Raw genomic sequence first — 91,675 nt, forward strand, 5'->3', positions numbered from 1 at the left:
TATTTGAGAAGAGGTATCTTATGCCAGCATCTGTTTTCCCCGCAGACTTTTTATGGGGTGGTGCACTAGCGGCTAACCAGGCCGAAGGCGCTTATCTTGAGGGCGGTAAAGGGCTGACCACGGTTGATATGATCCCTCATGGCAAAGATCGGCTGGCGGTAAAACTGGGCCAGCAAAAGCGCTTTGAGCTGCGGGAAGACGAGTTCTACCCTAGCCATGTCGGCATTGATTTTTATCATCGCTATAAAGATGACATTGCCCTGATGGCAGAGATGGGGTTCAGCGTATTCCGTACTTCGATCGCCTGGAGCCGCATTTTCCCTAACGGGGATGAAAGAGTGCCGAACGCGGAAGGGATCGCTTTCTACCGTGACGTTTTCAATGAGTGCAAAAAGCACGGCATCGAACCGCTGGTCACGCTGTGCCACTTTGATGTGCCGATGCATCTGGTGCGGGAATACGGTTCGTGGCGCAACAGGAAAATGGTGGAGTTCTTCACGCACTACGCCCGTACCTGTTTTGAGGCCTTTGATGGGCTGGTGAAATACTGGCTGACATTTAATGAAATCAATATCCTGCTGCACAGCCCGTTCTCCGGCGCGGGGCTGGTGTTCGAGCCAGGCGATAATCAGGAGCAGGTGAAATATCAGGCGGCGCATCATGAACTGTTGGCCAGCGCGTTAGCGACCAAAATCGCCCATGAGGTTAACCCGCACAATCAGGTTGGCTGCATGCTGGCTGGGGGCAATTTCTACCCGTGGTCCTGTAAACCCGAAGACGTCTGGGCTGCGCTGGAGAAAGATCGCGAGAACCTGTTCTTCATCGACGTTCAGGCTCGCGGCGCTTACCCGTCGTACACCAAGCGCCTGTTTAAGGAAAAGGGTATCACTATAGCAATGGAGCCAGGCGACAGTGAGATCCTCAAAAACAGCGTTGATTTTGTCTCCTTCAGCTATTACGCCTCCCGCTGCGCCTCGGCTGATATGAATGAGCACAACAGCAGCGCGGCCAATATCGTCAAATCGCTGAAAAACCCACATATCCAGGCCAGTGAGTGGGGTTGGGGTATCGATCCGCTGGGCCTGCGCATCACCATGAACATGATGTATGACCGCTACCAGAAACCGTTGTTCCTGGTGGAGAACGGCCTGGGAGCGAAGGACGAAATCAACCCGCAGGGCGAGATCGACGACGAATACCGCATCAGCTACTTGCGTGAGCATATCAAAGCTATGGCAGACGCTATCGAGGATGGTATCCCGGTGATGGGTTACACCTCCTGGGGCTGCATCGATCTGGTTTCTGCCTCTACCGGGGAAATGAGTAAGCGCTATGGCTTTGTCTATGTGGACCGCGATGACCAGGGTAATGGCACTTTGGCCAGAACCAGAAAGAACTCGTTTTACTGGTATAAGAAGGTGATTGCCAGCAATGGGGCGGATTTGAGTTAGCCAAATGGGCACCGAAGTGCCCATTTAGACAACTGATAAACCTAAACTTTATGGGCGCTGCATACAGCGCCCTTTGTTATCAAAACTCACGCCTTCTTCTCAGCCATCTCAAAGCGAGGTGAAACCAACCCGTACAAAGTCCAACCGAAGAAGGTGGCGATCGCGCCCCACATCATCGCTTCCTCGCCGGAACTGTAAAGCGCATAGAAGCTATACAGTGCACCAATCACGGCAATCACGTTGGCAATACGCGCCTTGTTCTCCGGTACTTTGGCTACTTTCTGGATAATAATCAGCGCGGCCATCGACAAGATATACGGAATAATATTGGTCACCACGGCCAGGTTAACCAGCACGTTAAACTGCTTATTCAGCGACGGGCTGATGGTCATCAGCGACATCACGCTCTGAATAATCACGATGGCCAGCATGCCTTTAACAGGTGCATCTGATTTACTGACTTTAGAGAAGATTTTCGGGAAGAAGCCGCTGTCGGCAGAGGATTTGAATACCTGGGCGATAGTGAACTGCCAGCCCAGCAGCGAACCCACGCAGGACATGATCATCAACGCCATGATGATTTTACCGACCGTTGGGTTGAACATATGTGAGAACGCCAGGCCAAACGGCGCGGTGGAGTTAGCCAGTTCCATATTTGGCACGATACCGGCGATCACGTTGGTGGAAACAATGTAGATCACTGCGGCACCCAGTGTGCCACCGAGTACGGCGATAGGTACGTTACGTTCCGGGTTTTCTACTACGTCGGTATTGGCACAGGCAGATTCAAGACCGAGGAAAGCCCACAGTGTCATCGAGATAGAAGACCCGATGGCTTCAAAGGTTGGCACCGCATGCGGGTTCCAGGCGGCGAGATAAGCGGTGCCACTGAACCAATACCAACCGATAATCGAGATACCGACCACCGGAATAATTACCCCCCAGACGGTGATCCCGCTGATCTGCCCGGTGATGCGTGCGCCACCGAAGTTGGCAACCGTAGCCAGCCACAGCACAGCGATAGTGGCAATACAGATGCCCAAGGGTGTCAGGGCCACACCAAACAGCTCGGTGCCATAACCCACGGCAGAAATGGCGATGGCGATATTGGCGATCAGCAGCGAAACGCCATAAGTGTAGTTGGCCATAAAGTTGCCAGATTTACCGAAAGCGTACTCGGCATAGCCGCCCATCCCGCCGGATTTACGGCTGAACATGCCGCATTTGGCAAACGCATAGGCCAAGGCCATCGAGCCTACGGCAGTCACCAACCAGGAAACGATGGAGATTGTCCCCACTTCGGCTAGCTTGGTTGGTAGCATAATTATGCCTGACCCCATCATATTGACCGCTGTCAGGATCGTTAATTGCACAACCCCCATCTTATTATTGGATTTGCTCATGATCGTTCTCGCTCTTATATTCCTCAAATTATACCCGTCGTCTTTCAAGCTGCAGCGTTGGTACCTGCGCTATCTCACCCCAGTCACTTACAAAAACGTAAGCTCCTGGGGATGAGATAGCTTGTCGCCTAGCTGCAACTTGAAATCCATAGGGTATGGATTCTTTTTGAAATTCGAGGAATAGCTAAATATGTCTGGCGGCAAGGAAATATGCCGCCTCCGGTAAAGTTAATTACGCTTTCATGACATAGCCGTAAGCCCGGTTCCAGCCATCTTCATCCTGCTGGATATACACGCCTTGTAATTCAGGGGCGAATCCAGGTAATAAATTAATCCCTTCTTCCAGTGCCAGGAAATAGCGTTGAGCAGAGCCTCCCCAGATTTCGCCCGGGACTACGCACAGCACGCCCGGTGGGTAAGGTAATGCCCCTTCAGCGGCAATGCGGCCTTCGGCTTTAGCGAGAGAAACCAGTTCCACCTTGCCACGTACGAATTCGGTATTGGCGGTTTGTGGATCCATGGCGACGCGTGGGAAATGGCTCTTACGGAACATTTCCTTCTGCAATTCTTTCACATTGTAGCTGACGTAGAGATCGTGCATCTCTTGGCACAGCTGGCGCAGGGTGTAGTTCTGGTAACGTTTTTCGTTGTTCTTGTACACGGTCGGCAGGACTTCACTCAGCAGGGAGTCTTGTTCGACGTGTTTTTCGAAGCGGGCAATCAGCGCCACCAGATGCTGCATTTTGGCGATATCTTCCGCCGGGGTGAGCAGGAACAGAATGGAGTTCAGGTCACATTTTTCGGGCACAATACCGTTTTCGCGCAGGTAGTTAGCCAGAATGGTGGCTGGGATACCGAAGCTGCTGTACTCGCCGCTGGCGGTATCGATGCCGGGCGTGGTCAACAGCAGTTTGCAGGGATCCACAAAGTATTGTGATTCTTCATAACCCTCGAAGGCATGCCATTTTTCGCCAGGGATAAAGTTGAAGAAGCGTAGGTCGTTGGCCATGGCTTCAGTGCTGTAGGATTGCCAAGGTTTACCGTCGATTTGCTCCGGAACGAAAGGTTTGATCATGGTGCAGGTGTCCAACAGCATTTTGCGTGACTCAATACCGATGCGCACACACTCTTTCCACAGGCGCTGGCCGCTCTTGCCTTCATGCATTTTAGCGTTCACATCCAGTGCGGCAAACAGTGGGTAGAACGGGCTGGTGGACGCGTGCAACATAAAGGCGTTATTGAAACGTTTATGGTTGCAGTAACGATCTTGCCCTTTGATGTGCTTGTCTTTTTTATGGATCTGCGAAGTTTGTGAGAAACCGGCCTGCTGTTTGTGCACCGATTGAGTAACGATGATCCCCGGATCGTTTTCGTTCAGCTCCAGCAGCAGTGGCGAGCAGTCTTTCATCATTGGGATGAACTGCTCATAGCCGACCCAGGCAGAGTCAAACAGGATGTAGTCACACAGGTGGCCAATCTTGTCGACGACCTGGCGGGCGTTATAGATCGTGCCGTCGTAGGTACCCAACTGGATAATCGCGAGGCGGAATGGGCGAGCGTCGTTAGCGCGTTCCGGTGCAGTTTCACGGATTTGCTGGCGCAGATAGTCTTCTTCAAAACAGTGAGCATCGATGCCGCCGATAAAGCCGAATGGGTTACGTGCTGTTTCGAGATATACCGGCGTTGCCCCGGCCTGGATCAGCGCGCCATGGTGGTTGGACTTATGGTTGTTACGGTCGAACAGCACCAGATCGCCACGGCTCAGTAGAGCGTTGGTCACTACTTTGTTGGAAGCCGAAGTCCCATTCAACACGAAATAGGTTTTATCGGCGTTGAACACCTTGGCGGCATGTTTTTGGGCGTCACAAGGCGCGCCTTCGTGGATTAGCAGATCGCCCAGCTTAACGTCGGCGTTGCACATATCGGAGCGGAACAACGTTTCGCCATAAAAATCAAAGAACTGGCGGCCAGCGGGATGCTTGCGGAAGAACTCACCGCCCTGATGGCCTGGGCAGGCGAAGGTGGCGTTACCCATCTCTACATATTGGGTCAGGGTATTAAAGAACGGCGGTAGCAGCTCGCTTTCATATTTGACCGCTGCGGCTTCCAGCTGCTTGCCGTAGAATTGGGTGTTCTTACCACAGAGTTCAAAAACGCCGTTCAGCGCCGGTAATACGGCGTTATCCAGTTCTTCTTCACAGCAGACGGCGACAAAGATCGGGATGTTTAAACCGGTTTCTTCCAGCTGTGCCACCAGGCCTTGCTGTACGTCTTGCACGGAAAGCACGATGGCGGCTACGTCATTAAAGTCGCTGTGGTGCACATCGCTAATTTCACGTGTGGTTTCAAAACAAGAGAGAGTTTTTTGGTTCGCTGCAATTTTTAGTTTGTTCATTTTTATCATTCTTCAGGCGAAAATATCCCGCCGGCAAATAAGGTCTTTGCCAGGAAGTATTTTCGTTAAAATAAAGGTATGCGTGAGCGTAATCATGTTCATCGAACATAATTAGGTTACGAGTTTATTTTGACGAAATCTTTTTTGGGTTCTTAAACGAGGTTGCAATTATGCCGGATCCACTCTGTTTTGAACAAAAACATAGCGATACCGTCGCCGTCAGGCGCAGGGAATGATCGTTGGCATAGGTCTGACTGCAAGACGCAATAAGAACGCAGAGGAGGGAGTTTATCTGAAGTTAAAAAAGGCAAAGCTAAAGCAGCTGCGGTGAGCCATCATCATAATATGTGTAGTTCGTCGGATGTGAGCCATCTTTCTGTTGTTGTTTTCCATTTTCCATCTACCTATGGGTTTCGGACTTGGCGCTATTTTATCCCCTAAATGCGGAAATAAAGTGATGCAGATCACGTTAATTATGCGATTTATACTTAACTATTCAATTTCTATGCATCGAAGTGAATAGCTATGAATTCTGCAGCGAAGGCATATGTGAAGCAATTGCTACAAATGGAGCCAGCGGACTGGATAAATTTGGCTTAGGCTAACTCAACCCCTGAAAACCGCCTTTAATATAAACAGGTAATAGCAGGAATAGAGCTAGGATGTTTTTTATTTGTTATTACTGCGCTCAGGTTTGTCTTGCATAAAGATGCATGGATTGCCAATGAATATGCTAGTTTTATGTTGGGCATAATTTGTCGCTAATTGTGACTGCCTTCAAATCTGCGGGTAAGATGGCGGAGGTGAAAAGGAGAACTTACGTTGAATCAGAGTGAAGATCGGCTGCACATTATCCGTTTTCTCAGTAAGCAGCATGTGCTCACGCTGTGTGCCGGTGATGGCACGGCAATGTGGTGCGCCAACTGCTTTTACGTATTCGATGCCGAGCGCATGGCGCTATGGCTGATGACCGAGCCGCATACCCGCCACGGCGAACTGATGCAAAGGAACAACCGGGTGGTTGGCACTATTGCCCCCCAGCCCAAGACCATTGCGTTGATCAAAGGGGTACAATATGCGGGGGAAATCACTCTGTTGGCGGGAGACGAGGCTGAACTTGCCCGAACGCGCTACTGCAAACGCTTCCCGGTGGCCAAGGTGATGAAAGCGCCTATTTGGCAGATCGCGTTGCAGGAAGTGAAGATGACCGATAACACCCTGGGCTTTGGCAAAAAACTGCACTGGGCACGTTGACAAACCAGCTGAATATTAAGGATCGATGGCATGAAAAACACCGAGATAGCCGCATTATCGCTACTGGCGGCATTGGTTTCCCCGGCGATGGCGCAAGACAGCGGCGTTTCCTTTGGCCATAAGAACTGGGAACTGGCCTGTGACAACACCAATACCTGTCGCGCGGCGGGCTACGCTAATGAAGATGAGCCAAGCGATTCGAACGGCTCGGTGCTGCTCACGCGCATTGCTGGCCCTGGCACCGTCCCCACGGGGGAAGTGACCTTGGCGGATTACGAAGGGGGTGACTCAGCCCCGGTGGCAAAGCTGACGTTGTGGATCAACGGCAAGGCGGCGGGGGCGCTCAAACCGACCAAGGATGGAAACTGGAACCTGTCAGCAAGCCAGACTCTGGCACTGATCGGCGCAATCAAAGGCAGCGGCACGGTTGAATTTAAAGGCGGCCCGGCACCTTTCGTGCTGTCAGGCGATGGGGCTTCGGCCACCTTATTGAAGATGGATGATGTGCAGGGGCGTATCGGCACGCCTGGTGCCCTGACTAAAAAAGGCGACAAGCCGGAAAGCAGCGTGCCAGCCGCTATTCCTGCCCCGGTGATCCAGGCAGTGAAGGTGCCCAAGGCGGAAGAACGCCCGCTTACGGCACCCGAGATCGCCGCGCTGACTCCCAAACTGCTGGCGACGCTGAAACCGGATGATTGCGACCGCATGCAGTCCCCACAGGATAATGACGGCGCAAGCGAGGATGGCATCACGCTGACCCCGCTCGGCAATGATCATGCCCTGATAACCGCCGTGTGTTGGCGGGCGGCCTATAACGAAGGTTACGGCTATTGGGTGATCGACAGTGCCCTGAAGCAGGCCCCGGTATTGGTGACCAATTCCGGCTCTGGCTATGATGAAGGGATAATCTCAATGGGGCAAAAGGGGCGTGGATTGGGTGATTGCTGGGCTACCGCCAGTTGGGTATGGGATGGCACGGCGTTCCGTCAAAGCAACGAGGCCACCACCGGCCTGTGCCGTTTAATCCATGCGGGCGGAACCTGGGATTTACCGACGTACGTCGCTGAGGTGAAAGCAGCGCAGTAAGGGACCCAGAGAGTCTCCACGGGCAGTTCTGTGCCTTGGGCATACAGAGGTGAGGGGGAAAATATATGGCACGGGTACTGATCACAGGCGCCAGCGGGCTGGTGGGGAGTGAACTGCTGCGTCTGCTGTTGGCAGATAGGCAGGTCACTTTAGTTATTGCTCCTACGCGTAAGGCGCTGCCGCCACACGCCAAATTACATAACCCGGTCGGCAGCGATCTGCACGAGTTGTTGACGCAACTGACACAGCCGTTGGATGCGGTATTCTGCTGCCTGGGTACCACGCGCAGTCAGGCTGGTAGCGCAGAGGCATTCCGCCACGTCGACTATCAGTTAGTGGTTGAAACGGCCCTTACCGGGCAGCGCCTTGGTGCACAGCATTGCCTGGTGGTGAGCGCTATTGGGGCTAATCCAGGCTCTGTATTCTTGTATAACCGCACCAAAGGGCAGATGGAGCAGGCGTTGCGTGAGCAGAACTGGCCACGCCTGACGTTGGTACGCCCTTCAATGTTGTTCGGTTCTCGTGCGGAGCCGCGTTTGCTGGAGCGACTCAGTCAACCGTTGTTTGGTCTATTGCCTGGTAAATGGAAGGGCGTTGCCGCCAAAGACGTGGCGCAAACGTTGCTGACACAGGCCTTCAGCCCAGGCAGCGGGGTCAAGATTTTAGAATCCGACCAGTTGCACTGCTCGCACCGTTTATAGCTCAACGCAGAGATTATCGAATGCCAGCTCCATGCCGGGCGGCAGTTCGTTGGCCATCAACCATAAATCGAGGTGATGGCTGATGTGCGTCAGCAGCGTACGCCGTGGTTGCAAGCGTTGCTGGATCTCCTGCGCACGGGGCAGATCGTTGTGATTACGCGGTGTCTGTGGCTGCGGCGGCAGGCTGCAATCCAACACCAGTAAATCGAGAGTGACCTGTTGCAGGTAGCGTGTGGTTTCTGGCGGCAGGCCGACGGTGTCGGTCAGGTATGCCAGGGTTTTGCCTGCCGCCTGGATCAGATAGCCGTGGGTGAGTTTGGAGTGGATTAACGGCAACGGCGTGACGTGCAGCCCGCCTAGTTCCACCGTTTCAAAGGGATGTAGCGGGGGTTGGAATGCCAGAATACCGGGGTGTTTGAACAAGTCGTCACAGCCCTGTTCATCTGCCGGGCCATAGACCGGGATCGCATTTCCACACCCCCAGCGCAAAGGAAATAACCCCTGAACGTGATCCATGTGGTAATGTGTCAGTAAAAAACGTTGAATTTCCCCCGCCGCAAAACGCCTTTCCAACGAGCTCAATCCCGCGTCCAACAACGTCGTTTCCCCTTCAAATTTGATCATCGCACTGCACGGTCGCCGCCGAAATGCCGGTTCACGCCGCGCCCGTTGGCACACCAGGCATTCGCAGCCAAAGGCGGGCACCTGTTGTGCCCCGCCGGTACCAAGAAAGGTCAGTTGCATGTTGGTTTCCTCTTGTTGGCTGGATGGCCCCTCACCCCAACCCTCTCCTTTAGTGAGAGGGAGCCAGTTCGGCGCTGTGGGTCAGGTGTAGGTACTAATTTGTGGCACGTTTAGTTTCTTTCTTCACATCCCAGATCATACGGGAGCTGAATTCATACACGGGGGGCAATCTGTGGCACATTCGGTTCCCTCTCCCTTTGGGAGAGGGCTAGGGTGAGGGGCGTCACTGTGCTCAAACTTGACTGCTCACCTCATGACAGAGTGTCCTGTGGTTGTTTTTCGGTTAAGGCCAGCAATGCGTCGAGGGTATGTCCGAGATCGCCATTGTTATCCAGCAGGTGGCAGCCAATCGGTAGGGTCTGCTGATAGTCAGCCGCCCGTGCGAGCCGTTGCTCGATCTGTATCGCGTTTTCCCGCCCGCGCTGTTCCAGCCTTTTACGCAACACCGGTGGGGATACCTGTAGGCAGACCGGCAGCAGTTGGGCACCGTAGCGTTGTAGCGCCTGTGGCAGATGAGCGCGGGATCCGTTGACCACCACGTCGATCCCTTGCAATAACCACAGATCGACCTCGATACCAAAGGCGTAATGGTGTTCGTGCGCCTGCCAGTCCAGGGCGAATAATCCTTTGGCGCGGCGGCGCAGAAACTCCTGTTCGCTCAGGGCGATATGGTTCTCGCAGCCAGCATTGGCCGGGCGGGTGATGTAACGGTGCGCCACCAGCGGCCCGGCACCGGTGGCGGCCCGTAACCGTTCGAGCAGGCTGTCCTTGCCTGCTCCGGACGGGCCCATCAGGTAGATGAGATAGGCCATCAGAACACCTGCTTGCCCTGTCGCCAGACGTTTTGCACGTAGATATGCTCGCCGTGCGGCCTGGCTAATACCAGATCGGCGCGCAACCCCTCGGCGATCAGGCCACGATCCTTCAAGCCCAACGCCCGTGCAGGGTTGCGGGTGATCAGTTGTACCGCCTGCGGCAGGCTGAACGCGTTGCGATCGTCGTTTGCCAGACGAAACGCCGCATCCAACAGGCTGGCAGGGTAATAATCGGAAGAGAGGATATCCAGCACGCCAAGGGCCGCTAGATGATGTGCCGCAACGTTGCCGGAGTGTGAGCCCCCGCGCACGATATTCGGCGCGCCCATCAGCACCTGCAAACCTTGCTGATGTGAAGCCCGGGCGGCCGCTTCGGTGGTCGGGAATTCGGCAATCACACTGCCTAGCGCACTGGATTCGCTGACGTGTTCGGCGGTGGCGTCGTCGTGGCTGGCCAGGGCGATATTGCGTGCCCGGCAGTGGGCGGCGATCGCCTCGCGGTTCGGTGTTGCCCAGCGTTCGGACAGACCGATCTGCTCTACCTCAAACTCGCTCATCTGCTGGTCATTGAGGTGATATTTTCCCTGGTAGTATTCACGGTATTTCTCACGGGAAGCGAACTGTCGCTGGCCTGGCGAATGGTCCATCAGCGACACCAAGGACACGCCCGGTTTATCCATCAGCTGTTCGAACAGTGGCAGGGTGCTGCTATGGGGCAGCTCGCAGCGCAGGTGGAGCCGGTGTTCGGCCCGGTTCACTCCGGCTCGCTGGCTGTAGATCACCGCGTCGATCATTTTTTGCAGGTTTTCCAGCCGGTGCCCACCGTCGCGCACGTCACCGATCGCCACCGCATCCAGCACCGTGGTGATGCCGTTGGCGACCATCAGCGCGTCGTGGCTGCTCATGGCCGAATGCGCTGGCCAGTCCACGTTGGGGCGCGGAGTGAAAAACTTGTCCAGATTGTCGGTATGCAGTTCAATCAACCCAGGTAGCAACCAGCCGCCTTCACCATCCAGCGCCTGCGGTAGCTGGCTTGGGGTATCGGCAAAGCTGCGGATCACGCCATCGGTCATTTCCAGTGAACCTGCAACGATCTGGTGTTCCAGCACCAGCTTGACGTTATTGATAATCATGGCGTCTCCAGAACCTGTGGGGCCTGCATGGTATGTAAACGGTCTGCCACCTGCTGACGGGTACCTTCGTCGTGGAAAATACCGACGATGGCTGCGCCACGCTGTTTTGCCTGTTCGATCAGGTTTACCACCGCCGCGCTGTTGCGGCTGTCGAGGGAGGCGGTAGGCTCGTCAAGCAGCAGGATGGGGTAATCCTTGATAAAGCCACGGGCGATATTCACCCGCTGTTGCTCACCACCGGAGAAGGTCGAAGGGGCCAATTGCCAGAGGCGCTGTGGCACGTTGAGCTGGCTGAGTAGGGCTTCGGCGCGTTCACGGCATTCGCTACGCTCAACGCCGGATTCCAGCAGCGGCTGCATCACCACTTCCAGCGCGCTGATGCGGGGTATCACCCGTAGAAACTGACTGACCCATCCTATGGTGTGGCGGCGCACCGACAGGATCTGACGAGCTTCGGACTGAACCAGCTCCAGCCAGTCGTTTTGGTGATGGATCCAGATTTTGCCGCTGTCTGGCAGATAGTTGGCATACAGCGAGCGCAGCAGGGTGGATTTCCCGCTGCCGGAGTGGCCATGCAGCACCACGCATTCGCCGCTGTTGACGGTCAGGTTGGCATCCTGCAAAACCGGCAGGCGGGTGCCGTGCTGTTGGTGCAGGACAAAGGTTTTACTCAGGTGTTCAACCCGGATTTTAATTGTCATTATCTCACCTACGTTACGACAGAACCGAAGAGACCAGCAGTTGGGTGTACGGATGGTGCGGGTCGTCCAGCACCCGATCGGTCAGACCGCTTTCCACCACTTCACCTTCCTTCATCACCAGCAAACGGTGGGCCAGCAGGCGTGCTACCCCCAGATCGTGAGTCACGATCACCGCCGCCAGCTGCATTTCCACCACCAGATTGCGCAGCAGATCCAGCAGGCGCGCCTGCACGGAAACGTCCAGCCCGCCGGTCGGCTCATCCATAAACACCAGCTTGGGATGGGTCACCAGATTGCGGGCGATCTGCAAGCGCTGCTGCATACCGCCGGAGAAGGTGGTGGGCAGATCATCCAGACGAGAAACCGGGATCTCCACGTCTTCCAGCCACTGTTTGGCCTGCTGGCGAATATCACCGTAATGGCGCTGGCCGATCGCCATCAGGCGCTCACCGATGTTGCCACCGGCAGACACCTGTGGCCGCAGACCATCGAGCGGATGCTGATGGACCACTCCCCAGTCGGTGCGCAACAGGCGGCGGCGATCGCTTTCTGCCATCGCGTACAGATCCTGCTGTTTCCCAGGTTGTGGGCGGTAAAGTATCTGCCCCTGTTGCGGGGCCAGCCGGGCGGAGATCGACTTGAGCAGCGTGGTTTTACCCGAGCCGGATTCGCCGACGATGCCCAGTACTTCACCGGGATAAATATCGAATGACACGTTGCTGAAACCCTTGCCCGGCGCGTAAAGGTGGGTGAGGTTGTCGACCGTCAGCAACGGCGTGGCACTCAATGGAGCGGAAATCATCAGTGCGATACCTCTTGGTTGAGTTGTTGCTGGCAGAAATCGGTGTCTGAGCAGACGAACATTCGGCTGCCCTGGTCGTCGAGCACCACCTCATCCAGATAGCTGTGGCGCGAACCGCATAGAGCGCAAGGTTCTTCCCACTGCTGCACGCTGAACGGATGGTCGTCAAAGTCCAGGCTTTCCACCTTGGTAAACGGCGGCAGGGCGTAAATGCGTTTTTCACGCCCGGCCCCGAACAACTGCAATGCGGGCATCATGTGCATCTTCGGGTTATCGAATTTTGGGATCGGCGAAGGGTCCATCACATAGCGATCGTTAACCTTCACCGGATAGGCATAGGTGGTGGCGATATGGCCGTAGCGGGCGATATCTTCATACAGCTTCACCTGCATCACGCCGTACTCTTCCAGCGCGTGCATCTTGCGTGTCTCGGTCTCACGCGGTTCGATAAAGCGCAGTGGCTCGGGGATAGGCACCTGATAAATCAGGATTTGATCCGCCTGTAAGGGCGTTTCCGGAATACGGTGGCGGGTCTGGATCAGCGTAGCTTCTGGCGTGCGCTCGGTGGTAGCAACCCCGGCTACGCGCTGGAAGAAACGGCGGATAGAGACCGCGTTGGTGGTGTCGTCGGCACCTTGGTCGATAACCTTCAGCACGTCGGCACGGCCAATGATGCTGGCGGTGATCTGGATGCCACCGGTGCCCCAACCATAAGGCATCGGCATCTCACGGCCACCAAACGGCACCTGATAACCGGGGATCGCCACCGCCTTGAGGATGGCGCGGCGGATCATGCGCTTGGTTTGTTCATCCAGATAACCGAGGTTATAGCCGGTCAATACTTCACTCATGGCGATTCTCCTGAAGAGCGGCAAATTCCTGCTGCAGGCGTTTAAGCAGCTCCAGTTCAGCCTGGAAATCGACGTAGTGCGGCAGCTTGAGGTGGGAGACAAAACCGGCGGCCTCCACGTTATCGGCATGCGCCAGCACAAACTCTTCGTCCTGCGCCGGGCCCGCAACGTCTTCGCCGTACTCGGCGGTTTGCAGGGCGCGATCCACCAGCGCCATCGCCATGGCTTTACGTTCCGAGCGGCCAAATACCAGCCCATAGCCACGGGTGAAGTGCGGTGGCCGGTCCTGCGGGTCGACAAAACCGTTCACCATCTCGCACTCAGTCAGCAGGATCTCGCCGATATCGACGGCGAAACCCAACTCTTCCGGCACGATCTCCACGGTAACGTAACCGCTGCGGATCTCTCCAGCAAACGGATGGTTACGGCCATAGCCGCGCTGGGTGGAGTAGCTCAGTGCCAACAGAAAGCCCTCATCGCCACGCACCAGTTGCTGTAAGCGCGCCGAGCGGGAGCAGGGATAGACCGGCGGGTTGCGGGTAATATCGTCCGGAGTGCTGCCGTCATCTTCTTCTGCCAGCGCCAACCGTTGCTGATTAAGCAGGTCGAACACGTGGGCGCAGCTCTCTGGTAGCGGTTCATCGGCCTGCGGTGTCGAAGGTGTTTCACCGTTGGCCAACAGCGCAAAATCCAGCAGGCGGTGGGTATAGTCGTAGGTCGGGCCGAGCACCTGGCCGCCAGGCAAGTCTTTGTAAACCGCTGAGATGCGCCGCTCAAGCCGCATGTTCTCGCTAGCCAGCGGTTCGCTGACGGCCAGGCGCGGCAGGGTGGTACGATAGGCGCGCAGTAGGAAAATAGCCTCTACCAGATCGCCGCTGGCCTGTTTGATGGCCAGTGCAGCCAGTTGGCGATCGTAAATACCGCCCTCTGTCATTACCCGGTCAACCGCCAGGCCAAGCTGTTCACCGATTTGCTCAGCACTGAGCGCTGGGACAGTTTCGTCACCCCGGCGCAGATTTTCCTGTAGTTGATGGGCAGCCTCGATGGCCTTTTCGCCCCCTTTCACCGCAACGTACATCAGCACTCCTCCACGCGGGTGGTTCTTGGTAGCGCCATCAGGCGCTCACCGCAGGTCAAGATAATGTCCAGGCCCAGCGGGAAGCGCTGAGGCCGTTCGAGTAGATAAGCCCGTAGTGCAGCTGGCAACGGCGGGGAGATTTCCCGTTGTTTTTCAATGCCGGGGCCGGAAAGGCGCAGTGTGTGGCTGCCTGCCAATGCGGCAATTTGCACTACCAACGTGGCACCGAACTCCGGTGAGACTTCACTGCCGTGGGGTAAAGCGCTTAGTTCGGCAGGCCGTAACTGGTCATCCCATACCGCCAGATGGATATTCTCCTGCCGGGTAGCCAGCGGAGCACCGGTATGAAAACGAATGTTAGTTAGCACTTGCTCACTATTTAGTGTGGAGCAGAGCTGAAGCGGAGTTTCCTGATCCGCCAGCGTCAGTATCACGGCGGTGCTGGCGGCGTTCAGCGCACCCCATGTCGGGCAACCAGGCAGTTCAACAATCACGCCAGGCTCACTCAACGCCTTTAAAATCAAACGGAAAGCAGACTGGGATTGCTCAATCGGCTGGTCAAAGCCGGCTAATAACGTCATGGTTTAATCCCCTCGCACCAGCGTAAAGAAGTCTACCCGGCTGGCAGCTACGGCACGGGCGCGCAGTTGGCGCTGCTCCTGTTGCAGTGCGGCCAGGGGCTCGATCAGTTGAAGCTGTAGCAATTCATGGTTGGCGGGTTGTTGTAGCAAAGCGTCGATCAGCGCACAGAGTTCGGCATGTTCCCTGTCACGCCCGGTTACGTAGCTGTAGCCTTGGGCACCGTTTTCCAACTGCACCACGGCGCGGGTTACGGTCATATCGCCCAACACAAAGCGGCGGCCGGTCGCTCCCATCCGTCCTAGCAGCTGTGTCAGGCCAATTTCAGGGGCGCGCAGGCGCTGGTAGCTTGGGTTGAGGTTCAGCGCCTGCCAGTGGCTGCGCAACTGGGCGGGTTGGCTATGCGCCAGGACCGACATCCAGCGTTGTCTCTGCTGTAAGGATTGCATTCAGTGCTCCATCGTCAGTTCAATCATGTCGGCGCGCGCCAGGCTGACGGAGTATTCCGCCACCAAATCGCTGCCGATACAGGTATTTAGGGTGCGTACGCATAGCAAGGGGGCATGGGTGGCGATCTCCAGCAGGCGGCTCTCTTTGGCCTGGGCACGTCGTGCGCTGATGCGGGTTTGGCGGCGTGTCAGCGGCTGGTGGATCTGCTGTTGGATAAACTCATGCAGCGAACCGCTGTGGAACTGTTGTAAGGCGGGCCACCAGTCCAGATCGGGCAGATAGTGGTCGATCACGCTGAGAGGAACGCCGTTCACCCGGCGCAGGGTGCGTAAGTGGATAATAGTTTCCCCCTCTTCACGGTTGAGCGCGCTGGCGATATGCCCATTGCACGGGCGTAAAACAGCAAGTAAGCGCTCACTGGTGGGGTGGCTGCCCTGCTCGAACAGGTTCTGGCTGAAGCGGGTATTGGCGTGCAGCGGATAGTTATACGGGCGTAGCAGCACCAGAATGCCGATGCCGTGGCGGCGCTGCAGCCAACCGCGCTCTACCAGCTCGTCTACGGCGCGGCGCAGCGTGTGGCGATTGACCTCAAAACGCTCGGCAAGCTGTTGTTCTGATGGCAGGTAATCTCCACAGCGATATTGGCTGCACAGCTCCTGCTCCAGCTGGGCGGCGATCTGCTGATATCGGGTGGGATAACTGGTCGGATGTCTAGATAAGTGCGTCATAGCTAATACCTCGGCACTTCGGTTGGGGGAGAAAGCGAAAAAGCGGCGATAGCATTCATGATCGGCACTCGGTAACAAAGTTGGGCTAATGTTGCCGGGGGCAGATGACAATCAGGTGACGCGTAGGTGGCGAACTGATGAACTATTTGGGACAGGCAGATGATGTCTTAGATTGATGTAAAGAGTGGGGTTTGGCTCGCTGGGTTGAGTGAAAAAACACCAAGAAGGCTTATTTTGTTGTCACAAACGTGCTAACTCGGGAACGCATTTTTTGAATTTCTTTATTCACTCAATCTATTGGCCGCGGAACAAGTTGATGGTGAGATTGAACTTGCCGTTGAGTTGCTGCTAGAAAACCCAGAAATGGGGAGGGCCACAAGCTTAGCAAGCTTTGTTAGCGCTCAATTATTCAATAATAAAAATATATGATTAAAAAAAATTCATTCATGGAATCCATTTGTAAATCTCTAAGTATACTGTTGGGCTTTCTAGTATTATACACGGAGTAGATTATTACTATGGAACTTCGATTTTTTAAAGTCGCTTAATTAAAATGGAGATTTAAATGGCCACAACTATTTATGCAGATATTCAAGGTGAAAAGCAAGGGCATATTTCCGCAGGCTGTTCATCAGTACCATCCATTGGAAATAGAAGTCAAAAAGGGCATGAAGACCAGGCTTTTATCTATTCTTTTGATCATGACCTTACAAGAGAGCAAAACGTCTGTCATCATCCAATTGTAATAAACAAGCCTATTGACAAGTCATCACCTCTTTTGGGAGTTGCATTAGATGGAAATGAAAGGCTTCAAATTATAATTTATATGCACCGAATAGATTCAACTGGAAGGATTGAAAAATTTTATACTATAAAGCTAAAGGATGCATATATTGTTAGCATTAGTCAGCACTGTCCAAACTCACTATTACAGAGTGATGTTCAGCCTTATGAAATCATATCCATAGCATATAAAAGTATTGACTGGACTCATGTAGCGGGCACGTCAGGATACAGCATATGGGATGAGCGCGTATTCTAGTTATTGAGGGCCGTTTAAAACGGCCTTTTTATGTGTACTTATCTGGGATATACTTCCAAGATAAATAAAAGACCACAATAATTGATATTATTAATAATCTCCCACTATATTCTGGTATAAATGCCAAATACAGCAAATACAATAAAACAACGACAGCAGTTGGAAGGAAATTAAAAAATATAGTAAATATAATTAGTTTGACGTATTTTAAAACAAAATTAATCATGATTTTTATTATTTCTAATATTTCGATGATCATAAGTCAATTACCCCTTCTAAAATTTCAATTTTTTCTTCAAGCGTGGCGTTATGTTTACTTTTAAGCTTCATTATTAACGCTGTTATAATTGGATCTACATATATATATAGCATCTCAATTCTATTGTTATATAGTATATTATAATAGCGAGGTTCAAGCGTTCTTAGTTTTCTTGCGGCCATAGCAGCTCTTTGAACTTGCCCATACAATGCAACACCCGTTAAAGCCCATGGCCCTTTCTTATATGTTTGTTTCCTGATTGAGGCTAAAATCTCAGGCGATCCAGATAAAGATTTACCTATTGTATAAGCAATGGCTTTCTTAGTTAGCACTCCAGAAGTAAACGCAGCAAATAATCTACTTGTTCCTCTTGTTCTTGATTTAGCTTCTCTTTGGGTTCTATCCTCATCATCTAAAACAAATTCAATATATAAAATCAGCATATGCAGAAGAATATCTCTCTTTCCAAATAACTCCAAAATACCATAAAAATAACGTTCGTCTTCTATTTTAATTTCTTGACAAACATCTTCATATTTATCTATGAAACATGATGTTCGCCAGGAAAGCCTTTCAAATCCATCATATATTGCCTCGGTTGTATCAATTGCTTTCTCATAGATACCCTCAACACCTTTATCAAGGGATAATGCCATTTTTCTTTCAGCCTGCATGTGTTGTCTAAGAAAATAACTATAGTCCATTAAATAAGCTCCTTTTATTTATACGACATTTGGTACTAAAGAACATTATATCTCTAATGCATTCGTCAAAGCTAGCCCTACGAAAAAATGAGCTTATAGTTTGATATGCATGCGTAATATCTAAGTTTCATTCACGTGATGTATTTTTCAGTTTGAATTTATTAATTATTTATATGGCATTGGCAAACCAAAATTTCAGCCCTCTAAATTGAGGCTCTTTGTCTGCCTAAAATGTCGCCTTGTATGGCTTACTTGCTCACATCCTTTGTTGATCATTTTGTTCCAGGCCATCCCCCAAAAATTAACATCTGGTTTCGCTCGCAACTGACCAGCGCACAATATGTCGTGTATCGGGCTGGCCGTCTTCCTCTTCCCTTCCCCGTTCTGTGCAGCTGGCCGCTCCGCGAACTTTTACAGAATTCATGTAGCGACATCTCCCAGGGGCAGGGATACTTGTCGCTTGATATCGTCCCGTGATCACGCCGCACAGCTGGGCGCAGGATTACTGAAATATCTACTAACTCCAGAGGTAGCCGTATTGCTGAGCTACTTTGACGATCTAACTCGGCGCATGTACTTTGATACTCTATGGAACACCGGCGCAAGATTGAATGAAGCACTTGCACTAAGACCAAGGGGTTTTGAGCTGGAGCCATCGCGAAAATACCCGCAGCCGGTTGTGGCTATTAGGACACTGAAACAGCATCACATCGAAGCCAGTCGTAAATCCGGACGGACATCAACATTAACGCAGCTTGTGCACCACCTGATTAGCGCTACCGCGCCAGATCAGCGCCGGGTCTTTTAAATCCTGCACAAACTTGCCGTCTATCAACACGTTAATCCGATCGACGATCTGCATCTGCTCGCTATCCAGTTCATCCAGCTTATAACCGGTCCACAGCCAGATATCTTTGCCGGGGCATTCGGCGTGTACTCGCTTGACCAACTGCAATACGGCGGCGACGTTGGCCGGGTGCAGCGGATCGCCACCGGACAGCGACAACCCTTGGCGTGGAATACGCGTGTCGTTGAGATCGGAAATGATTTGGTCTTCCATCTGCTGGGTAAACGGCAGGCCGGAGTTCAACCGCCAGGTGCTTTTGTTATAGCAACCGGGGCATTGGTGCACGCAGCCTGCGACAAACAGCGTGCAGCGGGTGCCGGGGCCGTTGACCACGTCGATAGGATAATACTGGTGAAAATTCATAGTATTGCGTTCTTTTATATTGCCCCTCACCCCAACCCTCTCCCACAGGGAGAGGGAGCTGGTACGGTGCGGTGGTCAGGTATGGAAGTCACCTGTGACGCATCCACTCATCTCAAGCCTCTCCTTTAGTAAGAGGGAACTAGCCCGGCGTTGTGCTCAGGTGCAGAAGTTACTCTGTAGCTAGACTATGTTGAGGATGAATGCTGTCGTTAAGAGTGGCACATTCGGTCCCCTCTCCCTGTGGGAGAGGGTTAGGGTGAGGGGGCATTCGCGATAGTTAGCCGATCTGCCCATTGCCCAGGTGTTTCACCCGGCGTTTCACCTCTTCCTGCTTACCGGCGTTGAACGGCCGGGCATCCGGGCTGCCCAGATAACCACACACGCGGCGGGTCACCGACACTTTTGCCGAATCATGGTTGCCACATTTCGGGCAGGTGAAGCCCTTGCTGGTGCAGGAGAACTCACCGGTGTAGCCACACTCGTAGCATTCATCGATCGGCGTGTTGGTGCCGTAATAAGGCACGCGGGTGTAGCTGTAATCCCACACGTCTTCCAGCGCCTTCAGGTTGTGCTGCAGGTTCGGGTATTCGCCGTAACAGATGAAACCGCCGTTGGCCAAAGGTGGATACGGTGCCTCGAAGTCCAGCTTGTCGTACGGGTTAACCTTTTTCTCCACGTCGAGGTGGAAACTGTTGGTGTAATAACCTTTGTCTGTCACCCCAGCGACTACGCCAAACTCGCTGGTATCCAGGCGGCAGAAGCGATCGCACAGGTTCTCACTTGGCGTGCTGTACAGGCTGAAACCGTAGCCAGTTTCTTCTTTCCAGCTTTCGGTGGCGTTTTTCAGGCGCTCAACGATGGCGATAGCTTTGGCGCGCAGTTGCTCGTCGTCGTACACGTGTTTTTCTGCGCCAAACAGTGCATTGATGGTTTCATGCACGCCGATGTAGCCCAGCGAAATCGAGGCGCGGCCGTTCTTGAAGATCTCCGCGATATTGTCGTCGGCCTTCAACCTTACGCCGCAGGCTCCTTCCATATACAGGATCGGTGCCACGCGGGCCTTGATGCCTTCCAGGCGGGCAATGCGGGTCATCAGGGCTTTCTTGGCCAGCAGTAAACGCTCATCCAGCAACTGCCAGAAGCGCTCTTCGTTACCCTGAGCTTCCAGAGCAATACGCGGCAGGTTCAGGCTGATCACGCCAATATTGTTGCGGCCATCGTGGATTTGCTCGCCGTTCTCTTCATAGGTGCCAAGGAAGCTGCGGCAACCCATCGGCGTTTTAAACGAACCGGTGACCTTGACCACCTGATCGTAATTGAGAATGTCCGGATACATGCGTTTGCTGGCACATTCCAACGCCAGCTGCTTGATGTCGTAGTTGGCGTCACCAAATTTGTGATTCAGGCCGTCGCGGATAGCGAAGACCAGTTTCGGGAACACGGCGGTTTTACGGTTTTTACCCAGCCCGGCGATACGATTTTTCAGGATCGACTGCTGGATCATGCGCGATTCCCAACTGGTGCCCAGGCCGAAACCGAAGGTGACAAACGGCGTCTGGCCGTTGGCGGTGTGCAGGGTATTGACTTCGTATTCCAGAGACTGGAAGGCGTCGTAGCACTCTTTCTCGGTGCGGGTCATCGCATAGCCAGCCACGTCCGGGATCTGCCACTGCTGCGCTACCTGCTGATGCTTGTGGAAGCTCTCGGTAACGAAGGGGGCCAGGATCTCATCGATGCGGTTGATGGTGGTGCCGCCATAAATGTGGCTGGCGACCTGGGCGATGATTTGCGCGGTCACGGCAGTGGCGGTGGAGATCGACTTCGGCGGCTCGATCTCGGCGTTACCCATCTTGAAGCCGTTGGTCAGCATGCCTTTCAGGTCGATCAGCATACAGTTGAACATCGGGAAGAACGGTGAGTAGTCGAGATCGTGATAGTGGATTTCGCCGCGCTCATGCGCCAACACCACGTCGCGCGGCAGGATATGCTGTTTGGCGTAGTGCTTGGCAACGATACCGGCCAGCAGATCGCGCTGGGTAGGGATCACCTTGCTGTCTTTATTGGCGTTCTCATTGAGCAGCGCGACGTTGCTTTGTTCCACCAGACCACGAATTTCCTGATTCAACCGTCCGCGCAGCTCACGCGAGACGTCGCGATCGTGGCGATATTCGATGTAGGTACGTGCCAGTTGCTTATACGGGCCAGACATCAGCTGGTTTTCTACCGCCTGCTGGATTTCGTGGATGTCGACACGCGGTCGGTTTTCCATCTGTTGAGCGACCACGCGGGCGACGGTAGCACAGTAGTCGGCATCGACAACGTCAGCGGCCAAAGCGGCCCGCTCGATGGCCTGCTTGATCAGCATCTCGTCAAAAGATACCTGGCAACCGTCCCGTTTAATCACTACTGGTTTCACGTTGTAACTCCTGTCCCCATGGGGGAGCGTCGGCTTATCCACAGGGCAAAACCGCAGGGCGCAAGGGCTGCGGAGGGTGTGGATGATATTGTGGATAACTACTACATATAGTTGATTGAATCTCTATGGGCACTATATATGGGTGTGGTGCCGCTTTTTTTGACGTGGGTCAAAGAATGGGGGGAGCAGTTTGAACCCTGTACAGTTACCCGTTACAGGAATATTTGTAACCCTTGCTATCAGCGGCTTGAATGGAAAATGCCGATTATCCGAAAGATCGTTAAAGCGTGATTGCGATCGCATCATGTCGATTAGCGGCGAAAATGCGCCAGTAAAAAATCGACCCAGACGCGCACCCGTGGTGGCAGATCTGCCGAGGCATAGTAGAGCCAGATTTGCGTGGGTTTTGGCCAGTGATCTTGCAGCACTGGCAGTAAGGTTCCCTGGGCAAAATGTTGTTCCACATACCAGCGCGACAGGCAAGCTATGCCCAGCCCGGCCAGCGCGGAATCTAGCAACATCTCCGGGCTGCTGGCAGTCAGGCGGCCATGCAGATCCAGCGTTTTGTGTGCCAGTGGCCATTTTACATTTCGCCCGGTGGCAGGATTGCGGTGCAGCAGGCAGCTATGTTGCAGCAGATCTTCCGGCACCTGCGGTGTGCCATGTTGGGCAAGGTAACCGGGGGCGGCGACCAGTAGCATCTGCATCGGGTAGAGCGGGCGTGCCACCAGCCGGCTATCGGGATCGACCTGGCTGCCAATGCCCACGTCAAAACCTTCACCGACGAGATTCACCACCTGGGCATCCAGCGACAGATCCAGATCGATCATCGGGTAGCGTTGTAAAAACTCAGGGATCAGCGGCATCAGTACCTGGCGGCCAAAGCCTGGGATCATGCTGACGCGAACGCTACCGGCAGGAGGGAGTTGTGCGCCCCCGGCCAGCTCCAGCGTGGCGGTCAGCGCTTGCCATAGCGGTGCCACCTGCTCCAGCAGGGCTTTGCCTTCGTCAGTCAGTACCACGCTGTGGGTGTTGCGTTGGAACAGCCGCAGCGCCAGCTTCTCTTCCAGCACGCGGATATTTTTGCTGATCGCTGCCGGGGTCACGCCCAGCTGGCGCGCAGCGGCGGAGAAGTTTTGTGTCTGAGCGGCGCTGAGAAACGCCGGTAACAGGCGGTGCACGTCAATCGGCAGCGACATAGTGGTTGATACTTTAGGTTGAAGTTAATGTGACTGTTTACAGACTACACCGGAAACGCAGGAAATGAAAAAATGGCTTACTTTCGATACACAAGGATTTCCCCATGTCGCGTATTTTAGTGTTGGCCGCTCACCGTTTCCCTGACGACTCCCGTATCAATAAGGCGCTGATCGAGGCGCTGCGTCCTTTACCTAACGTCACCGTGCATGAACTGATGCGCGTTTACCCTGACTACCAGATTGATGTGGCCCGCGAGCAGGAACTGTTGCAGGCGCACGATGTGGTGGTGATGCTGTTTCCGTTCTATTGGTACAGCTCACCGGCGATCCTCAGCGAATGGCAGGATGCGGTATTAACCCACGGTTTCGCCTATGGCAGCGAAGGTACCCAACTGCAAGGTAAGCCTTTGCAACTGGTGGTCAGCACCGGGGGCAATGCGCAGGCCTATTCACCGGCAGGGTATAACCGCTATCCGGTGGCCGACCTGCTGCGGCCATTTAACGCCGTTGCTAACCTGACCGGCATGGATTACCTGCCGCCACACCTGGTGCAGGGCGTATTTGATATGAGTGATGAAGTGTTGGCACAGGAAGCGACGAAGGTAGTGAAACTGGTACAGAGTTTTTAAGTTCGGGGACATCGTGAACACTTAACACCGAAGTTTGCTGCTCGGTGGTAAGTGTGGCAACCGCTTGATGACTAGCTCGGGCTACTCCCTCTCCCTTTGGGAGAGGGTTGGGTTGAGGGGCCGTATTACAGAATACCTGCGCCGATTGGGAACAGCGGATCGACAGAATCGTGCGGCACGTCCTCTTTCTGATCTAGCACCGCCTGCCAACTGGATGGCAGCTCAAACGGTAACTTACCCTGAGCCTTGCTCTTGCCGGTGATCACATCCAGCACCGCCTCATCGGATGCGCCGAAGTTGGCCAGCAATACGTCGGTTTTATCCACGATGTTGGTCAGGATCGCCGGGCGATCGAGGTAAACGGAAATCACCGTTGGAATGTTGAGCGCCTTCACCTGTTTGATCAACTGATAGTCTTCACTGCCGCTGTAAGTGCCAGCTTTCTGATCCAGCACCACGGTATCGGCATCGTCAAAGCCCAGTTGGCCGAAGTTGACCGAAACGCCAAACGGGTAGTGCGGATCGTTCTGATGCGGTGTATCTACTCGCAGGATGGCGATCTCCGCCTCCTCCGGCGTAGCGACGACTTCCAACCCATAGCGTGCCGCCACGGTAGCGTTGACGTTATGCAGGAACACCTTCTTGCCGCTCAGCGCCAATGGCAACAGGGAATTATTATTCTGCAACAGGATCTGCGCACGGCGCTGTGCATTATCCCCTTTCTGCTGGAACTCCGCGTTACCGACAATTTTCACCGCTTTGGCTTCGTCCACGTAAGGTTTCTCAAACAGCCCTAGCTCAAACTTTTGCTGCAAAATACGTGTGACGGAAGCGTCGATGGTGGCGATCGGCAGCTGTTGCTGGTTGATGGCTTCTATCAGATCGCTGGGATCGCTGGTACCACCGAACTGATCGATCCCGGCTTCCACCGCTTTCACTACACGTTCCTGGCGGGTGAGGTTCTCAACGCCCCACGACATGCCGATCCCGGCAGCCCAAGGCGAGACTCCAGCGGCGATGTCGGCATCGCTGATACCGGTGGCGCATTTACCTTCGCAGCTTTCCAGGATGCCCCAGTCACTCAGCACTACACCGGTGAAGCCAAAGCGGCCACGCAGCATCTCGGTCAACACCTGCTTATTAAAGCCAAAGCCTACTTCTTCAATCAGCTGATCCTTGTACCACAGGTTGATCGGTTGGCCGTAATAGGGCATCACCGAGGCCACATTGGCGGCAAACGCCCCTTCGAACGGTACCAGGTGGTATTCCAGATTCTCGCCTGGGTAAACCTGCTCTTTGCCAAAGATGTTGTGTGGATCCAACCCGCCAAGCTGTGGACCGCCACCGGCAAAGTGTTTTACCACGGTGATGACGCTGTCTTGGGTCAAGCCTTTATCACCGTGCTGGAAGCCTTCGATATAAGCTTGCACCTGGCGTTTGGCGAGCTGGTTATCCTCGCCGAAGGTACCGTTGATACGGCCCCAGCGCGGTTCGGTGGCAAGGTCGGCCTGCGGTGATAACGCCATATGGATGCCAACGGCCCGGTACTCCTGACGGGCAATATCACCAAAGGTTTTGGACAGTGCCGTATCATCGATTGCCGCCAGGCCGAGCGGTTCTGGCCATTGTGAGAAGCTGCCTGCCGCGACGCTGGTGGCATTAGGATCGTTAACGAAGTGGTTGCGCGGGTCGGTACTGATGGTCACCGGGATACCGAGGCGAGACTTCTCGGCCATTTCCTGCAGCGCATTGTTATCGGCGGATATATGCTGTGGATCGCCCGCCATACGGGTAATGAAGGTGTTGACGAAGCGCTGGTTAACATCTTCTTCGGCGGCGCTGATATCGACGCGGCCAGCACCATTGAGGCCGATGGTGCCGTGCATCATGGCACCGGCTTTTTCTTCCACGTTCATGCGGGCGGTCAGGTCGCGGGCGCGGGTGGCGCTATCAAGACGCCAGTCTTCATAAGGGTCTAGCTGGCCGTTTTTATTCAGATCTTTAAATTTCAGCCCGTCGACGGTAAGCGTGGGAATATTTCTGCTCTCCAGCTCCGCCTGATTGCTCGGAGTAATCTTGGTGTCATTATTGTCACAGCCGGTCAATCCGGCGGCTAATAAACCACTGACTATAAATATCGACTTCCTTTTGATGGTCATAAAAGTGCTCCATTTCACGAGAGGTAAAAAGGCAGATGGAAAAAATCAGTCTGGTGATTTAATTAAAATTGTTATATTTATTATGTAGTTATTTTTTTAACCTAATTTTTTCCTATTATTGCATGTTTTTTTTACAGCGTGAAATAAATCTATTTACGATTTGGGATATCCTTCACATTTTGATCTTGGATGCAGATCTTTTTGTGTCTGAAATAGCGTAGTAATGATTCAGGAAGAAATTTAAGGAAGTTAAGTGAAAGCAAGAATAATTGTACTGGGTGACTTATTTATACGGGGAATAATAAAGGTCAGTTACTTGGTGTTAAATATATGATTCAACGGCAGAGCGTCGCGGTGAGATCCGCTGTGTTTTGGCCCCTGCCTGGCGCTGGCTGGCAGGCGCTGAGTAACAGAGGAAGTATTCCCAGCGCCAATTTCATTGTTTTAACCATACAAAATCATTGTTTTTAAAACAATTATGTATGGATTGTAGCAAACAACTCCCGTCGACCAATCAGGACTCCAGCAGCCACCAACTCGCCTCGAAAGGCCGCAAAACTCCGGCCCGTGGCTGCTCTACAGCATCCATATAGTTGCTGATCAGTGGGCGCCACAGTTCAGAAAATTCAACGCCTGCGGCATCCCATGCCAACGGTTCGCGGCTCAGGTTCGCAACGACCAGCAACCGTTGCCCATTCCAGCTACGTTGATAGCACCACAATGCCGGGTGAGCCGGGGCCAGATCCTGATAGTCACCGTGAGTCAGCAGCGGATACTGCTTGCGCAGGGCGATCAGATGGCGATAAGCGTAAAACACCGAATCCCGATCGGCCAATGCCGCCGTGGCATTAATCTGCGGGTAGTTCTCTGCACAGGCGATCCAAGGCGTACCGGTGGTGAAGCCTGCGTGGGTTGTTGCGTCCCACTGCATCGGCGTACGACCATTGTCCCGTGATTTGCTGGCCAGAATAGCCAACAGTTCGTCTTCGTTTCTTCCCTGAGCCTGCAGTTCGGCGTACATATTCAGGCTTTCCACATCGCGATAGCTTTCGATCTGCTGGAAGCCCGGATTGGTCATGCCGATCTCTTCACCCTGATAGATATACGGCGTGCCCTGCATACCGTGCAGCACAATCGCCAGCATCTTGGCAGCGGTGACTCGCAGCTCGCCCTCGTCGCCAAAGCGCGAAACGATGCGCGGCTGGTCGTGATTACACCAGAACAGCGCGTTCCAGGCGCGGTTATGCATGCCTTGCTGCCAGTGGTGGAAAATCTGCTTCAGTTCGACGTAATCCGGCGCGGCCAACGTCCATTTCTGCCCGTTGGCATAGTCGACTTTCAGGTGGTGGAAGTTGAAGGTCATCGACAGTTCGGCACCGCTTTGCGCCGCATACTGTTGGCAGTGCTCCAGGGAAGTTGAAGACATCTCGCCCACGGTCATCAGGCCGCGTGGCTGGAACACGTCGCGGCTCATCTCCTGCAAAAACTCGTGAATGCGCGGGCCGTCGGTGTAGAAACGGCGGCCATCGCCCTGGCTATCGCTTGGGAAGTCCTGCTGCTTGGACACCAGGTTGATTACGTCAAGACGCAGCCCATCCACGCCTTTGTCTGCCCAGAACTGGCACACTTTCTTCAGCTCTTCGCGCACCGGCGGGTGTTCCCAGTTCAGGTCGGCCTGCTCGGTAGCAAACAGGTGCAGGTAGTATTGGCCGCTGTCGGCGTGCCATTGCCAGGCGTTGCCGCCAAACTTGGAACGCCAGTTGTTGGGCAGGGCATCACCTTCGCCATCGCGCCAGATGTAGAACTGGCGTAGTGGGCTGGCAGGATCCTGCGCGGCCTTAAACCACGGGTGCTCGGTGGAGGTGTGGTTAAACACCATATCCATCACGATACGGATACTGCGCTGGTGGGCCTGCGCCACCAGGTGTTCGAAGTCGGCCATGGTGCCGTAAGCCGGATCGATGGCGCAGTAATCGGCGACGTCGTAACCATTATCGACCTGGGGTGAGACATAGACCGGCGTTAGCCAAATGGCATCGACACCCAGCTCCTGCAAATAGTCCAGCCGTTGGGTCACCCCGGCCAGATCGCCATAGCCGTTACCGGTGCTGTCCTGGAAGCTCTTCGGATAGATTTGATAAATAACGCCGTTCTGCCACCAGGGAATTACATTGCTCATAAAAAAGTACCTTTCAGTTTAAACCAGTAACTCGCCGCGGCTGGCTTTGCGTTTGTAAACCATCATGGTCAGCAGCAGCGGGATCACCACGGCTACCAGGATAGCTACGGAGTAGATCAGCCAGAACTGCGGTTGGATAGACAGGATACCCGGCAGGCCACCCACGCCGATGCCGTTAGCCATCACGCCGGTCAGGCCACAAATCAAGCCTGCGAAGGCGGAGCCGATCATCGCGCACAGCATAGGGAAGCGATATTTCAGGTTGATACCGTACATGGCCGGCTCGGTCACGCCGAGATAGGCGGAGATAGCGGCCGGTACGGAAATCTCACGTTCGTTGGCCTTGCGGCTGACGATGATGATGCCCAGCACCGCCGAGGCCTGCGCGATATTGGACAGGGCAATCAGTGGCCAGACTGGGGTGCCGCCCATGCTTTGGATCATCTGCATATCGATCGCCAGCGTGGTCTGATGCACCCCGGTGATCACCAACGGTGCATACAGGAAGCCAAACAGTGCCGCGCCGATCGGGGCGAAACTACCTGTCATTACCCACTTCACCGCCCAGGCTACGCCATCGCCGATCATGCGGCCAAACGGACCGATCAGCGTGTGTGCCAGGAACACGGCCAGCAGCAGAGAAACCACCGGCACCACCACCAGATACAGATAGTCCGGCACGATCTTTTTCAGACGGGTTTCGATCCAGCCCAGCGCCATACCGGCGAGGATCGACGGGATCACCTGTGCCTGATAGCCCACTTTCTCAATGGTGAACCAGCCAAAGTTCCATACTTCCGGCACTTGCTGGCCGAGCAGGTAGGAGTTCATCAGCTGCGGGGAGACCAGGGTGATCCCCATCACGATGCCAAGCACCGGGGTACCGCCCATCTTCTTCACCGTTGACCAACAGATGGCCACCGGCAGGAACATAAAGATGGCTTCGCCCAGTAGCCACAGGAAGTCGTAAATGGTTTTCCAGGCTGGGTGCATCTGAGCCAGCGTTTGGCCGCCGGACATCGGGATATCGCCGATCACGTTGCGGAAACCCAGGATCAAACCGCCGCTGATCAGGGCTGGCAGCAGCGGGAAGAAGATCTCGGCGAAGTGGGAGATGCCGCGTTCGAACCAGGTCATATTCTGGCGGGCGGCCAGTTTGGCCTGTTCTTTATCAGCTTCGTTGATGCCGGTGGCAGCGATTAACGCCTGATAGTAATCACCGACTTCGGGGCCGATCACCACCTGAAATTGCCCGGCGTTGGTGAAGCAGCCTTTGACCATGCGTAACTGCTCAATCTCTTTTGGCTTGGCCTTGGCGGGATCGTTAAGGACGAAACGCAGGCGGGTAATGCAGTGGCTGACGGTGGCGATATTCTCGCGGCCACCCACCAGCACGATCAGGCGATCGATGTCCTGCTGCTGAACTTTGCTCATTATGGCACCTTTGTTATCAGTGAGGCTTAGAGGTATTGATGTTTTTAAGCTTAGCCACTAGGCCGTTTTTATTAAATGGGAACGTTCCCAACTTGCGGTAAGGATCACAAAACGAACAATAAAGCCTCAAGTCGCGTCACAATGAACTCCGGCTACAACACGGGGCAGCCGTACGCTGCCCCGTTCAGAAGTGAGCTTGCCCGTCAGGCAAGTTTGCAGGGGATAATGATTTGGCGGATGCTCAGTTCACCACTCAACTGGCCTAGCAGCTGAAGGGCGGCCTGCTGCCCAGCGGTGCCATAGCCCAATTCAACGGAGAACGTCTCTGGGAACAAGAAGTTGAGCATCGGCGTGTTACCGATGGCGCACACCTGGATTGGCGTAATTTGTTGCTGTTGCAGGTATTTCATCGCGCCTAGTGCGATAGTATCGGAGGCACAGACCAACGCGGTGGTTTGCGGTTCAATCACGTTGGCGGCCTGTTGGAAACCGCTCTGGTAGCTCAGTTCTCCCAGAGCCACCAGCGGCGAGATTTTCTGCTCGCGGCAGGTATCCAGATAGGCCTGATGGCGACGCATCCCGGTGGTGGCATCGGACTCCTGCACGCCAAGGTAGCTGATATGGCTGTGGCCTTGCTTGCGTAAGCGCTGCATCAGCAACTGCACGGCACCTTCATCGTCATAACAAACCGAGGAGATCCCCGGATATTCGCGGGCGACCACCACCATCTTTTCCTGCCACGGCTTGAGCATGTCGGCAGTCAGACCTGTAAAGCCGAACAGGATCACGCCGTCGACGTTACGCTGGCGCAGTACGTTGAGGTGTTCCTCCACCAGCCGGGTTTCAAACTGGCTTTCCATCACGATCGGATCGAACCCCTGCTGATACAGCAGCGGCAGCATGGTGCGCACGGCCTGATTTTCCGAAGGGGAATCCAGGCGGGAAACGATAATGGCGACCACTTTATCGCTCTGGCCACGCATGGCGCGCGCCGATTTTGACGGGGTAAAACCCTGGCTGCGGATCACCGCTTCGACCCGTTCACGGGTTTGCGGGCTTACGCTGCCTTCGTTATTCATCACGCGTGAGACGGTAGACTTGCCTACCCCGCTCAGGCGGGCGATATCCTTGATTGTCAGCCGGTTTTGCATGGTTTACTTATCGTTTAGGTTATGAGGCTTAAACTTACAACATCCCACTTATGCTCGCTACCATAGCGCATTTTAACGCGCGGATCTTGGTGCGCAGCCCATAGTGTTGCAAAACGGAATGGCCGCCTTTGCCGGTTCCCACTTTTTCTTTACCGGAGGTAAATCCCTGAATGGATCCTGATCCGAGCCCCGACACTACTCATTCGGTTCCCCGGTAAAACCTCTCCGCTCTGCGTTGCTGTTTTACCGGTTTAGGTAAGCAGCGGCACTTGTTCGATAGTTCGCCTCTGTTGTGATTAAAAATCAGTGATCTGCTCCGGCGGAGGATTTTTGGCGCGTCCGAAAATCGTGCCAGCGGGCCGATCCGCCGTTCACCCACTGCCGTGAGGCGCTGGGCAATGAGGTGCGAACGATGAAATTTAAACAAATCCCCCGTCGGCTGCTGGGTCTGCTCAGCCGTAATTTGCCACGCCGCCTGGTACGGCGTGATGCGCTGTTGGAAAGCGTCAGTGGATCGGCGCAAGAGCTGCCTGCCGGTTTGGCGCAACAACGTCTGGAATGTGCCGCCGCCAGCGCGATGCAGCTGTATGAGCGTTTCAACAGCCACCCGGAAGGCATCACCGAGCAGGAAGCAGAAACCGCACGCGGCCAGTTTGGCAGCAACACCATCGAAAACCAGCTGGCCGAAAGTTGGTGGAAGCATTTGTGGCACTGCTACAGCAACCCCTTCAACCTCCTGTTGACCGTACTGGGGTTGATTTCCTATGCCACCGAAGATCTGATTGCTGCGCTGGTGATTGGGCTGATGGTGCTGATCTCCACGCTGCTGCACTTTATTCAGGAAGCCCGCTCCAACAAGGCGGCGGATGCGCTGAAGGCGATGGTCAGCAACACCGCAACGGTCTACCGCAGCGACGCGCATACCGGTAAAAGCGAGCATAGCGAGCTGCCGATCTCACAGCTGGTGCCTGGCGATATCATCAAGCTATCGGCTGGGGATATGATCCCGGCGGATCTGCGGTTGCTCTCTGCCAAAGATCTGTTTATCAGCCAGGCAGCGCTGACCGGTGAATCGCTGCCGGTAGAAAAAGTGGCGGATCCCCGTGGCCAGGTGAGCGATCCGTTGGAGTGTCAAAACCTGTGTTTCATGGGGACCAACGTCGTCAGCGGTACCGCGCTGGCCATGGTGATCGGCACTGGCAGCGAAACCTACTTCGGCCAGTTGGCGCAGCGGGTGACCAGCCAGGATGAGCAACCCAACGCCTTCCAGGCAGGGATCAGCAAAGTGAGCTGGTTGTTGATCCGCTTCATGTTGGTGATGACGCCGATCGTGCTGCTGATTAACGGCTTCACCAAAGGCGACTGGTGGGAGGCGGCGCTGTTTGCGCTCTCGGTGGCAGTGGGGCTGACGCCGGAAATGTTGCCGATGATCGTCACCTCTACCTTGGCGAAAGGAGCGGTCAAACTGTCGCGCCAGAAGGTGATTGTCAAACGTCTGGACGCGATCCAGAACTTTGGCGCGATGGATATTCTGTGCACCGATAAAACCGGCACGCTGACCCAGGATAAAATTGTGCTGGAGCGCCATACCGACGTGTTTGGTGCCAACAGCGAGCGGGTGCTGCGCTATGCCTGGCTAAACAGCTTCTACCAGACCGGGCTGAAAAATCTGCTGGATGTGGCAGTGCTGACCTGTGCCGACGAAAGCCAACAGCCGGACGCGTTGCAGCATTACCGCAAAGTGGACGAGATCCCGTTCGATTTCGAACGCCGCCGCATGTCAGTGGTGGTAGCGAAAGAGGCGCAGTACCACGAACTGATCTGCAAGGGCGCACTGGAAGAGATGCTGTCGATCTGTAGCCACGTGCGGCAGGAAGATGAGGTGATCCCGCTCAGCGAAGCGCTGCTGGCGCGCATCCGTCGTGTTACCGACGAGCTTAACCAGCAAGGCCTGCGCGTGGTGGCTGTGGCCAACAAAATCCTGCCGGCGACGGATCATGAGTATGGCGTGGCGGATGAGTCGGATCTGATCCTCGAAGGTTATATCGCCTTCCTCGATCCACCGAAGGAGAGCACCGCACCGGCATTGGCTGCGCTGAAAAAGAATGGCGTGACCGTCAAAATCCTCACCGGTGACAACGAGCTGGTCGCCGCCAAGGTGTGTAAGGACGTGGGGCTGGATGCGGAGCATATCCTGCGTGGCAGCGAGATCGAACTGATGGATGATGCCACACTGGTCGCCGCGGCGGCGCGTACCACGGTGTTTGCCAAGCTGACGCCGCTGCACAAAGAACGCATCGTCCAACTGCTGCGTAAGCAGGGTCACGTGGTGGGCTTTATGGGCGACGGTATCAACGATGCCCCGGCGCTGCGCGCGGCGGATATCGGCATATCGGTGGACTCGGCGGTGGATATCGCCAAGGAAGCGGCGGATATCATCCTGTTGGAAAAAAGCCTGCTGGTGCTGGAACAGGGGGTCATTGAAGGCCGCCGTACGTTTGCCAACATGCTGAAATACATCAAGATGACGGCCAGCTCCAACTTCGGTAACGTCTTTAGCGTGCTGATCGCCAGCGCCTTTTTACCTTTCCTGCCGATGTTGCCGCTGCATCTGTTGATCCAGAACCTGCTGTACGATATTTCACAGATTGCCATTCCGTTCGACAACGTTGATGACGATCAGATCACCAAGCCACAGCGTTGGAACTCCGGCGATCTGGGGCGCTTTATGGTGTTCTTCGGGCCGATCAGCTCGATCTTCGATGTGCTGACCTTCTGCCTGATGTGGTACGTGTTCAAGGCTAATACGCCGGAAATGCAGACGCTGTTCCAGTCTGGCTGGTTTGTGGAAGGGCTGTTGTCGCAGACGCTGATCGTCCATATGATCCGTACGCGCAAAATTCCGTTTATCCAGAGCCGCCCATCTTGGCCGCTGTGCGTGATGACGTTGGCGGTGATCGCCGTCGGTATCGGCCTGACCTTCTCGCCGCTGGCGGGCTTCCTGCAGTTGCAGGCGTTGCCGCTGAGCTACTTCCCATGGCTGGTGCTGATCCTGGCTGGCTACATGGTGCTGACCCAGTGTGTGAAAGGCTGGTTTGTCCGCCGGTATGGCTGGCAGTAAATTTGCTGATGGTGAGGTGAGGAGAGAAATCTCCTCACCGCCAAATCAATCTGTGATCCATCGCACCGTTTTGCCCCTGCGGTTGGACATCTCTCCCCAGCTCAGTCTTTATCTACTTCCTTGGCTAGATTGATTTTTTCCTCTGAGGAATTTCCGATGCACAAACCCTTCAGTTATACGCTACTGGCTTCTTCGCTGTTATTTTCCCTGAATGCGCTGGCTCAACCGGCTGGCGATCTGCCGCTGATGCCCTGGCCGCAGCAGGTTGAGTTAGCTCAGCCGCAAGGCAAGCTGGTGCTGGATTACCGCTTATCGTTCAACGTTCAGGGGGACGATTTGAGCGAAGCGCAGGCTCGCTGGCGCGATCGCCTGGAACACCAAACCGGCTGGACGTTGGCCCCACAGGACGAGAAAAACCAAGCGGCAACGATCAACATCATCATCAAACATCAGGTTGCAGCCCAGCCGCTACCGGACAGCGATGAAAGCTACCAGCTCAAGGTCACTCCGCAGGGTGCCACGCTGACGGCCAACACACGCTTCGGTGCATTACGCGGTATGGAAACACTGCTGCAACTGGTGCAGACCGATGGCGAAAACACCGTTATGCCGTTGGTGAACATTACCGACGTTCCGCGTTTCCCTTGGCGAGGCGTGTTGCTGGATTCGGCGCGTCATTTCCTGCCGGTGGAGGATATTCTGCGCCAGCTTGATGGCATGGCGGCGGCCAAACTCAACGTATTCCACTGGCATCTGACCGACGATCAGGGCTGGCGCTTTGCTTCCGAACACTATCCAAAGCTACAGCAACTGGCCAGTGACGGTCATTTCTACACCCGTGAACAGATGAAGCAGGTGGTCGCCTACGCCACGGCGCGGGGTATCCGCGTGGTGCCAGAAATCGATCTGCCGGGCCATGCATCTAGCATTGCCGTTGCCTACCCAGAGCTGCTCAGCGGGCCGGGGCCTTATCAGATGGAACGTCATTGGGGCGTCCACAAGCCTACACTCGATCCTTCGAACGACCAGGTTTATCAGTTTGTCGATAGCATCATCGGTGAACTGGTGGCGATTTTCCCGGATCCCTACTTGCATATCGGCGGGGATGAGGTAGACGCTACGCAGTGGAAAGAGTCCAAAACCATCCAGGCGTTTATGCAGCAGAACCAGCTGGCGGATGCCCATGCGCTACAGGCTTTCTTCAACCAGAAGTTGGAAAAGATCCTCGAAAAGCATCAACGCCGTATGGTGGGTTGGGATGAGATTTACCATCCGACCTTGCCGCACAACATCGTGATCCAATCCTGGCGTGGGCCAGATTCTTTGGGGGCCAGCGCCCAGGATGGCTATCAAGGCATTCTTTCCACCGGTTTCTATCTCGATCAGCCGCACAGCACCGCCTATCACTATCGCAATGAAATCCTGCCGCAGCCGCTGGGGGTTGATACCAACGTGCAGGCGGGGGAGCAGGCGCAGAGCTGGCAGTTCAGCATGCCGCGTTTCAAGGGGAGCCCGGTGGAAGGCACCTTTACGCTGATCGAAGGCAAGCAGGGATGGCGTGGTTTTATCGATTTCAAAGACAAATCACGCCGTGCGGTGCGGGACATCGAATGGCGTACGCCAGAACAGGTGACCTTCCGCATTGATACCTGGATGGGCGACACGCGTCCGGTATTTACTCTGCAGCAGGATCAACTGAGCGGTTACACGTTGGTGGGCAACGTGCGCTATCCAACCAGCGGCAGCAAATTGACGGCGATCCCGGCGGGTGTGATGCCAGTGGTGCCGGATGAACAGCATCAGGCCAATATTCTGGGGGGCGAAGCCGCCTTCTGGGCGGAAAACATCCGCGCACCGGTGCTCGATCTCAAGCTGTGGCCAAGAACCTTTGCCGTGGCGGAACGTATGTGGTCGGCCAAGGATGTGACCAACGAGGACAATATGTACCAACGCCTGGCTGCGATAGATGCCTGGTCGGTGGTGTCTGTTGGCCTGCAACAGCATGCTGAAACGGCGCGTGAGTTTACCCGTTTGGCTAACAGCGTAGATATCACCCCATTGCAGATCTTGGCCGAAGCGGTGGAGCCGGGGCAGTATTACACCCGTCAGCACCTCAAGTTCAAGGCAGGTAATTACCATCAATTTGAGCCACTTAACCGCTTTGCTGATGCCATTCCCCCGGAAAGTGCGGCGGTACGCGATCTCGATCAGCAAGTGGCGTTGCTGCTCAAAGACAAGAACCATCGGGCGGCGGCGGAGGCGATCCGTGAACGGCTACAACGCTGGCAACGTAACGGTGCACCGGTGAAGCAGGTGATAGCCGGTAACGTGGTGATGAAGGATTTGGCTCCGGTGGCGCAGGATGTCGGCGCGCTGGCCGATCTGGGCTTGATGCTGCTGGAACGTTATCAGCAAGGAAAGCCTTTGAGTAAAGCCGAGGCGGAACAGGCCCAGCAACAGCTGGACGCGGCAGCACAGATCCGGGATGAAGTGGTGATTGCGGCGGTGTACCCGCTGGAAACGCTGTTGCGCGCAGTGGCGGTGCGGTAACCGGGCAGGGATGGCGCGGTTAAGACTGCGCCAACCAACTATCCCAGATGGGCACCGGCTGTAGTTGCTCCAGCAGGAAATCGATAAAGGCACGCACCTTGGGGTTGCTGTAGCTGCTGGGAAAATACAGGGCATACAGGCCGTGGGTCGGGTGAGTCAGTTTGTCGTCCAGCGCCAGCGGAACCAGGGCACCTTGCTCAATCAAATCGCCCAACAGATAAGTGGGCAGATAGGCAATGCCTTGGTTTTCCAGCACTGATTTCAACAGTACCAGGCTGCTGTTGGCCTGGATCGGGGTACGTGTCTTCAAGTGGTGGGCGACGCCCTGTTCATCAAGGGTTTTCAATACCGGGGTCAAGCCAGGGTAAATCAGGCACTGATGATGGGGTAAATCCTGAATGGAATGCGGCGTACCGTAATTCTCGAGATATTTCGGGCTGGCGCAATAGGCCCAATTAACCGTGGCTAATTTACGCATTGCATAATTAATAGGCGGCTCCGAAGAAATGCGCAATGCGATATCAAAGTTGGTTTCATTAAGGTTAACAAAGTTGTCGTTAAGGTTAATATATAAATCAACATCGGGGCAACGCTCACGAAAATGATTCGCCAACGTTGCCAAATGGGAATAACCAAAAGCCATAGAGCAGGTTATCCGTAATTCACCGTTGGGGTGATTATAGTAACCGGCGGTGGTGTTGAGCGATTCATTAAAGTCCAGCAACAGTTGCGTTGCACGATTGTATAAGTATTGGCCAGGTTCGGTGAGCGTAAAGCTGCGCGTGGTTCTCTTGATTAAAGTGGTGCCCAACTGACTTTCTAGCTGTGACAAGCTCTTGCTGACCGCCGAGGGTGAGACGTTCAGGTGTGCGGCAGCCTCCGACAGCCCACCACATTCCACAATTTTGACCAGAACTTCCAGTTGCTTTAACGACGCTGGGCTGCTCATTTTTTCCTTTAATTCACGAGTGATTTCATTAAACGGTACGAATGCGCTATTACATCGCTGCGAACAAGATGCCATTATTAATAGCAGAATACGCTGTACCGTACCGGATCACAACTAAACACCAAGGGGTGACCTGTCTCACACAAGTCACATATTACTGTAGAAAAAAATAAAAAAGTGACTTAAGTCACATGAACAAAAAAGATAAAAATAAGGAATTGAATATGTGGAAACGTTTAGAACCCTACAAATCATCATTTATTCTGCTATTTGCCTTAACGCTCGGGGGGATAGTCGGTATTTACGCGCCCGATATTGCGTTGAAATTACAGGCAATCGGTAAGATATTCCTTAACCTGCTGTTTATGATTATCGTGCCGTTGGTCAGTGTCAGCGTCATGTCCTCGATCGCCAGCATGACCGACCTGAAAAAGCTCGGGCGCATCATGGGGGTGATTTTTGCCGTTTCCATTGTGATGGCGCTGATACCTGCGGCCGGTATCGTCGGTTTGGCCACGCTGTTCAACCCCGCGCAGGGGGTCACCATCGAACTGGCGGAGAAGTTTAATGCCGGTGGTGGAGGTATGGATTTTGTCAGCATGGTGACCACCAACGACTTCGTCGGGCTACTGTCGAAATCCAACATCCTGGCGCTGATTATCATGTCCGTGATTGCCGGCATCGCTATCGGCCAGTCGGGTGAGCAGGGCAAGCGGGTGTCCAACTCACTCAACGATCTCAACACCATCATCATGAAGATTGTGTCGATCATCATGAAGGGGGCACCCATCGGGCTGGGCTGCTATTTTGCTTCCACCATGGCCAGCCAAGACTCACAGTTGCTGGTCACCTTTGCCAGAGCCATCGGTCTGTTCTTTGCTGCAACGCTGCTGTACTACGTTTTTGGCTCCATTTTTTACTCGTGGATCGGCGGCGGCATGCCTGCGATACGTGCCTTCTGGCGTAACGCCATCGAGCCTTCGGCCACCGCTCTGGGCACCTGTTCCTCTTTGGGCACCTTGCCAGCCAATATCCGCGCTGCCAAAGCGATGGGGATCAATCCGGAAATCGTGGACATCTCCCTGCCACTGCTGGTAAACCTGAATAAGGGCGGCGTGGCGATGATTGCGGCCCTGAAGATCGTGTTTATTTTCGCGGTGCTGGGGCTGGATTTCACGATAGAGACATTCTTCCTGACGATGCTGATTTCCGTGCTGTCGGCGATTATCGTGGGTGGCGTCCCCGGCGGGGCTTTCCTGGGTGAGATTTTCATTGTCACCACGCTGGGGCTGCCGTTAGAAACCATCCCGATGCTGGTGGTTCTGGGCACCATAACCGACGCCCCGGCCACGCTGATCAACGTCATACACGATCTCAATGCCGCACAAATTGTTGAGCGCTTTGCGGGCAAAAAGCCGCAGCCGGTCTCTGAAAACGCAGGTATTACGGATATAGCAGAAAAAATCGCGTAAGGGTTGCTGCATAGCCCTACGCACCTGATTAACGATAAAAGCAGGCAAATTGTTATGACATCTAAAAAAATAGAAACCGCCCTGGTCACCGCTGGCCGTAAGCCTCGATTCACCCAAGGATCGGTCAACCCGGTGATCCAACGCGCCTCTTCCTTAACCTTCGATACGGTGAAGGCCAAAAAGTTTGCCACCGCCAACCGTGCCAAAGGGGAGTTATTCTACGGACGTCGCGGCACCCTGACGCATTTCTCATTCCAGGACGCGATGGCCGAGCTGGAAGGCGGGGTAGGCTGCTCGCTTTACCCTTGTGGGGCGGCGGCTGTCACCAATGCTATCCTGGCGTTTGTTGCCAGTGGCGACCATATCCTGATGACCGGAGCCGCCTATGAGCCGACGCAGGATTTCTGCAACAAAATCCTGAGCAAGCTGGGCGTGGCAACCACCTATTACGACCCGCTGATCGGTGCCGGGATCGCCGAGCTGATCCAGCCCAATACCAAAGTGCTGTTCCTTGAATCTCCAAGCTCGATCACCATGGAAGTCCAGGACGTACCGGCAATGGTGAAAGCTGCCCGGGCGGTGAACCCAGATATTGTCATCATGATTGATAACACCTGGGCGGCGGGCATTCTGTTCAAGGCACTGGATTATGGCGTGGATATCTCTATTCAGGCCGGAACCAAATATATCATCGGCCATTCAGACGCGATGCTGGGTACCGCGGTGTCGAACGCCCGTTGCTGGGACCCACTGCGTGAAAACTCCTACCTGATGGGGCAAATGGCCGATGCGGATACCGCCTATAACGGCAGCCGTGGCCTGAGAACGCTGGGTGTCCGCCTCAAGCAACATGAGATCAGCAGCATCGCCATTGCCGAATGGTTGGCAGCACGGCCAGAGGTGGAGCGGGTCAACCACCCGGCGCTGCCTTCTTGCAAAGGGCATGAGTTCTTCCAGAGAGATTTCAGCGGTAGCTGCGGGTTATTCTCTTTTGTGCTGAAAGCCCGGTTGACGAACGAGCAGGTTGCCCACTATCTGGACCATTTTGAACACTTCAGCATGGCCTATTCGTGGGGGGGATTTGAATCGCTGATCCTGGCCAACCAGCCGGAAGAACTGAACGAAATTCGTCCGGCGGCCAAGGTGGACTTTACCGGCACGTTAGTGCGCGTTCATATTGGTTTTGAGAATATTGATGACCTGATCGCCGATTTGGAAGCGGGATTTGCGCGTCTGAAGTGACCCCTCACCCTAACCCTCTCCCACAGGGAGAGGGGACCTATCGTGCCACAGATTGGGCTTTGTGCCCGACGATAGCGACAGCTCTAAACGAGCCACAATTTGACTCCCGCACTCGACTACAACACTGACTCACCTTGGGAAGAGGACGGAACATGTCACAGATTGACTCCTACACCTGACAACAGCACTGAACTGGCTCCCTCTCCTTGGGGAGAGGGTTGGGGTGAGGGAGAATGCACCTTGGTCAAGCTAGAACATTTGGCGAGTTGGTAGAACCCATCTAACCCGTGGCTTTGAACGAGAGTGATTTTGCGGATGAATGTTTCAGATTGATGATGACGAAAAAACAAACGGCCAGCAAAGGCTGGCCGCATTCGATCGCACCGGGTTGCCGATTAACGGCGAACGGCGATGGCTTCGATCTCGATTTTCACGTCTTTTGGCAAACGTGCCACTTCAACGCAAGAACGCGCTGGGAACGAGGCGTTGTGCTCGGTGAAGAATGCTTCGTAGGCCGCGTTAACGGTAGCGAAATCGTTGAGATCTTTGACGAAAACGGTGGTTTTAACGATGTCGCCCACTTTCAGGCCTGCGGCTTCCACGATCGCCTTCACGTTTGCCAATGACTGGCGAGCCTGAGCGGCAACGTCATCGGGTACGGCACCGGTTTTTGGATCGACCGGGATCTGGCCGGAGGTGATGATCATGCTGCCCAGGTCAACGCCCTGCACGTAAGGACCAATGGCGGCTGGCGCGAGTTCAGTGCTGATATTACGTGACATTTTTTCTCCTGATATCCTGTTGTTGTTCAAACGGCGAGTCGACCCGCCGTAAACTCACATGGACGCAGCATGCAGCGCCCCTACGACGCACCATTATAAAGGGTACCCGCCAGATTAACAGCGGCATACCCTGGTAAAACGGAGGATTTTAGTCGGTCTGTAGAACCACCTGATGATCGAACTCTTTCTCGCAGTAACGGCACTTCAGGTGCACTTCCCCTGCATGGGATTTGACGCTGAAACTGGAGGCCACCGGCTCGCTGCGGCTGATGCAGTTGCTGTTCGGGCAGGTCAGCACGCCGTCGATATGATCCGGCAGGCTGAGCGTCAGCTTGCGCACTACTTCATAGTTATCGATACGGTTGACCGTAGCCTTGGGCGCGTACATCGCCAGCTGGTTGGCCTGCTGCTCGGTCAGGAAGGTGTTCTCGATCTTGATCAAATCCTTGCGGCCCAGCTCTTTGGAGGGCAGGTTCAGGCCGATGGTGATGCGCTGATCGGTGGCGGTCAGTTTGAACAGTGAGAGCAGCTTAAAGCCGATTTGCGCCGGAATATGGTCGATCACCGTACCGCACTTGATCGCTTCAACCTGGAGTTTGTTATCGTGAGTCATGACGGTTCCCCCTTAAAGAGCCAAATCTGCGTTTAAAACCAGTGCCAACAGCGCCTGACGGGCGTAAATACCGTTGCCTGCCTGTTGGAAATAGTGGGCATACGGTGTCTTGTCCACCTCAATGGCAATCTCATCAATGCGCGGCAGCGGATGCAGCACCTTCATGTTGTCCCGAGCACCGGCCAAATCAGAAGCTCGCAGGATGAACTGCGCCTTCACGTTGGCGTATTCGGACGGGTCCAGGCGCTCTTTCTGTACGCGGGTCATATACAGAATATCCAGTTCAGGCACCACTTCTTCAATGCTGTTGTGGCGGCTGTAGGAGATGCCTTTTTCGTCCAGCATCTTCAGGATATAGCTCGGCATCGCCAAAGCGTCTGGCGCGATGAAGAAGAAGTGGTTTCCTTCATATTTTGCCAGCGCCTGGGTGAGTGAATGCACGGTGCGGCCATATTTCAGGTCGCCGACCATGGCGATATTGATATTGCTCAGGCGGCCCTGGGTTTCCTGGATGGTGAACAGATCCAGCAGCGTTTGGGTCGGGTGCTGGTTCGAGCCGTCACCGGCGTTCAACACCGGGATACCGCCAGAGAATTCAGCGGCCAGGCGTGATGCGCCTTCCTGCGGATGGCGCATCACGATGGCATCAACGTAGGTGCTGATCACCGAGATGGTATCGGCCAGCGTTTCGCCCTTTTTGCCGAGGGAGGTGTTGCTGCTGTCGGAGAAGCCGACCACCGAAGCCCCCAGGCGCTGGATCGCGGTCTCAAACGACAGGCGGGTACGCGTAGACGCTTCAAAGAAGCAGCTGGCGATCACCAGGTGTTTGAGCAGCTCCGGCTGCGGGTTAGCTTTCAGGCTGGCGGCGGTGCTGAGCACCAGCTCCAGATCTTCACGGCTGAGATCGTTAATAGAGATGATGTTCTTGCGATACAGCGGATTGGCCATGTTCACTCTCCTCGACTCGGGCCCTTGGCGCGGGGCTTTTCAATGTAATAGCAATGCTTTGGACAAAAAAAAGCCCCTCAACGAGGGGCTTTAAATGATGGTTCTTGCAACAGGGGAAATAACGGCAGTTGCCCGCCGATTGGCTGGCGGTTTTGTCGAGTGTGGCGAACAAAACAAAGGTCGTTTTTCATGCTTTCTCCTGGCAAATTGTCGCGCATTATACTCGCGCTTTTTTTCTCTGCAAGGGTAAAAACACCACTTTTTGCGATTTCGCAATCGATTGGCTTGGCGATTACCGCTGCGAGTGGCACTCGGTGTCTGGTTGTTTGGCCACGTTGCTGCTAGCGCTTAATCCCGCATATGCTCACCGGCCTGTAAGGCAGCCCGGTCGTAATGCTGCACGATGTGGCCTTTCTCCATCAGGGCGGCGCGTTCGGACATGTGGGCAATCACGTCACCGTCATGGCTGACCAGCAAGTAGGTCATGCCATGCTCGCGTTTGAGGTGGTTGAGCAGGTTGAGGATCTCCGCCTGCACCGACATATCCAGCGCCGAGGTGGGTTCATCCAAGAGCAGTAGCTTAGGCCGCAGCAGCAAGGCACGGGCGATAGCGACGCGCTGGCGTTGGCCGCCGGAAAGCTGGTGGGGATAGCGCTGTGCCGTGGCCGCGCTCAGCCCTACCTGCCGCAAGGCTTCGTCGATCCGCGCCGTAATGTGTTTCTCACCGTGGATCTTCAACGGTTCACCCAGCGTACGGGCAATCTGATGCTGCGGATGTAACGAAGCATAGGGATCTTGAAACACCATCTGCACGTCGCGGCGTAATTGGCCGGTGAAGCGTTGCTGTGGTTGCAGAGGCTGGCCGAGCAAGCGTATTTCTCCACGCCATTCACGTTGCAAACCGGCCAGCACGCGCAGAACGGTGGACTTGCCACAGCCGGAAGCGCCAATCAGGCTGAAGGTTTCCCCCGCCTCAACGCCAAAGCTCACTGACTCCACGGCGATCTTATGGCCGTTGCCCTGCGGGAAGCTGACCTGCAAATTTTCAATGTCAATCAGCGCCATGTTCGCTCCGGGTAAAATCGATGCTGCGATCCAGCACCGGCAGATCCTGGCCGTAGGTGCTGGCATTGGGGCGGCAGGCCCACAGCGTGCGGGTGTAAGGATGGGTGGCTAGCGGCAGGTTGGCCGCGATCCCCTGATCCACCAGCTTGCCCTGATACATCACCAATACCCGGTCGCAACGTTCAGCCACCAGCGGCAGATCATGGCTGATCAGCAACAGCCCCATGTTACGCCGCGTGGTTTGTTCGACGATCAGATCGAGGATCTGATTACGTAATCTGGCATCCAGCGCCGAGGTTGGCTCATCGGCGATCAGCAGTTGCGGATCGTTAACCAGCGCAATCGCCAACATCGCGCGTTGCCCCATACCGCCGGAAAGCTGGCCGGGGTAGCTGTGATAGAGGCTTTCCGGCAAGCCGACGGCGGCCAGTGAGTTCAGCACTCGCTCATGGCGATCGGCCCGAGTCAGTGCGTTATGCAGCACCAGGGATTCTTCGATCTGCTTACCGATGCTGCGTACCGGATTTAATGCGTAGCGCGGATCTTGCAGCACCATGGCGATTTTGGCACCGCGTACCTCGTTCCATTGACGTGGCTGAAGCTTTAGTAAATCTGTCTCACGATAGTGCAGCTTATCGGCGGTGACGATGCCCGGCTTACGTACCAGCCCCATCAGGGCGCGGGCGGTCATGGATTTGCCGGAACCTGATTCCCCCACCAGCGCCACTTTCTCCCGGCCAATGCTGAAAGAAAGGCTATCCACCACCTTGTGGCCGTTAAATTCGATATTCAGGTTCTGTGCTGTCAGCAGTGGTTCAGTCATGATGCGGATCCAATAAGTCGCGCAGGCCGTCGCCCAGCAGGTTAAACGCCAGGCTGCTGATCAGGATCGCACAGCCAGGGATCGCGGCGATCCACCACTGATCGAAGATCACCTGCATCCCGTCGGCTACCATCGATCCCCATTCCGCCATCGGCGGTCGGGCACCCAGCCCCAGGAATCCCAGACCGGCGGCGGCCAGAATAATCCCCGCCAGATCCAATGCTAGCCGGACGACGGCAGAGGGCAGGCACATGGGCAGAATATGGCCCCACAGCAGACGCGGCCCCTGAATGCCCATCATCTCGGCGGCGGCCAGGTAGTCGCTTTTACGCAGTAGTTGGATCTCGGCTCTGGCCTGGCGGGCATAGGCGGGCCAGGTGGTGAGCGCCAATGCCAGCGCGCCATTAACCAGCCCAGGGCCGAGCATCGCCACAAAGGCGAAGGCCAGGATCAGCCGTGGCATCGACATGACCACGTCGGTAAAGCGCATCAGCACGCGCTCCAGCCAGCCGCCGTAATAGCCGGATAGCACGCCAATCAGCAGGCCGAGCGGCAGGGTGATTGCGGTGACCAGCAGCACTAGCCCAAGGGTTGGCCGGGTGCCGTAGATCAGGCGGGAAAGGACGTCGCGGCCATAGCTGTCGGTGCCGAGCCAATGGCCAGCTCCCGGCGGCAATAGGCGGTTGGCAGCGTTCTGCCAGTTGGGATCGACCGGTGCCAACCAAGGCGCAAACAGCGCTATCAGCACCAGTAACAGCAGGATGGTGGCTCCGCAGGTGGCGGAAGGTGAGCGTTTAAGTAGTGTCATGGTCATTGGCGCGCCCTCGGATCGAGCAAGCGCACCAGCAGGTCGGTGAGATTGTTGATAATCACAAAGCACAGGCCGATCAGCAGCGTGCCGCCCATGATGGCGGTGGTGTCCCCGGCAAACAGCGCGGTGGTCAGATAGCGGCCAATACCCGGCCAGGAGAACACGGTTTCGGTCAGAACCGCTCCCTCCAGCATGCTGGTATAGGCAAGCGCGATCACCGTCAGCAGGGTGCCGCTGATGTTGGGCAGCACGTGGCGGAACATGATGCGCATTTCGCTGGCCCCTTTGGCACGCGCCAGGGTGATGTACTCTTTATTCAATTCGCTCAGGCAGGCGGAGCGGGTCAGGCGGGTAATGCTGGCCAACGAATAATAGGCCAGCAGGCAAACCGGCAGCACCAGGTGTGCCAACGCATTGCGCACGGCCCCCGCATCGCCGGAAAGCCAGGTGTCGATCAGCGCGAAGCCGGTTTTGGCCTCGACGGTGTATTGGTAGACATCGTCCAACCGCCCCGGCCCGGCGCTCCACTGTAGTTTGGCGTAGAACAGCAACAGCATCAGCAGCCCCAGCCAGAAGATGGGCACCGAATTGCCGAGCAGGGTAATAAAGCGCACGCCGATGTCCAGCTTGCTGCCGGCAAAACGCGCGCACAATACACCAGCCAGCACGCCGAGCGGGGCTCCAATCACCAACGACAGCGTGGCCAATTCCAACGTGGCCGGGAAGGCATGCAGCAGATCCTGCAATACCGGTTGACCGGTGGCGCTGGCGGTGCCGAGATCGCCATGGGCCAGCCGCTCCAGATAGTGCCAGAACTGCACCGGCAAAGAGCGATCCAGGCCAAGCTGCTGTTTTACCTGCTCATAGGTGGCGGCGCTGGCGTGATCGCCGACGATCTGCAACACGCGATCCACCGGTGACAAGGCAGACAGCAGGAAGGTGATCAACAACAGGCCGAACAGGGTCAGCGCCAGCGTGAGCAGCCCCTGCGCCAATCCCCAAAGACGACGCCGGGAACGGCTTCCCGGCGTAGATTTTATTGCTACCGACATGGCAATCCTGATTATTTGCTAACGCGATCGTAATAGACCATATCTGCATTCAGGCCCTGTTGATAGCCTTTGACGTTATCGCGCAGCACCACCTGCGTTTTGGCCTGATCGATAAACACATACGGTGAACTGCGCTGCAATTCCTGTTGCATAGCGGTATAGAGCGCAGTACGTTTGGCCGGATCGGCCTCTGCGACCGCTGCCAGCGTTTGTTTGCTTAGCTCAGGGATCTGCCAACTGTTCAGCCCGGCCACCGTGCTGCTTTTGCCGTCGTTATAGGCGAAAGCGCTGGCATTGGAGTGCGCATCGAAGTAATCCGGGATCCACAGGCGGATCGCCGCCTGATGCTGCTTGGCGCGTACGCGGGCATAGACCTGGCTACCGGCGGCAGGCAACAGATCGAGCTTCACGCCACCTTGGGCAAAGCTGGCCTGTAACGACTGGGCGATGGTGATAAACGGCGGTTTGTTTTCCACGTCCAGCGTCAGGCTGGCGTTGGTGATCCCGGCTTTTTCCAGGATCGCCTTGGCCTTGGCCGGATCGAAGCTGAACGGGTTATCCTCCAGCGCCCCCGGTAGGCCGACCGGCAGGAAGCTCTGATGGACGAAGTATTGCCCTTTCAGCAGATCTTTGGTGATGCCCTGATAATCCACCAGATAGCGAGCCGCTTCCCAGAAGGCCGGGTTCTTCAGCAGCGGGTTGGCGGTATTACCGGTGTTGAACACCAGATAGTTTTGCTCGGCGGAAGGGATTTCCAGCACCTTCACACCCGCCTGGCTTTTCAGCGCGGCGGTTTGATCCGGGCCGAGTTCACGCGCCACGTCGGCATCCCCTTGCTGGATCAGCAGGCGGCGCGCGCTTGGGTCTGGCACGTTCTTTATGATGATATTGCTCAGCAGTGGCTTATCGCCCGGTGAAGTTGGGTTGGCGTCCAGCACGATCGCCTGATGTGGCTGGTAAACCCGCATCTTGAACGGGCCGCTGCCCGCAGAGTGCATCTTCAACCAGGCGTTGCCGAAGTCATCACCCTTCACGTTAGGCTGCACGGCTTTGCTGTCGACGATTGAGGCGATCGGCGTCGAGAGGATATTCAGGGCAACCGCCGGGCTGACGTCTGCCGTCCAGCTCAGTTGCACGGTATGCTCGTCGATCTTTTTCAGCTGTTGTTCGATATTGTCCGGCTGCCAGCCGAGCACGTTGAGGATAAACGCCGGTGACTTGTTCATCTTCACTGCGCGGGTATAAGAGAAAATCACGTCGTCTGCAGTCAACGGGTTACCGGAGGAAAACGCTGCCTGTGGGCGCAGCTTGACCGTCAGGGTCTTGGCGGCGGCATCATCCTGCCAACTTTCCGCCAGCACCGGGATCACCTTGGCCGGATTGTCACGATCGGCCTGCACCAGACGCTGATAGAGGCTGGGGACGGTCTGGATGCTGGAAAGCTCATTGGCCTCCGCCGGATCCAGGCTGACGATATCGTCCAGTGACTGCACCACTACCAGCGTATTTGGCGGCGTGGCAGCCAGTGCGGTCGTGGAGAGGGCGGCAAGAATAAACAGCGGCAAGACTTTGGCTTTCATAGACGTTTTCCCTTAAATGTGCCGGTAAACCAGAACGGAGAAGAGGTTGTTCTCATTAGTTTTTTACGGCATTTCTGCCGCCAGAATGCCACGGTAGAACGTTGGTAAAAAACAGGCAAAGGCCAAGAAGTTATTTGATATGACGAAAAAGACTATAGAGCCAGAAGGGGGGATTAACCAGAAGAAACCCTTCTGTTAGAAGGGTTTTTTGAGAGGGTGATTTACAAGGTTTTGCTTAACGTGGCGACCATCACCGCTTTAATGGTGTGCAGGCGGTTCTCTGCCTGATCGAACACGATGCTGTGCTCCGACTCGAACACCTCGTTGGTCACTTCCATACCGCCGTGCATGCCGTACTGTTCGGCCATCTGTTTACCCAGCGTGGTTTGATCGTCGTGGAATGCTGGCAGACAGTGCAGGAATTTCACCTGTGGGTTGCCGGTTAGTTTCACCATTGCCATATTCACCTGATACGGCCTGAGCAGCGCAATCCGCTCCTGCCAGACTTCTTTGGCTTCCCCCATCGAGACCCAAACGTCGGTATACAGGAAATCGGCACCCTGTACGCCTTCGGCAATATCTTCCGTCAGGGTGATTTTGCCGCCGGTCTGCTGTGCGAGCGCCTGGCATTCTGCAACCAGCTCGGCCTGCGGCCAACAGGCCTTCGGCGCGACCAACCGCAGATCCATGCCTACCAGCGCGGCGGCTTCCAGCAGGGTATTGCCCATATTGTTACGTGCATCGCCAATGTAGGCGAATTTCACCTCGCTCAACGCTTTCCCTGGCAGGTGTTCACGCACGGTGAGCAGATCTGCCAGCAGCTGGGTGGGGTGGAACTCGTTGGTCAAGCCATTCCACACTGGCACACCAGCGTGTTCTGCCAAGGTTTCCACCAGGCACTGGCCAAAACCACGATATTGAATACCGTCGTACATCCGGCCCAGCACGCGGGCGGTGTCTTTCATCGACTCTTTATGGCCGATCTGGCTGCCGCTTGGGCCAAGGTAGGTCACCTGAGCGCCCTGATCGAATGCGGCAACTTCGAAAGAGCATCGGGTACGAGTAGAGTCTTTTTCGAAGATGAGCGCAATGTTCTTGCCTTGTAGATGGCGGGTTTCCTGGCCTTGCTTCTTGGCCAGCTTCAAATCGGCGGCCAACTGCAACAAGGACTGGATCTCACTGGGGGTAAAATCCATTAATCTCAAAAAGTGACGACTGTAGAACGGGTTCATCTGGCTCATCTCCGTAAATCCCTATCGTTTGATTGAATTTAAATTCACTTTATATGTATGAATATTCAATTTCAACCCCGAAGCAGAAATCTTTCACGTTTATCGTGGCAGCGGTGACAGCGGTGTGTGAAAATAGAAGTAACGAAGCCCATTTTATTGAGGATAGAGGCATGGCAAACCGCGAATTGCTGGAAGAACAACGTGAAGAAACCCGCCTGATCATCGAAGAACTGCTGGAAGACGGCAGCGATCCGGATGCGCTCTACACTATCGAGCACCATTTCTCTGCCGAAAAGTTTGAAGTTCTGGAGCAGGCCGCCGTGGAAGCCTTCAAGTTGGGCTACGAAGTGACCGATGCCGAAGAGCTGGAAGTGGAAGATGGCTCCATGGTGATGTGTTGTGACGTGATCAGCGAAGTTGCGCTGAATGCCGAGCTGATCGACAGCCAGGTAGAACAACTGGTGGCATTGGCAGAAAAATGCGGTGTCAATTACGACGGTTGGGGCACCTACTATGAAGATCCGAACGGTGAAGAAGGCGACGACGATGAAGAAGACGGCGACTTTATCGATGAAGACGACGACGGCAAACGTCATTAATTAAATCCTGCGGGCTGGCGCAAGCTGGCCCCTGATAGAACTCGATGAAATACCAATCTCTGTTATCCCCGATTTTAAACTTCCTGCACTGTGAAACCCCGGATGGCTGGATCGAAGCGGCCCGCCGCCCGGAAAACCTGCCCCTGTTGCTGACCGACCACTTGGTATGCGAGCTGAAAGCGGCGCAGACCGGCATGTGGCTGATCCGCCGCTACGTGGCCGATAAAGAGAGTGGTGATGCCCTGCTGGCACTGCTCAGGCCCTATGAGGCGTTTGTGCACGAGGCGCAGGAAGTGCCGGAAGAGCTGTTCCGCCAGAGCGCGTTTACCAGGAAGATCCTGCCGAAGAATGGCTCGGCCTATGGCCAGGATTTGGTCGACAAGATGGTGTTGCTGATCAAAGAGGAGTTGCATCACTTCTCGCAGGTGCTGGAGATCATGCAGGCCCGGCAGATCCCTTATAGAAAGATCACCGCCAGCCGCTATGCCAAAAGCATGATCCGCGAGGTGCGTACTCACGATCCGGCCACTCTGATCGATAAGCTGATCTGCGGCGCGTATATAGAGGCCCGCTCCTGCGAACGCTTCGCCAAGCTGGCCCCGTTCCTGGACGATGAGCTGAACCGGTTTTATGTTTCGCTACTGCGTTCCGAAGCCCGCCATTATCAGGATTACCTGACGCTGGCAGAGCAGATCGCCGGCGGTGATATCAGCGAACGCGTGGCGTTTTTTGGCCAGTTGGAGGCGGAGCTGATCCGCTCACCGGACACCGAGTTCCGCTTCCACAGCGGCGTGCCATCCCCCTCACTTTAGCCCTCTCCCACAGGGCGAGGGGACCGATCGAGTTGGGCTGTAAATGTAGTGATTCTGCATGAGCGCCGGCTAACTCACCTTGGTTGAAGGGGCGATAGCGGTTGCCAAGGTGACTCCTTCATTTCCAAACTGAGCAGGGGCTATCAGCTCCCTCTCCCTGTGGGAGAGGGTCGGGGGTGAGGGGCCTATTCGGTTCCCAGTATCAAATCCACCGCCTTCTCGGCCAGCATAATGGTGGGGGCATTGGTGTTACCGCTGGTGACCTGCGGCATCACCGAACAGTCGACCACCCGCAGCCGCTCAAAGCCATGTACTCGTAGCTGCAAGTCGGTCACCGAGTCTTCCGTGTTTTGCCCCATACGGCAACTGCCCACCGGGTGATAGACCGTCTTGCAGAAGTTGCGCACAAACTCCTCCATCTGCGCCTCATCGTTTACCCACGCCGGTTGTGGCATCAGCAGATCTTTAATCAGCGGCTTGAGAGAGGCGGTTTCCAGGAAGCGCAGGCCAAATTTCACCGCGCGAATGCTGCCCGCCAGATCGTCTGGATGACCAAGATAGTTGGCCTGTAGCTTGACGGGATCGGCAGGGTTACGGCTGCGTAACTGCACCTGGCCACGCGCTTTGGGTTGCAGATAACCGACCTTGAGCGACATGCCGTGGATCGCCGGTAGCGGTTCGCCGGGCACGTCGTCCCAACTGTCGAGTATCGGCAGGAAATGTACCTGCACGTCTGGCCTGCCATTGCCTTGGGAATCGGCGAAGGCGGCCCCCTCCAGTACGTTAGAGGTCAAGACGCCGCTGCGAAAGGCTAGCCACTCGGCACCGTGGCGCAGCGCCTGCAAGCCCCGATCGGCACCGAACAGGCTGACAGGTTCGCGGGTGCTGACGTTAATCGACATATGCAGGTGATCGTGGAAGTTTTTGCCCACCGGCAGATCGGCCAGTGGCGTAATGCCCAACGGCTCCAGATGTTCACGCGGGCCGATGCCGGACAACATCAGGAGCTTCGGTGAGCCCACCGCCCCGGCGCTGAGGATCACTTCCTGGCTGGCGTGGGCGACGATCTCATTGCCACCGTTCAGGCTGTAGACTACTCCAGTTGCCACGTTGTTTTCGAAGGTGACGCGGTGTACCAGCGCGTTGAGTTTCACCACTAGCCGCGAGTTATCGCGTACGGCTTGCAGATAGGTGCGGGAGGTGCTGGCGCGTTCACCGTTGCGGGTGGTGGTCTGGTAGAATCCTACGCCGTGCTGGCTTTCACCGTTAAAGTCGTTGCGGTAGGGCAGATCCAACTCCTGGCCCGCGCGGATAAACGCCATGCTGAGCGGATGGCGGTAGCGGTTCTCGCTGACCGGCAGCAGCCCTTCGTTGCCGTGATACTCATCCGCCAGGCTTTCATTGGCTTCGGCGCGTTTGAAGTAGGGCAGCACGTCCTGATAGCTCCAGCCGGTACAGCCATACTGTTGCGCCCAGTCGTCGTAATCCTGCGGTTGGCCGCGCAGATAGATCATACCGTTTACCGAGCTACTGCCGCCCAGCACTTTGCCCTGGGCGATCTGCATGCGGCGGTTATTGGCGTGCGGCTCTGGCTCGGTTTCATACGGCCAGCTTTTCTTGGCAATGATCTTGGCAACCCCGGCGGGCATTTTGATAAACAGATTATTGTCGTCGCCGCCGGCTTCCAGCAGCAGGATGCGGGCCTGGGTACGGCGGATGAGCTGGGCTGCCAACACGCAACCCGCAGAGCCTGCGCCAACAATGATGTAATCGAAGTTATTTTCTGACATGACCGTTCCCTGTGCGTGATGGTTAGAGACTGTCATGGCAGAGTAACTCAGAGGAATAGTAGGTCAATTTGCGATCGTTAATTTATTAACGAATATCACAATAAATTTACATTACAGAATTCAGCATCAGTTTAACTGGCTGAAATATAAAAATACCGTGCGTTTTTTTGAATAATGTTGATGTTAATGATTTTTTGAGGGTGATGTGTTCTCTCCCTCACCCCAACCCTCTCCCCAAGGAGAGGGAGCCAGTTCAGTGATGCGATTAGTCATCAGATTAAAATTATGGCTGGGGAGTTGTTGCGAAATTAAGGTCAGGCGTAGGAGCTAATTTATGGCACATTCGGTCCCCTCTCCCTGTGGGAGAGGGTTAGGGTGAGGGGGCATTGCGGCGGTTAAAGTGACTTCAGCATGGTGACTTCGCAGTCGCCGTGGCCGGTATTGCCCATGGCACAATCGATATGCTCAAAACCAAGATGCTCATACAGGCCAATCGCCTGCTGCAACGTGGCGGTGGTTTCCAGATAGCAACGGCTGAACCCCTGCTGACGGGCAAACTCCAGCGCCTGCAGCGCCAGGCGTTTTGCCAAGCCTTTGCCACGCAGCACCGGCAGGAAATACATTTTCTGTAATTCGCAGACGTCGATCTCACCGCCTTGCAGCGGCGCAACGCCACCCCCACCGGCAATCTGACCGTCTATCTCCACCACCCAGTAAGCACTGCGCGGTTGGCTATAGAGTTGGAACAAGGCGTCCAGATTGGGATCGGAAACGGTATAACCTTTATCCGCCGTCAGGCCATGTTCGGCGGAGACTTCGCGAATAACGTGAGCAATAGCGGCATTATCGTCGGCCGTGATTGGGCGTACCAGAAGACGCACTGGGGTGGCTGTTGTCATGTTTACACTCACCATCAAAGGGAACCTGAGGGGACCCGGAATTTCGTTGTTATTACGGAATGCACCGCATCAATAGTACTTTGTAATAACACTTAAGCCTGGCTTTTGGCAATGCCGATAAAAAAACAGCGGGGAAAAATCACCCGCTGTTTTTGATCGGTAGTTTGCAGAATTACAGTGCAGCGATAGTCGCCTGCTGCTCCTGCAGCTTCAGCTTACCTTCTTTGCAGGCTGCCAGGCGTTCACGCTCTTTGGCCACCACTGCTTCCGGTGCACGAGCCACAAAGCCTTCGTTGGACAGCTTGCCTTCGATAGAAGCAATCTCACCATCCAGCTTGCCCATCTCTTTCGACAGACGCGCGATTTCTGCGTCCTTGTCGATAAAGCCCGCCATCGGGATCAGCAGTTCGGCACCGTCGACCAGCTTGGTGACTGAAACCGGGCCTTTCTCGCCCGCAGGCAGCAGGGTGATGGAGCTCAGGCGCGCCAGGCGTTCGATAAAGCTCTGGTTTTCCTGCACACGGCGCTGAGCGTCACCATTGGCGTTACGCAGCAGCACTTCCAACTGTTTGCTTGGTGCGATGTTCATCTCGGCGCGGATGTTACGCACCGCGATGATCGCCTGCTTGATCCACTCCAGATCGTTCAATGCCTGCTGGTCTTCCAGCGCGGCGTCGAAGGCCGGGAACGGCTGCAGCATGATGGTGTCTGCGGTTTCACCGGTCAGAGGCTTGACGCGCTGCCAGATGGTTTCGGTGATAAATGGAATGATTGGGTGCGCCAGGCGCAGCAACGCTTCCAGCACGGTGATCAGTGTATTACGTGTGCCACGCTGTTCCGCTTCGCTGCCGTTGATCACGACCGGTTTGGTCAATTCCAGATACCAGTCGCAGAACTGGTTCCAGGTGAATTCGTACAGGATGCCCGCCGCGATATCGAAGCGATAGGTGTCCAGCGCCTCACGGTAGGCTTTCACCGTGCGGTTGAATTCGGCCAGGATCCAGCGGTCGGCCAGCGACAGCTGCATTTCGCCACCGTTGAAGCCGCAGTCGTGCGCTTCGGTGTTCATCAGCACAAAGCGGCTGGCGTTCCACAGCTTGTTACAGAAGTTGCGGTAGCCTTCTAGGCGCTTCATATCCCAGTTGATGTCACGGCCAGTAGAGGCCAGTGCTGCCAGGGTAAAGCGCAGGGCGTCGGTGCCGTGCGGTTCGATGCCGTTCGGGAACTGCTTCTCGGTGCGCTTGCGGATTTTCTCTGCCAGCTGCGGCTGCATCATGTTGCCGGTACGTTTCTCCAGCAGATCTTCCAGCGAGATACCGTCAACCATATCCAGCGGATCGATGACGTTACCCTTCGATTTGGACATCTTCTGCCCTTCGTCGTCGCGGATCAGGCCGGTCATGTACACGGTTTTGAACGGAACCTGCGGCTTGCCGTTTTCATCTTTGACGAAGTGCATGGTCAGCATGATCATGCGGGCAATCCAGAAGAAGATGATGTCGAAGCCGCTGACCAGCACGCTGGTCGGGTGGAAGGTCTTCAGATCCGGGGTCTGCTCTGGCCAACCCAGGGTCGAGAAGGTCCACAGGCCGGAAGAGAACCAGGTATCCAGCACGTCTTCGTCCTGGTTCAGCGCCACGTCGGCACCCAGGTTGTTTTCGCGACGAACTTCTTCTTCAGTGCGGCCAACGTACACTTTGCCTTCGGCGTCGTACCAGGCCGGGATGCGGTGGCCCCACCACAGCTGACGGGAGATACACCAGTCCTGGATATCGCGCATCCAGCTGAAGTACATGTTTTCGTACTGCTTAGGCACGAACTGGATCTCACCTTGCTCAACCGCTTCAACCGCGACTTTCGCCAGCGGTGCGGTACGCACGTACCATTGGTCAGTCAGCATTGGCTCGATAACCACGCCGCCACGGTCACCGTAAGGCACGGTCAGATCGTGAGGTTTGATCTCTTCCAGCAGGCCGAGTTCGTCAAAGGCGGCAACCACGGCTTTACGCGCAGCAAAGCGCTCCAGGCCACGGAACTGCGCTGGCAGCTCGCCGCTGTAGGCGGTGCTGGCTTCGCCCAGGGTGTCGAACACCTCGGCTACTTCGAGGATGTCACCGTCGAAGCTCAGGATGTTGATCATCGGCAGGCCGTGACGCTTACCCACCTCATAGTCGTTGAAGTCGTGCGCCGGGGTGATTTTCACGCAGCCGGTGCCTTTCTCCATATCGGCGTGCTCGTCACCCACAATGCGGATGCGGCGGCCCACCAATGGCAGAATGATCTCTTTGCCAATCAGATCCTTGTAGCGTGGATCTTCTGGGTTTACCGCTACGCCGGTATCACCCAGCACGGTTTCCGGACGGGTGGTGGCAACCACCAGGTAGTCTTTGCCTTCCGCCGTTTTTGCCCCATCGGCCAGCGGATAGCGCAGGTGCCACATGGAACCTTTGGACTCGCGGTTTTCCACTTCCAGATCGGAGATGGCGGTGCGCAGTTTTGGATCCCAGTTCACCAGGCGTTTGCCACGGTAGATCAGATCTTCTTTGTACAGGCGGACAAACACTTCTTTCACCGCGTTGGACAGGCCTTCATCCATGGTGAAGCGCTCGCGCTCCCAATCCACGGAGTTGCCCAGACGGCGCATCTGGCGGGTGATGGTGCCGCCGGACTCGTCCTTCCACTGCCAGATTTTATCGATGAACGCATCGCGGCCATAATCATGGCGGGTTTTATTTTCTTCTGCGGCGATCTTGCGCTCAACCACCATCTGGGTTGCGATACCGGCATGGTCGGTACCGGCTTGCCACAGGGTATTTTTACCCTGCATGCGCTGGTAGCGGGTCATGGTGTCCATGATGGTCTGCTGGAACGCGTGGCCCATATGCAGGCTGCCGGTGACGTTCGGCGGCGGGATCATGATGCAGAAACTTTCCTGGCTGGTATCGCCATTCGGTTTGAAATAGCCCTGGCTTTCCCAGTGATCGTACAGCTTCTGTTCGATCTGGGTTGGGTCATAGGCGGTATCGAGATCGGTGTTGGTCTTTTCCATTTTTATTTCAAGGTTCAGTTAGTTGGCGGCGTGGCCGTGGTCAAATGGAAGCCGACGCTGCGATAGGCTTTGTAACGTTCGCGCGCCAACTGTTTCAAGGTGTCTTCGTAAGGGACGAAGTCTACCACTTCATGGAAAGCAGTAGCAAAATCTGCAAACTGCGGCAGCAGGGCGATCAGCAGATCGCGCGGGGCATTGCCGCGTTTGCCTGGCCAGCACAGCTCGACCGGCGCGCCAAAGTTTGGCCCTTCGCCTGCGAGATTGTGCGGCACAAATTGGTGTGGTTCACGTTGCCACAGGGCTTCATCCAGCCGCTGGGCCTGCTCCTGGCTTTCACAGGCGATCAGCACCCGCTTGCCAGCGCGCCATCTTTCGGCGGCAACGGCACAGGCCACAGCCTCGTGTGCACTGAGCGCACCAGCGGGTTCTGCGTGTTCAAGAAGGTAGAACGTTGCCTGTTTCATGATTCAATTCACCGTGGCCAAAAAATGTAAGGGCACAGCGTGCTGTGCCCTCGGTGATTATACCTGAATTACCGCGCGGATTTAATCGTCGCCGTTCAAGCCGGCACGATTGAGCAGGAACTGCGCCAGCAGGGCTACCGGGCGGCCAGTGGCCCCTTTGGCCTTGCCGGAGCGCCAGGCGGTACCGGCGATATCCAGGTGCGCCCAGCTGTACTTGCGGGTAAAGCGTGAAAGGAAGCACGCGGCGGTGATGGCACCACCTGGGCGGCCGCCAATGTTGGCCATATCCGCAAAGTTGGAATCCAGCTGCTCGTAATACTCATCGCTCATCGGCAAGCGCCACGCACGGTCACCCGATTGCTCGGAAGCGCCAATCAGCTCGTGAGCCAGCGGGTTGTGGTTCGACATCAGGCCAGTGATGTGGTGGCCTAATGCGATCACGCAGGCACCGGTCAGGGTAGCGATATCAATTACCAGCTCTGGCTCGAAACGTTCCACGTAGGTGAGGGTATCGCACAGCACCAAGCGGCCTTCGGCGTCGGTGTTCAGCACTTCTACCGTCTGGCCCGACATGGTGGTCAGCACGTCACCTGGGCGATAGGCACGTCCGCCCGGCATGTTTTCACAGCCAGCCAGTACGCCAATCACGTTCAGCGGCAGGTTCAGTTCTGCTACCACACGCATGACGCCGTACACGGTTGCCGCACCGCACATGTCGTATTTCATCTCGTCCATGCCATCGGCAGGTTTGATCGAGATGCCGCCGGAGTCGAAGGTCAGCCCTTTGCCTACCAGCACGATCGGCTTAGCGTCCGGGTTAGGATTTCCCTTATATTCCATCACCGACATCAGCGATTCATTTTGCGAACCGGCACCGACCGCCAGATAGGCATTCATCCCCAGCTCTTTCATCTGTTGTTCACCGATGACGCGGGTGGTGATGTGGGTGCTGAAGGCGTCGGCCAACTGACGAGCCTGTGAGGCCAGATAACCGGCGTTACAGATGTTTGGTGGCATATTGCCGAGATCTTTGGCGGCCTTGATGCCGGAAGCCACGGCCAGGCCGTGTTGGATGGCGCGTTCACCGCTGGTCAGTTCACGGCGGGTTGGCACGTTGAACACCATTTTACGCAGCGGGCGACGTGGCTCTACCTTGTTGCTCTTCAACTGATCGAAGGTGTAGAGCGTTTCTTTGGCCGTTTCTACCGCCTGGCGCACCTTCCAGTAAGTATTGCGGCCTTTTACGTGCAGCTCGGTCAGGAAGCAGACGGCCTCCATGGAACCGGTGTCGTTAAGGGTATTGATGGTTTTCTGGATCACCTGCTTGTACTGGCGTTCATCGAGCTCGCGCTCTTTGCCACAGCCAATCAGCAAGATGCGTTCGGAGAGAATGTTCGGCACATGGTGCAGCAGTAATGTCTGCCCGACTTTGCCTTCCAGTTCGCCCCGGCGCAATAGTGCGCTGATATAACCATCACTGATTTTGTCGAGTTGTTCTGCGATAGGTGACAGGCGGCGTGGTTCGAAAACACCTACTACAATACAGGCGCTGCGCTGTTTTTCCGGGCTACCGCTTTTTACACTGAACTCCATGCACTCTCCTGAATCTTAAAGACAACGACGAAAGCTACGGCTAGAATGACCTGCTCCGCCAAGATCTTCCGTCATTGAGTTAACTAACTAGGTTAACCTGAACGGCGTAAACGTTCTGTTTTGGCTACTATAGGTCTGTTCCTATAGGATGGCCAAACAGCTTGATGTTCTAATACTATTTTAGCTGTGAAGGTTGCCACATGATGAGAAAAAATGGCGGATTAGCGATGAAACTATCGATTTTCCTGCAAAAAGACAAGTTTTCACAGGCGTAATAAGCGTGATCATCATTAGATATCTGGTACGGGAAACGCTGAAGAGCCAAATTGCCATCCTGTTTATCCTGCTTCTGATCTTCTTTTGTCAGAATCTGGTCAGGGTGTTAGGTGATGCGGTCGACGGCAATATCCCGACAAATTTAGTCTTATCCCTGCTTGCATTGGGTGTGCCGAAGATGGCGCAGCTAATCTTGCCCTTAAGCCTGTTTCTTGGCCTCTTGATGACGTTTGGACGGTTGTATACCGAAAGCGAAATCACCGTCATGCACGCCTGCGGTCTGGGGAAACGGACCCTGATCATTGCCGCTATGGTGTTGGCGATCTTTACTTCGGCGGTGGCTGCGGTAAACGTTTTCTGGGTCGGGCCATGGGCGGCCAGCCATCAGGACGAAGTGATTGCCGAAGCCAAAGCCAACCCCAGCATTGCCGGGCTGGCTGAAGGGCAGTTCCAGCCCTCACAGGATGGTAACGCCGTACTGTTTGTCGGCAGCGTAAAGGGCAACACCTTCAACGACGTGTTCCTGGCGCAGCTACGCCCGAGCGGCAACCAACGCCCTTCGGTGGTGGTGGCCGAGCATGGGGTGATCAACCAGGGCCGCGATGGATCGCAGGTCGTCACGCTGGACAAAGGCACCCGGTTTGAAGGCACCGCGCTGCTGCGTGATTTCCGCATTACCGACTTCAATGACTATAAAGCGGTTATCGGCCATCAGTCCGTCACTATCGATAATACCCAGTCTGAGCAGATGTCGATGCGCACGCTGTGGGAATCAAATGAACCGGATGCGCGCGCCGAATTCCACTGGCGTCTGACGCTGGTCGTTTCCGTGGTGCTGATGGCTCTGCTGGTGGTGCCGCTCAGCGTGGTCAACCCGCGCCAAGGCCGCGTGCTGAGCATGTTGCCAGCGATGCTGCTGTATCTGATCTTCTTCCTGCTGCAGACCTCGCTGCGTTCCAATGCCGGTAAGGACAAGCTGGATCCGCTGGTGTGGATGTGGCTGGTGAACCTGGCGTACTTCGCGATTGCTCTGGCACTTAACCTGTGGGATACCGTGCCGATGCGCAAACTGCGTGCACGCCTGAGAGGAGCGGCCTGATGTTTGGTGTACTGGACCGTTATATCGGTAAAACGATTTTCAACACCATCATGATGACGCTGTTCATGCTGGTTTCGCTTTCCGGCATCATCAAGTTTGTCGATCAGTTGCGTAAAGTCGGGCAGGGTGAATATTCGGCGCTGGGTGCGGGGGTGTATACCCTGCTCAGCGTACCAAAGGATATTGAGATCTTCTTCCCGATGGCGGCGCTGCTAGGGGCATTGCTCGGTTTGGGCACCCTGGCTACGCGTAGCGAACTGGTGGTGATGCAGGCTTCTGGCTTCACCCGGCTGCAGATTGCTGGGTCGGTGATGAAAACCGCCATTCCGCTGGTCTTGCTGACGATGGCAATCGGCGAATGGGTGGCACCGCAGGGCGAACAGATGGCGCGTAACTACCGTGCGCAACAGATGTACGGTGGCTCGCTGCTCTCTACCAAGAGCGGCCTGTGGGCGAAGGACGGCAACGACTTTATCTACATCGAACGGGTGGCGGGTGAAAAAGAGCTGGCTGGCGTCAACATTTACCACTTCAACGATCAGCGCCGTTTAGAGACCGTCCGCTATGCCGGTACCGCAGATTTTGAAGACGGTGCGTGGCAGCTTTCACAGGTGGATACCTCCGATCTGACCAATCCAAAACAGGTGACCAGTACCCAGACGTTGACCGGGGTGTGGAAAACCAACCTGACGCCGGACAAGCTGGGCGTGGTGGCGTTGGATCCGGATTCGCTTTCCATCAGCGGCTTGCACAACTATGTGAAGTACCTCAAGCAGAGTGGCCAGGAGGCCAGCCGTTATCAGCTGAATATGTGGAGCAAGATCTTCTCGCCGCTGTCGGTGGCGGTGATGATGCTGATGGCGCTGTCGTTTATCTTTGGCCCGCTGCGTAGCGTGCCAATGGGTGTGCGAGTGGTGATCGGTATCAGCTTCGGCTTCCTGTTCTACGTGCTGGATCAAATTTTCGGCCCGCTGAGCATGGTGTACAGCATGCCGCCAATTCTGGGGGCCCTGTTGCCAAGCTTGCTGTTCCTGTTGATTAGCCTTGTTTTGCTGCTGAAGCGGAAATAGTCAGGCCCAATAGACTGGGCCTGTATGCAAATCAAAGCCGCGATGTGTTAAGTCACCGCAGCAGAGGAAAGACGGGTGGGAGAGATCCTACCCGTTTTTCGCTTAGAGTGCAGAGGCGCTAGAAGGGAACAGTGCAAAGGATTCGCTGCAATCGTAAGGCTCCTCGGATCCATTACGGTTATCCAGCACGTCAAACTCTGCGGCACCGTTGTCCGCGGCTTCCAACAGCCGATCCGCCAAGGATACCGGGCCAGGTCCCATCAGGATCTGGGCATAAGAAGGCGCGGCAGGGATTGATGCCGAGGCTTTGCTAGCCAACTGTGGGGCGCTGTCAAACACGGTGTTATCGAGCACAATATTTCTTAATGGCAGATCCTGGCCATCAGAGCTGAAGCCCCGTAAGGTGACTCGAACGTTATCTCCGTTGTAAATGGAGTCTGGCGTATCCACATAGTGGTAATTCTTGATGGTGACATCTTGAATATCGGGGTAGGCCTGGCCGGTTTTTTTGCTGTAGTAGGTATCTATGGTCAGCGCTTCCTGAGCGCGGCGGATGCAAATGCCATCATAGTTGATGTTCCTCACTTCTCCTCCAACGCTCATGTCGGTTTTGATACGCACGCCGACGGCAAAGTCAGCATCATGGCCGTCAATGCTCATATCCCGAATTTCCACGTCTTTGACCGCGCAGTCGGTTTCACTGCCGATTGACATACCATGGGTGAAGTAGAGGCGGTTATGCAGAATTTTGACGTTGCTGACGGTGTAAATAGGCAACTGCCCGGCATACTTTTCGGCAATCGGTGGGACACAGGCATTGCTGCTGTGGGCTTTGATGGCGATACCGTCATCACCGGTACTGATGTGGTTATAGGCAATCAGGACATTCTGCGATTGGCCAGGATCGATCGCATCGGTGTTCTTGGTCGTATCCGGGGTAAAGCAGGTGCTTGCTCGGGTATAGTTAGGGGAACCCGATGTCGCAGGGGTTGTCCCTTTCGGGCAATCATAGCCTGGAACCGTATAGGCCAGTGAAGGCGTTAACACCTTCACGCCCCAGACGACCACTCCATTGACCCCACTGGGGACAAAGTGGAATTTGGGCGCATTCTGTAAGGTGATCTTATACAGCGTGAAGTTCTGGCTGGTCGGCTTGGCGGAATTCTTGTTGGTGACCTGAATTAGCCGCGGGTTGTTCTGATTGGCGCCGGAAACGGTTTTGGTTAATGCGCCCACATCCCACCAGGTAAGGATATCGGCATATTTTCCGCTGGTGAGCACTGCCCCTCCTCGCCCGTCGATAATACCTTCGCCAATCACGCCGCTGTTTATTGCATCGGTGGCGGTAATCAATGCGTTACAGCCATTATCGGCACTGGCGGTTTCGCCACAGTTATTCTTACCGGCAATCTGGTAATCCACCGGGCTACGTGAGGCAAACAGGGTGATCCCTTGATCTACCCAGAGCGTTACGCCGCTTTTCAGCGTAAGTGGACCGCTCAAGAACGCATTCTCTTCGTTGCTGCCTGCGACCAATTTAACGGCACCGGTGTTGCAGGCGTCGATCGCGGCTTGAATACGCTGGGTATCGGGTTGGGAATTATTCACGTCAGCATCAATGGCTTCATCCAGTAGCCCTTTGGCATTCTGGTTCAGTTCGGCTGAGAGTGTTTGGCAGACTTCAGGCATTACCGGTTCTTTCCTGGCTAATTCTGGATCGTTAATGGCTGAGGCTGGCCAGGCACCACTGCGGTCAGCGACAGGTTTCTCAGTTTCAGGGGGAACAACGGGTTTAACTGGCTCAACAGGAGAGGCGATATTACCATCCGAGTTATCACAACCCGTCAGGGCCAGCAGAAAAATCGCCATAGCTGATAATGACTTGAAATTTCTTTGCATGATTTATCCCTAATAATGAAACAGCGTTCCGAAATTAGATATTGTCTTGCAAAATACGTGACTGCAACTATTACATATCTGGATTATGCAGTGTCGAATCATTAGCCAGCATTACTTATTGATGGCGTCAATCAGCCCCTTACCGCGCTACCTTGCCGCTGCGCTGTAAGGGGCTGAGATCTTACATCTGCGAGAAGATGTTCATAATGACGCCACCACCGATGATCAGCGCCATGGCGAATATGGCTGGGAGATCCGGTTTCTGCTTGTAGAGCAGCATCGAAACGAAGGTCACCCCGACGATGCCAAAGCCGCACCACAGCGAGTAAGCGACGCCCACCGGGATAAAGCCCATCGCCTTGGTCAGGGCGAAATAGCACAGGCAGTAAGCGCTAATCACCAGCACCGAAGGCCCCAGCTTTTTAAAGTTGTTGGTTTTTTTGATCATCGAGGTCCCGGTGATTTCCGAACCAATCGACAGTGCCAGCCACAAGAAGCCAATGTTAAACATAGTTGATACCCTTATTCTTCGGAGGAGCCCATTTTGGAGAAGAGGTTCATGATCACGATGCCGCTGGCAATCACGATCATGCCGATAATGGCTGGCATATCAGGGTGTTGGCCGTAAAACACCATGCCCAGGCTTGAGACCAGTAAAATCCCGGTGCCTGACCAGGTGGCGTAAGCCAGGCCGACAGGGATGTATTTCACCGCGTTGGATAACGAGTAATAACAAACGCAATACAACACTACGATCAAGCCGAGTAATAACGTCTTGGTGGTACCTTCGCTGTTATCAAACATTTTTAAGGTAGAGGTGGCCGAGGTCTCGGAGAAGATGACCAATAACATCCATACCCATGCTTTTGCCTTGGTAGACATAGAGTTCGCTCCTGATAAGTAATGATTTATATAAATTTAAAATTTGAGACTTATATTAATTACCCCTCACCCCAACCCTCTCCCACAGGGAGAGGGAGCCGAGTGTGCAACAACTTGGCTACGGTGCTGGTTTTTTAATCACTCTTGTTACAGATTAACTTTGGTACCTGAATATCACGCCGCTCCAGCTCACTTGAAAATAAAGAGGAAATCTCAGCAAACTCGATCGGTCCCCTCTCCCTGTGGGAGAGGGTTAGGGTGAGGGGACTCTCTTCGGGGTAAAAGCCCTCACCTAGTTCTGTATTATTTTTTTCCTCGGCTATATTCCAGAGCTAAATCGGTCAGCTTGGCTCCCGGTGGTGAACGACCATTGAGCCGCTTGAGTTCGCTTAGCGTTACGTAAGCCTGTGGCGGCGCTGCCAACGGCTCCGTGGTGGCAGGCTGGGCCGATAGCATCCGATCCAACGTACAGAGCTCAATGCCCTGGGCCGCCAGTTTTGGCAGATCATCTGCCTGTGGGGCGCGGCTCAGGCCTTTCAACTGATTTAATTCGCTGGTCGGGTTGCAGTTATAATCCAGCGCCATAATTGGCCTGCCGCTCATGCGGGCCAGATGAATAAACCGGGCAGTATCAGACTGTAATAAACCATTGGCCACTTCTGCCGCCGTCGCGAAATCGAGAAAAGGAATTAATACCCGCTCAATATTATCCAACGCGCCGGTTTGACTGATTTCCGCCAGCGAAGTTATCGGCCCTAGTTGGCTCCAATCTGTTTCTGCGTGAAACTGCCGGGCATTATCGCTAAACAGGATCACCGGCGAGAACGCCTGGCAGTGCTGCAAGCGCGCGCGGATAATTTCGTGGTAACCATCCGCTGCGGTTAACAACACCAACGCCCGTGGCCGCATCCGTGCGAGCACTTCACTGACCAACTTATCGATGATTTCACGCTGCATCATATTTGCCGCCTTAGGGAACGATAACCACGTTGTCACCGGAAGCCAGCCCGGCGGCGTTGGCTTCATCGGTATCAATGTGCAGTTCCAGAGCAAAACTGGCTTTGATCCGCACGATGACTTCGTCAAAGATCAACCCACGCACGCCTGCCGCTTTCACCCGCACCTTCTGCCCGTTCTGCACGCCCAACCTGGCGGCATCCTGCGGGTTCATATGGATATGGCGCTGGGCACAAATCACCTGTGAATGCAGTGAAACATAGCCCGCCGGGCCAGCCAGCATGGCGTCACCGGAGGCGTTCAGATTGCCGGATTCGCGTACCGGAGCCTTCAGCCCCAGGGTAAAGCAGTCCGCCTTGGAGATTTCCAACTGAGTACATTCGCGCGCTGGTCCCAACACCCGCACCTTGGAGAGCGAGCCTTTCGGGCCGACGATCATCACGCACTCTTTCGCGGCGAACTGCCCCGGCTGGCGTAGCTCTTTGCATGGCGTCAGCCGATAACCGGCACCAAACAGCGTTTCAATATCCTGCTGCGACAGATGGACATGCCGGTTAGAGACCCCAACCGGGATGGCTAGGCCGGTGGGAGAAGAATAGTTCTCTGCCAGGTTATGGCGGATCCTTTCCAGTAACGACTCATTAAACATACTGTTATTCCTACCCGATCTCAGAAGCTGTACGGTTATTTAGACTCTTTCTTGCCGTTGGTACGTGCGGGTTTGTTGTCGGCAACAGGGGTTTCGACTACCGGCGCTGCGGCCTCTGCCTGCGGGGCGGCCACTTCCGCTACTGGCGCTGGCGGTTCTTGCTGTACCTTGGCCGCTGGCGGCGTAAGTTCCTTGCCTTTCAGCCCGGTCAGCAGCGCGACGACCTGTTTTTCCGGGCGGGCAATCACCAACTGGCCTTTGATAAACGCCGGTTGCTTGATCACTGCCACACCGTTGTCGATGGCGGTTTTCACCGCGCTGATTTCGCCGGCAAAGAACACGCTAACCAGGCCAGAACCAATCTTCTTGTACCCAAGGACCGTTACCGCTGCGGATTTACAGGCCGCATCGGCCGCGTGGATCGCGGCGGTCAGGCCATAGGTTTCAATCACTCCCAGGCTTAAGTTCATCTCAATCTCCTTAGTGCCTTACCAGGCGGATATCAAAGTCAAAGCGCTGGAAAAAAGCCGCCAGTTGGTCCAGTTCTTCATTGCTGTAACTTGGGTCGTCTTTGACCGGATAGATCATGTCGAGCCGCTGGTATTTGTTTTTACCCAGTTGGTGATAAGGCAACACGTCGATACGGCTGATATTGCCTTTGCGTGCCAGGGCCATGACATAGTCAATGGCACCGGTGATGGCATCGTAAGAATCGTTATAGCCACGTACCAAAGGCATGCGCACCACGATATGGCTGCCCAACTCCACCAGGCGCTCCAGGTTTCTTTTTACGCCTTCGTTGCCCATGCCAAACAACGCTTTATGCCGTGCGCTATCGATATGCTTGATATCGAACAGGAACATATCGGTGCAGGTCGCCAGCTTTTCATAATTGGCTAGCGAGGTGGTGCCATTGGTTTCGATGGCGGTGTTGATCATCTGTTTTTTGCATTCGGTCAGCAGCGCGGCCGCAAAGTCGGTTTGCAGGCTCAGCTCGCCACCGCCCAGGGTGACGCCACCGCCAGAGGCATGATAGAAATCGACGTCCTGCAGGATGATATCCATCAGCTCCTGCACCGTGACGTCCTTGCCCATGATGTCCAGCGCGCCGGAGATGCAGACTTCTTCGCACTTGCGGCAACCGATGCAGTCTATGTTGCGATCGAGGTGGTGCTTGAGATCGCCTTGTGCGTTTTGGCGCTGGGAATGGATCCCCACCGGGCAGACATCAACACATTGCCCACAGTCAACGCACTTATCATGTGAATACATCACCTGGAAATTACTGGTGAGCCCCTCGGGGTTGGCGCACCAGGCGCAGAGGATGTTACAACCTTTGAAAAAAATCAGGGTGCGAATACCGTCTCCGTCGTAGATCGAGTATTTCTGGATATTGAATATCCGACCCTTTTTCTCCAGCGTGTTATCCATACTATTTCCCCTTTCTTCGAAGGCTGATGGGATAAGACGTCCCTGTCTTATCCAAGGCTAAGGTCAGAACTTCTCAATGACCGTACGGCTGATAATTTCGTCCTGAACTTCTTTGCACAGCTCGACGAAGTACGCGCTGTAACCCGCTACGCGGACGATCAGGTCGCGATATTTCTCTGGCTCCACCTGTGCCTGCTTCAGCACTTCGTTATCCACGTAGCTGAACTGCATCTGCCCGTTGCCCAGAATGGACGCGGTACGCAGCAGGGTGATCAGTCCGTTCTTGCCTTCCGGGGTATCGAGCAGCCCTTTGAGGAACTTGAAGTTGTGCACCATGCCGATGTTCATGGTTTCCACGTTCATCTTGCTGACGGACTTGATGATGGCGGTTGGGCCCTGTTTGTCCGCGCCCTGCGTCGGGCTGATCCCGTCGGAAAGCGGCATCCAGGCCAGGCGGCCGTTTGGCGTCGCGGCGGTCAGTTCACCTATCGGCGTATTGTTGGAGATCGACAGGGTGCCGTGGCTCAGCGTGGAGTAGAGCATCTTGTACTTGCGGCACTCGCGCTCGGTCCACTCGGTGATGTCCAGCGCGTACTGATCGACCGTGTCATCGTCGTTGCCGTACTTCGGCGCGTTCAGGCAGTCGCGGCGCAGCTGTTCAAAGCCTTCAAAGTTGGCCAGCAGCGCGTCACGGATCTGCTCCAGGGTGTATTTGCCATCCTGATACACCAGCTTGCGGATCGCGGCCATGGAGTCGACATAGGTCGCCAGGCCGGAGAAGATCAGCCCTGGGCCGTGGTTGATCACTGCGCCACCGGCGGCCACGTCTTTACCCTGTTCCATACAGCCTTCCACCAGCAGCGACATCAATGGTTTTGGTGCCACGTCGCGGTGGACACGCTGGCTGATCACGGTGCCAATAGCCGACAGTTTGACGATGTGCGCGATCTGCGCCTTCACCGCATTGTCGAACTCTTCGTAGGTTTTCAGGGTACTCAGCTCACCGGTATCCAACCCTTGATAGCTGTCGAACAGCACCATGCGGCCACGGTTGAGCACGAACTCGATGGCGATCGGCCACTGGGTATAACCGGTAGAGGTCCACTGATAGATGCGGCCGGATTTTTGCGGCTCTACGCAGCCCATCAGGCAGTAGTCGCGCGCGTCTTCAAAGTCGAAGCCCTTGCGCAGCATCATCTTGATGTGGGAATCATCAAAGTGGCAGGCCGGGAAGCCCATACCCGCTTTCACCACGTCGACGATCTTCTCCATGTACTTCTGCGGTGACTGGTTATGGATACGGCAGGCCAGCGACGGCTGGTACACTTTGACAAAGCGTACGGCGTCCATGATCAGATAGGTCAAATCGTTACAGGCATCGCCACCGCTGCGTTTCTGCCCGCCGATAGTCAGGTTGATAAACGGCTGGTAGCCAGCGAAGTACTTGGCACCCAGTTCGCTGGACATCCACATCAGTTCGGCACACTTGATGATGAAGGCCTGCAACAGTTCCAACGCCTGTTCCTGCGTCAGGCGGCCAGAGGCGATATCGGCCTGGTACATCGGGTAGCAATACTGATCCAGACGGCCCAGCGACAGCCCGGTCTGGTTCTCTTCCACTTCAAACAGCGACTCCACCGTCCAGATGCTTTGCAGTGCTTCTTGCAGGGTCTTCGGTGGGTTGGCTGGGACGTTTTCGTTGGTTTCTGCGATGGTCAGCAGTTCCGCACGGCGTGCCGGATCTTGCTCAATGGCGGCCAGTTCACGGGCCTTGTCCGCGATGCGCTTGGCATAGGCCACCACGCCGTCACAGGTTTCAATGGCCGCTTTGTAGAAGTAGATCTTGTCGATATCCGCCGGGTTTTCCATGCTCAGCGCCGCGAGGTGCTGTTGGGCATCGGCCTTGATGCCGTTCATCCCTTTGGTGAACAGCAGGATGTCGTAGCCTGGGCAAGTATCGCCACCGCCGTTAATCTGGTGGTAGGAGAGGTCGCTGACAAAGGTTTCGCCGCTGAAGGCCCAAACGCCCGCTTCGCGGTACTGCGCTTCACAGATCTCATCGAGCGAACGGCCTTCCCAGAACGGTACGATCTCTTCGCGGATCGTCTTCTTGTCGGCCTCGGAGATAACAAACGGATCCTGCGGGCGGGTGCCCATGGTGTCTAGCTCGTCACGCACCCAGCGCCAGGCGATATCCGGTGAGAACGCCCCGGCACGCGGTTTGCCGCACGGATGGCCGACGATCAACTCATCTTGCTGGATCAGGATCGGTGCGGTTTCACAGGCGGCGCGGAAAGACTTGGCGCGCAGCAGAATGGTTGGCAGACCCGGGTTGTTTTTCGCCATCTCGGTAAAGGTGATGGCGCGATAGATAGACACACTTGGGCGAGCATCGAGGTAGTTGTCACGCAGGCGTTGCAGGCGTGGTGTCAGCCCTTCCATCAGTTTGTGGGTTGCCACGTCTTGCGCCGAGGCTGCCACGAACGGGGCCGATGGCGCACTGTACTGTGGGCGAGCACCCGCCTGGCCAGCGAACAGTTTCACCTGCAGGTTGCTGTTGAGCGTCATCAGATTGCTACGGGCTGCCAGCAACATGGCGGAAAGATCGTTGATCACCAGTGCCGGATCGTCGAGGCGCACGCCTTGCAGCATGGCGTCAAACATCGGGTAGCCGTCCAGCTCACGCGGTGCGCGCACTTCGGAAAGCTCACACAGTTTCAGCCACAGGCACTCGACGATTTCGTAAGCCTGCTCCGGCGTCAGCACGCCACGGGTAATGTCCTGTTGATAGAAGCTGTACAGCAGCTTGTCGAAGCCGCCTGGGTAAACCGCATAGCTGCCGTTTTCCAGGTGCAGCGCCAGTTGGAAGAAGTAGAACGCCTGGCAAGCCTCTTTAAAGCTGCTAGCCCCGTAAGCCGGGACTTTTTTCAGCATGGTAGCCGCTTCTTGCAGCTCCGCCTTGCGGTACGGATGGTTTTCTACCGCCGCCATGTTTTCTGCCTTGCTGGCCAGTTTCTGCGCCAGATGCATCGCCGCATTGCAGGCGTAGATCATGGCGCGGCATTGGTTGACTTCGTCTAGTCCAGAACGGCTGACGGCGCTGCCGATGCTTCTGGCACGGTCTTCCATTTCGGCTTCGATGGCGAACAATCCTTTGGTGATCACCGCTAGATAGTCTGGTGAGGTCTGGCCAAACGCGGTGAAGGCCGAAGGACTGCGCAGTTCGCTTTCGCTGTGGAACACGGCGGCGCGCGGCGTGGAGGATTGGCTGCCGATGATTAACTCATCGGGGCCGATGTAGCCGGGCAGTTGCTTGACCAGCTCATTGAACAGCTTGGCATTCTTGACCAACTGCGGCATGCCGGCCACATCGCCACCCAGCGTTTCCAGAATGGCGGCACGTTCGGTGCTGATGGTGCTGTTTTGGGATAAGAGTCTTTCTGCCAGCAGTTTTACGCGTGGCGTCAGTGAATAATGGGCCATGTTCAAATCTCTCCTGATGTCCTGCGGCTTTCACACAAATTGGCAAAATCCGTTGACTGTAATGAGTGCGTTATTGAAGCTGTACCGGGCCGCCGCTGTAGGCGAGGCGGAACAGTTTCTCCAAATCTGCCGCGTTAACGTCGCGCGGGTTGGTTGGCGTGCAACTGTCGTGCAGCGCCTGCGTGGCCAGTTCGCCAAGGCAAACCTGGAAGCGGTGTTCCTCTACCCCTGCGGCTTGCAGATTGGCCGGTAGCTGCATTTCCTGTTTCAGCGTTTCGATCGCCACCAGCAGGCTGTTAACGCCATCACGAACTGAGGTGCTTGGCAGACCCAACAGGCGAGCCAGGGCGGCATACTTGTGTGCGGCCGGGGTGTCGCAGTTGCCGTCAACGTCGGCATTGAAGGCGACCACCGATGTCATCAGCAGCGCATTGGCCCGGCCATGGGGGATGCCAAACATGCCGCCGAGGGCGTGCGCCAGACTGTGGGTAATGCCCAACGAGGCATTGGTGAACGCCATCCCGGCCATGCATGAAGCGTTGTGCATTTTTTCCCGCGCTGGCAGGTTGCTGCCCTGTTGGTAGCAGGTCAGCAGGTGGCCGAACACCATCTGCACCACTTTTTCGGCCATTGCATCGCTGAAGTCGCTGGCCTTGCGGGAGACATAGGCCTCCAGGGCATGGCACAGCACATCCATCCCGGTATCGGCGGTAATGCTGGCCGGCACCGACTTCACTAACTGAGGATCGAGGATGGCGATGTCGGGCAGCATGAACTCGTCCACCAACACCAGCTTTTGGCTGCGGGACTTGATCACCGAGAAGCTGGTGACTTCGGAACCGGTGCCGCTGGTGGTGGGGATGGCGACAAAGCAAGGCTTGCTACGGCCGCTGTCTTTACGGCAATACCACAGCGCATACATCACCGCCTTGGCGGCATCAATCACCGAGCCGCCACCCAAGGCAATCACCAGGTCCGGATAGTCGTCATCCATCAGTTTCATGCCGCTGACGATGGCGGAGATATCCGGGTCGGAGGCCACCTCGTCATACTGACGACAGCGGATCTGCTGTTGTTGGAGCAGGCTGGTTACCCGCTCGGCCAAGCCAAACTTCACCATCGCCTGATCGGTGACCAAAAACGCCGAGCGTCCAGGCAAGCTGCTCAGAGCGAGCAGCGCATCCTCACCGAAATGGATTTTTGGCTTAATCAGAAACTCATTCATGCCTACTTCCTCTTACTCTTAACGCTCCCGGTGAACCTTCTCGACAATGGCAACGATCGACATGGCCTTGTAGCGGTCTTTACTCAGTGCGAAATACTCTTCCACCAACACCAGATCGTTTTCACCGGCACCGACGCTGTCGACGGCGACGTAAGTGCGATCTTTGATGGCTTCCAGGTCGTCACCCAGCGCCGTGACCAGCAGCAGATTGCTGCCGCGTAGTTCGTCACTTTTCTGCGTGGCCACCACATGGCCGGTTACCTTTGCGAGGATCATGTTTTCACCCTTGGTTGATGTGTTACCGGGACAGGCGTCCAAGCACTTCCGTAATGATCCGTTCGACGTTCTCTTCGGTGATGTCATTGGCTGCGGCGTTAACCACTGCGCGGGTGACCGCCCCGAAACGATCGTCGCCCTGGGCATACAGCGGTGCCGGTGCGGCCTGTGGAGCTACCGCCGCCGTTGGAGCCGCAAAGCGGTTATCGTCGAAGATGCTGGTGCTATGGCTGGTTGGCGCACTGCACGTTTGAGCTGCGGGTTGTGGTTGGCGCAGATCCTCGATGCTACGAACGCCATAGCCGACCTTACGTACGTTCAGCAGGTTCATCGGGCCGACGTTGTCCGAGCTGGAGCCGCCACCGACGGCACCGCAACCGAGCGTCAACGCAGGTATAAGATTCGTGGTTGCGCCAATGCCTCCAAGCGCGGCGGGCGTATTGATCAGGATGCGGTGCACCGGTTTTTGCAGCGCAAACTCGCGGATCACCTGCTGGTTCTGGGTGTGGATGACCAGCGTATGCCCCAGACCTTCGTTGGTGAGTAGTTCAACCACGCGGTCACAGGCGCTCATCCAGTCTTCTTCGATGTACAGCCCCAACACCGGGCAGAGTTTTTCACGGGCGTAAGGGTTTTTACGCGAGACGCTGTTTTGTAACGAAATCAGCACCCTGGTAGTCGCAGGTACGCAGAATCCGGCGCGTTCGCTGAGGTAGATGGCGGTCTTGCCCACCACTTCAGGATTAATCATGCCGTTCGGGCGTAACAGGATGTTGGCCAGGCGGGCAGACTCATCGTCGTTCATGAAGTAGCAGCCCTGGGCCAGTAACTCGCGGTGTACGTCCTGATAGATGCACTTTTCCACGATGATCGACTGTTCAGAGGCGCAGATCACGCCGTTATCGAAGGTCTTGCTGGTGATGATGTCCTTCACCGCCTGCTGGATATTGGCGCTGCGTTCAATAAACGCCGGGCCGTTGCCTGGGCCGCCACTGATGGTTGGCGTGCCGGAACTGTAAGCTGCACGGACCATGCCTTCGCCGCCGGTAGCCAGGATCAGTGCGACGTCTTTGCTGTGCATCAGGGCTTTGGTGGCTTCCAGCGTCAGCTGGGTCAGGCCATCAACGATACCCGCTGGGGCACCGGCCTGGAGCGCGGCCTGTTTGACGATCTCAATCGCCCGCTGGCTGCACTGGCGTGCATTAGGGTGCGGGGAGAAAATAATGGCGTTCCCGGCCTTCAGCGCGATCAGCGTCTTATAGAAAATGGTTGAGGTTGGGTTGGTGGACGGCACCAGGGCGGTAATAACCCCTAACGGGACGCCCACGTCCATGACTTTATTCTGCTGATCGTCACGAATAATACCGACGGTTTTTAAATCCTTAATATGCTCAAAAACTTTTTCAGAGGCGAAAATGTTTTTTAACACCTTGTCCTGCCAATTGCCGAAGCCGGTTTCTTCATGGGCCATCTTCGCCAATTCTTCGGCATGCCTGGCCGCTTCGCTGGCAATATGTTTAATAATGCCGTCGATCTTTTCCTGTGAATACTTGGCAAACAGCAATTGCGCCTGTTTGGCATTTTTAATCAGCGTGCGAGCCTGCTGAATGGATTGTAAATCCGGATCTAATGTGGTCATTAGTCTATTCCCCTGAATAGGAGTTTAATTTTTACTTGCTGTAATCGGGTAGAGTACTTATCTGCCACTGCCGGTAATCAGGCTGAATTACGCCTTATGCTGTGAGGCGATTTTCTCAATATCATTATGTGGGCGTGCAATAACCCGTGATGAAATGACTTCGCCAATCCGGCTGGCGGCTTCTATACCGGATTCCACCGCCGCATTAACGGCACCCACGTCGCCTTTCACCATCACGGTGACCAGGCCGGAGCCGACGTTTTCATAGCCAATCAGTTCAATATTGGCAGCCTTACACATGGCATCGGCGGCTTCGATAGCTGGCACCAACCCTTTGGTTTCGATCAATCCGAGTGCATCTTTCATCAGTGAATTCCTTGTTATTCGGTGATTTTGTACTGCGAGATGATTTTCTGGATATCGTTATGCGGGCGGGCAATCACCAGTGAGGTAACCACTTCACCCACGCGCTTGGCCGATTCGATACCGGAATCCACCGCCGCCTTGACCGCGCCAACGTCGCCTTTCACCATCGCAGTGACCAGACCGGAACCGACGTTCTCATAGCCGATCAGTTCCACGTTGGCCGCTTTGCACATCGCATCGGCGGCTTCAATACAGGCCACCAGCCCTTTGGTTTCAATCAATCCTAATGCGTCACCCATGATCCGTTCTCCTCAGAAGCGTTGTTTACGCTTTATGCTTAATCACGATTTTGTTGATGTCGTTGTGTGGGCGGGCGATAACCAGTGAAGTCACTACTTCACCCACGCGTTGTGCGGATTCCACGCCGGAATCGACGGCGGCTTTTACCGCACCGACGTCACCTTTCACCATGGCGGTGACCAGGCCGGAACCGACGTTTTCATAGCCAATCAGTTCGACGTTGGCCGCCTTGCACATGGCATCCGCCGCTTCAATACAGGCCACCAACCCTTTGGTTTCGATTAAGCCTAATGCATCACCCATTGTTGTTTCCTCCACAAAGCCGGTTTATGAGTTGTCATCTGCTGTGCCGTTCGGCCATGAGGGGATCAAGGTTTCCGACGGCTAAGGGCACTATACCCCTCCGGCAGTTATTCAAAATATAAATTCATTAATCGATATCTATTTAGTTTTTTGTTCTAATAATAAGCGTTAATTTATCCTATTTTTATCTGTTTACTCTGATAATCAGCCCGATAATAGTTCTGCTCCCTGGCAAGAAATGGCGGGTTTTGGCATTCACTTAAGGGCGGAAAATAATGTTAAATCTATGGTTATCAAATGGGTTTTTTAGGTAGCGGAGGGGCTTGCAGACTGTGGGGCAGCGCAGGTTTTTTTGGGGAGTTGTTAAGGTCGGCAATCTCCCCTCACCCTAACCCTCTCCCGCAGGGAGAGGGGACTGAACGTGCCACAGATTAGCCTCTGTACCTAACTTCGGCTCCGTACTGGCTCCCTCTCCTTTTTGGAGATAGGGTTGGGGTGAGGGGAAATAGCGATCGCCGAATAACCGACAGGCATTATGACTATCAGGGGTATTTTTAGGGGATTGTAAGGGCTAAGGGAGGCTGGCCAGAGGCTTATGACAAGGGGGAACAGCTTTGCTGGGAAACGGACGCTACTCTAACTGGCTGCCGGGTTTCAACGCGCAGATAAACAGTGGGGAGTTGATCGAACTGAGCAGCACGGTATCGGCGTTGATTTTTTCCATCGCCAATTGCAGGCCGTCGTGGCTGTCTGACATTTCCCGCATAAAGTAATCAAAGATCACGTCGGGTGATTGATCGATAGAGGACTTGCTGGAGACCCAGCGGTTGATCTGATAATAGCGGGCACTTGGGGAAACGCGCTTGCTGGTATAATCAAACTGTACGTAGCGTTGTAAATAAAGCCAGCCTGCCTCTGAGTCTGAATATCCTTCCACCACGATGGAACCTTTACCTTTGACATTAAAGTTAAAGTGGATATTGACGTTGACGGATTCAGTGACGGTGTCTTCAAAATGCATAATGGCTTTGGTTGAGCAATTTAAAATATCATCGCGCCGGATAACGTTATGCTTAACGGTGATAAATAGTGAGACCAGTAGCAATATGATAGAGACGGCAAACAGCCTTCTCCCCCAGCCCAGTGTTTTCATAATTTATTTCCATGAATAATAAAAATAGTTATCGCAGTAGCTGAATGTATTATCTTGATGTTTGGCGCAATGTGCGAGAAATGTCCGGCCTAAACCGTTGGATTGCAGCTTATCACCATAAAAGAACAGAAAACGTTCGTCTTTATCATACTTTATGTTCTTTTTTTCTTTGACGGCAATAAAGTTTTTCAGGTAATTCTCGCGCATTCTTGGATTTATCATGGCGTCGGTGGATAACACCTCAATGGGTTCCTGCGCGACGGGGGTGAAGACGAGCGGGGTCAGGCTGCCGTTGTTACTCCACGACCAGCCGATCAGCGCGATGGCCAATAGGGATATCATCGCCCCGGCATAACCCCAGTAGCGATCGTTGCTGGTGATGGCCGCTTCAACCGGTACTGGCTCTGGAGCTACCTCGGCAGGGGATCCCTGTTCGCTGGCATGTATTACCGGATGCAACAAGGAGTCATCGATCACTTCGATCGTCAGCTCTGGGTTGATTTCCAGCCGGCCCCGGGCCACGGTGACGATCACGTTCTCAATGCCGTAACGGCGGAAGGCTTTGCGCAGGATGCTCAGATACTGGTTCAGATTGCTGTTGGAGGACATCAGCCCGTTGTCGTCCCAAACCCGCTGCATCACCGTATCGCGGCTGATCACGCCAGGATGCTGGATCATGAAGAACAGCAGGGCGTTGGCAGTGATGGTGAGCTGGCTATCTGACTTGCCGCCGTCGTCCAGCTTTAGCGAGCCTTCGGTGGCGTCATAAATAAGAAAGGCATTAATTTTATATTTCATTATCGCCCCTGGGTGATTGGCTGCCCGCGAACCGCGGAGGTTAAAGCTCCTCGAAGGTCATTGCCGCCAGCCTCGTCACCAATGCAAGCCGCTCTTCCGGCGTCATAGTGACTCCTTCCGTGAGTTCAGAAAGCCATAGGCCGTCTGCACCATAGCGCACCAGGTTACCTACGTAGCTGCGATCCAGTTCATCGGCGTTGGCCAGATGTTGCAGCACCCAGTCCCGCCAGCATTTACGCAACACCATTTCATGCGGCATGGCCAGCGACAGCAGGGCCAATTGACGGCTGGTGTCGGTTTCACTGATACCTGCCAGGTACATCAGGTAGGCCCGGGAGAAGCGCCCGCGCGGGTTATCGTCCACGGCCATCAGTGCCATAATCCCGCGATCCATCACCGCCAACAGGCGAATAAACAGTGCGTGGATCAGCTCCTGCCTGCCGGGAAAGTGGTGCAGCAGCCCGCCCTTGCTGACCCCAGCCTGTTTGGCGACGGCGTTTAGCGACAGCGCGGCAATCCCATCTTTGGCTGCGATGATACTAGCGGCTTCCAGCAACTGCTCTTGCAGCCGTTCCGGGTCTTTCTTGCGATGCACGTGGGTATTCATGCGGCGATCATACCGACCAGCCGGTATGTCATTTTTGATCGAGGTCAATCCGCTTCCCCTAAAGGTCTGACCAATCCTGAATAATGATAGGTAGGTCAAACTATTTTAGTTATCAAGGAATTAGGAAAGTTTTTACTAGCTTAATCGGGGGGCTAACTGGAGCGTTTAGGCTGACAAGTGGCTCGGGCGGCTCCCTCTCCCTGTGGGAGAGGGTTGGGGTGAGGGGCTACAAGATCCAGTCCAGCAGTAAAATACCGACCAGGCTGATCGCCCAGGCTATAGTGGTGGGCACCGACCAGACCATCATCTGCTGCTTCACGTCCTTAATCCCCATCATCCTGTTGACTACCCAAAACATGCTGTCGTTAAAGTAGCTGAAGAACAGCGCGCCCATGGTGGCGGCCTGCGCGGCGGCGAGCATATTGACGCCGGGCAACTGGCTGACGATGGGGGCCGAGATGGACGCAGCGGTGATCATGGCAACGGTGCCTGACCCCTGTATCAAGCGCACCAGCGTAGCGATAAAGAAGGGGATCAACACCGGAGACAGCGGCAGATTGGCGACGTGCTGAGCCAGCAAGGTGCCAGTGCCACTTTCACGCAATACCGCCCCTAGCGCGCCACCGGCACCGGTCACCAGCAGGATAATCCCGGCGGCCTGCAAGCCTTCCTCCAGTCTCTCCAGCGTCTCGTGCTTGTCTACCTTGGGCATCAGGGTGTAAACCGCCAACAGCACGCTGATGGCCAACGCAATCACCGGTGCACCGAGGAAGGCAAAGGCTTGCCCCCACAGGCTTTCCCCCAGCCAGGCCATTCCTTCAGCCTTGGCCAGCATAGTGTTCACCGCGTTGATAAAGATCAGCACAATGGGCGCGATGATTGGCAACAGCGATAGCGTTAAGCTCGGCAGCACCTTGGCCTCTTTCTCGGCCAGATAGCGCTGGTGGGCGGTCCGCAGATCTTCCGGCTCCTCATCCTGGTTTTCCGGCGTAAAATCAGGGTAATAGGTACCGAGCCAGCGCGCATAGATCACGATGCCGATCACGCAGGGAATGGCCAGCACCAGCCCGGCCAGCATCATGGCGCCGATATCCACGCCGAAGATCCCCGCGACGCCTAATGGGCCAGGGGTTGGCGGCACCGCGTGGTGGGTAATGATCAGGCCGCCAGCCAAGGCTACACCGAGCGTCAGCAGGTTGCGTTGCCCCTTCTTGGCCAGCGCTTTGACCAGCGGATAAAGGATGACGAAGGCAGAATCGACAAAGATCGGGATGCTGACGATATAGCCGGTGATCGCCAACGCCCACTCTTCGCGCTTTTTACCCAGCCACTTGATAAAGCTGAAGGCGATCTGCTCCGCCGCGCCAGAAACTTCCAGCACGCGGCCCATCATCACCCCCAGACCAATGACAATTCCGATGCTGCCGAGCGTGCTGCCAAACCCTTTGGAGATGGTATCTACCGTTTGCATGGCGCTCAGCCCGCCGCTGATCCCGGCGATAGAAGCCGCCGCCAGCATGGCGATCAGTGCGTGAACCCGGGTGCGCAATACCAGCCACACCAGTACGAATACGGCCACCGCCAAACCAATGATGGGAGTATAAAGTGCCATAATCAGCTCCCGGCCTGTGGCATCTCATCGCGCATAAAGGCGCGGATGACCTGCTGGAAGTTCTCATCGGCGAAGAACCCTAACGCCAATGCGCGTTGCACATCGAAGTTGCCCGGCCAACTGGCGACAATGCGGTTGATGGCTTCATCCGGCACAAAGCTCACCTTGGCACGAGCCTGCTCACCGGCTACTTCCTCCAGTGCGGCTAGCATCTGCTCCACCGTGACACTGATGCCAGGCAGGTTGACGATGCGTGAGGTGCCGAACTGCGCGGCGGGCAGCGTGGCAGCATGGATAAAGTTGCGTACCACGGTGCCGGGGCTGGACAGCCACAAAGCCAACTCCGGGGAGACCGGGCAGACGGAAGGCTCCCCGTGCAGCGGTTCACGGATGATGCCGCTGGCAAAGGAGGAGGCCGCCTTATTCGGCTTGCCGGGGCGCACGCTGATGGTAGGCAGACGCAGCACACGCGCATCGACAAATCCTTTGCGGGCGTAATCGTTGATCAACAGCTCACACAGCGCCTTTTGTGCGCCATAGGAGGATTGCGGCTGCACGGCGCAATCATCAGTAACGGTGTCCGGAAGCTGGCCACCAAACACTGCCAACGAACTGGTGAAGATAAACTTCATCGCTGGGGCATTGCGGCGAGCGGCCTCCAGTAGTTGGCGAGTCGCGTCGAAGTTCACCTGCATCCCGAGATCGAAGTCGCTTTCTGCATGGCTGCTGACGATGGCGGCCAGGTGATAGAGCACGCTGCACTCACTGTCGATCAACCGATCGGCGGCATCGGGTTGAGTGAGGTCGAGTGCCAGGCAGCGAACTCGTGGATCCGCTAGCGGGGCGTTTGGTTGCTGGATATCAGCCAGAACCAGTTCGTCAAAAGGCAGTGTATTGTCTTGCAGCAGCGCGGCTGCCAAGCGTTGACCCAAAAAACCTGCTCCACCGGTAATGATGACCTTCATGGTTTTATTCCTTTTCCTGTAGGGGTTGTTATCAGAGGTTGATGCTGTGCAGCCGCACGCCACGCTCTTGGAGTTGTTGCTGCGTTTCTGGCGGCAGGGCGGCATCGCAGATGATGTCGTCGAGCGCCGTCAGTGGGCAGACGCGAAACATGCCGTACTTGCCGTATTTACTGCTGTCTGAAACCAGCACCTTGCGCCGGGCCACGTCCAGCAGCGCCTGTTTCACCAGCACTTTCTCCTCGTGCGGGGTAGATAGGCCATGCTCTAAATCCCAGGAGCTGGTGCTGATAAAGGCCACGTCGATATTCAAGGTGCGCAATAGCATGGCGGCGCAGCTGCCGACGCAGGAATAGTTGCGTTGATCGACCCGCCCACCGGTGTGAAACAGGTTGAGCTGTGGGCGATTCATCAGGTGCTGGATAATGGAAAAATCGTTGGTGACTACCGTCAGGTTGAAGCGCTCGGCCAGTTGGCGGGCGATCTCGAAGCTGGTGGTGCCCGCGTCCAGGTAGACCACCTGGCCATCCTCGACCAGCCCGGCGGCATATTTGCCGATGGCCCGTTTTTGCCGGTGATGCAGTTGGGCCTTCTCTTTGTAGGCCAGTTCCTGGCGTAGCGCGTCACTCAGGCGTACGCCGCCGCTGACGCTAATCACCTTGCCTTCTTCTTCCAGTTGATGAATGTCACGCCTGACGGTCATATGTGAAACGCTCATCAACTCGGCCAAGGCCACGATGGTGACCAACTGATACTCATGTACATAGCGATAGATAAAATCGCGGCGTTCCGATGGGATCATGCTCAACTCCGGGTCGGTAGCGATGGTGCCGCTGGATGGCTGTTATTTTTTGTTATGTTATTAATATTCAATCATTTGATTTAACAAATAAACGAGGGTTGTCACAGAAGGGTGGGTGGGGAACTGTAGAGTATTTTTGTGAAAAATTATTTGTATTCAATTGGTTGCTATTTTTATTTGCGATAATGGGAGTCACAGAAGGTTGTGATGAAAAGTGTGAGGTGTAACAAAAAAGTGCAGGATGGTGGTGGGGCAGCAGAGTAGATTGGCTGATGACAGCCTACCTGCCCACTGCATAAAGTCTGCTTCTTGGAAAATTATCCAGCCACTCACAAATCGGCTCGGACGGCTCCCTCTCCCTGTGGGAGAGGATTGGGGTGAGGGGCGATCGCGGTCGCTGATGAACTCAATTTAGAGTGATAAATGAGCAGAGTAAGCCGAGAAAATCGACGGGTGACGTTTTTTTCAACATTCAACTCGTTGAATGCTTGATAAGTGTTGCGCGAGGCAAGTGGGAAGGTATAATGCCCACGTTTTCCGCATACTACTTCAGTGCCGAAGTGGCGAAATCGGTAGACGCAGTTGATTCAAAATCAACCGTAGAGATACGTGCCGGTTCGAGTCCGGCCTTCGGCACCATTAGTATGTAAATAGACCTCAACTGAGGTCTTTTTTTATGTCTAAAATCCAGTCCCCGCAAGGCTTCCCTCGCTTTTTCAGTCAACATAAGTCAACCTGATTCAATCTACATCAACTTACTGATGTGGGTACATTTGCGGGTATATCCCGGTTCGATAATGTTTGTACCCACACAGAACCCTTGAAAGGATACTCAACATGGCTCTGAGTGATGTGAAGGTTCGTACGTCTAAGCCTGAAGCAAAAGCCTATAAGCTTACTGATGGCGACGGCATGGTTTTGCTGGTTCACCCTAACGGTTCCAAATACTGGCGGCTGCGTTATCGCTTCGGTGGTAAAGAGAAGATGTTGGCGTTGGGAAAATATCCCGAAGTCTCGCTGGCGGATGCCAGGACACGACGGGATGAAGCCCGTAAGCTTTTAGCTAACGGCGTGGACCCAAGCGAGAGTAAGAAAGCTGTTAGGGTAGAACTGGATCAAGAAGCGATAACTTTTGAAGTGGTAGCCAGAGAGTGGCATGCCAGTAATCGTCAATGGTCAGAAGCTCACAGTGCTCGAGTGCTCAAAAGCTTAGAGGACAATCTCTTTCAAGCCATAGGCAAACGGAATATTGCAGACCTCGGAACTCGTGATCTTTTACCTCCCATTAAAGCCGTGGAGATGTCTGGACGTCTTGAAGTGGCTTCCCGCCTGCAACAACGAACCACAGCAATAATGCGCTATGCAGTTCAAAGCGGTTTAATTGATTACAACCCCGCGCAGGAGATGGCGGGCGCTGTTGCTACCGGTAAAAGAAAGCACCGTGCTGCACTTGAGTTAAACCGCGTTTCAGAGTTACTTCATCGCATCGATTACTACAGTGGCAGGCCATTAACACGGCTGGCGGTAGAGTTGACTTTATTGGTCTTTATCCGCTCCAGTGAATTACGTTTTGCTCGCTGGTCAGAAATCGATTTCGAAACTGCTATGTGGACGATTCCGGGTGAGCGTGAACCGCTGGAAGGTGTCAAACACTCTCAGCGCGGCTCTAAGATGAAGACCCCCCATCTTGTCCCCTTATCCCGCCAGGCTCTCGCTATTCTGGAAAAGATCAAAAGCATGAGTGGAAACCGTGAGCTGATCTTTATCGGTGATCACGACCCACGTAAACCAATGAGTGAAAACACGGTAAACAAGGCTCTACGCGTTATGGGATATGACACGAAGGTTGAAGTCTGTGGCCACGGTTTCAGAACCATGGCTTGTAGTTCATTGATAGAGTCGGGATTGTGGTCGAGGGATGCGGTGGAGCGACAGATGAGCCATCAGGAGCGCAACTCTGTGCGTGCGGCTTATATTCATAAGGCCGAACATTTAGGGGAACGTAGGTTAATGGTGCAATGGTGGGCGGATTATCTGGATGCGAATCGGAAGAAGGGAATTAGTCCGTTTGATTTCGGGAAAGCAGTCCATAGACCGAGCTGAAGGTTGTAAAGCCACTTCAGTCATCGACCATACAGGTGCCTTATCCCGGGAGACATGAGTTGTTCCCGGGAATTTATAACGATCAAGACGCTTTAAATAGTTCAGAATTGCTGGCATAAGGCACTTTGCCTGATGGAATAAGTTTCGCTGCAGCATTTAAATGTACATCTTGATCATCAAAGAAAATATGAGGTTTAAATGCCTGAAGTACTTTGGTTTTTTCCACGCCTCCAAGGAAAAAAGCCTCATCAACATATACACCCCAACTCCTTAACGTTTTAATTACCCGCATTTCTGAAGGGCTGTTTCTGGCGGTAACTAAGGCAATACGTACTGGAGAATACTCCATTCGAGTAGGTAGGCGGTCTTGAAGTTTTGCTATTTTTTTTAGCAGAGTAGCGTAGGGACCTTCTGCCATGGGAATATCTTGTTGTGCATCTTCTTGCGCATGAAAAGCTTCCATACCTTGAGTTTTATAGACCAACTCACTTTCATCTGAGAAAAGTACTGCATCGCCATCAAAAGCAATACGAACTTGCCCGTCAGGGATTTCGGAAGAACTTGAAGGCGGATCTTTTAATATTGCAGCGGCACAAAATCGAGAATCAATGACTTTTTGCGCGTCCTCTACGCTAGTTGTTAAAAACAGATCAACATCGAAGGCATCAAGGTAATCAGCGACCGTTTCACCCGCAGTGAAGGCAGATCGTGTGATATCTAGCTTGTCGTGGCGAATTGTATTCAGAACTCGGATACCTGTATCAGGGCTGTTGCGCGACATAACGACGACTTCAACCAGAGATGATTTGTCATCCGGTTGGCGATACTGGTTTAGACCCAGAAGCGCCTTCACTAAGGGATAACCTGTACCGGGCTGTAGGGGTTGATTTTCGTGCTCCAGCATGTAGGCACGGTACTTCTCGATGGCTCTATCAGGATCGGTTTCGTAAGTCTCCCGAAACATGCGATCGGATTCGCTCATGTCAAAAAGCGCAGTTGCGCTAATGCCAATAACTAAAGTGTTACTTAAATCTAAAGGCATGATTACCCCCTAGGGGAAAAGGACTCTTGATTGGTTCCCCATATCGTAACGCGGGAATTGCGATTCGGCTACCATCAGGAGTTCTATGCTACCTATCAGTCATCTATTCTAATAACCAATTGAATTTTAATGATAAAATTTATTGCATAAAGTTGACAAATGTACTGGTGATGGAAGCAGTAATACCTTAATGTTATCGCTATGAGGGTTTTTTATTTCTTTTAAAGAGAGTATCAGTATGAATTTTAAGAAAAAACTCGAAAATCATTTTAAACAGTTCGAGGCATCCCCAGTGTTGTTTGTTGGCTCTGGAGTGTCTCGACGTTACCTTGGTGTGCCCTGCTGGCAAAATCTTCTGAAGCATTTTGCTGAAGCGATAGGGGAAAATCATATAAAACTAAAAACAAAAGCTAATGGTGACTTACCCGAGTATGCTCAATTATTGGTATCGCCATATGCTGATAAATGGTGGGATACTGAAGAAGGTAAATTAGCATTAAGTGAAAAAGAGCAAGAAGAAATTTTTATTAATGAACAATCTCCTTTGAAACTCTCAATATCTAAATACATTGAAAATGCACATAAAAATATTATAGATGATGATGAATTAAAACATGAGATTTCTCTTTTTGCGAAAGCAAATATTGACGGAGTCATTACCACAAACTGGGATATCTTTCTAGAAAGCCTATTTCCGAAATTTACAACATTTATAGGCCAAGATGGATTAATTACTGGCAGGAGTCATGGTATTGCCGAGATATATAAAATACATGGCTGCTGCACTGAACCTAACTCATTAATTTTGACATCAAATGACTATGATAAATATAGAAAGAAAAACCCCTACCTTTCCTCTAAATTACTAACTATGTTTATTGAGAGACCTGTTATATTCTTAGGTTACTCTTTAACAGATGAGCATATAGCTGAAATTCTAGAAGATATAGTCAGTTGTTTTCCTGATGCCAGTCTGGATTTTTTACAAAACAAATTATTGTTTGTTGAGTGGAAACCTGAACTAGATGAAGCCGATATTAGTGATTCTGTTATTCATAAAAAAATCCCAGTAAAATATGTTCAGGCACCATCTTATAAAGAAATATTTGAAGTGCTGAGTGAAACTAAAAAAAGGATCCCTGCACATTTATTCAGAATGATAAAAGACGAGCTTTATGAACTAGTCTTAACTGATGATCCTAAAGGAAAATTATATGTGAGAGACTCAGAGAAAATTGAAGAGGGGATTAGTACTACAGAGTTTGTTGTAGGATATGGTGCTATTTCGATGGTGAAAAAATCAGAATCGATGGCAGCAAAAGGATTGGTTGGGCTGGAACGTGTAGATCTCATTCGAGAAGTTGTTTTTGAAAATGGACATTATGATTGGGAATGCGTTGTTAATGATGTTCTACCAAATATATGCAAAGGCAATGCGCGTATTCCTATTTTTCACTTCTTAAATCACGCTAATTTAATTAATTTCGATGGCGGTTTAATTAATGAAACAGGACTCTCAAGTGGTGTTTTATCACGATTGAATATCACTCCTGTAAGTTTTCAGTCTCAAGGTTGGGATAAACGACGTTCTGAAACCGTTCCTGAAGTCAGGGTGGGAGTCAATGAGTTATATCTTGCTTATGATTTCGGTTTCTTTTTAAGAATGATGCCCTATATGGAACCGGGTTTAATCAAGCGTGATATGGATGAACTACTTAAGATACTGAAAAAACATATTGATGAAGCGATGAGTATTCAAGTGTTATCAAGTAATTTTTGTAAATTAGTATGTCTCTATGATTTTATAAAAAACAGCAATAAATTTTAATGTCGATCCTCTCGTAAAATTTTCTTACGAGAGGGATTGTTTTTATTTAATCTTAAAACTAATATGCAAACTGGGAACTTAATACTTCAAACAATGAACTATCCACATTAGATTTATTGGATATATTGATTATTTTATTTCGTATTTCCGAAAATAATTTTTGCTTTTTCATTGATGGAAGCATCACATTCAACTGTTTTAACTCACTGACATTAATATGTTTTGAGGTTGAACCGCTCATTACTCTTGATATTCTCACAGGATCTAATTCATAAAGTAAAAAAGCCAAGAGATATTCAGGAGTTACTTGATTTTTATCTAACTTTAGTTGGACTAATCGTTGCCCCATACATAATTTTAAGTTTTCAGGAACAATAGCTGCAATACCAACAGTACCTTCACGGCTTAGTATGATGTCCCCTTCATCAACAACACTCCTTTTTGTTCTTTCTAAATAAGTGTCTTCACTCACGAATCTTTTATCAGACCAAACCCACCCCCCTTTCGATAAGTTTGATGTACGAATGCAAATCGTGCCGTTATCAACCCATTTAGGAGTAGAGTGTGGACAATCAATCACATTATCACATACATCTTTCAATTTCCTTAATGGCCATTTTTTCTCATTAACTACCGGATCGCCAAACATCGCCAGAAATGTTGCACGCAAGAAATCATCAGCTAGTTTGGTAGCTTGCTCGCGTTTCTGGCGTATGCCTGCAGCTTTATCAAGAATATCTGCGATACGCTTTTGCTCCTCCAATGGAGGATGCGGGATTTTTAATTCTGAAAATCTACTTTTATTAACTATTGCAACAGTAGTTGACGGTGCAATGTTTTTTAGTTCATTCTTCAATAACTTTAATGCGTAAAATCCGAATCTATAATAGATTTTATCTTCATCAAAAGTAACACTATTAATTTGTTGATTAGTGGCAACAGGAAGATTTGCTATTGCGATTTTACCTAAAGAACCGATACAACAAACTAATATACTATTTTTAGGAATCAGCTTTGTAGTTGCTAATCCCTTTTCTGTTAATGTTGTTTCCGGTTTGAGCAGATAGTCCGAGTTCGTTAACTCAGACGGTGTAATGAAGGGGATATTTCCGCCAAAACAATTAGGATCAGCTTTAGGTGGCGTTTTGCCTGTGATCACTTTTGCAACACTTCCGATACTCACCGTCGGCCAACTCACAGCATTCCCTCCAGCTCATCCAAATCCGCCAGAATCTCTTTTTCCAGATCCTTTAACCGCTTCAGTATCATCTTAGGATCTTCATACTGCTCCGCCTGATACACGACTTCTTTATAACGATTGATGGAGAGATCGTATTTCTGCGTGGCAATATCTTCTTTCGGTACCACAAACGCCGCCTGTGTGCGATCTTTGAAATCAACACCATCATCAATTCCTTTCGGGTACTGCTGTTTCAGCAACGAGGCAAATTTCTCGCTCATAAAGTTATCTACCGGCAAACCACGTAAAGCACGATATTGCTTCCAACTTGCCAGCAGGTGTGGCAGATCGTTGTCTTTTATCGGGTTACGCTTGTCATCCAGACTATAGCCGTCGTTGCGCAGGTCGTAGAACCATACCTCATCAGTTTGGCCGCCTTTAGTGAAGAGTAGAATTGCCGTCGCCACACCGGCATAAGGCTTGAACACACCGGAGGGCAGGTTGATTACCGCTTCCAATTGGTTATTTTCCACCAGCGTCTGACGTAACGACTGATGTGCTTTACTGGAACCAAACAGTACCCCCTGCGGCACGATAGTGGCGCTGCGACCACCCACTTTCAGCATTTGCAGAATACGCGTCAGGAACAGCAACTCAGTTTTTTTAGTCTTCACCATTCCCGACAGCGAGGCATCAATATCTTCCTCATCCAGTGAACCTGTAAACGGCGGGTTTGCCAGGATCAGGTTAAAGGCGTTTTTGCTGGCCTGTGGGAAGTTGGTGCTAAAACTCTGGCTCATGGTGTCCTGATAGTGAATATCCGGCTCTTCCACACCGTGCATAATCAGGTTCATGGCGGCGATACGTAGCATAGTTGTATCGAAGTCGTAACCGTGGAACATATTGTTATCCACATGGTCACGCCACGACGTCAGCAGATCGCCAGTAAAAATTTTTTGTTCTTCCAGCTCACCGCGTTCGTTACTGCCAATCTCGGTATGAATGGATTCCAGCGAGCTGTATTTTTCCAGTAGATACTCATAGCTAATCGCCAGAAAACCACCCGTACCACAGGCCGGATCGCAAATCGTCTCACCACGCGCCGGGTTTGGCTCCATCATCTCGACCATGGTACGGATGATATGGCGCGGGGTGCGGAACTGACCGTTGATCCCGGCGGTAGTCAACTTGCTTAATAGGTATTCGTAGAGATCACCTTTGGTGTCACCGCGATCCAGCGGCAGGCTTTTAATGACTTCCACCGCTTTGGTCAAGAGCGAAGGCTTGACGATCTCTAGTCGGGCATCCTTCATAAAGTTACCCAGAAGCGTGGCCTTCGTTTTATCCGCCTGCCCAAGTTGACGGAAGTGCTGGAATACGCCATCGCGCACCACATCCATCATTTCATCTGCACCCAGATTACTGTAGTGGCTGAAACGAAACTCCTGCTGCTCAGTTGCAAAGCGCGGTTTAAAATCGACCCCCGCAATTTGCTTACGCTTTTCGTCCCGTTGTTCTTGGGTATCCAGCATACGGGAATACATCAGGTAGGTGATCTGTTCGATAACGGTCAGCGGGTTGGTGATGCCGCCCACCCAGAAATCTTCCCACAGCCCGTCGATTTTACTTTTTAAGTCACCGGTGATCATTGTTAACGTCTACCTTGTTATAAATACAAAAGCCCCGCTGCCAGGGCTTGTCATGAACGCATTATACCGTTGCCGTGTCGGTCACGACACCCAGCTCTTCGACTATCTTTTGCAAGCGGGTGATTTGTGCCACATCCGGGAATACGCCCGCGACGCCTCCTTGGTGAATATGTGTGAAAGGTTGTTCAAAGAGCTGCTTCATCTCGATAGTGCCGTAATCACGGATATGATTTTTCAGCAGCGAGAGGAAACGTAGTTGCGGGCTGGTCAGGCTGTTATCGGCGGCGAATTGCGCAAAACGTACCTCTACCGCATCGCTGTCCATACCGATGATAGTGCGTAAAAGTTTATCCAGGCTGGCGGTTGCCTGCGGATAGAACTCTTTCAGAGCTCGGATATCAACGTTGGGATTCTGAATCAGCACCAGTTTTGCCAGTTCATCCAGCTCACTTTGCGTTACCGGTTCGCCGTTGCGAATTTTCTTCAGCACCGGATTTTGCTGGAACAGTGGTTCCAGTGCCCCCTGAACCTGCTGGCGATAAAGTTTGAAATCAATGGAGCGAACATTAGTTTTGCGGGTTTCCGTCTGAATCTGGTCTGCATCTTCGGTGATATCCACCTGCAAGGAACTGAATTGTGGCGTTGGATCTTTTTCCATCAGGTGCATTATGCCGCGCAGGTGAATGCGAATATCTTCCAGCTCTTCCAGACTGGCCTGCTTCCACCAGCTTAAATCATGGAGCTGATTAATCCGCTGACCCTGCTGCTGTACCTGCGCCAAATGTGGCGGTAAGCGCTCTATTTTTTCCACGATTTCCGGCCAAAGTACGTCTAGCTCTTCCGGGTTGGTATATCGAGCGGTTTGCGCCGCAAGGATGTCCATATCAAAGCGCATGGCGTCGCTTTGTCCGCGTACATCCAGCCATTGCATTAACGGTGCCAGAATAGAAAGCAGATCCTGCTGTGTTTTTGGTGAAAGCTGACGCAGCAATTTTTCATCGCTGTACTGCGCTTTTTGTTGCCATTTTTCCTGCACAGCAATCGACTTTTCATCCAACGCATTGATCTGTTCACGAAGTTGATGAGCTACCAAATCTACAGCTTGTTTGTCGAACTTACGCTGCGCTGCTGCTCCCAAAATTACCCATGCCTCGAAGCGTTTTTGCGCCAGCGATTTCGTTGGTTTAACTTCGGCCTCTTCGGTATGAAGTTCGTGATACTCGAAATTGCCCCAATGATCGAAGATGCGAAATTTCTGTTTGTCCAGCGGTTTGCCGTTCTCATCGTTGCCGTACAGCCCCGAGCAGAGGCGCGTACCACGGCCAATCATCTGCCAGAACTTCACTTTCGATTTGACCGGTTTGGCAAAGACCAGATTCACAATTTCCGGGACATCAATACCGGTATCAAGCATATCGACGGAGATGGCAATGGTCAGTTCTTTATTGGTGCTTTCATCCAGCCCTTTAAAATCATCGATAAGCTGTTCTGCACGAGGATCGTAGTTATCGATAACCTGACAGAAGCGCCCGGCAAACTGCGGATACATTTCGTCAAATAGCTTATTCAGCAGCAGCGCGTGTTTGTGGTTACGGGCGAAAATAATCGTCTTACCGGGAAGCTGCCCATCTGCGTCTTTCAGGCCATTTTCCATTAGATTACGCAGAATATGGCGGTTGGTATCTTTGTTGTAGATCGCCTCATCCAACGACTTACCTTCAAACTCCAGAGTGTTGGGATCAATTCCTTGCTCTTCCAGCTCGCGGATTTGCTGGTCGCTCAATTTTTCTCGCTTAATGCCTTCGCGCAAAAATTCGGTGGTGTGAGTAACTACCTCATAGGGAATTAGGTTGTTGTCAGCAATGGCATCCTCAAGGCTGTAGTTCGCCGTAGGGATACGTCCCTCACAACCAAACAGGCCGAAGGTGGTCTTGCTCACCATATCAATCGGCGTTGCTGTCAGGCCGATTTGGAGCGCATCAAAGTACTTAAACACATCGCCATAGACGTTATAGATAGAACGATGGGATTCGTCGGCAATGATCAGATCGAAATAGCCTACATCGAAATGATCCATAATTTTCATCATGCCGGGATACGTAGCGATGTAGATCCTTGCATTCTGCCTATCTTCTTTCTTCGACTTGCCAACTACATACAGCGGCTCGTTGGTAAACTGATTGAAGGCATTTGCTGCCTGTTTACGTAACTCTCTACGATCACAAAGGAACAGGACTCGTTTTACCCAGCGGGCATCAATCATTAGCTTGCTAAGTGCAATCGCTACTCGGGTTTTACCAGTACCGGTGGCCTGAACAATCAATGACTGACGATACTTGTTGGTGAAACGTTCACTGACGCGGGCAATGGTTTCAAGCTGGTATAGGCGGCCTGCAACCGCCTTACCTTCGTTGTCTTTAACGTGCGGTATACTGTTTAATGGTAAACGTGTTTCACGCTGTTGGATAAGATATTGCAGGCTTTCTTTGCCATAGAAACCAAATATCCGACGCGGTGGGTATCCGTGGGTTTTATTGTCATCCCAAAGCCAGATATCGTAACCATTGGTGTAGAAGATAACGGGGCGCTGCCCGTATTCTTTCTCCAGCCAGTCTGCATATAGCCGGGCTTGAATTCGACCTTGTTCGGCGCTCACACTGGCTTTTTTTGCTTCCACAACTGCCAGTGGTTTATGTGCTTCATCCCACAATACATAGTCAGCATAGCCATCACCGGTTGAAGTGGGCTGCTCTTTAACTAGATGTTCCTGAGTGACCTGGTCGGTATTCTTAAGTTCATCCCCAACGTCCCAGCCAGCAGCAAGTAGCCTGGAGTCGATCAGACGACGGCGGGTTTCTGCTTCATCGATGGAGAGGATATCGGCAACGTGCTGGTTGCGGGTTCTGGCTTCATTCAAACGCTGAGTGAGGATCTCAGCCTTTTCCTGCTCCTGCTGTAAGGCGCGTTGTAACGCCAACTCACGCTCACGGCTTTCATCCTGTGCCTTGATTGCATCTTTCAGATGTTTTTCATCTGCACGACTTGGAGATTGAGTCAGCGGAGGAAGAGAAAATTTAGGACTGTGATCAACGTTGCCATTTGCATAACGGACATACAGCCAAACCCCTAATAAGTATGCTTCTTTGAGCAACCAGTAAGTATCTTTGGCTTTAATACGCCCACCATGTGCAGCACGGTTACCATGGATACGCAGTGCATCCATCTTCATGACGATCGCTTCCGGCATCATGCTGGCAAACACATCGGCGTTCATCAGGTCGTACAGATTTGCCTTGAAACCTTCCGGTAAACGCTCCTGACGATACAACCAGCGGACCATCAATTCGGTGTAGTTGCGTAGCTTCACAAGACAGCTTTCAGGATCGGAATGAATATATCGTTCAGCCATACATCCGAGTTCAGCTAGCTCTGGCCACTGGCTACGCAACATTTCAAAATTGAGAGACTGCTCCATCAATCATCGCCTTATATCGTGGATACAACAGGATTTCTGGAAAGAATATCACACTAATTTGGCAGACAAAGTGAGCTTGTACATCTTTAGCGCACCGAAAAATGAACACGTGGGGCAAGTCAGGAGCACATCAGTAGTACGTAAAGTTCACATATTCATCCATCAAATGGGTTAACTCTGAGTTTTCTTCCTGACGCTGCAACAGCCAAAAGCAGAACTCTTCGTCATTCATTTTCTTAAGGTTCTCCAGCCAGTCATCAAGAGACGCTCCGAGCATACGGTCATACCAGAAAAGCCAAACAAGCTTATGACGATATTCCAAGTTATTGAACTGCTGAAGCAGACTTATCAGTTTGTTGGCAAGTGAGCGTTGTTTGAGTCTGACGCACTCGCTAAGCAATACGCCTTCTAGGCCCCCGTGAGTAAAAAGTAGCTGCCCGTCAGTCTCCAGGCTAAGACGTAAATCATTTTGAATACTCAGTGGCTCTGGTTTGGTTTTGTTATAGATCATTCGGTACAAGCACTGTGGCACGATCCCAGGTACAGGGCCGGTATCCGGGAAGTAAAGTGTGGACAGCGTAAGGTAATGGCTGGGATAAATATTCTGATG

General features: G+C 53.9%; 77 protein-coding genes, 1 tRNA gene and 1 pseudogene. 18 read left to right on the forward strand and 61 right to left on the reverse strand.

The genetic code is table 11. The features are described from left to right. Positions 1-20 precede the first annotated feature (20 nt). On the forward strand, positions 21-1,451 hold the full coding sequence (locus tag N6G83_RS42105) for a 6-phospho-beta-glucosidase (protein WP_211136498.1): 1,431 nt from the start codon (positions 21-23) through the stop codon (positions 1,449-1,451). Between the two features lie 86 nt (positions 1,452-1,537). Here N6G83_RS42105 and potE read toward each other — a convergent pair whose 3' ends face one another. From potE to speFL, 3 genes are all read right to left on the reverse strand, one after another. Continuing rightward, positions 1,538-2,854, reverse strand: coding sequence for a putrescine-ornithine antiporter (potE, locus tag N6G83_RS42110; protein WP_211136499.1), 1,317 nt, complete (start codon positions 2,852-2,854; stop codon positions 1,538-1,540). A 232-nt stretch (positions 2,855-3,086) separates the two neighbouring features. After that, positions 3,087-5,249 carry an ornithine decarboxylase SpeF gene (gene speF, locus N6G83_RS42115; RefSeq protein ID WP_211136500.1) on the reverse strand — a complete coding sequence of 721 codons (2,163 nt, stop codon included), beginning with the start codon at positions 5,247-5,249 and terminating at the stop codon, positions 3,087-3,089. A 288-nt stretch (positions 5,250-5,537) separates the two neighbouring features. Beyond that, positions 5,538-5,642 (reverse strand): leader peptide SpeFL, encoded by a 105-nt coding sequence (speFL, locus tag N6G83_RS42120; RefSeq protein ID WP_112363015.1) that lies wholly within the window; start codon positions 5,640-5,642, stop codon positions 5,538-5,540. A 429-nt stretch (positions 5,643-6,071) separates the two neighbouring features. Between speFL and N6G83_RS42125 the strand changes: the two genes are divergently transcribed. The 3 genes from N6G83_RS42125 (at position 6,072) to N6G83_RS42135 (ending at position 8,290) form a co-directional block, all read left to right on the forward strand. After that, positions 6,072-6,503 carry a YhbP family protein gene (locus tag N6G83_RS42125; protein ID WP_024529039.1) on the forward strand — a complete coding sequence of 144 codons (432 nt, stop codon included), beginning with the start codon at positions 6,072-6,074 and terminating at the stop codon, positions 6,501-6,503. A gap of 30 nt (positions 6,504-6,533) precedes the next feature. Further along, the gene (locus N6G83_RS42130) at positions 6,534-7,589 is read left to right on the forward strand and encodes a DUF1176 domain-containing protein (protein ID WP_211136501.1); all 1,056 of its coding nucleotides are present in this window, start codon (positions 6,534-6,536) and stop codon (positions 7,587-7,589) included. Positions 7,590-7,654: 65 nt separating this feature from the next. Beyond that, entirely contained in the window at positions 7,655-8,290 is a 636-nt protein-coding gene (locus N6G83_RS42135; RefSeq protein WP_211136502.1) for an NAD(P)H-binding protein, read from the forward strand. Here N6G83_RS42135 and phnP read toward each other — a convergent pair. From phnP to phnF, 10 genes are all read right to left on the reverse strand, one after another. Beyond that, entirely contained in the window at positions 8,285-9,034 is a 750-nt protein-coding gene (gene phnP / locus N6G83_RS42140; RefSeq protein WP_024529036.1) for a phosphonate metabolism protein PhnP, read from the reverse strand. The two genes, N6G83_RS42135 and phnP, sit on opposite strands and share 6 nt — an antisense overlap. A 251-nt stretch (positions 9,035-9,285) precedes the next feature. Beyond that, positions 9,286-9,846 carry a ribose 1,5-bisphosphokinase gene (gene phnN, locus N6G83_RS42145; protein WP_024529446.1) on the reverse strand — a complete coding sequence of 187 codons (561 nt, stop codon included), beginning with the start codon at positions 9,844-9,846 and terminating at the stop codon, positions 9,286-9,288. After that, positions 9,846-10,982, reverse strand: a complete 1,137-nt coding sequence (gene phnM, locus N6G83_RS42150; RefSeq protein ID WP_199062516.1) for an alpha-D-ribose 1-methylphosphonate 5-triphosphate diphosphatase — start codon at positions 10,980-10,982, stop codon at positions 9,846-9,848. The genes phnN and phnM overlap by 1 nt, the downstream gene beginning before the upstream one ends. Further along, entirely contained in the window at positions 10,979-11,683 is a 705-nt protein-coding gene (gene phnL / locus N6G83_RS42155) for a phosphonate C-P lyase system protein PhnL (RefSeq protein WP_211136503.1), read from the reverse strand. The genes phnM and phnL overlap by 4 nt, the downstream gene beginning before the upstream one ends. Before the next feature lie 13 nt (positions 11,684-11,696). Further along, entirely contained in the window at positions 11,697-12,485 is a 789-nt protein-coding gene (phnK, locus tag N6G83_RS42160; RefSeq protein WP_211136504.1) for a phosphonate C-P lyase system protein PhnK, read from the reverse strand. Further along, positions 12,485-13,336, reverse strand: coding sequence for an alpha-D-ribose 1-methylphosphonate 5-phosphate C-P-lyase PhnJ (locus N6G83_RS42165; RefSeq protein WP_024529442.1), 852 nt, complete (start codon positions 13,334-13,336; stop codon positions 12,485-12,487). Before N6G83_RS42165 ends, phnK begins: the two co-directional genes overlap by 1 nt. Then, on the reverse strand, positions 13,329-14,414 hold the full coding sequence (locus N6G83_RS42170; protein WP_211136505.1) for a carbon-phosphorus lyase complex subunit PhnI: 1,086 nt from the start codon (positions 14,412-14,414) through the stop codon (positions 13,329-13,331). Before N6G83_RS42170 ends, N6G83_RS42165 begins: the two co-directional genes overlap by 8 nt. After that, complete coding sequence (phnH, locus tag N6G83_RS42175; RefSeq protein ID WP_211136506.1) at positions 14,414-14,995, reverse strand: phosphonate C-P lyase system protein PhnH; 582 nt, start codon at positions 14,993-14,995, stop codon at positions 14,414-14,416. Before phnH ends, N6G83_RS42170 begins: the two co-directional genes overlap by 1 nt. 3 nt (positions 14,996-14,998) lie before the next feature. Next, positions 14,999-15,442, reverse strand: a complete 444-nt coding sequence (phnG, locus tag N6G83_RS42180) for a phosphonate C-P lyase system protein PhnG (protein ID WP_024529439.1) — start codon at positions 15,440-15,442, stop codon at positions 14,999-15,001. After that, positions 15,443-16,171 carry a phosphonate metabolism transcriptional regulator PhnF gene (gene phnF, locus N6G83_RS42185; protein WP_059199562.1) on the reverse strand — a complete coding sequence of 243 codons (729 nt, stop codon included), beginning with the start codon at positions 16,169-16,171 and terminating at the stop codon, positions 15,443-15,445. A gap of 565 nt (positions 16,172-16,736) precedes the next feature. Between phnF and N6G83_RS42190 the strand changes: the two genes are divergently transcribed. Next, positions 16,737-17,213, forward strand: a complete 477-nt coding sequence (locus tag N6G83_RS42190; RefSeq protein WP_074423331.1) for an Hcp family type VI secretion system effector — start codon at positions 16,737-16,739, stop codon at positions 17,211-17,213. Positions 17,214-17,468: 255 nt separating this feature from the next. Here the strand turns inward: N6G83_RS42190 and N6G83_RS42195 are convergent, their stop codons facing one another. Then, the gene (locus N6G83_RS42195; RefSeq protein WP_260524158.1) at positions 17,469-18,176 is read right to left on the reverse strand and encodes a hypothetical protein; all 708 of its coding nucleotides are present in this window, start codon (positions 18,174-18,176) and stop codon (positions 17,469-17,471) included. Positions 18,177-18,594: 418 nt separating this feature from the next. On the opposite strand from N6G83_RS42195, the pseudogene N6G83_RS54975 reads away from it, so the two are divergent. Beyond that, a pseudogene (locus N6G83_RS54975) lies at positions 18,595-18,939 on the forward strand (hypothetical protein); the annotation flags it as partial. On the opposite strand, the gene nrdG reads toward N6G83_RS54975, so the two are convergent. The 3 genes from nrdG to N6G83_RS42210 form a co-directional block, all read right to left on the reverse strand. Further along, the gene (gene nrdG, locus N6G83_RS42200) at positions 18,922-19,386 is read right to left on the reverse strand and encodes an anaerobic ribonucleoside-triphosphate reductase-activating protein (protein WP_098928958.1); all 465 of its coding nucleotides are present in this window, start codon (positions 19,384-19,386) and stop codon (positions 18,922-18,924) included. The pseudogene N6G83_RS54975 and the gene nrdG sit on opposite strands and share 18 nt — an antisense overlap. Positions 19,387-19,663: 277 nt before the next feature. Further along, a complete protein-coding gene (gene nrdD / locus N6G83_RS42205; RefSeq protein WP_024529434.1) occupies positions 19,664-21,802 on the reverse strand; it encodes an anaerobic ribonucleoside-triphosphate reductase in 2,139 nt (712 codons plus the stop codon). A gap of 311 nt (positions 21,803-22,113) precedes the next feature. Next, positions 22,114-23,001: a LysR family transcriptional regulator gene (locus N6G83_RS42210; protein WP_211136507.1), complete on the reverse strand. Its 888-nt coding sequence runs from the start codon at positions 22,999-23,001 to the stop codon at positions 22,114-22,116. Between the two features lie 104 nt (positions 23,002-23,105). Here N6G83_RS42210 and N6G83_RS42215 point away from each other — a divergent pair, with 104 nt between their 5' ends. Then, entirely contained in the window at positions 23,106-23,630 is a 525-nt protein-coding gene (locus N6G83_RS42215; protein ID WP_024529432.1) for an NAD(P)H-dependent oxidoreductase, read from the forward strand. 125 nt (positions 23,631-23,755) lie between these two features. On the opposite strand, the gene N6G83_RS42220 is transcribed toward N6G83_RS42215, so the two are convergent. The 4 genes from N6G83_RS42220 to treR form a co-directional block, all read right to left on the reverse strand. Continuing rightward, the gene (locus tag N6G83_RS42220; protein WP_211136508.1) at positions 23,756-25,789 is read right to left on the reverse strand and encodes a glycoside hydrolase family 3 protein; all 2,034 of its coding nucleotides are present in this window, start codon (positions 25,787-25,789) and stop codon (positions 23,756-23,758) included. A gap of 514 nt (positions 25,790-26,303) precedes the next feature. Continuing rightward, a complete protein-coding gene (treC, locus tag N6G83_RS42225) occupies positions 26,304-27,968 on the reverse strand; it encodes an alpha,alpha-phosphotrehalase (protein ID WP_211136509.1) in 1,665 nt (554 codons plus the stop codon). An 18-nt stretch (positions 27,969-27,986) separates the two neighbouring features. Next, complete coding sequence (gene treB / locus N6G83_RS42230) at positions 27,987-29,402, reverse strand: PTS trehalose transporter subunit IIBC (RefSeq protein WP_211136510.1); 1,416 nt, start codon at positions 29,400-29,402, stop codon at positions 27,987-27,989. Between the two features lie 203 nt (positions 29,403-29,605). Next, entirely contained in the window at positions 29,606-30,553 is a 948-nt protein-coding gene (gene treR / locus N6G83_RS42235; protein WP_024529428.1) for a trehalose operon repressor TreR, read from the reverse strand. Positions 30,554-30,965: 412 nt separating this feature from the next. On the opposite strand from treR, the gene mgtA reads away from it, so the two are divergent. Beyond that, positions 30,966-33,674 carry a magnesium-translocating P-type ATPase gene (gene mgtA, locus N6G83_RS42240; protein WP_260524159.1) on the forward strand — a complete coding sequence of 903 codons (2,709 nt, stop codon included), beginning with the start codon at positions 30,966-30,968 and terminating at the stop codon, positions 33,672-33,674. A 156-nt stretch (positions 33,675-33,830) separates the two neighbouring features. Next, positions 33,831-36,224, forward strand: a complete 2,394-nt coding sequence (locus tag N6G83_RS42245; protein ID WP_260524160.1) for a beta-N-acetylhexosaminidase — start codon at positions 33,831-33,833, stop codon at positions 36,222-36,224. Positions 36,225-36,243: 19 nt separating this feature from the next. On the opposite strand, the gene N6G83_RS42250 is transcribed toward N6G83_RS42245, so the two are convergent. Further along, positions 36,244-37,173 (reverse strand): LysR family transcriptional regulator, encoded by a 930-nt coding sequence (locus tag N6G83_RS42250; RefSeq protein ID WP_211134717.1) that lies wholly within the window; start codon positions 37,171-37,173, stop codon positions 36,244-36,246. 224 nt (positions 37,174-37,397) lie between these two features. On the opposite strand from N6G83_RS42250, the gene N6G83_RS42255 reads away from it, so the two are divergent. Both N6G83_RS42255 and metC read left to right on the forward strand, forming a co-directional pair. Then, on the forward strand, positions 37,398-38,645 hold the full coding sequence (locus N6G83_RS42255) for a dicarboxylate/amino acid:cation symporter (RefSeq protein WP_024529424.1): 1,248 nt from the start codon (positions 37,398-37,400) through the stop codon (positions 38,643-38,645). Positions 38,646-38,699: 54 nt separating this feature from the next. Further along, a complete protein-coding gene (gene metC, locus N6G83_RS42260) occupies positions 38,700-39,887 on the forward strand; it encodes a cystathionine beta-lyase (protein WP_199062502.1) in 1,188 nt (395 codons plus the stop codon). Positions 39,888-40,282: 395 nt separating this feature from the next. On the opposite strand, the gene ridA is transcribed toward metC, so the two are convergent. The 9 genes from ridA to argF all read right to left on the reverse strand — a co-directional run bounded on the left by ridA (position 40,283) and on the right by argF (position 48,802). Further along, the gene (gene ridA, locus N6G83_RS42265) at positions 40,283-40,669 is read right to left on the reverse strand and encodes a 2-iminobutanoate/2-iminopropanoate deaminase (protein ID WP_021179099.1); all 387 of its coding nucleotides are present in this window, start codon (positions 40,667-40,669) and stop codon (positions 40,283-40,285) included. Between the two features lie 148 nt (positions 40,670-40,817). Continuing rightward, entirely contained in the window at positions 40,818-41,282 is a 465-nt protein-coding gene (gene pyrI / locus N6G83_RS42270) for an aspartate carbamoyltransferase regulatory subunit (protein ID WP_021807800.1), read from the reverse strand. A gap of 12 nt (positions 41,283-41,294) precedes the next feature. Beyond that, a complete protein-coding gene (gene pyrB, locus N6G83_RS42275) occupies positions 41,295-42,230 on the reverse strand; it encodes an aspartate carbamoyltransferase (protein ID WP_024483414.1) in 936 nt (311 codons plus the stop codon). A 348-nt stretch (positions 42,231-42,578) separates the two neighbouring features. Then, a complete protein-coding gene (locus tag N6G83_RS42280) occupies positions 42,579-43,295 on the reverse strand; it encodes an ABC transporter ATP-binding protein (RefSeq protein ID WP_211134716.1) in 717 nt (238 codons plus the stop codon). Next, the gene (locus N6G83_RS42285; protein ID WP_098928944.1) at positions 43,282-44,118 is read right to left on the reverse strand and encodes an ABC transporter ATP-binding protein; all 837 of its coding nucleotides are present in this window, start codon (positions 44,116-44,118) and stop codon (positions 43,282-43,284) included. The genes N6G83_RS42280 and N6G83_RS42285 overlap by 14 nt, the downstream gene beginning before the upstream one ends. Continuing rightward, positions 44,111-44,932 (reverse strand): ABC transporter permease, encoded by an 822-nt coding sequence (locus N6G83_RS42290; protein ID WP_024483417.1) that lies wholly within the window; start codon positions 44,930-44,932, stop codon positions 44,111-44,113. The genes N6G83_RS42285 and N6G83_RS42290 overlap by 8 nt, the downstream gene beginning before the upstream one ends. Then, the gene (locus N6G83_RS42295; protein WP_074028359.1) at positions 44,929-45,981 is read right to left on the reverse strand and encodes an ABC transporter permease; all 1,053 of its coding nucleotides are present in this window, start codon (positions 45,979-45,981) and stop codon (positions 44,929-44,931) included. The genes N6G83_RS42290 and N6G83_RS42295 overlap by 4 nt, the downstream gene beginning before the upstream one ends. An 11-nt stretch (positions 45,982-45,992) precedes the next feature. Continuing rightward, on the reverse strand, positions 45,993-47,561 hold the full coding sequence (locus N6G83_RS42300) for an ABC transporter substrate-binding protein (RefSeq protein WP_024529419.1): 1,569 nt from the start codon (positions 47,559-47,561) through the stop codon (positions 45,993-45,995). Positions 47,562-47,782: 221 nt separating this feature from the next. Then, the gene (gene argF, locus N6G83_RS42305) at positions 47,783-48,802 is read right to left on the reverse strand and encodes an ornithine carbamoyltransferase (RefSeq protein ID WP_024529418.1); all 1,020 of its coding nucleotides are present in this window, start codon (positions 48,800-48,802) and stop codon (positions 47,783-47,785) included. A 161-nt stretch (positions 48,803-48,963) separates the two neighbouring features. Here argF and rraB point away from each other — a divergent pair, with 161 nt between their 5' ends. Further along, entirely contained in the window at positions 48,964-49,392 is a 429-nt protein-coding gene (rraB, locus tag N6G83_RS42310) for a ribonuclease E inhibitor RraB (RefSeq protein ID WP_024529417.1), read from the forward strand. A gap of 44 nt (positions 49,393-49,436) precedes the next feature. After that, on the forward strand, positions 49,437-50,204 hold the full coding sequence (gene miaE / locus N6G83_RS42315; protein WP_024529416.1) for a tRNA isopentenyl-2-thiomethyl-A-37 hydroxylase MiaE: 768 nt from the start codon (positions 49,437-49,439) through the stop codon (positions 50,202-50,204). A gap of 185 nt (positions 50,205-50,389) precedes the next feature. Here miaE and N6G83_RS42320 read toward each other — a convergent pair whose 3' ends face one another. From N6G83_RS42320 to pepA, 5 genes are all read right to left on the reverse strand, one after another. Next, on the reverse strand, positions 50,390-51,994 hold the full coding sequence (locus N6G83_RS42320) for a GMC family oxidoreductase (RefSeq protein ID WP_024529415.1): 1,605 nt from the start codon (positions 51,992-51,994) through the stop codon (positions 50,390-50,392). Positions 51,995-52,389: 395 nt separating this feature from the next. Next, on the reverse strand, positions 52,390-52,893 hold the full coding sequence (locus N6G83_RS42325) for a GNAT family N-acetyltransferase (protein WP_211136251.1): 504 nt from the start codon (positions 52,891-52,893) through the stop codon (positions 52,390-52,392). A 172-nt stretch (positions 52,894-53,065) separates the two neighbouring features. Continuing rightward, positions 53,066-55,942, reverse strand: coding sequence for a valine--tRNA ligase (locus N6G83_RS42330; protein WP_024529413.1), 2,877 nt, complete (start codon positions 55,940-55,942; stop codon positions 53,066-53,068). 14 nt (positions 55,943-55,956) lie between these two features. After that, on the reverse strand, positions 55,957-56,406 hold the full coding sequence (locus N6G83_RS42335; protein WP_021179113.1) for a DNA polymerase III subunit chi: 450 nt from the start codon (positions 56,404-56,406) through the stop codon (positions 55,957-55,959). Positions 56,407-56,487: 81 nt separating this feature from the next. Beyond that, complete coding sequence (gene pepA, locus N6G83_RS42340; protein ID WP_024486368.1) at positions 56,488-57,999, reverse strand: leucyl aminopeptidase; 1,512 nt, start codon at positions 57,997-57,999, stop codon at positions 56,488-56,490. 280 nt (positions 58,000-58,279) lie between these two features. Here pepA and lptF point away from each other — a divergent pair, with 280 nt between their 5' ends. Both lptF and lptG read left to right on the forward strand, forming a co-directional pair. Next, the gene (gene lptF, locus N6G83_RS42345) at positions 58,280-59,374 is read left to right on the forward strand and encodes an LPS export ABC transporter permease LptF (RefSeq protein WP_024529412.1); all 1,095 of its coding nucleotides are present in this window, start codon (positions 58,280-58,282) and stop codon (positions 59,372-59,374) included. After that, a complete protein-coding gene (lptG, locus tag N6G83_RS42350; RefSeq protein WP_024529411.1) occupies positions 59,374-60,444 on the forward strand; it encodes an LPS export ABC transporter permease LptG in 1,071 nt (356 codons plus the stop codon). Before lptF ends, lptG begins: the two co-directional genes overlap by 1 nt. A gap of 102 nt (positions 60,445-60,546) precedes the next feature. On the opposite strand, the gene N6G83_RS42355 is transcribed toward lptG, so the two are convergent. From N6G83_RS42355 to N6G83_RS42450, 20 genes are all read right to left on the reverse strand, one after another. After that, on the reverse strand, positions 60,547-62,133 hold the full coding sequence (locus tag N6G83_RS42355; RefSeq protein WP_260524161.1) for a glycoside hydrolase family 28 protein: 1,587 nt from the start codon (positions 62,131-62,133) through the stop codon (positions 60,547-60,549). Between the two features lie 391 nt (positions 62,134-62,524). Next, positions 62,525-62,854 carry a DMT family transporter gene (locus tag N6G83_RS42360; protein WP_021179117.1) on the reverse strand — a complete coding sequence of 110 codons (330 nt, stop codon included), beginning with the start codon at positions 62,852-62,854 and terminating at the stop codon, positions 62,525-62,527. An 11-nt stretch (positions 62,855-62,865) separates the two neighbouring features. Continuing rightward, complete coding sequence (locus N6G83_RS42365; RefSeq protein WP_024529409.1) at positions 62,866-63,225, reverse strand: DMT family transporter; 360 nt, start codon at positions 63,223-63,225, stop codon at positions 62,866-62,868. 303 nt (positions 63,226-63,528) lie between these two features. Beyond that, positions 63,529-64,185 (reverse strand): hypothetical protein, encoded by a 657-nt coding sequence (locus N6G83_RS42370; RefSeq protein ID WP_211134713.1) that lies wholly within the window; start codon positions 64,183-64,185, stop codon positions 63,529-63,531. A 10-nt stretch (positions 64,186-64,195) separates the two neighbouring features. After that, on the reverse strand, positions 64,196-64,831 hold the full coding sequence (locus N6G83_RS42375; protein WP_098928935.1) for a phosphate propanoyltransferase: 636 nt from the start codon (positions 64,829-64,831) through the stop codon (positions 64,196-64,198). Between the two features lie 35 nt (positions 64,832-64,866). Continuing rightward, the gene (locus N6G83_RS42380) at positions 64,867-65,301 is read right to left on the reverse strand and encodes a BMC domain-containing protein (RefSeq protein WP_211134712.1); all 435 of its coding nucleotides are present in this window, start codon (positions 65,299-65,301) and stop codon (positions 64,867-64,869) included. 10 nt (positions 65,302-65,311) lie between these two features. Next, positions 65,312-66,262, reverse strand: coding sequence for a choline TMA-lyase-activating enzyme (gene cutD, locus N6G83_RS42385; protein ID WP_074028373.1), 951 nt, complete (start codon positions 66,260-66,262; stop codon positions 65,312-65,314). A gap of 63 nt (positions 66,263-66,325) precedes the next feature. Beyond that, positions 66,326-69,745, reverse strand: coding sequence for a choline trimethylamine-lyase (gene cutC, locus N6G83_RS42390; RefSeq protein ID WP_211134711.1), 3,420 nt, complete (start codon positions 69,743-69,745; stop codon positions 66,326-66,328). 70 nt (positions 69,746-69,815) lie between these two features. Further along, a complete protein-coding gene (locus N6G83_RS42395) occupies positions 69,816-70,970 on the reverse strand; it encodes a 1-propanol dehydrogenase PduQ (protein WP_211134710.1) in 1,155 nt (384 codons plus the stop codon). 18 nt (positions 70,971-70,988) lie between these two features. Beyond that, positions 70,989-71,246 (reverse strand): EutN/CcmL family microcompartment protein, encoded by a 258-nt coding sequence (locus N6G83_RS42400; protein ID WP_021179125.1) that lies wholly within the window; start codon positions 71,244-71,246, stop codon positions 70,989-70,991. Positions 71,247-71,268: 22 nt separating this feature from the next. Beyond that, entirely contained in the window at positions 71,269-72,885 is a 1,617-nt protein-coding gene (locus N6G83_RS42405) for an acetaldehyde dehydrogenase (acetylating) (RefSeq protein WP_024484714.1), read from the reverse strand. An 87-nt stretch (positions 72,886-72,972) separates the two neighbouring features. Next, complete coding sequence (locus tag N6G83_RS42410) at positions 72,973-73,251, reverse strand: BMC domain-containing protein (protein WP_021179127.1); 279 nt, start codon at positions 73,249-73,251, stop codon at positions 72,973-72,975. Positions 73,252-73,265: 14 nt separating this feature from the next. Next, positions 73,266-73,550 (reverse strand): BMC domain-containing protein, encoded by a 285-nt coding sequence (locus N6G83_RS42415; RefSeq protein ID WP_021807825.1) that lies wholly within the window; start codon positions 73,548-73,550, stop codon positions 73,266-73,268. A 25-nt stretch (positions 73,551-73,575) separates the two neighbouring features. Next, a complete protein-coding gene (locus N6G83_RS42420; protein WP_004249182.1) occupies positions 73,576-73,854 on the reverse strand; it encodes a BMC domain-containing protein in 279 nt (92 codons plus the stop codon). A gap of 631 nt (positions 73,855-74,485) precedes the next feature. After that, positions 74,486-75,007, reverse strand: a complete 522-nt coding sequence (locus N6G83_RS42425) for a FidL-like protein (protein ID WP_024529401.1) — start codon at positions 75,005-75,007, stop codon at positions 74,486-74,488. A gap of 3 nt (positions 75,008-75,010) precedes the next feature. Beyond that, positions 75,011-75,805, reverse strand: a complete 795-nt coding sequence (locus tag N6G83_RS42430; protein ID WP_065684335.1) for a transcriptional regulator — start codon at positions 75,803-75,805, stop codon at positions 75,011-75,013. Positions 75,806-75,845: 40 nt separating this feature from the next. Then, a complete protein-coding gene (locus N6G83_RS42435) occupies positions 75,846-76,412 on the reverse strand; it encodes a TetR/AcrR family transcriptional regulator (RefSeq protein ID WP_024484717.1) in 567 nt (188 codons plus the stop codon). Between the two features lie 226 nt (positions 76,413-76,638). After that, positions 76,639-78,027: a GntP family permease gene (locus N6G83_RS42440; RefSeq protein WP_024529399.1), complete on the reverse strand. Its 1,389-nt coding sequence runs from the start codon at positions 78,025-78,027 to the stop codon at positions 76,639-76,641. Further along, the gene (denD, locus tag N6G83_RS42445; protein ID WP_211134709.1) at positions 78,027-78,989 is read right to left on the reverse strand and encodes a D-erythronate dehydrogenase; all 963 of its coding nucleotides are present in this window, start codon (positions 78,987-78,989) and stop codon (positions 78,027-78,029) included. The genes N6G83_RS42440 and denD overlap by 1 nt, the downstream gene beginning before the upstream one ends. A 31-nt stretch (positions 78,990-79,020) precedes the next feature. Continuing rightward, positions 79,021-79,788, reverse strand: a complete 768-nt coding sequence (locus N6G83_RS42450) for a DeoR/GlpR family DNA-binding transcription regulator (protein WP_021179134.1) — start codon at positions 79,786-79,788, stop codon at positions 79,021-79,023. Positions 79,789-80,342: 554 nt separating this feature from the next. On the opposite strand from N6G83_RS42450, the gene N6G83_RS42455 reads away from it, so the two are divergent. Beyond that, positions 80,343-80,427, forward strand: a tRNA-Leu gene (locus tag N6G83_RS42455). A gap of 198 nt (positions 80,428-80,625) precedes the next feature. Continuing rightward, positions 80,626-81,891, forward strand: a complete 1,266-nt coding sequence (locus N6G83_RS42460; RefSeq protein WP_211134708.1) for a tyrosine-type recombinase/integrase — start codon at positions 80,626-80,628, stop codon at positions 81,889-81,891. Positions 81,892-81,973: 82 nt separating this feature from the next. Here N6G83_RS42460 and N6G83_RS42465 read toward each other — a convergent pair whose 3' ends face one another. Continuing rightward, positions 81,974-82,933, reverse strand: coding sequence for a 5'-nucleotidase (locus N6G83_RS42465; RefSeq protein WP_211134707.1), 960 nt, complete (start codon positions 82,931-82,933; stop codon positions 81,974-81,976). 238 nt (positions 82,934-83,171) lie between these two features. Here N6G83_RS42465 and N6G83_RS42470 point away from each other — a divergent pair, with 238 nt between their 5' ends. Then, positions 83,172-84,761 carry an SIR2 family protein gene (locus N6G83_RS42470; protein ID WP_211134706.1) on the forward strand — a complete coding sequence of 530 codons (1,590 nt, stop codon included), beginning with the start codon at positions 83,172-83,174 and terminating at the stop codon, positions 84,759-84,761. A gap of 58 nt (positions 84,762-84,819) precedes the next feature. On the opposite strand, the gene N6G83_RS42475 is transcribed toward N6G83_RS42470, so the two are convergent. From N6G83_RS42475 to N6G83_RS42490, 4 genes are all read right to left on the reverse strand, one after another. Continuing rightward, entirely contained in the window at positions 84,820-85,959 is a 1,140-nt protein-coding gene (locus tag N6G83_RS42475; protein ID WP_211134705.1) for a restriction endonuclease subunit S, read from the reverse strand. Next, on the reverse strand, positions 85,956-87,590 hold the full coding sequence (locus tag N6G83_RS42480) for a class I SAM-dependent DNA methyltransferase (protein ID WP_211134704.1): 1,635 nt from the start codon (positions 87,588-87,590) through the stop codon (positions 85,956-85,958). The genes N6G83_RS42475 and N6G83_RS42480 overlap by 4 nt, the downstream gene beginning before the upstream one ends. Before the next feature lie 61 nt (positions 87,591-87,651). Beyond that, positions 87,652-91,065, reverse strand: coding sequence for a DEAD/DEAH box helicase family protein (locus N6G83_RS42485; protein WP_211134703.1), 3,414 nt, complete (start codon positions 91,063-91,065; stop codon positions 87,652-87,654). A 130-nt stretch (positions 91,066-91,195) separates the two neighbouring features. Further along, a partial coding sequence (locus N6G83_RS42490) for a hypothetical protein (RefSeq protein ID WP_260524162.1) occupies positions 91,196-91,675 on the reverse strand: 480 nt, incomplete at its 5' end.

The organism is Serratia sp. PL7 (assembly GCF_945957435.1).

What these genes read in the sequence shown, in the direction of transcription:
- N6G83_RS42105 (WP_211136498.1), top strand. Translation starts at nt 21, where the DNA reads ATGCCAGCATCTGTTTTCCCCGCAGACTTTTTATGGGGTGGTGCACTA.
- potE (WP_211136499.1), bottom strand. Translation starts at nt 2,854, where the DNA reads ATGAGCAAATCCAATAATAAGATGGGGGTTGTGCAATTAACGATCCTG.
- speF (WP_211136500.1), bottom strand. Translation starts at nt 5,249, where the DNA reads ATGAACAAACTAAAAATTGCAGCGAACCAAAAAACTCTCTCTTGTTTT.
- speFL (WP_112363015.1), bottom strand. Translation starts at nt 5,642, where the DNA reads ATGGAAAACAACAACAGAAAGATGGCTCACATCCGACGAACTACACAT.
- N6G83_RS42130 (WP_211136501.1), top strand. Translation starts at nt 6,534, where the DNA reads ATGAAAAACACCGAGATAGCCGCATTATCGCTACTGGCGGCATTGGTT.
- N6G83_RS42135 (WP_211136502.1), top strand. Translation starts at nt 7,655, where the DNA reads ATGGCACGGGTACTGATCACAGGCGCCAGCGGGCTGGTGGGGAGTGAA.
- phnP (WP_024529036.1), bottom strand. Translation starts at nt 9,034, where the DNA reads ATGCAACTGACCTTTCTTGGTACCGGCGGGGCACAACAGGTGCCCGCC.
- phnN (WP_024529446.1), bottom strand. Translation starts at nt 9,846, where the DNA reads ATGGCCTATCTCATCTACCTGATGGGCCCGTCCGGAGCAGGCAAGGAC.
- phnM (WP_199062516.1), bottom strand. Translation starts at nt 10,982, where the DNA reads ATGATTATCAATAACGTCAAGCTGGTGCTGGAACACCAGATCGTTGCA.
- phnL (WP_211136503.1), bottom strand. Translation starts at nt 11,683, where the DNA reads ATGACAATTAAAATCCGGGTTGAACACCTGAGTAAAACCTTTGTCCTG.
- phnK (WP_211136504.1), bottom strand. Translation starts at nt 12,485, where the DNA reads ATGATTTCCGCTCCATTGAGTGCCACGCCGTTGCTGACGGTCGACAAC.
- N6G83_RS42165 (WP_024529442.1), bottom strand. Translation starts at nt 13,336, where the DNA reads ATGAGTGAAGTATTGACCGGCTATAACCTCGGTTATCTGGATGAACAA.
- N6G83_RS42170 (WP_211136505.1), bottom strand. Translation starts at nt 14,414, where the DNA reads ATGTACGTTGCGGTGAAAGGGGGCGAAAAGGCCATCGAGGCTGCCCAT.
- phnH (WP_211136506.1), bottom strand. Translation starts at nt 14,995, where the DNA reads ATGACGTTATTAGCCGGCTTTGACCAGCCGATTGAGCAATCCCAGTCT.
- phnG (WP_024529439.1), bottom strand. Translation starts at nt 15,442, where the DNA reads ATGCAATCCTTACAGCAGAGACAACGCTGGATGTCGGTCCTGGCGCAT.
- phnF (WP_059199562.1), bottom strand. Translation starts at nt 16,171, where the DNA reads ATGACGCACTTATCTAGACATCCGACCAGTTATCCCACCCGATATCAG.
- N6G83_RS42190 (WP_074423331.1), top strand. Translation starts at nt 16,737, where the DNA reads ATGGCCACAACTATTTATGCAGATATTCAAGGTGAAAAGCAAGGGCAT.
- N6G83_RS42195 (WP_260524158.1), bottom strand. Translation starts at nt 18,176, where the DNA reads ATGGACTATAGTTATTTTCTTAGACAACACATGCAGGCTGAAAGAAAA.
- nrdG (WP_098928958.1), bottom strand. Translation starts at nt 19,386, where the DNA reads ATGAATTTTCACCAGTATTATCCTATCGACGTGGTCAACGGCCCCGGC.
- N6G83_RS42210 (WP_211136507.1), bottom strand. Translation starts at nt 23,001, where the DNA reads ATGTCGCTGCCGATTGACGTGCACCGCCTGTTACCGGCGTTTCTCAGC.
- N6G83_RS42215 (WP_024529432.1), top strand. Translation starts at nt 23,106, where the DNA reads ATGTCGCGTATTTTAGTGTTGGCCGCTCACCGTTTCCCTGACGACTCC.
- N6G83_RS42220 (WP_211136508.1), bottom strand. Translation starts at nt 25,789, where the DNA reads ATGACCATCAAAAGGAAGTCGATATTTATAGTCAGTGGTTTATTAGCC.
- treC (WP_211136509.1), bottom strand. Translation starts at nt 27,968, where the DNA reads ATGAGCAATGTAATTCCCTGGTGGCAGAACGGCGTTATTTATCAAATC.
- treB (WP_211136510.1), bottom strand. Translation starts at nt 29,402, where the DNA reads ATGAGCAAAGTTCAGCAGCAGGACATCGATCGCCTGATCGTGCTGGTG.
- treR (WP_024529428.1), bottom strand. Translation starts at nt 30,553, where the DNA reads ATGCAAAACCGGCTGACAATCAAGGATATCGCCCGCCTGAGCGGGGTA.
- mgtA (WP_260524159.1), top strand. Translation starts at nt 30,966, where the DNA reads ATGAAATTTAAACAAATCCCCCGTCGGCTGCTGGGTCTGCTCAGCCGT.
- N6G83_RS42245 (WP_260524160.1), top strand. Translation starts at nt 33,831, where the DNA reads ATGCACAAACCCTTCAGTTATACGCTACTGGCTTCTTCGCTGTTATTT.
- N6G83_RS42250 (WP_211134717.1), bottom strand. Translation starts at nt 37,173, where the DNA reads ATGAGCAGCCCAGCGTCGTTAAAGCAACTGGAAGTTCTGGTCAAAATT.
- N6G83_RS42255 (WP_024529424.1), top strand. Translation starts at nt 37,398, where the DNA reads ATGTGGAAACGTTTAGAACCCTACAAATCATCATTTATTCTGCTATTT.
- metC (WP_199062502.1), top strand. Translation starts at nt 38,700, where the DNA reads ATGACATCTAAAAAAATAGAAACCGCCCTGGTCACCGCTGGCCGTAAG.
- ridA (WP_021179099.1), bottom strand. Translation starts at nt 40,669, where the DNA reads ATGTCACGTAATATCAGCACTGAACTCGCGCCAGCCGCCATTGGTCCT.
- pyrI (WP_021807800.1), bottom strand. Translation starts at nt 41,282, where the DNA reads ATGACTCACGATAACAAACTCCAGGTTGAAGCGATCAAGTGCGGTACG.
- pyrB (WP_024483414.1), bottom strand. Translation starts at nt 42,230, where the DNA reads ATGGCCAATCCGCTGTATCGCAAGAACATCATCTCTATTAACGATCTC.
- N6G83_RS42280 (WP_211134716.1), bottom strand. Translation starts at nt 43,295, where the DNA reads ATGGCGCTGATTGACATTGAAAATTTGCAGGTCAGCTTCCCGCAGGGC.
- N6G83_RS42285 (WP_098928944.1), bottom strand. Translation starts at nt 44,118, where the DNA reads ATGACTGAACCACTGCTGACAGCACAGAACCTGAATATCGAATTTAAC.
- N6G83_RS42290 (WP_024483417.1), bottom strand. Translation starts at nt 44,932, where the DNA reads ATGACCATGACACTACTTAAACGCTCACCTTCCGCCACCTGCGGAGCC.
- N6G83_RS42295 (WP_074028359.1), bottom strand. Translation starts at nt 45,981, where the DNA reads ATGTCGGTAGCAATAAAATCTACGCCGGGAAGCCGTTCCCGGCGTCGT.
- N6G83_RS42300 (WP_024529419.1), bottom strand. Translation starts at nt 47,561, where the DNA reads ATGAAAGCCAAAGTCTTGCCGCTGTTTATTCTTGCCGCCCTCTCCACG.
- argF (WP_024529418.1), bottom strand. Translation starts at nt 48,802, where the DNA reads ATGAGCCAGATGAACCCGTTCTACAGTCGTCACTTTTTGAGATTAATG.
- rraB (WP_024529417.1), top strand. Translation starts at nt 48,964, where the DNA reads ATGGCAAACCGCGAATTGCTGGAAGAACAACGTGAAGAAACCCGCCTG.
- miaE (WP_024529416.1), top strand. Translation starts at nt 49,437, where the DNA reads ATGAAATACCAATCTCTGTTATCCCCGATTTTAAACTTCCTGCACTGT.
- N6G83_RS42320 (WP_024529415.1), bottom strand. Translation starts at nt 51,994, where the DNA reads ATGTCAGAAAATAACTTCGATTACATCATTGTTGGCGCAGGCTCTGCG.
- N6G83_RS42325 (WP_211136251.1), bottom strand. Translation starts at nt 52,893, where the DNA reads ATGACAACAGCCACCCCAGTGCGTCTTCTGGTACGCCCAATCACGGCC.
- N6G83_RS42330 (WP_024529413.1), bottom strand. Translation starts at nt 55,942, where the DNA reads ATGGAAAAGACCAACACCGATCTCGATACCGCCTATGACCCAACCCAG.
- N6G83_RS42335 (WP_021179113.1), bottom strand. Translation starts at nt 56,406, where the DNA reads ATGAAACAGGCAACGTTCTACCTTCTTGAACACGCAGAACCCGCTGGT.
- pepA (WP_024486368.1), bottom strand. Translation starts at nt 57,999, where the DNA reads ATGGAGTTCAGTGTAAAAAGCGGTAGCCCGGAAAAACAGCGCAGCGCC.
- lptG (WP_024529411.1), top strand. Translation starts at nt 59,374, where the DNA reads ATGTTTGGTGTACTGGACCGTTATATCGGTAAAACGATTTTCAACACC.
- N6G83_RS42355 (WP_260524161.1), bottom strand. Translation starts at nt 62,133, where the DNA reads ATGCCTGAAGTCTGCCAAACACTCTCAGCCGAACTGAACCAGAATGCC.
- N6G83_RS42360 (WP_021179117.1), bottom strand. Translation starts at nt 62,854, where the DNA reads ATGTTTAACATTGGCTTCTTGTGGCTGGCACTGTCGATTGGTTCGGAA.
- N6G83_RS42365 (WP_024529409.1), bottom strand. Translation starts at nt 63,225, where the DNA reads ATGTCTACCAAGGCAAAAGCATGGGTATGGATGTTATTGGTCATCTTC.
- N6G83_RS42370 (WP_211134713.1), bottom strand. Translation starts at nt 64,185, where the DNA reads ATGATGCAGCGTGAAATCATCGATAAGTTGGTCAGTGAAGTGCTCGCA.
- N6G83_RS42375 (WP_098928935.1), bottom strand. Translation starts at nt 64,831, where the DNA reads ATGTTTAATGAGTCGTTACTGGAAAGGATCCGCCATAACCTGGCAGAG.
- N6G83_RS42380 (WP_211134712.1), bottom strand. Translation starts at nt 65,301, where the DNA reads ATGAACTTAAGCCTGGGAGTGATTGAAACCTATGGCCTGACCGCCGCG.
- cutD (WP_074028373.1), bottom strand. Translation starts at nt 66,262, where the DNA reads ATGGATAACACGCTGGAGAAAAAGGGTCGGATATTCAATATCCAGAAA.
- cutC (WP_211134711.1), bottom strand. Translation starts at nt 69,745, where the DNA reads ATGGCCCATTATTCACTGACGCCACGCGTAAAACTGCTGGCAGAAAGA.
- N6G83_RS42395 (WP_211134710.1), bottom strand. Translation starts at nt 70,970, where the DNA reads ATGAATGAGTTTCTGATTAAGCCAAAAATCCATTTCGGTGAGGATGCG.
- N6G83_RS42400 (WP_021179125.1), bottom strand. Translation starts at nt 71,246, where the DNA reads ATGATCCTCGCAAAGGTAACCGGCCATGTGGTGGCCACGCAGAAAAGT.
- N6G83_RS42405 (WP_024484714.1), bottom strand. Translation starts at nt 72,885, where the DNA reads ATGACCACATTAGATCCGGATTTACAATCCATTCAGCAGGCTCGCACG.
- N6G83_RS42410 (WP_021179127.1), bottom strand. Translation starts at nt 73,251, where the DNA reads ATGAAAGATGCACTCGGATTGATCGAAACCAAAGGGTTGGTGCCAGCT.
- N6G83_RS42415 (WP_021807825.1), bottom strand. Translation starts at nt 73,550, where the DNA reads ATGGGTGACGCATTAGGATTGATTGAAACCAAAGGGCTGGTGGCCTGT.
- N6G83_RS42420 (WP_004249182.1), bottom strand. Translation starts at nt 73,854, where the DNA reads ATGGGTGATGCATTAGGCTTAATCGAAACCAAAGGGTTGGTGGCCTGT.
- N6G83_RS42425 (WP_024529401.1), bottom strand. Translation starts at nt 75,007, where the DNA reads ATGAAAACACTGGGCTGGGGGAGAAGGCTGTTTGCCGTCTCTATCATA.
- N6G83_RS42430 (WP_065684335.1), bottom strand. Translation starts at nt 75,805, where the DNA reads ATGAAATATAAAATTAATGCCTTTCTTATTTATGACGCCACCGAAGGC.
- N6G83_RS42435 (WP_024484717.1), bottom strand. Translation starts at nt 76,412, where the DNA reads ATGAATACCCACGTGCATCGCAAGAAAGACCCGGAACGGCTGCAAGAG.
- denD (WP_211134709.1), bottom strand. Translation starts at nt 78,989, where the DNA reads ATGAAGGTCATCATTACCGGTGGAGCAGGTTTTTTGGGTCAACGCTTG.
- N6G83_RS42450 (WP_021179134.1), bottom strand. Translation starts at nt 79,788, where the DNA reads ATGATCCCATCGGAACGCCGCGATTTTATCTATCGCTATGTACATGAG.
- N6G83_RS42460 (WP_211134708.1), top strand. Translation starts at nt 80,626, where the DNA reads ATGGCTCTGAGTGATGTGAAGGTTCGTACGTCTAAGCCTGAAGCAAAA.
- N6G83_RS42465 (WP_211134707.1), bottom strand. Translation starts at nt 82,933, where the DNA reads ATGCCTTTAGATTTAAGTAACACTTTAGTTATTGGCATTAGCGCAACT.
- N6G83_RS42470 (WP_211134706.1), top strand. Translation starts at nt 83,172, where the DNA reads ATGAATTTTAAGAAAAAACTCGAAAATCATTTTAAACAGTTCGAGGCA.
- N6G83_RS42480 (WP_211134704.1), bottom strand. Translation starts at nt 87,590, where the DNA reads ATGATCACCGGTGACTTAAAAAGTAAAATCGACGGGCTGTGGGAAGAT.
- N6G83_RS42485 (WP_211134703.1), bottom strand. Translation starts at nt 91,065, where the DNA reads ATGGAGCAGTCTCTCAATTTTGAAATGTTGCGTAGCCAGTGGCCAGAG.